This window comes from Blastococcus litoris (assembly GCF_003075095.1).
Taxonomy (GTDB): domain Bacteria; phylum Actinomycetota; class Actinomycetes; order Mycobacteriales; family Geodermatophilaceae; genus Blastococcus_B; species Blastococcus_B litoris.
Genome location: NZ_QCZF01000006.1, coordinates 216939 through 328412, shown reverse-complemented (window position 1 = coordinate 328412; position 111474 = coordinate 216939). Strand labels below are relative to the sequence as shown.

Here is a 111474-nt window from a genome sequence, read left to right as displayed (position 1 = left end):
CCCGGGACCGCTGCCCGCGCAGGCGGCGAGGGACACCGCCATCGCGAGGCCGAGTGCGTATCGGAAGAGGGGACGGCGGGTCATGGCGACCTCCTGCGGCCGATGGCCGAGAGCCCTCACGGTTCTCGTGACCGGTGGCGTGGTCAAGAGAGCCGTGAGCGGCCGCCGGATACGTCGACGGCGGCGGTCAGTGCGACCGGCGGCGCCACCGGACGCGGAACCGCCGTCGCGGGGGCACGGCCTCGACCCGGGGCGCCGGCGGGGGCTCGGGCGGGCGGTGCGCGAGCCACGCCCCCACCAGCACCTCGACGTCGGCGAGACCCGGCACCGGAGACCACCGGCTCTCCTGCGGCAGGCGCCAGAAGGCCTCGACCCGGGCGTTGTAGTCCTCCGCGAGCGCCCGCACCTCCGCCTCGGTGGCCAGCCCGGCCACCCGGGCGGGCAGCTCGTCACGCTCTCGCCGGAGCGCCAGCCCGGGCGGCAGCATGGCGGCGGTGTCGATGCCCTCCCGTCGCGCCTTGGCCACCGCCCAGTCGTAGGCGGTCTCCTCGCGGTCGAGCCCCGTGAGCGGCTTCCTCGCCCCCGGCAGGTGCTCGAAGTCGCCGCGCGCCATCGCCTGGGCGATCTGCTGGCCCACCCACGTCTCGAAGGACATCCCGGGTGGCTTGCGCTCGGTCATCGCCTCCCATGGTCCCAGCGGTCTGCGAGGCTCCCGGCATGCGGACGACGAGCAGCCGAGAGGTCTACCGGAACCCCTGGACGCGGGTGCGCGAGGACGTGGTCGAGCTGGCCGACGGCTCGACCGGTGTCTACGGGGTCGTCGAGCGGCCGCACTTCGCGCTGGTCCTCCCCGCCGACCGGGACGGCTTCTGGCTGGTGGAGCAGTACCGCCACCCCATCGGCCGGCGCAGCTGGGAGTTCCCGCAGGGCACCTGGACCCCGGGCCAGGACGGGAGCCCGGAGGAGCTCGCGCGGACCGAGCTCGCCGAGGAGACCGGCTTCCGGGCCGGCCGCATGGACCACCTGGGCCGGCTCGACCTGGCGCCCGGGCTCTCGACGCAGCTGTTCGACGTCTGGCGGGCCTCCGACCTCACGCCCGGGCCCACCGCTCGCGAGGCGTCCGAGGCGGACATGCGGTCGGCGTTCGTGCCCGAGGCGGAGCTGCGGGCGATGGTCGCGGCCGGCCGGTTCACCGACAGCCCCTCCCTGGCCGCCTACAGCCTCCTGCTGCTCCGTGGGGTGTGACACACGCGGTGGCGCCGCATACCCCGGGGGGTATACCGTCTGCCCATGGACATCCCCGCGTCGGAGCTCGCCGACGTCGTCAAGCGGCTGAAGCGGATCGAAGGTCAGGTCGGCGGCATCGTCCGCATGATCGAGGACGGTCGCGACTGCTCGGCCGTGGTCACCCAGCTGGCGGCGGCCTCGAGGGCCCTCAGCAAGGCCGGGTTCGCCGTCATCTCCACCGGCATGCGGCACTGCAGCACCGCAGCCGACGGGGAGACGCGCGAGGTCGACCTCCGCGAGCTCGAGCGCCTGTTCCTCACCCTCGCCTGACACCGCCGCCGGAAGGATAGGAGGCCACCGATGGGCACCCCGATCCCCCTGCTGAGCCCGGCGGAGGCAGCCCGGCGCACGGATGCCGTCGTCCTGGACGTCCGCGAGGCCGAGGAGCTCGGGGACGGCCGGATCGCCGGCAGCACGCACATCCCTCTCGCAGAGCTGCCGGCCCGCATGGCCGAGCTCGACCGCACGCGGCCGGTCATCGCCGTGTGCCGCAGCGGCCGGCGCAGCGCCCGCGCCGCCCGGTTCCTCGCGGACCGCGTGGGCTGACCATTTCATCATCTGATACCCCTACCGGGTAGGGCAGGAGAGAACGATGCAGATCGACGTCATCGAGACCACGAGCCTCGGGGACCGCAGCTACCTGGTGTCCAGCGACGGAGCCGCCATCGTCGTCGATCCCCAGCGCGACATCGACCGGGTGCTGAAGCTGGCGGCCGACCGCGGAGCGCGGGTGACCACCGTGGTGGAGACCCACCTGCACAACGACTACGTCACCGGCGGGCTCGAGCTCGCCCGCACCGCCGGAGCCGACTACGTGGTCCCGGCCGGCGACCAGGTGCAGTACGAACGGATCCCCGCGAGCGACGGCGACGTCCTGGCCGCCGGCCCGATGCGGCTGCGCGTGGTGCACACCCCCGGCCACACGCACCACCACGTCAGCTACGTGCTCACCGACGGCGCCGGCGCGGTGCAGGCGGTCTTCACCGGTGGCTCCATGCTCTACGGCGCGACGGGCCGCACCGACCTGCTCGGCCCCGAGCACACGACCACGCTGACCCACGCCCAGTTCCACTCCGTGCGCCGGCTGGCCGCCGAACTGCCCGCCGGCACCCCCGTCTTCCCGACCCACGGGTTCGGCAGCTTCTGCTCGGCGACCCCGACCAGCGGCACGTCGTCCACCGTCGGCGAGCAGGCTGCCGTCAACCCCGCCCTGACGCAGGACGAGCAGTCCTTCGTCGACCAACTCCTCGCCGGGCTCGGCGCGTACCCCGCGTACTACGCGCACATGGGCCCGACCAACGCCGCCGGTCCCGCACCGGTGGACCTGTCGCCACCGCGCCGCGTCGAGGCCGGGGAGCTCGCACGACGGATCGCCGAGGGCGAGTGGGTGGTCGACCTGAGGACCCGCACCGCGTTCGCGCACGGCCACCTCCCCGGGACGCTCAACTTCGAGCTCTCCACGAACTTCCTCACCTACCTCGGCTGGCTCTACGACTGGGGGGCGCCGCTCACCCTCATCGGCGGCAGCGAGTCCGACGTCGCCGAGGCCCGGCGCGAGCTGGTGCGCATCGGCATCGACCGCCTGGCCGGAGCGGCGGTCGGCACGCCGGAGGAGCTCTCCGGCGGCACGCCGCTGGGCTCGTACGCGGTCACCGACTTCGCCGGCCTGGCCGCCGCGATGGCCGAGCGGCCGGTGCAGGTGCTCGACACCCGGCGGCACGACGAGCGCGCGACCGGCGGGGTCCGGGGCTCCCGGCACATCCCGATCCACGAGCTGGCCGGCCGGCTCGACGAGGTCCCCGCGGGCGAGGTCTGGGTCTACTGCGGCTCGGGCTACCGCGCCTCCATCGCCGCCTCGGTGCTCGCCCGCGCCGGCCGTACGCCCGTCCTCGTCGACGGCGGCTACGGCGATCCCGAGCACGGGGCCGCCGCCGTCGGCCTGCACGACGCCCCCTGAACCCGCCCGTCCGACGAGAGGATCCCCCCGATGTGCCGAGCAGTGACCTGCCGCACCTGCGGCAAGACGACGTGGGCCGGTTGCGGTCAGCACGTGGACCAGGTGATGCGGGGCGTGCCCAGCGCCCAGCGGTGCCCCGGCCATGACGACGTCCCCACCGCCCCGGGCCTGCTGACGCGGCTGTTCTCCCGGCGGTGATCGCCGGCGCCGCCATCGGCCTGGTCATCGGCGTCCTCGTCGGCCTGCTCGGCGGTGGCGGCTCGATCCTCGCCGTCCCGGCGCTGGTCTACCTGGCCGGTCTGCCGCTGGCCGAGGCCGTCCCGGCGTCCCTCCTGGTCGTCGGCGTCACTGCGGTGGTGGGGGTGCTGCCCCGGCTGCCCGCCCGCCAGGTGCAGTGGCGGATCGCCATCGTCTTCGGCGGCGCCGGAGCGCTCACCGCCGTCGCCGGGGCCGCGGTCAACCGGCTGCTGCCCGAGGACCTGGTCCTCGCCCTGTTCGCCGCGCTGATGGTGGCGGCGGGACTGCGGATGCTCCAGCGCAGCCCGGTGACCGGCACCGCCTGCTCGACCGCCGGCGGCCGGATCGACTGGCGGCACTGCCTCCCCCGCGCGATCGGCGGCGGGCTGGGCGTCGGCTTCCTCACCGGCCTGCTCGGCGTCGGCGGCGGCTTCCTCGTCGTCCCCGCGCTGGTGATCGGTCTCGGCGTGGAGATGGGCGTGGCGATCGGGACATCGCTGGTGATCGTGGCGGTCAACTCGGCCGCGGGCTTCGCCGCCTACGCCGGGCGGGCCGACCTCGACGCGGACCTCCTCGTCGCCGTCACCCTCGCGGCGGCCACGGCAGCGGTCCTGGCCGCCCGGCTGTCCACCCGCCTGCCCACCGACCGGCTCCGTCGCTGGTTCGGCGTCCTCGTGCTGGTCGTCGCGGCCGCCGTCCTGGCCGAGGTGGGGCACGGGCTGCTCACCGCGTGAGCCGACGTGATGCAGGACGCACGACTCTTCCCTCACGTGAGGGTCGAGTGTGCTGCAGATCGGCCAGGTCGCCGACCGCATGGGCCTCAGCCTGCGCACGATCCGCTTCTACGAGGAGAACGGGCTGGTCCCACCGACCGGCCGCACCGCCGGCGGCTTCCGGCTGTACGGCGAGGACGCCATCGGCCGGCTCGAGGTGATCAAGCGCATGAAGCCGCTGGGCTTCACCCTCGAGGAGATGCGGGAGCTGCTCACCCTGCTCGACGACCTGGCGGAGCGCCCGGCCGACGCCGCGCTGGCCGACCGGCTGCGGATGTTCCACGAGGCCGCGATCGCCCGGGTCACCGCCCTCCGCGAGCAGCTGGCCGTCGCCGAGGGCTTCGCCGGCACGCTGGCCGGTCACCTGGAGTCATCGGCACGCTGAGCCCGCTCCCGATCGGGTGATGCCGACCGGCCGCTGACCTGCACCGGTACCGGAGGAACGGCAGGCTGTCCGGGTGCCCCTGTCCGCCCCCGGCCTCCCGGGCCTCCCGCCCGAGCTGTCCGGTCCGGTGGCGGTGGAGCTGGCCAAGCCGGTGCGCGAGATCCCGCCGGTGCACGCGCTGCCCGGCGGATGCCGGTACGAGCCCAAGTGGGACGGCTACCGGCTGGTCGTCGTCCGGAGCGCCGCCTCGACCCGGGTGTGGTCGAAGCAGGGCAGGGACCTGACCGACCGCTTCCCCGACGTCGTCGCCGCCGCCCGGGCGCAGGTACCGGCGGGAACCGTGCTCGACGGCGAGGTCGTCGTCTGGAACGGCTCACGGCTGGACTTCGGGCTCCTGCAGCAGCGCATCGTGGCCTCCCCCGGGCGCATCGCCGCCCTGGCCGCCGCGCACCCGGCCTCCTACGTCGCCTTCGACGTGCTCGCCTCCGGCGGCACCGACCTGCGGACGACGAAGCTGGCCGGCCGGCGCGCCGTGCTCGAGGACCTCGCGGCCCGCTGGGCGCCCCCCATGCAGATCTCCCCCTCGACCGCCGACCGCGACGAGGCGCGCGCCTGGTTCACCGACTACCGCCCGGCCGGCGTGGAGGGCCTGGTCGCCAAGGGCGCGGGCACCCGCTACGCCCCCGGCCGGCGGGAGTGGCTCAAGGTCAAGTCGTGGGAGACCACGGAGGTGCTGGCCGGCGGGGTCATCGGCCCGATCGGCGCCCCGAGCCAGCTGGTCGCCGGCCGCTACCGGGACGGCGAGCTGGTCGTGGTCGGGCGCACGAGCCCGCTCGACCCGCGGCAGTCGGCCGAGCTGGCCGCCGTCCTCGCCCCACCGGCCGGCGAGCACCCGTGGCCCGACCGCATCGGCACCGGCCGCTTCGGGGGCGGTCGCCTCTCCGTGGCGCTCACGCGGGTCGACCCGACGGTCGTCGTCGAGGTCAGCGCGGACGCCGCCCTGCAGGCCGGCGTCTTCCGCCACCCGCTGCGCTTCGTCCGCGTGCGGGCCGACCTGCGCCCCGAGGACCTGCCGCCGATCTCCTGAGGGCGCATCCCCCTCCGGGGTGAGTTGATCAAGCTTTCCGCTGGTCATGTCGATGGGACGGGGTGAGCGCTCCCGCCGGTCCGACCGCCCGTGCCGCCTGGCTGCACGCGGCGCTGGCGGTGCTGCTCGTCGCGCTGATCGTCGCGTTCGTCCCGCTGGGCCCAGGGCGCCCGGCGGCCGAGATCGTCCTGTTCGGGCTCGGTCTGGCCGGGGTCCGGGTGGCCCTGCGCCGGCACCGGACGCCGCTCGTCGTCGCCTGGCGCGGGCTCGGCCTGGGCCTGGCGTTCTTCGCCCTGAGCTGCGTCGCCGAGGTCGTCCAGCTCGCCGGGGTCGCCGAGGGAGCCGCCGGGGCCGTCGAGTCCGGATTCGACATCGCGGCGTACGCGGCCATGGTGGTGGGCGCCCTCGGGGTGGTCCGCCGTGGACGGCGCCGCCGCGACCGGGCCGCCTGGATCGACACCGCGACCCTGCTGCTCGCCGCCGGCCTCGCGCTGCTGGCGATGACCGGCGACCGGGGCTCGATGACCGCCGACGTCGTCGAGCTGGGCGTCGGCACGCCCCTGCTGACCGCCGTCATGCTCATCGTCTGCGTCCCGCTCGCCATGTCCCGCGGCGGCCGCTCGGTCACCACGATGGCCCTGTTCGCCGCCGCGGTCCTGACGGTCGTCGGCTACGGCGGCCGCCTGTTCGTGGGCACCCTGCGGGAGTCGGCCTTCCTCGACCCGCTGCCGCTGCTGGCGGTCGCCGCCCTCGTGCTCGCCGCCCGGCACCCCTCGGTCGCGGCCATGGGCCGCCGTCCCGAGTCCGACCAGGACGCCGCATCGTCCCGGGTGCTCGGCCTGGGCGCGGCCCTGCTGATCAGCCCGGCGCTGCTGATCCTGTGGACCATCGGGCAGGGCGGCACCGGCTACCTGCTCGGGGCCGGCAGCGCCCTGCTCACCGGCATGGCGCTGTGGCGGCTGACCGCCCTCAACCGCGACCGCGAGCGCACCCGCGCGGCCCTGGTGTCCAGCGAGGCCCGTCTGCAGCTGCTGCTGGAGAACGCCGCGGACGTCATCACGATCGTCGACGCGTCGGGCTCCATCGCCTACATCAGCCCGGCCGTGCAGTCGCTGCTCGGCCGGCCGCCGGCCTACTACCTCGGCCGCAACGCCATCGACCTGGCCGACCCCCGCGACCAGCCGCGCCTGCGCGCCGCGGTCGCCGAGGCCGGCAGCGCCAGCGACATCGAGTCCGGCGTGGTGGACACCGACATCCGCGTCCAGCACGCCTCCGGCGGCACCCGCTGGGTGGAGATGCGGATCAGCGGCCGGGTGGACGCCGTCGGCATCGAGGGGTGGGTGGTCAACTTCCGCGAGGTGACCGACCGCAAGCTGTTCGAGGACGAGCTGCGCCGCCAGGCCCAGACCGACCCGCTCACCGGCCTGCTCAACCGCGCCGCGTTCTCCGACCGGCTGGCCACGGCCACCGCGGCGATCGACGCCGCGGCACCGCCGGCGGTGCTCTTCGTCGACGTCGACGACTTCAAGGCCGTCAACGACAGCCTCGGCCACGCGGCCGGTGACGAGCTGCTGCTCGCCGTCGCCGCGCGGCTGACCGCCGACGTCCGCGCCGACGACGTCGTCGCCCGGCTCGGTGGCGACGAGTTCGCGGTGCTGCTGAGCGACGCCGACGGCGAGCGCCTGCGCGACGTCGCCGACCGCCTGCTGGCCTCGCTGCGCGCGCCCATGGCCATCGCCGGCACCACGGTGTCGGTCACCGCCAGCATCGGTGGCGCGCTGGGTGCTCGCGGCGACACGGCCGAGCGGCTGCTGCACGCCGCCGACACCGCCATGTACCGCGCCAAGCGCTCGGGCAAGGACTCGCGCAGCCTGCTGGACGCCCTGACCCGCTAGGGCTCCTGCGGCACCCGCCCACGCGCGACCAGGAGCCGGCGCAGGAGGTCGGCGAGCTGCTCCCGGTCGCGCTCCGAGAGCCCGTCCAGCAGCTCCCGCTCGGTCTCCAGGTGGTCGGGCAGCGCGGCGTCCAGCGCGGCCCGGCCGGCCGCGGTCAGGGTGACCACCACCGCCCGGCCGTCGGCCTCGCTGCGCTCGCGGGTGATGAGGCCCTTCTCCTCCAGCCGGTCCAGCCGCTGGGTGATGGCGCCGGAGGTGACCAGCGCCGTCCGCATCAGGGCCGTCGGCGTGAGCTGGTAGGGCTCCCCGGCCCGCCGGAGCGCGGCCAGGACGTCGAAGGCGGGCGCATCGAGGCCGTAGCGAGCGAAGGTCGTCCGCTGGGCGAGGAACACCTCGCGCTGCAGCTGGGTGATCCGCCCGATGATCCCCATCGGCGAGCAGTCGAGGTCCGGCCGCTCCCGTTCCCACTGCGCGAGGATCAGGTCGACGGCGTCTCGCATGTCGCTCACCGTAGTTCTCCGGCTGCGCTCGGCAGCTCCACCGCGGCGAGGTGGTCGCTGAACGTCCGCGCTGGACGCCCGAGCAGGGCCTCCAGCACGCGCGGGCTGCCGGTGAAGCCGTGCGCCCGGTAGTGGTCGAACATGAGCCGCGCGCAGTGGGCGGCGTAGTCGTCGGCCGGTGGCACGGGCCCCTCGGGGACGGCGTCGACCGCGCGGACCTCCCGGCCGAGCCAGGTGCCGAGCAGCTCGGCGATGCGGGCGGCGGTCAGCGGCTCGGGCCCGACCGCCTCGAACGTGCCGCCGTCCAGGCCGTCCTCGGTGAGCAGCACGGCCGCGGCGTCGGCGACGTCGCGCAGGTCGACCAGCGACTGCGCCTGCTCCAGCCCCCACGTGCTGCGGAAGGTCCCCGTGGCGGCGACGCCGGCCAGCTGCCCGTCGAGGTTGGTGGCGTAGGCGCACGGCTGCAGCACGCGCCAGCGCAGCCCGGCAGCGTCCAGCGCCTCCTCCACCCGGTCCTTCGCCGCGTGGTGCGGCATGGCGCGCGCCTGCGGGCGCAGGACCGAGTGGTAGACGACGCGGCCGACGCCGGCCCGGCGGGCCGCCGCGAGCAGCGCGGTCGCGCCGCCGGTCTCGCCCGGGTCGAAGTTCGGCCAGATCAGGTAGAGCGCCTCCGCCCCGGCCAGCAGCGGCTCGACCGCGGTCGGGTCGGTGAGGTCGGTGGCGACGACGTCGGCGCTCAGGGCGGTGAGCTCCGGGTACTCCTGGCTCCCACCGACGAGGGCGCGCACCCGGCGTCCCCGGGACCACAGCGCCCGGACGACGGCGGAGCCGGTCGCACCGCCTGCCGCGGTCACCACGATCACCCGGGTACCTCAGCAGTGAGGCAACTGTGCGTCAAGCAGCGACGCGTTCGGTCACCGGAGGCGGGTGCTCAGCCGGACGCTCAAGCCGGCCGGGCTCGGGAGCACGTCGACGTGGTCCCAGAGCTTGCGGGCCAGCCACAGGCCCATGCCGCCGCGGGAGAGGTCGAGGCCGTGCGCCGGCACGAAACCGCTCAGCGGGTCCCCGTAGGACGTGCCGCGGTCGGAGATCACGCAGACGATGCGGTCGCTGCCGGCCCACACCCGGGCGGACACCGGCCGGGTGCCGTGCCGGAAGGCGTTCGCGGCGATCTCGCTGACCGCCAGGTGCAGGTCCTCCTGCTGCTCCCGGTCGGGCACGATGCCAGCGATCGCCGCGCCGAGCTGGTGCCGCAGGCCCGCCAGCGTGCGCGCGTCGTCGACGGCGAACACGGGGTCGCCGTCCTCGACCGGCTCCCGGGGAAGCGGCAGGGACGGCACGTAGGTGCCCGGGTCCTGGAAGGCCGGGTTCGGCACGAACCGGCCCCGCTCGTCGACCAGGGTCGGGTGGGTGGCGCGGACGCTGTCCACCACGGAGGGGTCCAGCCGCCGGCTGTCGTAGACGCACACGATGTCCATGGGCTCGTCGCCGAGCAGGCGGTTGGTCACCGCGTCGAACCGCTGGCCCTCCCGCCAGTCAGCCGGGTCCGGCCCGAAGTCGACCTCCGAGAAGACGCGCAGCCGGCCGGACGCCGAGTCCTTCGCGCGCTCGAGGTAGCGGGCGCAGGCGGTGAGGGCGTCCGGAGCGCGGGAGCCCAGGAGGTTCAGCCGGGGCTCGGACTCGACCGCGGCCGCCCGGGCACCCAGCTCGCGGGAGAGCAGCGCCACGGTGTCCGCCGGGCAGGCGAGGGCGACGAGGTCACCGGCCCGCAGGCCCGCGTCGAGGAAGGGCAGCGCCACCGCGAGCAGCTCCTGCTCGCCGGCGACGACGGCCCCGGTGTGCGTCACGTGCCCACGCTGGTTGGGCACGAGGGGCGACGAGCACTCCGTCGCAGAGCGGTCCACCAGCCCCCCGTGGGAAGACGTGACCGGCCGGCGCCGGTCGATGAGCGTTCATTCTGTGGCATGGCGTCACGCGGTCCGCATCCGGGGCGACGCGTCAGACGGCGTGCTGCTCACCGAGCCGCCCGGAGCAGGACGCGGTGCCCAGCCAGGAGTGCGGCGCCCCCTGGTAGCACCATCCCAGCCGCGGCCGGCGGGCGCTCGTCCAGAAGGCGGGCACCCGCATGTCGCCCGCCCGCGATCCGGCGACCGAGAAGCAGCCGCGGCTGTGCAGGGCGCCCGGGTCGGACACCAGGAGGGCCAGCCCCTCGGCCACGGTCAGCGGCGACCGCCCCGCGGCGGTGATCCGCGGGAGGACGTCGCCGGGTGGCTGGCCGACGGTGTCGGCTCCGAGGTCGACGTCCAGCAGCAGGTAGGGGCTCCCCGGGACGTCGAGCTCCGGCAGCGGCCGGAAGGCGGCGAGCTCCTCCTCCGAGAGCGTCGTGAAGCCGGTGCCCCCGAGGGTGTGCACGGTCTCCAGCACCGGCACGACCGGCATGCGGGGGAAGACGACGACGAACGGCATGCGCCCGACCTCGCCGGTCACCGGTGGCAGCAGGTCGCGCAGCGGCTCGGCGCACGCGCGGAAGCACGCCTCGGCCAGCTCCATGGCCTCGGGCAGGCCGGTCATCACCAGCGCGTCGACCTGGCGGTCGAACTCGAGCTCCGCCTCGGTGGGGCAGGCGGCGACGGGAAGAGCGCTCATCGCAGGACCTCTCGGGGCGGCCCGCCGCACATCGGTCAGCGGGCCGGACGACGATCGGCGACCACCTCGGCTCCCCCGGGCCGCCGGCCAGCAACACTATCCAGGACCTGCCGATCCGGACCACCGGCGGCACGGACGTCCTCGTCGTCGACCGCGCCGCAGTCCAGCCCGCGCAGCACGACGGTCGCGAGCGCCCGCGCCGTCGCGGGCTCGTCGAGCACCCCGCCGTCGCTGCGGTCCAGGTAGCCGGCCAACCGCTCGGCCGCCGCCGGGAGCGCGGCGCGGAAGAAGGCGTACGTCGCGAGGTAGCGGGTCACCAGCTGCGCCGGGTGCAGGTCCCAGCCCTGGTAGAAGCCGCGCACCAGGGCGCGGCGGACGAGGTGCGCATGGATGCGCCACGCCTCGTGCACGTGCTCGCGGGGGCCGACCGGTAGGACGTTGGTCGAGCCGTCGACGGCGTGGGCGCCGGTGCCGGCGACGGCGACCTGCATGAGGTGTTTGGCGAAGTCGGCCGCCGGGTGGTTGGCCGCCTGGTACGCCGCGGAGATCCCGAGCGAGGCGCTGTAGTCGTAGGTGCCGTAGTGCAGCCCGACCAGCCGCGGGCCGGCGACGTGCACCATGCGCGCGAGCGGGGCGGTGCCGTCGGGGCCGAGGACCGCCTGGGGGGTCTCGATCTGCAGCTCCAGGTCGAGGGCGACGTCGTGCGCCCCCTCCAGCGCCTCCAGGACGGTGAGGAACGCCCTCACCTGGTCGACGTCGGTGACCTTCGGGAGCGTGACCACCGCCCGGCCGGGACCCTGCCCGGCCAGGGTCCCGAGGAAGAGGTCCAGCGAGCGGACGCCGCGGCGGCGGGTCGGCGCCTCCAGCGACTTGGCCCGGATGCCGACCGACGGCGGCGCCGTGCCCCCCTGCACGTCCGCCGCGAGGACCGCGCCGGCCCGCAGCACGTCGTCGTCCTCGTGGTCGGGGCCGCCCCGGTAGCCGTCCTCGGCGTCGACCCGGAGGTCCTCGACCGCCTCGGTGGCGAGCTTGTGCCGCACGCGGGGCAGCACCTCCTCCACCAGGGCGGGGTCGAGCCCCAGGTCGGGCAGTCCGTGCTCGTCGAGGGCCTCGAGGGCCGCGCTCCCCCAGGACGCCGCCAGCCCCGGGACGACGGCGTCGGCAGGGACGTAGCAGGTGTGCACCGGTTGCCGCTGCGGCCACTCACCCGGGTACCGGGCCAGCCGCAGCGCATCGCCCGGCGTCAGCAGCCGGTCGAGCTCCGCGTACAGGTCCTCCGGCAGGGCGCCGTTCACTCCACGAGCCCGTAGGCAGGCAGGGTCAGGAAGTCGGGGAACTCGTCGGCCAGCGCGACCTGCTCGAACAGTCGCCGGGCGTCGTCCAGCCGGTCGAGCTCGCCGATGCCGGCCACCTCCTCGTCGATGACCCGGCGGACCAGCTCCTCGGTGACCGTCTCCCCGGTGTCCAGCTCGACGCCGGCGTGGACCCACTGCCACACCTGGGAGCGGCTGATCTCCGCGGTCGCGGCGTCCTCCATCAGCCCGTGGATGCCCACCGCGCCGTTGCCGGCCAGCCACGCCGCCAGGTAGCGGATGGCCACCTCGATGTTGGCCCGAAGGCCCGCCAGCGTGCGTTCCCCCGGGACGCCGGCCACGTCGAGCAGCTGCTCCGGGGTGACGTGCACGTCGTCCCGCAGCCGGTCGAGCTGGTGGGGCCGGTCGCCGAGGACGCCGTCGAAGACCTCCCGGCAGACGCCGACCAGGTCGGGGTGGGCCACCCACGAACCGTCGAAGCCGTCGCCGGCCTCGCGGGTCTTGTCCTCGCGGACCTTCGCCAGCGCGCGCTCGTTCGCCTCGGCGTCGCGCCGGCTGGGGATGGCCGCGGCCATGCCGCCGATCGCCAGGGCCCCGCGCCGGTGGCAGACGGCGACCAGCTGCTCGGTGTAGGCGCGCATCATCGGCGCGGTCATCGTGACCGCCGCGCGGTCGGGCAGGACGAACTCGGGGCCGGCGTCGCGGAAGACCTTGATGACGCTGAACAGGTAGTCCCAGCGGCCGGCGTTGAGCGCGGCGGCGTGCGGGCCGAGCTCGTGCAGCATCTCCTCCATCTCGAACGCGGCCGGGATGGTCTCGATGAGCATCGTGGCGCGGATCGAGCCGGCCGGGAGGTCGAGCACCTGCTCGGCGTGGTCGAAGACGAGCTTCCAGAGCGCCGCCTCGAGGTGGCCCTCCATCTTGGGCAGGTAGAAGTAGGGCCCGCTGCCGCGGTCGAGCTGCTCCTGCGCGTTGTGGAACAGGTAGAGCCCGGCGTCGACCAGCGCGCCGACCGCCGGCTCGCCGTCCACCAGCAGGTGCCGCTCGGGCAGGTGCCAGCCCCGCGGGCGCGGGACGATCGTCGGCAGCTCGCCGTCCTCGCGCAGCCGGTACTCCCGGCCGTCGGGGCTGCTGAACGCCAGCGTGCGGCGGACGGCGTCCTTCAGCACCACCTGCCCGCCCACGACGTTGCGCCAGTGCGGGGTGTTGGCGTCCTCCAGGTCGGCCAGCCAGACGTTCGCGCCGCAGTTCAGGGCGTTGATCGCCATCTTCGGCTCGGTCGGGCCGGTGATCTCGACCCGGCGGTCGACCAGCCCGGGCGGGGGTGGCGGCACCCGCCAGTCGCCGTCACGGATCGCCGCGGTCTCGGACCGGAAGTCGATCCGCCGCGCGGCGGCGATCTCGGCCCGGCGGGTCGCGCGGGCGGCGAGCAGCGCGTCGCGCTGGGTGCCGAACCGGGTCTGCAGGCCCGCGACGAAGTCCAGCGCCTCGGGGGTCAGGATCTCCTCGCCCCGCTCGACCGGAGGGCCCTCCACGCGCACGTCCACCACTCGCCGCACCTTCCTCCGACCGGCCGAGCTGGCATCCTCTCACCGTGGCGAGCCTCGACGAGTTCAACGACGAGCCGGCCGACCGGGCCGTCCAGGACCTGCGGGCCTGCAACGCCGCGCCGCGGTTCGCGGCGGAGGTGGCGGCCGGACGGCCGTACCGGGACGCCGAGACGCTGGTGGCCCGGGCCGAGGAGGTCGCCCGCGCGCTGCCGTGGGAGGACGTCGCGATCGCCCTCGCCGCGCACCCGCGGATCGGCGACCGGGTCGAGGGGTCGACCGCCGAGGCGGAGTCGTCCCGGCGGGAGCAGAGCTCGGTGTCCGGCGCCGACGACGCGACCCGGGAGGCGCTGCTGGACGGCAACCGCCGCTACGAGGAGCGCTTCGACCACGTCTTCCTGATCCGTGCCTCGGGGCGGTCGCCCGAGGAGATGCTGGCCGAGCTGGAGCGGCGGCTGGGCAACGACGAGGAGGCCGAGCGCGCCGAGGTCACCGAGCAGCTGGCGCAGATCACCGCGCTCCGCGTGAAGGCTCTCGTCTCGTGAGCGTGTCGACGCACGTGCTCGACGCGGTGCTCGGCCGGCCGGCGGCGGGGATCTTCGTCCGGCTGTACGCCGACCAGGAGCTGATCGCCGAGGGCGTCACCGACCACGACGGGCGCTGCCGGCTCACCGAGGACGCCACGGCGCTCGGCACGCACCGCCTGGTCTTCGCCACCGGCCGGTGGTTCGCCGAGCAGGACCGCGAGGCGTTCTGGCCGGAGGTGGTGCTGACCTTCTCCATCGCCGAGCCGGCCGAGCACCACCACGTGCCGTTGCTGCTCTCCCCCTTCGCGTACTCGACCTACCGCGGGAGCTAGCGCCGTCGTCGGTTCCACGTGCACCATGCGCCGCATGGCGATCGTGCTCGGACCGAACCAGTACGGGAAGGCGGAGGTCCGCGTGGTCGCGGTGGACCGCAGCTCGCCTCGGCACACGTTCTGGGACCTGGACGTCAGCTCGAGCCTGCGCGGCGACTTCACCGCCGCGCACACCGCCGGTGACAACGCCCACGTGCTGACGACCGACGCGCAGAAGAACACGGTGTTCGCGTTCGCCCGCGACGGCGTGGGCACCCCGGAGGAGTTCGGGCTGCGGCTGGCCCGGCACTTCGCCGGCTCCTATGACTGGATCACCGGCGCCCGGGTGGCCGTGGAGTCCTACGGCTGGGACCGGATCGCGGTGGGCGGGCAGCCGCACGACCACGCGTTCTCGCGCAACGGCAGCGAGGTGCGCACCGCCGTCGTCACCGTGGACGGGGACGACGCGCACGTGCTGGCCGGGCTGGGCGATCTCGTCGTCCTCAAGACGACGGGGTCGGAGTTCCGGGGCTTCCCGCGCGACCGGTACACGACCCTGGCCGAGACGAGGGACCGGATCCTCGCGACCGCGGTGACCGCCCGCTGGCGGTACGCGGGCACGGACCTCGACTTCGACGCCTGCTTCGCCGGCGTGCGGACCACCCTGCTCGAGACGTTCGCCTCGACGCACTCGCTGGCGCTGCAGCAGTCGCTGTACGCCATGGGCGAGGCCGTGCTGGAGCAGTTCGCGGACGTCGCGGAGATCCGGATGTCGATGCCGAACAAGCACCACTTCCTGCAGGACCTCTCCGCCTACGGCCTGCAGAACACCCCCGAGGGCGGCGCGGTGGTCTACCACGCCGACGACCGCCCCTACGGGCTGATCGAGGGCACGGTCCTGCGTGACGACGTCCCGCCCGCCGACCTCGCCTGGCAGGGCACGCCCGGCTTCTGCTGAGCCACCGGGGCGGATGGTCGGTGCCCGCGAGCGCCCTACGGTCGCGAGTCGAAGAACCAGTACCGGGCGACGATCAGGGCGATCACGCCGATGCCGACGACCACGACGACGACGGTCTCCACCTCACCGGCCTCCCGCCTCGATGCCGATGCCGCCGAAGACGGCGATCGCGTGGATCCGCACGTCGGCCGCGTGCTCGTCGTGGGTGCGCTGCACGACGCCGTCCCCGCCCATGCCGCCGACTCCGCGGAACCGCCACCACACCCGCCAGTCGGCCGGTACCTGCACCGCCGCACCACCCATGAGGACCCGCAGCGTGAGGTCGATGCCCTGGTCGGGCTGCGGGATGCCCGTCAGGTCGATCTCTGCGCCGGCCATGGCCATGTCCACGCGCAGCCGCGACAGGCCGGGGTTGCGCGGGTGCAGCTCCAGGCCGCCGTGCGTGAGCACCCGCCGGATCGACGTCGAGGACTCGTCGCCCTCGTCCTTCCGCCAGGCGGCCAACCGGCCGAGCGCGGCCACCGATGCCTGGACGGCGATCCAGCCGATGATCCACGGCCGGAGCTTCCGGAGGACAGGAGCGGGCGGACGCCTCATGGGGAGAGCCTGCCACCATCGGCGACCGTCACCGACGAGCGCGACGGCCCCGGTCGGTGGGCGCCTCGAGGCGACAGGGCGGTCATGGCCCGGAATTGACGGCGGCGGCGGTGGGAAGCCCCCCACCGCCGCCGCGTCTCAGGCCGCTCCGGTAGCGCGTCAGTACCGGAACCTCGCGACCGAGCTGTGGAGCGAGGTCGCCATGCGGGCGACCTCGTCGATGGCGGCCTGCGCGTCGGTCATCGCGCGGGTCGTGGATCCGGTGGCCGTGGCGACCGCGTCGATGTTCTCCGCGATCTGGCTGGCCGAGAGCGCCGCCTCCGCGACGTTGCGGTTCATCTCCGTCGTCGTGGCGGTCTGCTCCTCGACGGCGGCGGCGATGGTGCTCTGCGAGTCGTTGATCCGGGCGATGATCGACGAGATCTCGCCGATCGCCCGGACGGCGCCCTCGGTGTCGGTCTGGATCGCCTCGACCCGCTTCGAGATGTCCTCGGTCGCCTTCGCCGTCTCCTGCGCCAGCTCCTTGACCTCGTTCGCGACGACGGCGAAGCCCTTCCCCGCCTCTCCTGCCCGCGCCGCCTCGATCGTGGCGTTGAGGGCCAGGAGGTTCGTCTGCTCCGCGATCGAGGTGATCACCTTGACCACGCCGGCGATCTCCAGGGACGACTCGCCCAGCTTGGCCACCGTCGCGGTGGTGTCGTCGGCGGCGGCCACCGCCTGACCGGCCACTCGCGACACCTCGCTGGCGTTCTGCGCGATCTCGCGGATGGAGGCACCCATCTGCTCGGAGCCGGCGGCCACGGTCTGCACGTTGGTGGAGACCTGCCCGGCCGCCGACGCCACGATGCCGCTCTGCTGCGAAGACTCGTCGGCCAGGCGGGCCATGTCCTGGGCGCTGGCCGAGAGCTGCTCGGTCGCCGAGGCCAGCGTGGTGGAGCTGTCACCGATCGCGGTCATGACGGCGCGCACGTTGGCCATCGAGGCCTCGAGCGAGGCGGCCATCTGCCCGACCTCGTCGTTGCTCGTCACGTGGGTGGAGCCGCGCAGGTCGCCGTCGGCGAGACCGGCGAGGACGGCGCGGACCTGGTTCAGCGGCCGGACCACCGAGCGGGTCACGACCCAGCCCAGCAGGGCGAGCACGAGGACGCCGGCGACGGCGACGACGATCGCCGAGGTGATGGCGGTGCCGCGCTCGTCGTCCGAGTGGACGGCCGCCGCGTCGGCGAAGGCGGCGACCGCGTCCCCCATCGTCGGCAGCTGCTCCTCGAGGGCGGAGAACGCCTCGGCGAACTGCGGGTAGGCCGCGCCGGCGGCCGCCGGGTCTGCTCCGGCGGTGGTCACGATGGCGTCCGCCGAGGTCAGGTAGTCCTCCACCTCGGGGGTGACGGCCTCCACGGCGTCCACGACCTCGGGGCTGAGCGCGTCGGCCCGGGCCTCGTCGAGGATCGCGCGGAAGGTCCTGGTGTGGTCGGCCAGGTCGGCGGTCGCGGTCTCGTACAGCTCGCCGGTCCCGCGGCTGAGCAGCGCCTGGAGGACGTCGGCCCGGACGGCGTCGTGCATCATGTCGGCGAGCAGGGCGTCCTCGGTGGCCTCGGCGCTGGCCAGCAGCTCCCCGGCCGTCTCCCCGGTGTCCTGGAGAGCGCCGACGGTCACGACCGCGAAGACGCCGAGCGCCGCGGCGCCCGCCGCGACCAGGGCAGCCAGCTTCACGCCGAGCGGGCGGTCGGACCAGAGCGAACGCGCCATCGGGGTCTCCAGAGCCAGGGCCGGCCGGTGGTCGTCCACCGTTGCCGCGTTCTTCGGCCGGTCGGTGGAGCGACTACAGCCGAAGAACATGAAACTTCCGGCATTTCTGGTTCCGGAGCGGTGGGACCGGTTCAGCCGCTCGTCAGGCGGTAGAAGCGGAAGAAGTCGTGCTCGACCGGCAGCACCTCCACGCCGGCGAAGCCGGCCTCCCGGGCATAGCCCTCGAGCACGGCCGGCCGCATCACGGTGCCGGTCGCCGCCGACGGGGTGGTGGACATCGAGTCGGGCAGGCAGCAGGTCAGGCTGTAGCCGTACATCAGCCGCTCGACGTCGTTCCCCGGCGCGGTGAACGTCTCGGCCACCCGCTCGTCCACGACGAGGACGGTGCCGCCGGGCCGCACCATGGCCCGCACGGCCGACAGGACGCCGACCGGGTCGGGCATGTCGTGCACGCACTCGAATGCCGTCACCAGGTCGTACTGCTGCGCGTCCGCCAGGCTCCCGACGTCGGCGACGGCGAACCGCACGCGGTCGGCGACGCCGGTCTCGTCGGCGTTGCGCCGCGCCTGCTCGACCGACGGCTCGTCCACGTCGAACCCGTCGACCCGGGCGGCCGGGTAGCCGAGGGCGATCCCGATCGACGACCACCCCATGCCGCAGCCGACGTCCGCGACCCGGCCGCCGTCCCGGAGGACCGCGTCCACGTCGGCGATCCCGGGCAGCACCTCGGTGACCAGCGCGCCCGTGAAGAAGGGCCGGTTCGCGGCCGCCTGACCCTCCCGCGCCTCCGGGCCCATCTCGGCCCAGCTCACCCCGCCGCCGCTCCGGTACACCTCCGCCAGGCGCGGGACGTTGCGCGTGAAGGTCATGGCCACCCGGGCCAGGGGCGTCGCGTAGGAGGGGTCGACCTCGTCGACGAGGACGGCGCGGTGCTCGTCGGGGAGCGTGTAGCAGCGCTCGTCGGGTGCGGCCCCGACGTCGTCGACGGTGAGGTACCCGGCGACGGCCTGCTGCTCGAGCCACTCGCGGGCGTAGCGCGGGTGCGTGCCGGTCCGCGCCGCGAGCTGCGGCGCCGTGCACGGGGTGCCGGCCAGGGCGCGGTACCAGCCCAGCCGGTCACCGAGGTCGACCGCCGCCGCCTCGAAGGCTCCCGTGACGGCGGCGACGAGGCGGTCGGCGAGCGGGACGGGCGGCGTGGCTGTCATGGGCGGTCACCGTGGCCTGGTCCGGCCGCGGGGACAAGGGTCACCTGCGCGTGGAGACCGTCACCGTGAACTTCGGCGTCTGCCGGGCGACCCGGGTGGGACCGACGACGCGGCCCAGCACCGGCTTGTAGCGCAGCGCGCTGTTGTAGACCGTGAACAGCTCGCCACCGGGCCGCAGCACGCGCGCCGCCGCCGCGAACAGCCGGTCGGCGGCGGTCGTCACGACGGCGGCACCCACGTGGAAGGGCGGGTTGCACGCGACCAGGTCGACGCTCGCGTCGTCGAGGGAGTCGGCCGCGTCGTCCCGGACGACGCGCACCCGGTCGGCCACGCCGTTGGCCTCCGCCGTCGCGGCGGCGGACGCGACCGCCGCGGCCGACTGGTCGGCCGCCAGGACGGCGAGCCCGGGCCGGCTGCGCGCCAGCACGGTCGCGAGCACCCCCGTGCCGCAGCCCAGGTCGAGTGCCGTCCCGGCCCCCGGCGCCTGCTCCTCCAGGACGCCGAGCAGCGTCCGGGTGCCGATGTCGACCTTGGTGCCCGCGAACGCGGCTCCGTGCGCGCAGACCGTCAGCCCCAGATCGGGGTGCTCCTGCCGCCGCGGGAACGACGACGGTGCGGGCTCCGGCCGGCGGGCGACGAGCACCCGCGACTTCTGCCGCGCGAGGGTCGCCGAGACGTCGCCGAACGAGTCGCCGAGGACGTCGTTCATCGCGTGCGTCATGTGCTTGACCCGGCCGCCGACGAGCACGGTGACGTCGGGAGCGGCCACCGCGGCGACGCGCTCGGCGATCTCGCGCAGCGCGTCGAGCGCCTTCGGGGCCTGGACGAGGACGACCCGCGCCCCGGCAGCCACCTCGTCGAGCGGCAGCTGCCGGTAGGTGCCGGTCAGGTCGGTGCGCCCGGCGTTGAGCGCCAGCGCGCGCTCCCCGACCAGGAGGTCCTGCGCGACCCGCACGTCGGAGGCGCCGTGCAGGGCCACCGCGCCGAGGGTGAGGGCCCCGTACGCGTCGTCGACGACGGCGACCTCGCCCGGCCCGCAGAGCGCCAGCGCGGCCGCCGCCTCGTCGAGCAGCAGCCGGTCGGTCGCGTCGACGGCCACCAGCTCGGGCGCCTCGACGTCGGGCGCGCGCCGGAGCGCGCCGAAGAGGTCCTCGGCCGCGGTCACCGGGGGGTGGCCGCCACGAGGTCGGCGACGACCCGGGCCAGCTCGGGGCCGACGTCCTCCTGCAGGAAGTGGCCACCGCCCGCCAGCGTGGTGTGCGCCATCCCGCGTGCCCCGGGGACCAGCTTCTGGAAGACCCGGTCGCCGCCGCCGGTGATCGGGTCGCCGTCGGAGAAAGCGGTGAGGAACGGCTTCTCCCACCGGGTGAGGACCTCCCACGCCGCCCGGTTCGCGGCCGCGGCCGGGTCGTCGGGGCGGGTGGGCACCAGTGCCGGGAAGACCCGCGCGCCGGCGGTGTACCTGTCGTCGGGGAAGGGCGCGTCGTACGCGGCCACGACCTCGGCCGGCAGCGTCGTCCGGCACCCGTTGGCGACGACGCGGCCGATCTGGAACTCCGGGCTCTCCTGCGAGAACCGCTGCCACGCCAGGAACGCCTCGCTCATCGGCTGGTCGCCGGTCGGCAGGCCCGTGTTGGCGACGACGACGCGCGCGAAGCGGTCCGGGTGCTCCGCGACCAGCCGGAGGCCGATCAGGCCGCCCCAGTCCTGGCCGACCAGCGTGACGTGGTGCAGGTCGAGCCGGTCGAGCAGCGCCTCCCGCATCCACCCGACGTGCGCGGCGTAGCTGTAGGCCGCCCGGTCGGTCGGCTTGTCCGAGCGGCCGAAGCCCACGAGGTCCGGCGCGACGACGCGCAGGCCGGCCCCGGCCAGCACCGGGATCATCCGGCGGTAGAGGAAGGACCAGGACGGCTCGCCGTGCAGCAGCAGGACGGTCTCGCCGTCGGCCGGCCCCTCCTCGACGACCGCCACCCGCAGCCCGCCGTCCACCTCGACGTGGCGCGGCTCGTACGGGAAGTCGGGCAGGTCGGCGAACCGCTCCTCGGGCGTCCGCAGGATCTCCATGGCCTCTTCCTACGCGATGGCGTCCCGCCCGGCGCCACGGGGCAGGATCGGGCCCATGCCCGTGACCACGCGTGAATGGCAGCTGGCGGCCCGACCGCACGGCGAGCCGACCCCCGACGACTTCCGGCTCGTGGAGCTCGAGCGCCCCGATCCGGCCGAGGGGCAGGTCGTCGTGCGGATGCTCGCCATGTCGGTCGACCCGTACATGCGCGGCCGGATGAACGCGGGGAAGTCCTACGCGGCGTCGTGGGAGGTCGGCGAGACCATGAAGGGCGGCGCCGTGGGGCGGGTGGTCGAGTCCCGCTCGCCCGCCGTGCCGGAGGGCTCCCTGGTGCTGGCCGACGCGGCGTGGCGGGACGTCGCCGTCCTCGACGCCCGGCACGTCCGGGTGCTCCCCGAGCTCCCCGGCATCCCGCCGAGCTACCACCTGGGCGTCCTCGGGATGCCAGGGCTGACCGCCTGGGTCGGCCTGTTCCGGCTGGCGCAGTTCCGGGAGGGCGACGCGGTCTTCGTCTCCGGGGCCGCGGGCGCGGTCGGGAGCCTGGTCGGGCAGTTCGCCCGCCTGAACGGGGCTTCCGCCGTGATCGGCAGCGCCGGCACGCCGGAGAAGGTGCGCTGGCTGACCGAGGAGGTCGGCTATACGACGGCGTTCGACTACCACGACGGACCGGTCGCCCAGCAGCTGAAGGGCGCTGCACCCGACGGCATCGACGTCTTCTTCGACAACGTGGGCGGCGAGCACCTCGAAGCCGCCATCGGCGCCTTCAACGAGTTCGGCCGGGCGGCCCTGTGCGGCGCCATCTCCGGCTACAACGCGACCGAACCGCAGCCCGGTCCGCGCAACATGTTCATGCTCGTGACCAAGAAGCTGAGCCTGCGCGGGTTCATCGTCGGCGACCACGCCGACCTGCGGGACGAGTTCACCGAGAAGGTCACCCAGCTGGTCACCTCCGGGCGGCTCGTCGTCCGGGAGACCGTGCGCGAGGGGCTGGACGAGGCCGTGCCCGCCTTCCTCGACCTCCTGCGCGGCGGCAACACCGGGAAGATGGTGGTCAAGCTCGCCGACTGAGACCGCCACCGCGTGGGCAGGGCACCGGCCATGTGGCTCTTCTTCTCCCGTCGGCTGCGGATGTGGCTGGTCCTCACCGTCGTCGTCCCGCTCACCACCGGCCTGCTGCGCCGGGTCGGCCGCTCGCTCGAGCGGCGTCGCGGGCCGTCGTCGGTGAGCCGCACCCTGCTGAAGGCGGGCGACCTCGGCGACCGGGCGCGGGCGACCCTCCGGGGCGGACGCCGCCGGTGACGGAGCCGCGCCTCGAGGTGCGGCCGTCCGAGGGGGCGACCGCCGCGGTGGCGCTCTTCTGCCACGGCGGCACGGTGGCCAGCGTCCAGCCGCCCCGGGAGCGGGCGCTGTCGCTGGTCCGCATGCGCGCCGTCGAGCAGTTCGTCGCGGCGACAGGGACGGAGCGGGGGCTGACGACGTGCCTGCTGCGGTACCGGGTCGCCGGCTGGAACGGGATCGCGGCCGACGCGCTCGCCGACGTCCGCTGGAGCCTGCGCCGGATCCGCGAGGAGCACGGCGACGTGCCCGTCGTCCTCGTCGGCCACTCGATGGGCGGCCGGGCGGTGCTCCGTGCCGGCGGCGAGTTCGGTGTGCGGGCGGTCTGCGCCCTGGCCCCCTGGACGCCGCCGGGCGAGCCGGTCGCGCACCTGCGCGGCGCGACCGTGGCGATCCTCCACGGCCGCGGCGACCGATGGGTGCCCGCCGCGCTCTCCGCCGAGTTCGCCCCGCGCGCACAGGCAGCCGGTGCGCACGTCGCCCGCTTCACCGTCGCCGGCGGGCACAGCATGGTGCGGCGGGCGATGGTGTGGCACGCCTTCGCCCGGGACGTCGTCCTCGCCGGGGCGGGCCTGGCACCGATGCGCCCCGACATCGCTGACGCGCTCGCGCGGTCGGGCACGGACGGGCTGACGGTCGACCTCTAGGCCTACGACCGGGACCGACGGGTAGGTCGTCCGCGTGGAAGAGATCCTGGCGGACGTCGTCGGCGTCCTGGTCCCCGTCGTCGAGGCGTGCGGTGCCGTCGTCATCATCACCGGCGCCCTCTGGGCGTTCGCGCGGTTCGTGTGGGTCGGCCTGCGCATGCGGAGCACCGCGGCGTTCGTCCCCGTCCGCCTGACGCTCGGCCGCTTCCTCGCGCTGGGGCTGGAATTCCAGCTGGCCAGCGACGTGCTCCGGACGGCGGTCGCGCCCAGCTTCGAGGAGCTGGGTCAGCTGGCCGCCGTCGCGGCCATCCGCACCGCCCTCAACTACTTCCTCTCCAAGGAGATCGCCGAGGAGCGCCGCCAGGTGGCCGAGGACGAGGCGCGCGGTCCGGGCCCCGACGTGACCGCGCCGGAACACCGCGGGCGCACGGTGTGAGCGTGCTCGTCGAGGTCACGGCGGTCCTCGCGTCCGTCATCGCGGCCGCCGCCCTGGTCGCGGGCGTCGTGGCCCTCGTGGCGACCCGGCGGCCCGCCCTGGCGCTGGGGGTGTTCCTGGACCTGCTGCTCGCCGCCGGTCTGCTGCGGCTGATCGGCGACCCCGGCTGGTCGGCGATCCTCACCACGGCGGCGATCGTCGCCCTGCGCCGGCTGATCGGCGCGGGGCTGCGCGCCGGCGGGCGCGCCTGGTCCCTGCCGTCGATCGCCGGACCGCGTCAGGAGAACAGTGCGCTGTAGCCGTTGAGGGCCGGCTGCCCGCCGAGGTGGGCGTAGAGCACGGTGGACGACGGGTCGATCTCCCGGCGCCCGACCAGGTCGATGGTCGCGGCCATGGACTTCCCCTCGTACACCGGGTCGGTCACCATGCCCTCGGTCCGGGCGGCGAGCTCCATGGCGGCGATGGTCGCCGCGTCCGGGATGCCGTAGATGCCCGCGTGGTACCGCTCGTCGAGCTCGACGTCGTCCAGGGTCAGCTCGCGCTGCACCCCGATGGCTCGCGCCGTCCGCTGGGCGATCCGCAGGACCTGGTCGCGGGTCTCGGCCGGCTTGGCGGAGGCGTCGATCCCGAGCACCCGCCGCGGCCGGGCGCCCTGCTCCTCCAGCTGCGCGAAACCGGCGACCATGCCGGCCTGGGTGGACCCGGTCACCGAGCAGACGACGACGGTGTCGAAGAAGACGCCGAGCTCGGCCTCCTGCGCGGCGACCTCGTGCGCCCAGCCGGCGAAGCCGTGGCCGCCCAGCGGGTGGTCCGACGCCCCGGCGGGGATGGCGTAGGGCTTGCCGCCGCGCGCCTCGATCTCCGCGAGCGCCGTCTCCCAGCTCTCCTTGACGCCGATCCCGAAGCCGGCCGTGACCAGCCGGACGTCGGCCCCGGCCAGCCGGCTGATCAGGATGTTGCCGACCTTGTCGTAGACGGCGTCGGGCCAGTCCACCCAGCTCTCCTGGACCAGCACGCAGCCCAGCCCGACGCGGGCGGCGACGGCGGCGACCTGGCGGGTGTGGTTGCTCTGCACGCCGCCGATCGAGACGAGCGTGTCGCAGCCCTGCGCCAGGGCGTCGGCGACCAGGTACTCGAGCTTGCGGGTCTTGTTGCCGCCGAAGGCGATGCCGGAGTTCACGTCCTCCCGCTTCGCCCAGACGGCGGCGCCGCCGAGGCGCTCGGTGAGCCGGTCCAGCCGGTGCACCGGCGAGGGCCCGAAGAGCAGCGGGTAGCGGGGAAAGTCAGCGAGACCCATCGGAGTCGTCCTCCAGTTCGGACAGCAGCGCCGTCCAGATGTCGGTGGTGGTGGCGACGGCGTCCTCGACGTCGGCGGCCGCGCAGGCGGCGATCAGGCGTTCGTGCAGCTCCACGGATCGGCGTCCGTGGGCCTCGGCGAAGCGCCGGCGCTCCAGCCGGCGGACGGCCGGTGTGAAGCGGTCGACGGTGGCGGCGACCGACGCGTTGCCGCAGCGCGCGACCAGCACGCCGTGCAGGTCGTCGTCCGCCGCCACGGCCGCATCGACGTCCCCGGCCTCCAGCGCCGCCGCGAAGCGGTCGTTGGCCGCGCGCATCGCCGCGACGTCCTCGCCCGTCAGCCGGGGGACCGCCTCCCGGACGGCGACTTCGTGCATCGCGCGCACCACGACGGCTGCGTCGTGCACCTGGCCCGGGACGAGCGGGGTGACGCGGGTGTGGCTCTGCGGCTTGGCCTCGACCAGCCCCTCGTCGGCGAGGCGGGCCAGCGCGGCGCGCACGGGGGCGACCGACAGACCCATCCGCTGGGCGAGCTCGGAGTCCTTCACCACGGCACCCGGCGCGAGACCGCCGGTGACGATCGCCTCCCGCAGGACGGTGAGCGCCTGGTCGCGCAGGAGCACGCGCCGCACCGGGGGAAGAGGACCGCTCACAACTGACATCTCAGATGTCAGAGGCCGCCACGTCAATCCCCACCGTGCTTCATTGCGATGGAACACGGGATCGCTGCGGTGATTGGCAGGGAAGCGCCTCGTGGGCGGTCCTGCTCGCCCCTAGCGTCCGGGCCATGATCGAGTGGCAGACCGACCCGGCCGTCGCGGCGGCCCACTTCGCGCACCGCCTCGCCGTGGAGACCGACGTCAGCGACGTGGCGGCCGCCGTGGACTCCGGCCTGCCCGGCTTCGTCCTCCTGGACAGCCGCAGCGCGCAGGCGTGGGCGCAGGGCCGCATCCCGGGTGCGGTCCACCTGCCGGGAAGGGAGATCGCCGACCGGGCGGCCGCCGAGCTGGACCGGTCCGTCCCGGTGGTCACCTACTGCTGGGGCCCGGGTTGCAACGGGGCCACGCGCGCCGCGCTCGCGCTGGCGACCCTCGGCTTCCGGGTGCGCGAGATGATCGGCGGCTTCGAGTACTGGGCGCGGGAGGGCCTGCCGGTCGAGACCGACGGCGGCGTGCGCCGGTCGGCCGCCGATCCGCTCACCGCGCCCGCGGGGATCAGCTGCGGGTGCTGAGGTCCGGGGCCGGGTCGTCGGCCAGCCGCGCCCACAGCAGCTCGTCGTGCTTCACGCCGTCGCCGTAGCGGTACGAGCGCCGCGACCGCCCCTCCTGGACGAAGCCTGCCTTCTCGGCCACCCGGCCCGAGGCGGTGTTCTCCACGGCGTGGAAGAGCTCGATCCGATCGACCGGCAGCGTCCCGAACGCCCACCGGCAGACCGCGTCGACGGCGGCGACCGCGACGCCCCGCCCGCGCGCCGCCGGCGACGTCCAGTAGCCGACCTGGCCGTCGGTGCCCACCGGGTCGATGGAGTGCAGCGACACCGAGCCCAGCAGCTCGTCGCTCGCCGGGTCGACGACGGCCCACGAGACGTGGTCGGGGTAGCGCCCGGCCCGCCGCCCGAGCAGCGCGAGCGCGTCCTCCCGCGTGGCCACTCCCCCGCCGTTCCACATCCGGATCTCCGGGTCCTGGAACGCCGACCAGAGCGCCTCCAGGTCGTCGGGCCGCCAGGGCCGGAGCCGGAATGGGCCGGCCTCCAGCTCGACCGGCTCGATCGGCTCCAGTGCGACGGTCTCCACGCGCGGATCGTGCCGGAGCGGCTCAGCCCTCCGCGGACCCGGGCTCCGTCATCGGCTTGTGCGCCTTGCCCGCCAGCGAGTCGGGGAGCACGGCGGAGAGCGTGCCCATGACCTTGCTCGTCAGCGTCCCGGCGAAGACCGACGCCTCGCCCTTCATCAGCCCCTCATAGCCCTGCCGGGCCACCAGCGCCGGGTCGTCCTTGTCCGGATCGGCGCCCAGCTTGGTGTCGGTGAGGTCACCGCGGTCGAAGAACTCCGTCTCCGTCGGGCCGGGGAGCAGCGCGGTGACGCTGACCCCGGTCTCCGCCAGCTCCTCGCGCAGCGCCAGGGCGAGGGACTGCACGAAGGACTTCGACGCCGCGTACACGGCCTGGAAGGGCTCGGGGGCCTGCGAGGCGATCGAGGAGGTGAACAGGATCCGGCCCTCGCCGCGGGCGACCATGTCCTGCACGACCCGCTTGGCCAGGTGCACGGTGGAGCGGCAGTTGAGGTCGACGATCTCGAGCTCCCGGTCGAGATCGGTCTCGGCGAACCTCCCGCCGATGCCCACCCCGGCGTTGAGCGCCGCCGCGTCGAGGGGCCGGCCGGCGCCCCGGACCGCGGCGGTCAGCCGCTCGACGTCCTCCGGCTCGGTCAGGTCGACGCTCACCGGGGCGACCGTCGCGCCCATCGCGCGCAGCTCCTCGGTCACGTCGTCGAGCTCGACGTCCTCCGCGGCCACGATCAGGTCGAAGCCGTTCTCGGCGAACTGCTTGGCCAGCTCGCGGCCGATGCCGCTGGAGGCACCGGTGACGAGGGCGAGGGGACGGGCTGCGGGCGTGGTCACGGGACCTCCGGACGGATCGGGCGGTCGTCCCTCCTTGCCCCGGCACGTCCTCGGCGATGCGCCGACCTGCGGACCTCCGCCAGCGGGAGCACTATCAGTTGCACGACAGCAACAGTTCGAGGAGGACGCATGCCCCGCGTCGATCGCATCGCCGAGCCCTGGGGGAGCCGTACGCCCTACGGCCCCGGCGAGGCCTGGCCCACCCGGGTGGACTCATACCTGGTCGACGGGCTGACCGAGGACGACGTCGACCGCTGGGTCCAGTCGGCCACGATCCTGCACTCGAACGGCGACGGCCTGGACATCGCCGTGAAGGACGGGCGGATCGTGGGCGTGCGCGGCCGGGCGGTCGACCGGGTCAACCACGGTCGCCTCGGCCCGAAGGACCTCTTCGGCTGGCAGGCGAACAACTCCCCCGACCGGCTCACCCGGCCGCTGATCCGGCGGGACGGGGAACTGGTGGAGACCGACTGGGACACCGCGATGGACGCCGTCGTCGGCCGGTGCCGGGAGCTGCTCGAGGAGCAGGGCCCCAGCGCGATCAGCTTCTACACGACCGGGCAGCTCTTCCTGGAGGAGTACTACACCCTGGGGTTGATCGCCCACGGCGGCATCGGGACCAGCCACGTCGACGGCAACACCCGGCTGTGCACCGCCACCGCGGCCGCCGCCCTGAAGGAGACCTTCGCCAGCGACGGCCAGCCCGGCTCCTACACCGACGTCGACCACGCCGACGTGATCGCGCTGTACGGGCACAACATGGCCGAGACGCAGACGGTGCTGTGGACCCGCATCCTCGACCGGCTCGCCGGCCCCAACCCGCCGGCGGTCATCTGCGTCGACCCGCGGGAGACGCCCGTCGCCCGGGCCGCCACGGTGCACCTGGCTCCCCGCCCCGGCACCAACGTGATGCTGATGAACGCGCTCGTCCACGAGATCATCGCCAACGGGTGGGTCGACCGGGAGTTCGTCGACGCGCACAGCGTCGGCTTCGACGAGCTCGAGAAGCAGACGAAGGCCTACACCCCCGAGGTCGCCGCGGAGGTGTGCGACGTGCCGGCGGCGCAGATCCGGGAGGCCGCCCGGGTCATCGGCGGCGCACAGCGGCTGCTGTCCACCGCGCTGCAGGGCTTCTACCAGTCCCACCAGGCCACGGCCGCCGCCGTCCAGATCAACAACATCCACGTGCTGCGCGGCATGCTCGGCAAGCCTGGCTGCGGGATCCTGCAGATGAACGGCCAGCCGACCGCGCAGAACACCCGCGAGGCGGGGGCGGACGGCGATCTCCCGGCGTTCCGCAACTGGTCGAACGACAGCCACGTGGAGGACCTGGCGAGGGTCTGGAACGTCGAACCCATGCGGATCCCGCACTACTCGCCGCCGACGCACATCATGCAGCAGCTGCGGTACATCGAGGAGGGCTCGATCCGCTTCATGTACGTGACCGCGACGAACCCGGCGGTCTCGCTGCCCGAGCTGTCGCGGATCCGGTCGATCCTGTCGCAGGAGCGGCTGTTCCTCGTCGTCCAGGACATCTTCCTGTCCGAGACCGCCCAGCTCGCCGACGTCGTCCTGCCCGCCGCGACGTGGGGGGAGAAGACGGGGACGTTCACCAACGTCGACCGCACCGTCCACCTGTCGGAGAAGGCCGTCGACCCGCCCGGCGAGGCGCGGTCCGATCTCGACATCCTGATCGACCTCGCGCGACGGCTCGACCTGCGGGACAAGGACGGCGCCCCGCTGGTGAAGTGGACCGATCCCGAGGGCGCCTTCGAGGGCTGGAAGGAGTGCTCCCGCGGGCGGCCCTGCGACTACACCGGCCTCTCCTACGACAAGCTGCGCGGCGGCAGCGGCATCCAGTGGCCGTGCAACGACGAGCACCCCGAGGGCACCGAGCGCATCTACGTCGACGGCCAGTTCTGGGCCCAGCCCGACTACTGCGAGAGCTACGGCCGGGACATGGTCACCGGAGCACCCGTCGAGGAGACCGAGTACAAGGCGCTCAACCCCACCGGGCGGGCGGTGCTCAAGGCGGCCGAGTACCTGCCGCCGCACGAGCTGCCCAGCCAGGAGCACCCGTTCCAGCTGATCACCGGCCGGACGCTCTACCACTTCCACACCCGCACCAAGACCGGCCGGGCACCCCAGCTCCAGAAGGCCGCCCCCGAGGTGTGGGTGGAGATGTCGGCCGGCGACGCCGCCGATCGCGGGCTCGTGGAGGGCGACCTGCTCGAGGTGACCACCCCCCGCGGCCGGGTCCGCGCCAAGCTGCGGGTCAGCGGCATCCGCCCCGGCGTGCTCTTCCTGCCGTTCCACTACGGCTACTGGGACACCGCCGGCGAGCACGCACCGCCGGACGGCGAGGACGGACGGGCGGCCAACGAGCTGACGCTCACCGACTGGGACCCGGTGTCCAAGCAGCCGATCTTCAAGACCGCGGCCGCACAGGTGGAGCGGGTGGCCGCCGCCGACGGCCCGGCACCGGCGCCGACGACCACCGGTTCTGCGCCCGTGACCGCGGGGGTCCCGCCCACGCGCGGCGGCGACGACGCGCTCGCCCACGAGCTGGCAGGAGGACAGGCGTGAAGCTCGACCTGGCGATCGAGGAGCTGCACCGCTCGGAGAACCACCTGGTGTCCGTGCTGACGTCCATGTCGGACAAGCACAAGGCCGACCACGAGGTCTTCTACGTCTGCCGCGACATGGCCGGCTGGTCGCGCACGCACGTGGCGGAGCTGGCCCGCGTCGGGCGCGACTTCGGCCTCGATCTCGATCCCGAGGCCTCGGAGGAGCCGGGCCCGGTCGAGGCGCTCAAGCAGCGGGCCTCCGAGCTCACCGGCCGGAGCTCGGCCCCGGGGCTGCTGCTGCTCGCGGACCTGCGGCACCTCTACCGGGAGGCGGCCGGCACCTCCCTGGACTGGGAGGTGCTCGCCCAGGGCGCCCAGGGTGCGAAGGAGCAGGAACTGCTGGACGTGGCCGAGCGCTGCCACCCGCAGTCCCTGCGGATCGCGCGGTGGGCGAACTCGTACCTGAAGGTCGCCTCCCCGCAGGTGCTGGCCAGTTGACCCAGTCCCCGCCGGGATCGGCGCCGCAGGTCGTCCTGCGCCCGCTGGCCACACCGCTCGCCCTCGGCTTCCTGGCCCTGGTCCTGTCCACCGTGACCTTCAGCGCCGTCCAGCTCGGGTGGATCCCGCCGGCCGACGGGCGCGTCGCCGCCCTGGTCGCCGTGTTCGCGACCGCCCCGCTGCAGCTGCTCGCGTCGGTGATGGGATTCCTCGCCCGCGACCCGGTCGCGGCCACCGGGATGGGGGTTCTCGCCGGGACCTGGGGCGTCGTGGGCGTCACCACCCTGACCTCCCCGCCGGGTGCGACCAGCGAAGGCCTCGGCGTCCTGCTGCTCACCGCGGGCGTGTGCATGCTCGTGCCGGCCCTGTCGGCCGGCAGCAAGCTGGTGCCTGCGGCGGTCATGCTGCTGGCGGGCACCCGGTTCGCCGTCACGGGGGTCTACGAGCTCAGCTCGTCCGCGGCCTGGAAGACGGCGGCCGGCTCGACGGGGCTCCTGCTGGGGGCGGTCGCCCTCTACGCGGCCCTGGCGCTCGAGCTCGAGGGCTCGCACCGGCGCACCGTCCTGCCCCTCGGCCGACGGGGCGAGCAGCCGATCGGCGACGACCCCGGCGTCCGACCCCAGCTGTGACCGTCAGGCGCTGACGGACACACCCACCCCGCCGCGGGTGTGCGCGCCGTAGCGCGCGATCTCGCGGTCGAGGTCCAGCGGCGCGGTGATCGCCGCGCCCTCGGTCACCTCGGGGGTGATCAGGTCGGCCGGCAGCAGCCAGGAGACCTCGAACTCCAGGCCGTCGGGGTCCTGGGCGTACAGCGCCTTGGTGGTCGCGTGGTCCGACTGGCCCACGAGCGCCCCGGCCCGCAGCAGCGCGTCGCGGATCCGGGCGAGCTCGGCGAGCGTGTCGACCTCCCACGCCAGGTGGTAGAGCCCGACGGTGCGGCGGCCGGCCTCGGAGGCACCGGCACCCGACCCGATCTGGAACAGGCCCAGGTCGTGGTCGTTGGTCGAGCCCTCCGCCTGCAGGAAGACGGCCGCGCCGGGGATCTCCATCTTCGCCCGGAAACCCAGGACGTCCCGGTAGAAGGCGTGGCTGCGCTCGACGTCGCGGACGTAGAGGACGGCGTGGTTCAGGCGCTGGACCGGCATGGGGACCAAGTTACATGAAGTCTCAAGTATTTGCGCTCCGGTGAGCCCGACCGTGGCCCCGGGGGGCCACGGTTCGGCCCGCGCGTGACAGCGGCCAGGGCAGGTGAGGAGTGCCAGCCCACCCGGACCACCCTGCGAGGCCGCCGTGTACCTGTCGAAGACCGAGGCCGCCGTCCTGCCCACCGTGCTGGGCGCCGGACGCCCGGCACCGGTGGCGACCACGCGCCGCATCTGGCCGCTGCTGGGCCCGGCGTTCGTCGCGGCCGTCGCCTACGTGGACCCCGGCAACGTCGCGACGAACTTCTCCGGCGGCGCCGCCTTCGGCTACACGCTCCTGTGGGTCATCGTCGCCGCGAACCTCATGGCGATGCTCATCCAGTCGCTCACCGCCAAGCTGGGGCTGGCGACGGGGCGCGACCTGGCCACCAACTGCCGGGAGCGCTTCCCCCGGCCGGTCACCTGGGGCCTGTGGGTGCAGGCCGAGGCGGTGGCGATCGCGACCGACCTCGCCGAGATCGTCGGCGGCGCCGTCGCGCTGCACCTGCTCTTCGGCGTCCCGCTGCCGATCGGCGGGGTCATCACCGCCCTCGTCGCCTTCGTCCTGCTCGCCGCGCAGTCCCGCGGGCACCGGCCCTTCGAGCGGGTCATCACCGGCCTGCTGCTGGTGATCGGCCTGGGCTTCGGGTACACCCTGGTCGGCTCGGGGGTCGACGTCGGCGGCGCGGCGGCCGGGCTCGTCCCGTCGTTCGACGGTCCGGAGAGCATCGTGCTGGCCACCGGCATCCTCGGCGCCACGGTCATGCCGCACGTGATCTACGTGCACTCCGCGCTGACCCCCGGCCGCTACGGCGACGTCGTCACCGCGGGCCGGACCTACGAGGGACGGCGGCGGCTGCTCAAGGCGCAGCGGCTGGACGTGCTCCTGGCGATGGGGCTGGCCGGTCTGGTGAACGCCGCGATGCTCGTCATCGCAGCGCAGCTGTTCACCTCGGGCAGCGGGGCCGACACCCTGGAGGGCGTGCACGCCGGGCTCGGCGACCAGCTCGGCAGCGGGGCCGCGCTCGCGTTCGCCCTCGCCCTGCTGGCCTCCGGCTTCGCGTCCTCCTCGGTGGGCACCCACGCCGGCCAGGTGGTGATGGCCGGGTTCCTCCGCAAGCACGTCCCGGTGCTCGCCCGGCGGCTGATCACCCTGGCCCCCGCGCTGGCCGTGCTGGTCCTCGGCGGCGACCCGACGACGGCGCTGGTGTGGTCGCAGGTGGTGCTGTCCTTCGGCATCCCGTTCGCGCTGGTGCCCCTGCTCTGGCTGACCAGCCGCCGCGACCTCATGGGGGGCTGGGTCAACCGCCGGGTCACCACCGTCGCCGGCAGCGTGGTGGCCGCGCTGATCATCGGCCTCAACGCGCACCTGGTCCTGGGGTTCGTCCTGGGCTGACCGGGAGGGCTACCATCCGGGGCACAACCGAACACACACAGCAGGGGAGCGCTTCGGCGCTGAGAGTGCGGGCAACCGCAGACCCTCGAACCTGATCCGGGTCATGCCGGCGCAGGGAGCCTGGAGGAAGTCATGGCCGAGCAGGCCGTCCGTCCGTCGTCCGATGCCGTCTCCGAGCCGGCCCGCCGCTGGCGGACCGTGGACATCGTGGTCACCGCCGTCCTCGGCGTGGCCTTCGGCATCGTCTTCTGGGCGTGGGGGCTGCTGTGGGCAGCCCTCGACGCCCCGTTCACCGCCTTCCCGCCGGGTCAGGCCGTCATGTACGGCGTGTGGCTGGTGCCGGCGGTCCTCGCGCCGCTGATCGTCCGCAAGCCCGGCGCCGCGCTGTTCGCCGAGCTGATGGCCGCGATCGTCTCGGCGCTGCTCGGGTCCACCTGGGGGACGCTGACCATCGTGTACGGCCTGCTGCAGGGCCTCGCCGGCGAGCTGGGCTTCGCGGCCTTCCGGTACCGCCGGTTCGGCTGGCCCCAGGCGCTGCTCGCCGCGCTGTGCGCGGGCGCCATGGCCGCCGTCCTCGACCTGGTCAACTACTACCCCGACTGGACCGGCGGCTGGAAGTCCGCCTACGTCCTGCTCGTGGTCGTCAGCACGACGGTCGTGGCCGGGCTGGGCGGGCTCGCGCTCTCCCGTGCGCTGGCCGCGAGCGGTGCGCTGGCACCGTTCGGCGTCTCCCGCACCCGGGTCTGACCACGACCGGCACCACCGGTCGCGGACCGGTGGCCGTCCGGGCGGCCGGGTGGGGGTTCCGCTACGGCAGCAGGCGAGCCTGGGCGCTGCGCGACCTGGACCTGCGGGTCGAGCCGGGCGAACGGGTGCTGCTCACCGGGGCATCGGGGTCGGGCAAGAGCACCCTGCTGGCCGCCCTGGCCGGTCTGCTCGGCCCCGACGCCGGCGACGCCGAAGGGCGGCTGGAGGTCGACGGCGGCGTGCCCCGGAGCCGTCGCGCCCGGACGGCGATCGTCTTCCAGGACCCGGACGCCCAGCTGGTCATGACCCGCGCCGGCGACGACGTGGCCTTCGGGCCGGAGAACGCGGGCGTCGCGCCGGAGCGCATCTGGCCCGCCGTCGACCGGGCGCTGGCCGCCGTCGGCTTCCCCTACGGGCGCGACCGAGCCACCGCCGCGCTCTCCGGCGGCCAGAAGCAGCGTCTCGTGCTCGCGGGCGCGCTGGCCGGCGACCCGGGGCTGCTGCTGCTCGACGAGCCCACCGCCCAGCTGGACCCCGACGGCGCCGCCCTCGTGCGCTCCGCCGTCGCCAGGGCCCTGGCCGACCGCCGGGCCACCCTGCTCGTCGTCGACCACGACGCCGAGCCCTGGCTGCCGCTCGTCGACCGCGTCGTCGAGCTGACGCCGGACGGCGGGGCGCGCGAGCTCCCCGCCGGCTGGCGGCCCGCACCCCTGCGTCTGCCCGGCCGCCGGCCACACCTCCCCGGGCAGGTCCTGCTCCGGGCGGAGCAGGCCGGGTTCACCCACCGGGGGAGCCGGGCACCGGCCCTGCCGCCCACGGACGTCGCCGTGCGGGCGGGCCGCACGCTCGCGGTCACCGGCCCGAACGGCACGGGCAAGTCGACGCTCGCCCTGCTGCTGGCCGGGCTGCGGGCGCCGACCTCCGGCGCGGTCACGGCCACCGCGCCGCTCACCGCAGGCCTCCGCCGGCCGGACCGGCCACCGCACCGCTGGCCGGCCGAGGAGCTGGTCCGCCGGATCGGCACCGTCTTCCAGCACCCCGAGCACCAGTTCCTGACCGGCCGCGTCCGCGACGAGCTGGCGCTCGGCCCGCTGCGCACCGGATCCGGGGACAGCGAGGCCCACCGCCGCGCCGACGAGCTGCTCGAGCGGCTGGGGCTGGCCGCCCTCGCGGAGGCCAACCCGTTCACTCTCTCCGGCGGTCAGCAGCGACGGCTGTCCGTCGCGACCGCCCTGGCCACCCGTCCGGGCGTGCTGGTCCTCGACGAGCCGACGTTCGGCCAGGACCGGGACACCTGGGGCGAGCTGGTGGCGCTGCTGGCCGAGCAGCAGGAGGAGGACCGCGGGATGGTCCTGGTGAGCCACGACGCGGCCGTCGTGGGCGCGCTCGCCGACGACGTCCTCGACCTGCGGCCCGTCGTCCCGGCGGTGCCGGCATGAGCCTGCCGCTGCTGCTCGGCCCGGTGCGACCGGTACCCCTGTCGGCGATCAACCCGGTCGCGCAGCTGACCGCGATCCTCGTCGTCCTGCCCGTGCTGCTGGTCAGCGGCGACCTGCTCACCCCGTCGCTGCTGCTCGCCGCCGAGCTGTGCCTGTTCCCGGCAGCCGGCCTGACGACACCGCGGGCCGTGCTCGCCCGCACCTGGCCGCTGCTCCTGGGCGCCGCCGGCGTGGCGTGGGTGAACGTGCTGTTCGGGGACGACGGCAACGGGTGGCTCGACGGCGTCGCGGTGGCCGTCCGCGTGCTGGCGCTCGCCCTGCCCGGCGTCCTGCTGGTCGCGTCCACCGACCCGGTCCGGCTGGCCGACGCCCTCACGCTGCACTGGCGCGTGTCCACCCGTTTCGCCTACGGCGCGCTCGCCGCCCTCCGGCTCGTGCCGCTCCTGGCCGCGGAGTGGCAGACCATCCGGCTGGCCCGGCGGGCGCGGGGCGTCGCCGCGGGCCGCAACCCGGCGGCGGCGGTGCGGCTGTTCACGTCGACCGCGTTCGCGCTGCTCGTCGGCGCCGTGCGCCGCGGCGGCCGGCTCGCCACCGCGATGGACGCGCGGGGCTTCGACTCCGGCCACGCCCGCACCAACGCCCGGGGCTCCGTGTGGCACCGGCGGGACACGCTGTTCACCGTCGGCGCCGTGGCGGTCTGCGTGGCCGCCGTCGCCACCGGCGTGGTCGTCGGGACGTGGGAGCCGGTCTTCGCCTGACGGCGCTACGGTGCGCCCGTGAGCTCCCACGTCGCCCTGCTGCGGGGGATCAACCTGGGCCGCGCCCGGCAGGTCTCGATGCCCCGCCTCGTCGAGGTGCTCACCGGACGCGGGTACACCGGCGTGCGCACCCACCTGCGCAGCGGCAACGTGCTGCTCGACAGCGCCCTGCCGGAGGAGGAGCTCGCCGGCGACCTCGCCGACGCCATCGAGACGGAGTTCGGGTTCGCCGTCCCCGTCGTCGTCCGGACCGGGGCGGAGCTGGCCACCGTCGTCGCGGAGGACCCGTTCGCCGGGGTCGCCACCGACCCGGCGCGCTACCTGGTGACCTTCCTGGCACACCCGCCCGACCCTGCGAGGGTGGCGGACCTGCCGCCGGTCGACGGGCCGGGCGAGTACCGGGTGCGCGGCAGAGAGCTGCACCTGTGGCTGCCGGACGGTATCCAGGGGACGCCGCTGGCCTCCTGGAAGTGGGACGCGTTGCTCGGGGTGCCGGGCACGGCCCGGAACTGGAACACGGTCACGAGGCTGGTGGCGCTCGCCGGGGAGGGCTGACTCCCCCGGGTGGGTGACACATGTCGCAGTAGGTTTGGCGGGCGTCGCGGCAGCCCATACGAAGTCGTTGGCCTCGACCACTGGGGCCGCACGAATGCAAGGGGACCATCGCGTGACAGGGCAGGCGGCCGGGCCGGTCTGGCCGTCGGCGGCACCGCCTCCTGCCGATCCCGCGCTCGCGTGGGACCTGCACGAGGTGGCGGAGCTGCCCAGGGTGCGGGCCGAGCTGCGCCGGCACTCCCTGAGCCATGCCGTCGCCCGCGCCGCGGAACCCGAGACCGCCGAGGAGCTCCGCGACCAGCTGATCCTCGCGCTGGACGAGATGGCCTCCAACGCGCTGCGCCACGGCGGCGGCGCGGTGCGGGCCGCCGTCCGGCTGACCGCGGACGCCTACCTGATCGAGGTGTCCGACGGCGCCGCGAGCACGCCGCCCTCCCCGGCCGTCGACCGGGATCCCAGCGAGGGCGGCCTGGGCCTGTACCTGATCGCCGAGATGTCGTCGGCGCACGGCTGGTACGTCAGCGACGGCGCCAAGTTCGTGTGGGCGCTGCTCCCGCGCGCCTGAGGCTCAGCGCGGGTCGACCAGGTCGGGCACCCGCTCCGGTCCGGCCTCGGGCGGGCGCGGGCGGTCCTCCGGGTGCAGCCGGACGGCGACGAGGGCGATGTCGTCCTGCAGCCCCTCCGGGCGCAACCGCTCGATGACCTCGTCGCAGAGCAGCTCCAGCGGCTGGTCGGCCAGCTCCGCCACCGCCGCACGCAGGCGGGCGATCCCCTCGTCGAGGGGGAGGTCGCGCCCCTCGACCAGGCCGTCGGTGTAGAGCAGCAGGGTCGCCCCCCGCTCGACGGTCACCACCGCGTCCGAGCGCTCCGCCGTGGGGTCGACGCCGAGCATCAGCTGGGCGCGGTCGTGCTCCAGCTGCTCGACCCGGCCGTCGGCCCGCAGGAGCAGGGGCGGCGGGTGCCCCGCGTTGCACCACCGGATGCGGGTGAGCCCGGCCGTCCGCTCCTCCGGGGTCTGCTCCACGCGGGCGATCGCCGCGGTGGCCATCGTGCCCATGCCCAGGCCCTGGATGGCGGCGTCGAGCTGGCTGAGCACCGCTGCCGGACCGGGGCCCTCCCGGTAGGCGATGCCGCGCAGCATGCCGCGCAGCTGGCCCATCGCCGCGGCCGCCTCCGTGTCGTGCCCCACGACGTCCCCGATGACGACCATCGTGGCGCCCGAGGGCTGCAGGAACGCGTCGTACCAGTCGCCCCCGACCTCGGCGACCTCCACGGCCGGCCGGTAGCGGACCACGATCTCGGCGTGGTCGGGCTCCGGCGGCGCGGTCAGCAGGCTGCGCTGCAGACCCTCGGCCAGCCGCCGCTGCTGCTCGTAGAGCCGGGAGTTGTCCATCGCGAGCGCGATCCGGTCGGCGAGGTCGCGCACCGTGGCGACGTCCTCGGCGTCGGCCACCTCCCGGCCGGCCGGGCGGTAGATGCTCAGCGCCCCGAGGGTCCGGCCCCGGGCGCTGAGCGCGAGGGTCACCGCCGACTGCGGGGCCAGCCGCCAGAAGACGTCGCTGACCTCGCCGTCGGGCAGGTCGCGGCCGACGGCCGCCGGGACGTCGGCGACCGTGAGCACCTGCCCGGACGCCAGCGCCCGCACGATCGGCGCGTCCGGCCCGATGGCGGCCAGCCGCAGCTCGGCGTACCGCTCGACGTCCGCCCGGGCGGCGGGGTCCTCGTGCCAGCTCGCGACGTCGCGCATCCGGCCGTCCTCGTCCACCAGGCTGAGGATCACCCACTCGCCGAGCAGCGGGACCGCGCTCTCGGCCACGCGCTGCAGTGCCTCGGCCTCGCTCCCGCCGCTGGTCAGGGTGGCCGAGAGGGTCGCCGTCACGTCGGCCACCAGGGCGAGGTGGGCGGCGCTGCGCCGCGCCCGCTCCTCCGCCCGCCGCCGCTCGGTGACGTCGAGGAAGTACACCGACAGCCCGTCCGGGCCGGGCCACGCGCGCACCTCGTACCAGGCCTCGAGGGGCTCGGGGTAGTAGGCCTCGAAGACCCGCTCCTCCCCCGTCTCCGCGGCCGCGCGGTAGTTGGCCTCGAAGTCGCTGCCCACGGCCGCCGGGAACAGCTCCCAGACGGAGCCGCCGAGCAGCTTCTCCCGCGTGCTGGCGAGGACCCGCTCCGCCTCGGCGTTGACGTAGGTGAAGCGCCATTCCGGGTCGAGGGAGAAGAAGGCCGACTTCATCACCTCGAGCACGCGGGCGACGCGGGCGTCGCCGTGCCGCTGCTCCGTGGTGTCGAAGCCCGCGCCGACCAGCCGCACCGCGACCCCGCGGTCGTCCGGGAGCGCGCGGCCGCGACCCTGGATCCAGCGGGTCTCCCCGGTGGGGAGCACGATGCGGAACTCGGCGTCGTACTCGCCGCAGGTGTCGATGGCGGCCTGCAGCGCATCCGCCACCCGGTCACGGTCCTCGGGGTGGACCCGGGCCCGGAACGCCTCGATCGTCTCGTCGAACGTGGCGCGGTCGTAGCCGAAGATCTCGACGAGGCGGTCGTCCCACACCAGCCGGCGGGTGACCAGGTCCCAGTCGAAGCTGCCGATCTCGGCGGCGTCGATGGCGAGCTCGACGCGCAGCCGGTGGGCCTCGAACTCCCGGCCCAGGGCGGAGAGCTCGAGCTCGGTGGCGACCGAGTCGGCGAGCTGGCGGAGGAGCGTGATCTCGCCCTCGGTCCACCGCCGGGGCGCGGAGGTGAACGCGGTCAGGGTCCCGACGGGGGAACCGTCGAAGACGACGAGCGGGACGGCGACCAGCGCACCGACCGGGCCGTCGGCGACCGGCGGCAGAGCGGAGATCCGGGCGTCGGCGGCGGCGTCGGCCACCACGAGCGGCTCCATTCCCCCGTCGAGCACCACCGCGCAGATCGACTCGGTCAACGGGATCTGCCGGCCGAGGCTGCCCGACGGCAGGCCGTGCGCGCCGACGACGGTCTGGACGTCGCCCACGAGGGAGACCCAGGCGCCGTCGGCGCCGAGGAGGCGGGCAGCGATGCCGGTCAACCGCTGGAGGGCGCGGGAGCCGAGCGCGGTCGGTTCGAGCCGCCGCACCGCCGCCAGCCGCCCCTCGCGGGAGCCGGTCAGCGGCTCGGGGGCGGTCACGGTCGGTTCCTTCCACGCGGGCCAGCCGGTCACACACCGTCCGGCGGGCGCCGGATGTCCGGTCCCAGCATCCCGGCCCGCGCTCCGCGGCGCGGCACCGGGGTGGCTCCTGGCCGGGGCGGGCACCCCCGGGGGCTTCCGGGAGGCGCCCGCCCGTCGGCGGGAGGGGTGGGGGACGACGTGCTCCGTCCCCCCGTACGCAGGTCACGGTGCCAGGCGACGTCGTCCAGCATCGTGGGCCGCGAGCGGCCGGACCGCGGACCGGTCCCGCGAGCGGCCGGCTCCGCCCGGCGCGTGCTCCGGCGCCGTGTGCCAGGTCGGGGCCCGGTCAGAGACCCGGGGGACGGGACGTCCCTTCCGGGTACCGGGAGGACCTGGGGCCACCTCCTCGACGGTTCCGGTCGCCGGGCCGGCGTCGCCGCACACGTCTGCGCCTCCCTGGAGGGTCCGCGCGCTGCTCGGGGGCAGTCGGCGGTGGGTCGAGGCGAGAACCGTCGTGCGTCGAAGTCGGTCGGCGGCCGGACGTGCACCGTCGGAGGTGAGCCGGAGGCGGCCGGGGTCGGCCTGCGGATCGGTGGCTCGGGACCGGGTCGTCGGTCGCGGTCACCCGGGGAAGGGGGTGACCGGTCTCGGCGTGCTCGGGCGAACGGAGGACGGCGTCCAGCGGCTGGCTGCCGTGGTCGCGCAGTGCTGCTCTGCTGCGGCGGTCCTAGGGGAACGAGCTCCAGGCGGAGCCCGTTGACCGGGAGCGCCGCGCCGGCGGGGGAGAACCCCTGGCCCGGCAGGGCGCCGGGTCACCGCGGGTCCGGACGAGGCCGGTCGCTCCGGGCGACGTCCGCTGGTGGACGGGCCAGCCGGTGGCTCGGGAGCGTTCAGGCGGTCCACCGTGTCTTATGCCGGGGACGGCCACTGCTCCGCGGGGGACCGGCGGCAATCCTCGCGGGCCGGCCGACGACGCCGGACCGCGGGGAAGGAGCGCCGCGGCGGGGGAAGACGCCACGGGCTGGATGGTGGGGGTGCTGGGCATCTCGCGCAGCACCACGGGCGGATCGACCTGGTTCGGGGTCGGCGCGGAGGCGGGGCGACCCCAGGCGAGGTGCTCGCCGGCGGGTCCCGCACCCCAGAGGGCGGCACGGCGGAGGAGCCCGCGGAGGCGTCCAGGCCGCCGGACCGCAGGCTCGGCGGCGGCAGCAGGACGAGCAGCGGGAGAACCGGTGGCGGCGGGACGCGGGCGCCAGGCCAGGTACTCACCCCGGGGACCGGCGCCCCAGAGGGCCGCGCGGCGCACGAGATCGGCGAGACCGGTCACCGGCGCGCGCTCGGGCTCGGGGAGCACGTAGGCACGCGGTGCGGGGGCGGGCCGGGCCATGGGCGCCGGCTGGACCGAGCGCAGGGGGACGGTGCGCACCGCGCCGGTCCGCGTGCCGGAGGGACGGTGGGCCGACGTCCGCCGCGGCTGGGGCCGTCGGGCGGCCACCGGTCCGTCCACGCGGTCCAGGACGTCGATCAGCCCGGCCAGGCCGCGGGCGGAGGCGCCGGAGAGAGGCGTCGCGGTCGCGCGGTCGCTGCTCATGTCGCCTCCTCGAGTTCATGTCCGCAGCCGGGGAAGGTGCTGCGGACAAGGAGAAAGATAGGGAGGCGGACGTCCTTTCTCGGCCATTCCGGACACCAGCTGGAACGCGCGTGACCGAACCGTTGCGCAGCAATTCCGAATCGGTCGACGACCCTTTCTTCGCAGCGGCAACTTGTCGACAAACGGCGCATTCTGAGCGTGGAAATGGCGTGCGCAGGTATCGGTCATCCCGGTCCCGGCTGCGACGCGCGCGGCGTGTCGGGCCGGTCCACCCCGTCCGGGAGACGCCGAATTGCCGCGCCCGGGCACCGACCGGAGACTTCGGTGGTGCACGACCTCGACGCGCCCCACGAGTCCGGGACCCGCCTCCACCGCGCGGTCAGCGGCAAGCTGCTCTTCCTCTTCATCCTCGGCGACGTCCTCGGCGCCGGGATCTACGCGCTGTTCGGCGTGATCGCCGGCGAGGTGGGCGGCGCCGTCTGGGCGCCGATGCTGGTGGCGCTGCTGCTCGCGCTCCTCACCGCGGCCTCCTACGCCGAGCTCGTCACCAAGTACCCGCGTGCGGGCGGCTCCGCGGTGTTCGCCGAGCGCGCCTTCGGCAGCCCCCTCGTCTCCTTCCTCGTGGGCTACTGCATGCTCGCCGCCGGTGTCACCAGCGCGGCGGGGCTCTCCCTCGCGTTCGCCGGGGACTACCTCGGTGTGTTCCTCGAGGTCCCCGCCGTCCCCGCGGCGCTGTGCTTCCTGCTCCTGGTCGCGGCGCTCAACGCGCGCGGCATCCAGGAGTCCGTGCGGGCCAACGTCGTCATGACGGTGGTGGAGCTCTCCGGCCTGCTCCTGGTCGTCGTCCTCGGCGCCGTCGTCCTCGGCCGCGGCGACGGCGACCTGGGGCGGGTGACCGAGTTCCCGCAGGGCGTCTCGGTCGCTTCCGGGGTGCTGGCCGCGGCGCTCCTGGCCTACTACTCCTTCGTCGGGTTCGAGACCTCGGCCAACGTCGCCGAGGAGGTGCGCGACGTCCGGCGGGTCTACCCGAAGGCGCTGTTCGGCGCGCTGCTCGTCGCCGGCCTGGTCTACGTCCTCGTCGGCCTCGCCGCCTCGGTCGTCCTCGCGCCCGGGGACCTCGCCGACTCGTCCGGGCCGCTCCTCGACGTCGTCCGGGCCGCGGACGCGGGCATCCCCGACGAGGTGTTCAGCGCCATCGCCCTCGTGGCCGTCGCCAACGGCGCGCTGCTCACGATGATCATGGCCAGCCGCCTGGTCTTCGGCATGGCCGAGCAGGGCCTGCTCCCGCGCCCGCTCGGCCGCGTGCTCCCGAAGCGGAGGACGCCGTGGGTGTCGATCCTCGTGACGACCGCCGTGGCGATGGGGCTCACCCTGGTCGGCGACCTCGCGACGCTGGCCAACACCGTCGTCCTGCTGCTGCTCCTGGTGTTCCTCAGCACCAACACCGCGGTGCTCGTGCTGCGCCGCGACCGGGTGGAGGCCGACCACTTCCGCGCCCCCGTCGTCGTCCCGGTGCTCGCCATCGCGTCCTGCGTCCTGCTGCTCTGGCAGCAGGAGGGCCGGACCTGGCTGTTCGCCGGGGCGATGCTCGCCGTCGGCGTGCTCCTCCACCTGCTCGCGCAGGCGCCGTGGTGGCGGAACTCCGAGCGGCCCGGGTCGGGCGACGAGGCGGCCGGCGAGAAGGCGGCCGAGCCGGTCGCCTGACCCGCTGGCAGGATCCTCCGGTGCCCACTCCCCTGGTGATCGACACCGACCCCGGCATCGACGACGCGCTCGCCATCCTGCTGGCGCTGGCCAGCCCGGAGGTCGACCTGCGGCTGGTCACGACGGTGCACGGCAACGTCGAGCTCGACCGGACGACGGACAACGCGCTGCGGGTGCTGCACCTGGCCGGGCGCTCCGACGTCCCGGTGGCCGCGGGCGCGGCGGAATCCCTGGTGCACCCGCAGCCCGAGCGCGCCGGCCACGTGCACGGCAGCGCCGGCCTGGGCGGGGTGGAGCTCCCTCCGTCGCCGGCGTCGGTCGACCCGCGCCCGGCGGTGGTGGCGCTGGCCGAGCTGCTGATGACGTCGCCGGAGCCGGTCACCGTCGCCGCCGTCGGGCCGCTGACGAACCTGGCGCTGCTGCTGCGGGTCTTCCCCGAGGCCGCGGCGCGGATCGGGCGGCTCGTGGTCATGGGCGGCTCGGCCGCCCGCGGGGGCAACGTGACGGCGGCCGCGGAGTTCAACGTCTGGGCCGACGCCGAGGCCGCCCAGGCGGTCCTGGCGTCGACGCTGCCCACCGTGCTCGTGGGCCTCGACGTCACGCTGCCCACGGTGCTGGACGCCGAGGGGATCGCCCGGTTCGCCGCGGCGGGGCCGATCGGCGCCACGGCCGCCGCGATCCTCCAGCAGTACCTCGACCACGCGCGCACCGCCTACGGGACCACCGGCGTGGTGGTGCACGACGCGCTCGCCGTCACCGAGGCGGTCGTGCCGGGGACGCTGGGCACGGTGCGGCGCGACGTCGTCGTCGACACCGGCCTCGGCTCCGGGCGCGGGCAGACGCTGGTCGACCGGCGGACCGTCTCGACGGCGCCCACCGCCGTCGAGGTCGCGGAGACGGTGGACAGCCCGGCCGCGGTGGAGTTCCTCGTGTCGCGGCTGGCGTCGCTGGACGCGCGCTAGCCCTTCTGGGTGCCCTCGACGATGCCCAGGGCGATGTCGCGCAGCTTGCGGTTGTAGCGCTGCGAGGCCTCGCGCAGGATCTCGAACGCCTGGTCGGCGTCGACGTGGCGCTGGGCCATGAGCACGCCCTTCGCCTGCTCGATCACTGCACGCGAGTCCATGGCCAGGCGCATGTTCCGGGCCTGCTCACCCAGCTGCCAGTGCGCGTCGGCGTTGGCGACGGCGATCGCCACCACCTCGGCCACCTCGAGCCCCGCCTCGAGGCTCTCCGGGGTCGCGAAGGCGGCCGGCACCGAGGAGTAGTTGTTCAGCGCACCGATGACGGCGCCCTGGTAGGGCAGGGGCACCGACAGCGAGCTGCGCACGCCGGTCGCGGCGCGCACGTTCGCCACGTAGTCGGGCCACCGGGTCTCGGTGTCCATGTCGTCGACCCGCAGCAGGACCCCGCCCCGGCCGGCGTCCATGCAGGGGCCGTAACCCTTCTCGTACTGCAGCTCGTCGGCGGCCAGGGCCATCTCCCCGTGGTAGGCCGCGGTGAAGGCCTTGTCGTCGCGCAGCAGGGTGATCGACGTGGCCTCGGCCCCCGGGATGCCCGTGGCCGCGATCCGAGTGATGTCGCCGAGCACGTCGTCGAGCGTCCGGTCCACCAGGACGACGCGGCTCAGCTCGCGCAACATGGCTTCCACGCGGCACAGTCTGCCTGGTCGGGTGCCGATCGCCCGCCCGCCGGTGCGCGCTGCATCACCATCGGTCAGGATGGACGCGCCCAGGCACGGCCGGGCTCCGGTGCGAGACGCGACGCGAGGGGGAGGCGATGGCCCGCGACACGGGCGACGAGCGGTCCCCCGACGGCGCCCACGACCCGTGGCCGTGCGCCCCCGTGCCGTCGGTCCCCGGCGACGTCTGGCACTGGCAGCTGGAGACGATGCACGTCGTCTCGCGCGTCCGCAGCGACCTGCGGGCCCGGATCGCCCACCCGTCGGTGTCGGCCGCCTCCACCGAGGACGCCCGCGACGGGCTGCTGCTGGTCTTCGAGGAGCTGGCCTCCAACGCCCTGCGGCACGGCGGCGGTGACGTGCGCGCCCTCGTCGTCGCCGGCTCCGGCGGCTGGCTGCTCGACCTCAGCGACGAGGCGCCCGACCGGCCGCCGGTCCCCGCCGTCGACCGGGACCCCTCGCTGGGCGGTATGGGTCTGCACCTCGTCGCGCAGTTGTCCACGGCGTACGGGTGGGAGGAGCGGCCCGGGCGCAAGCACGTGTGGGCGCGACTGCCCTCGGGCCGCGAGGAGACCGGGGAGCGGCGGAAGGGCCAGCTGCCCGAGCCGCGCTCCCCCGAGGTCCGCCGGGACTAGCGGGGAAGGACCCCCCGCCTACCTCTGGGCCCTGCGGACGGCGTCGCGGAACCGGGCGGCGTCCTCCCGGACGGCGGACATCGGCGCGAGCAGCGCGTCCTCCGCCACGGCCCGGACCGCCGCTCGCAGGCGCCGCTCGGCCGCGCGTGCCCTGCGCCGCGCGCGCAGCCGGACCAGCGGCCGGGACACCAGTGCCAGCAGGAGCCCCGCCAGCAGCCCGCCGGCGACCAGCAGCGTCGGCAGCGGCAGCCCCTCCACGCGGGGCAGCGGGACGACGTCGTCGAGCTGGAAGAAGCCGAGGACCACCAGGGCGAGCAGCCACAGCGCACCGGCGAGCGCCACCAGCGCCAGCAGCCACTGCAGGCCGCCGACCGACCGCTGCCACCACGGCACCCGGTCCGAGCCCAGGTCGGTGCCGGCGACGGCCCGGTCGAGCCGGTCGGCCAGCTCGTCCTCCGACACCTCCACGGTGCGGCGCAGGTCGTCGCGCCACGCCTGCGGCAGGCCGTCCCCGACGACGTCCCGGGCCCGGCGGACCGCGGTCGCCACCCCAGCGCGCTCCACCGGCCCGGCCGGTGCCAGCGAGGTGCGGGCGCGCTCGTCCCCGAGGTGCAGGCGGTCGAGCGGGTCGGGCCGCAGCCTGCGCACCCACCGCAGCGGCGGCCAGCCGGTGCTGGCCACCCCGGCGCGCATCGTCGAGCGCTCGACCGCCGAGGTCACCGTGGGCACCCCCGCGGCCGCGGCGAGCGCGTCGCCCAGATCCTCCCTCAGCTCGCCCCGCTCGCGACGACCCAGCGCCGCGTCGTCGCCCTCCGCGTGCGTCGCGAGAGCGGCCGCCATCCCCCGGACATCGGCGGTCAGGCGGTCGGTGGCCGCGCGCCGCGCCGCCACCCGGTGCGCGAGCTCGCCCCGCAGCTCCGCCACGCCGGTCCCTGTCCGGCCGGAGGCGGCGAGCACGGGGACGCGGGCCAGGCCCTCGCGGTCGAGCAGGCCGCGGAGGTCGGCGAGGCACTCCTGTGCCGCCCGGCCGTCGAGCCGGTCGATCTGGTTGAGGACGACCAGCAGCACGCCGGCGTGGCCGGCGAGCGGGGCGAGGTAGCGGTCGTGCACGGCGGCGTCGGCGTACTTCTCGGGGTCCAGCACCCACACGAGGACGTCGACGAGGCCGACCAGCCGGTCCACCTCCAGCCGGTGCTCCAGCCGGACGCTGTCGTGGTCGGGGAGGTCGAGCAGCACCAGCCCGTCGAGCGCCGGCTCGGGGCCGTGCCGGTGCCGGCGGGGCACCTCCAGCCAGTCGAGCAGCCGGTCCGCCCCGTCCTCCCCCCACGTCGTGGCGTGCGCGACACCGGTGGTCGGCCGCCGGACCCCGGGCGTGCTGACCTCGGCGCCGGAGAGCGCGTTGAACAGCGTGGACTTCCCGCTGCCGGTCGCCCCGGCGAGCGCCACGACGGTCGCGTCGCCCAGCGCGGCCCGGGCCCCGGCCTTCGCGAGCAGGGCCCGTGCCTGCGCCACCTCCGGCACGTCGAGCCGCCCCTCGGCCACCTCGACGGCGTCGCGGAGGGCGGCCAGCCGGTCGGCCAGCGGCAGGTCCCGGCGGCTCATGCGCTCCGCCGGGCCGCGGCCAGGTCGCGCACGGCGCGGCGGAGGGCGTCGGCCGCGCTGGGTGCCGGCGCCGCGTCGTCCACGCGGTCGTCGAAGCGCGTCTGCTCGTAGCGCAGCAGGGCGTCGGCCCGGCGCTGCAGGTCCTCCCGCGCGCGGTCGGCCATGGCCCGGACGGCGGAGTCACCGAACACGGCCTCGAGCACCCGCTGGCCGACCGCGGTGGTGCCGCCCGCGACGGCGACCTCGCCGCCGGTGAGCCCGCCGGTCGAGGCGAAGACGGCGACCATGACCACCGCGCCCGCGCCGTTGATGCCCCACGACAGGATGCGCGCCGTCGACCGCTTCTCCGCGCCCTGCTCGCGCACCAGGTCCAGCACCGCGCCCTGCCAGTCGCGCACCTGCGCGGCCGCGGCCTCGGGGAAGTCGGCCGACACCTGCTCGAGCTCCCGCTCGGCCCCCGCGAGCAGCTGCGCGCCCCCGGCCAGCGACCGCCAGGTGGTCACCGTGCGCTCCGCGGCGCGGTCGGCCTCGGCGCGCAGCAGGTGCTCGACGCTGCTCTCGAGGGCGCCCTGCAGGTCCTCGGCGGGCGTCGGGCGGCCGGTGACGGCGCTGACCAGCCGGTCGCGCCACCGGCCCACCTGGTTCTGCAGCGCGCGCATCCACTCAGCGGTGCCCACGAACTCTTGCCAGCGGGCCAGCACCTCGCCGCGCAGGAGCGTGCCGCTGCGGACGCCCTGCTCGATGCCGTCGTAGGCCGCCGTGTAGGCGGCGGCAGCCGCTGCGCGCAGCGCGTTCCCGGCCACCGCCTGCTCGTCGACGGCAGCGGCGATCCCCCCGACCCGCTGCTCGAGGCTGTCCAGGGCACCGGTCAACGTCTGCCGCACCACGGCGGCGCGCGCCTCCTGGTCCGCGGCGAGGTCGTGCAGCCAGGTCCGGATCGGCGCCACCTGGTCCTCGGGCAGGGCGCCCTCGACCAGCGGCCGCTCCTCGACGACGAACAGCCGCGCGCTCGACAGCCCGGCGCGCTGCAGCATCCCGTGCAGGTCGGCGGCCACCTCACCGGCCGCCTCAGGGGGGACGCGGTCGAGGACGACGGCCAGTGCCGTGCCGCGCTCCTGCGCCGTCCGGAGCAGGTCCCACGGCACGGCGTCGGCATAGCGGGCGGCCGTGGTGACGAAGACCCAGAGGTCGGCGGCGGCCAGCAGCTGCCCGGCCAGCTCGCGGTTGGACTCGACGACCGAGTCGACGTCCGGCGCGTCGAGGAGCGCCAGCCCGGGCGGGACGTCGTCCCGCGCGACGAGCGCGACGGTGCCGGGGCCGCCGTCGCCGCCGGTGACGCGCGCCAGGCCGGGCAGGACGCGGTCGCCCGCGAACGCGGCCACGTCGGCACGGGAGCAGACCAGGACGGGCGCGCGGGTGGTCGGGCGGAGCACGCCGGCCGTGCTGACCGGGCTGCCGACCAGGCTGTTGACGAGCGTGGACTTGCCGGCGCCGGTGGAGCCGCCGACGACGGTCAGCAGCGGGGCGTCGAGGTCACCGAGCCGCGGGAGCAGGTAGTCGTCGACCTGGTCGCGCACGGCCCGCGCGGCCCGCGCCGCGCCGTCCCGCCCGGGCGTGGCGAGCCCGAGGGGCGTCGTCGCGAGCTGGTCCCGGAGCGCCGCGAGGGCGTCGGGCAGCCGCGGGGGCGAGGCGGTCACACGGGAGAACTGCCCCGTCGGACGACCCGCTACCCCCGGAGGTCGGGCGGGGAGTCGTCGGCCCGCTTGGCACGCTCCTCGCGCAGCGCCTGGAAGACCCGCTTCCGGACGCGGTCCTGGTCCCGCTCCTGGATGCCGGCGAACCGGATGGACATGACCCAGCGCGCGCCGCGGGCCTGCGTGCGCACGACCTCGGCCTTCGTCTTCGTGACGCCCTCCTCGAGCTCGATGACCAGGTCCAGCTTGGCCCCCGCCTCCGGCGGCGCGCCGAGCCCCTCGAACTCGGCCCGCACGCCCGCCTCGCTCAGGTCCACGGTCGTGCCCTTGAGCTCGATGGCCCCGTAGCCGGCGAGGATCGGCACGACCACCCGGCCGCGCACCGCCTTGCGCCGCTGGCTGATCTCGGCGGGGCCGGTCGTGCGCATGCGCCAGCGCACGACGGTGCCGGTCTCCACGTCGGTGATCTCCGCCGGCATGGCCCGCTGGGACTCCTCGGTCTTCCAGAAGACCTCGACGACGTCGCCGACCTTGACGACCACCTGCTCCACGAACTCGCCGACCGACGGCCGCACCGAGATGAACTCGTTCTGGACGACCTCGACCCGCGAGCTGACCGACACCCCGCGGCCGGAGAGCGTGATCTCGGCTTCCGTCTGCTCCTCCGGGTGGTCCACTCCGGGAACGCTGGTCATGGGTCCTCTCCGATCGGTTCCGCGGCACGGGCCGGTTCGACCCGCTCAGGCACGCCGCGGGGGGACCGTAGCCCGCGCGTTCCGCGGCGGGCACGCCGCCCGCCCCGACGCGCCGCTGGACGCAACCATCCCACCGCCCCGCCCCGCCCTGGCGGTGGCGGGCCGGACCCGTCACACTGCCCGATCGTGGAGTTCCGGACGACGGTCGAGCTGGGCGGGAGGACGGCGACCGGCCTGGAGGTGCCCGCCGAGGTCGTGGACGCCCTGGGCGCGGGGCGGAAGCCGCCGGTGGTGGTGCGCATCGGCGGGCACAGCTACCGCAGCACCGTCGCCGTCATGGGCGGGCGGTACCTGCTGCCGCTGAGCGCGGAGAACCGGACCGCGGCCGGGGTGTCCGCCGGCGACGAGGTGGACGTCGACGTGCAGCTGGACACCGCGCCCCGCGAGGTCACCGTCCCCGAGGACCTGGCGGCGGCGCTCGAGGGGGACGCGGCGGCGCGGGCAGCGTTCGACGCGCTGTCCTACAGCCACCGCCGGCGGCACGTGCTCGCCATCGAGGACGCGAAGACGCCGGAGACGCGGCAGCGGCGCGTGACCAAGGCGCTGGAGATGCTGCGCGCGGGCGTCGGCTAGGACGGGACGGGCAGCTCGCGCGGCGGTGCCCCGACCGCGTTGCGGGTGATCTTGGCCCGGTACAGCTGCTGGTCGGCCCGGCACATGAGCTCCAGCGGGTAGGCCGCGTCGCCGGAGGTGGAGGCGACGCCCAGGGAGAGGCTGACCTCGTCCGGGCCGAAGCCGGCCGGGACAAGCAGCGCCGCCTCGGCGCGCAGCCGCTCGGCGAGCTCGACCGCGCGGTCGAGGTCCGCGCCGGGCAGGAGCACGGCGAACTCGTCGCCGCCGAGCCGGGCCACGAGGTCCCCGCCCCGCACCCGATCGGTGAGCAGACCGGCCACCCGGCGCAGCGCCTCGTCGCCACCGGGGAGCCCGTGGCGGTCGTTGATGGTCGTGAAGCGGTCGATGGCGAGCAGGACGACACCGACGTCCTCGCCGCGCTGACGGGCCACGGCGCAGACGCCGGCCAGCTCGGCGTCCCACCGGCGGCGGTTGGCCAGGCCGGTGAGCGGGTCCTCGTGGCTGAGCCGCTCCAGCTGGGCGAGCAGCACACCGGTCCGCTGACGCTCCCGCTCGAGCCGCCCGCGGGCCATCGCCTCGCGGGCGACGAGACCGTACCGGTGGACGTGTGCGACGACCGCGACCACGGTCGCGGTGGCGAGGTGGAAGGCGCCGATGGCCAGGGCGTCGACCGGCATGGGTGTGGGATCGAGGACGACGACCGCTCCGAGACCAGCCCACGTCCCCACGGCGAGGCCCACGGTCCACCGCGGGCGGGCCGCCAGCAGGCAACCGGTGGCGAAGAGGGGGATCGACAGCCCGAGCACGTAGGCCTCGACGGCCTGGACCTGCGGGATCATCCACACGATGGCCGTCTGGACCACGACGAGGACGCCGATGGCGAGGGCGTCCGGTCGGCGGCGGCCGAGGGGGCGGCGCCACAGCGCCCAGCCCGCGACCAGGATCGGCAGGAGGGCGCTGAGCCGGACCACCAGGAACGCCGGGGCGAGGTGTGGTTCGAGGAGCAGGTCGAACCCCGACCCCGCGGGGAGGAGCACGACCGCGGCGGCGGCGATGACCAGCCCCGAGGTGCGGGCCCCCTCCCGCATCGCCGCCGGCACCGGCTCGCGGTCCACGGCCGCGGGGCCGGGGGACGCGCTCGGCGCGGTCAGCTGCATGTGCCCCCATCGGCACGGCCGGCCGGGCCCCTGAGCCGTTCCCGGTGCGCGGTGATCGGGTCCGCCCCCTCCGGGTGATGCGCGCCTGCTCAGCGGTCCCGGCGCGCGGTGAAACTGCTGACGAAGTCCCGCAGGCTGCGGGTGGGCCGCAGCCAGGCGCCGTCCGGCGGCAGCGCGTCCAGGCGCACGCGGTCCAGCGGCTCGACGAACGCCCCGGGGACGTCCTCGATGTCGATGAACTCCAGCAGCTCCGAGCTGATCGCGTAGCCCGCGACCTCGCTGAAGGCGACCACGACGACGTGCGTGCCCTCGCGGACCAGCTGCTCCAGCGGCTCGGCGAAGTTCCGCCCGTCCCCCGAGAACACCACCAGGCGCCGCAGCCGGTGGCTGTGCGCGCGGACGGCGATGTGGTCGAGCATGTCCTGGTCGATGTCGTCGTCCGGCTGCGACTTCGGCCGCGCGAAGACGGAGTAACCGAAGCCGCGCAGGGCCTCCACCCACCGCTGCAGGGTGCCCGGCTGCGGCGGGATGTTGGCGAAGACGCACGCCTCGACCTCGGGCGCGCCCGGTGCCGAGGGATCCCCCGCCCCCTCGACGAACCAGGCGGCGATCGCGTCGAACCGCGGCCGGGACGCCGCCGTGGGGCGCGCCCCGATCACCGTCGACAGCGTCATGTCGATGTTGGGGGCGTCCCAGATGAGCAGGTCGAGCGCCGGCTGGGGGCGGCCCTCGGCCGGCGCGGCGGCCGGCAGCGGGGCGCCGCCGGTCGCGGTCTCCTCGTCGGTGAGGGTCGCGAGTTCGGCGTCGAAGCTGTCGGGCACGGGAGCAGTCTGCCGCGCCGGGCGGGTCCGGGTGCGCTCCGGGGCCGGTGGACGCACCTCCACCGGTCGCGGCGGTCCCGCCGGTGCGGTCGCCCGGCGGCCGGTCCGGCGGCCGATCACCCGGCCTGCGGCACCGCGTCGCCGGCGACCGCCAGCGCGCAGAGGTCGCCGCCCGCTGCCTGTACCGACCGCACGAACCGGGGGACCTCCTCGGCCGGCATGGCCTGGCCGAGCAGCCAGCCCTGCGCGAGGTCGCAGCCGGCGGCGCGGACCATCCGCAGGTGCTCGGGCGTCTCGATCCCCTCCGCCACCGACTTGATGCCGAGCGTCCGGGTGAGCTCGACGATGGCGTGCAGGACGGCGCCGGTCTCCCCCGCGACGGCACGCTCGGCCGCGTTGAGCAGCGACCGATCGATCTTGAGCGTGCCGATGGGCAGCGCGAACAGCTGCGCCAGCGACGACCACCCGGTGCCGAAGTCGTCGATGGCCACCCGGACGCCGAAGCTGCGCAGGACGGTGAGCTGGTCCTCGGCGCGGGTCGGGTCCTCGGCGACGCTGGTCTCGGTGAGCTCCAGCACGAGCTGGTCGGGCGGCAGCCCGGAGTCCCGCAGGGCTGTCCGCACGTCGCGCACCAGCGTCTCGGCGGAGAAGTGGCGGGCGCTCACGTTGACCGACATCCGCAGCGGCAGACCCTGCGCCGCCCACTCGGCGGCCTTGCGCGTGGTCTCCCGCAGCAGCCACCGGGTGATGGGGATGACCTGGCCGGTCTCCTCGGCGACGGACAGGAAGCTGTCCGGCGGCAGGAGGCCGCGCTCCGGGTGCTGCCAGCGCACCAGCGCCTCGACGCCGTCCACCTCGCCGGTGTCGAGGCGGACCACCGGCTGGTAGTGCACGACGAGCTGGTCGATCGCGTCGCCGCGCAGGCGGGTGGCCACCTCGAGCCGCCAGCGCGCGGCCTCCCGCAGGCCCGGGGAGAACAGGTGCACCCGGTCGCGGCCGGAGCTCTTCGCGGCGAACATCGCGGCGTCGGCGTCGCTGAGCAGCTGGTGCGGGTCGCGGACGTCGGACCGCGACACGGCGACGCCGATGCTGGCCGACAGGGGCACCGAGATGCCGGAGGCCGTGAAGGGCAGGGCGAACGTCGTCTGCAGCCGGAACGCGAGCGCGGCCGCCTCGGCCTGGTCGCACTCCCGGGCCAGGACGACGAACTGGTCGCCGCCCAACCGCCCGACGGCGTCCCCGGGCCGGACCTGCTCGGCCAGCCGCTCGCCCACCTGCCGCAGCAGCCGGTCGCCGAGCTGGTGGCCGAGGGAGTCGTTGACGGTCTTGAAGCCGTCGAGGTCGAGCACGAGCAGCGCGGTGCCCGGCGCACCGGGGGCCCCGCCGGTCAGCGCGTCGGCGATCATGTCGAGCAGGGTGGCCCGGTTCGGCAGGCCGGTCAGCTCGTCGTGGCCCGCGCGCCAGGCCATGGCCTGCTCGCCGCGCACCCGCTCCGTGACGTCGGTGTGGGTGACCACCACCCGCCGGGAGAACGGGACCCGGGCCGCCTGCAGGTGGAACCAGGTCGCGAAGGACCCGAGCTGCGTCGAGTACTCGTACTCGAAGGAGCCGGGCACGCCGTCGGGCTCCTCGGCCTGCAGGCGGATGACGCCCGCGGCGATCGCCGCGTGGTGCGTCGGCAGCAGCCCGCGCGACATGCACTCCAGGTAGACGTCCCCCACGCCGCCCGGCTCGACGCCACCGCTGCGCAGCAGCTCCCCGTCCGCCTCCCACGCGCGGTTGACCACGAGGATGCGGCCGTCGTCCCCGACGAGCACCGTGGCCGAGGGCAGCGCCTCGAGGACCGCGGTCAGCTCGCGCAGCTCCGTGTCGCGCCGCAGGTCGGTCCGGTACCGGTCGTCGACGTCCCGGAGGAAGACGGCGACGCCGTCGGGATAAGGGAAGGCGCGGATCTCGAACCAGTGGTCGCGCGGTTCGTAGAAGTACTCGAACTGGCGCGGCTGCCCGTCCCCCAGGATCTCGCGGAGCTGGTCCTCGACGAGGGTCCCCTTGGCTGCGGGGAAGACGTCGAGCAGCCGGCGGCCGATGAGCTCGGCGGCGCTCAGCTGGAACAGGGACTCGGCCGCGGCGTTGAGGTAGGTCACGCGGCCCTCGGGGTCGAGGCGGTACACCGCGTCGGGGACGCCGGCCAGCACATCGGGTTGCCCCCTGCGGGGCTCACCGTCCTGTGCCTGCACGTTCCCCCCGCTCTGTCCCCAGAAGTCGATCCGCCCAGGGCGGAGATCACGGCACGGCACCGTCCGACGACGTCGCCGGGCCGGGTGAATGACAACGAGAGTAGTCATTCCGAGCGGCGATCAGACAGGGGCGATCGCGGCTCTCTCGACGATCGCGCCGACGGCCGCCGACGCCGGGAGCATGCCCAGCGCCCCTCCTCCGGAAAGGCCCAGGCGAGAGGCGCAGAAGGCGTCCGCGACGGCCGCCGGCGCAAAGCGCAGGAGCAACGAGCCCTGGAGGCACAGCGCCAGGAGACCGGCGATCCGGCGCGCCCGGAAGGGCAGCTGGTCGGGGTCGCCGAGCTCGGCGTGCAAGCGCTTCACCGCGTCGTCGAACCGGCTGTCGGCCCCGCGGGCCAGCTCGATCTCGGCGCTGACCGCGGCGAGCGTGTCGGACGAGCGCCCCATCGCGCGCAGCACGTCCAGGGCGATCACGTTGCCCGACCCCTCCCAGATGGAGTTCAGCGGCGACTGCCGGTAGAGCCGGGGCAGGCCGGAGTCCTCCACGTAGCCGTTGCCGCCGAGCACCTCCATCGCCTCGGCGACCACGCCCGGCGTGCGCTTGCAGACCCAGAACTTCGCAGCGGCGCCGGCCAGCCGGAGGAAGGCCTGCTCACCCGCGTCCACGGCGGCCGCCAGCCGGACGGCCAGCGCCGTGGCCGCCTCGCTCTCGACCGCAAGGTCGGCCAGCACGTTCTGCATGAGCGGCTGGTCGGCCAGGAGCGCGCCGAAGGCCCGGCGGTGCCGGGCGTGGTGCACCGCCTGGGTGAGCGCGGCCCGCACCGTCGCGGCCGACCCGAGGACGCAGTCCAGGCGGGTCATGTTGACCATCTCGATGATCGCGGGGACCCCCCGGCCCGGCTCGCCGACCAGCCAGGCCGCCGTCCCCTCGAACTCCACCTCGCTCGAGGCGTTGGACCGGTCGCCGAGCTTGTCCTTGAGACGTTGCACGTGGAACACGTTGCGGCTGCCGTCGGGGAGCACGCGCGGGACGACGAAGCAGGAGACCCCCTCGTCGAGCTGGGCGAGCACGAGGAACAGGTCGCTCATCGGCGCCGAGGTGAACCACTTGTGGCCGGTCAGCCGGTAGGACCCGTCGGGCTGGCCGACCGCGCGCGTGGTGTTCGCGCGGACGTCCGAACCGCCCTGCTTCTCGGTCATGCCCATGCCGGCGACGAGGCCGCGCTTGCCCGTCGGCTCGGCCAGGCCGAACTGGTAGGCGCGCGCGGTGAGACCGGGCTCGTACCGCGCGGCCAGCTCGGGCGTGCGCCGCAGTGCGGGGACGACGGCGTAGGTCATGGTCACCGGGCAGCCGTGGCCCATCTCGTTCTGCGTCCACCCGAAGTACCCGACGGCGCGGCGGACGTGGGCGTGCGGCGACGCGTCCACCCACGGCGCCCCGGCCAGCCCGTTCTCCACGGCGGTGCGCATGAGCTCGTGCCAGGAGGGGTGGAACTCCACCTCGTCGACGCGGTGGCCGTACCGGTCGTGGGTCCGCAGCCGCGGGGGGTTCTCGTTGGCCAGCCGCCCCCACTCCTGGGCCTGCTCGCTGCCGGCGAGCCGGCCCAGCGCTGCCAGCGAGTCGAGCGTCGCGGCGTCCGCGTGCCGCATGCAGGCCTCGGCGAGTACCGCGTCACCGGCGATCGGGTCGTGACCGACCAGGGGCGGGACCTGGTTGGTGACCTCGTGCGTCGCGCTCATGAGCCGCACCGTACGTGGCGGCGAGCACGCCCGGGCAGTGCCCGGCCAGGACGGGTCAGGCGGTCCCCCGGAGCCGCTCGGCGATGGACTCCACCGCCTCGACGCGGCCGGTCAGGACGTCGGTCACCAGCCCGACCGCCTGGGCGTCGGTGAGCGTGCAGGGTCGCCCGCGCCGCGCCAGGTACACCGCCGTGGCCGCCCAGGCGAAGGGCCGGTTGCCGCGCACGAGCGGTGCGGTCGTGGCGAGGGAGTGGAGCAGCGCGGCCGCCTGCTCCTCGACGCTCGGGTAGACGTCGCGACCGAGCGCCCGGGCCTCCACGCGGGCGAGGGCGGCGCTGAGCAGGCCCAGGTCGCGCACCCGCATGTCGGGTCCGACGCTGCGCCGCGCGACCTCGAGGAGGTCCTCGACGCTCAGTCCTGCCATCGGGCCAGCTGCTCGACGGCCCCGGAGAACCGGGACAGCTCCTCGTCGATGACCACGCCGATCGGGATCTCCGGCTCGTGGGCCCGCAGGTACGCCTCCACCGCACGCCGGGCCACGTCCTGCATCGAGGCCCCCTCGGTCAGCGCACGACGGCGCAGGGCGTCGCTCTGCGCCGCGCTCAACCGGAGCGTCATCGCCATGCCGTCTCCACCCCGTCGGCGGTTCCCAGCCTGTCAGCGGCCAGGTATCAGAGTGATACCAGATTCGGTAACGGCCTTGTTTCGATCACTCTCCGCAATCCCTCGGTCGGGCGATCGTCTGTGACACGCCGCACGAATCCGGATCGTGCACGACCTGGTGGTCACGAGACGGACTCGTTCATAACGTCCGCGCCATGACGGGGACCACTGCGATCAGGAACGGCCGTGCGCCGTCGCCTGCGCGATGGTCGTGGCTCCGCCGCACAGCGGCAGCCTGCTTCCTGGGGGCCGGCGCGTACGCCTGCATCGCCGTCGCGACCGACACCGCGGCACACGCCGAGGAGCCGGCACCGGCGGCGGCCGACTCCGCCCCGGAGCAGAGCTCGGAGGCGCCCTCGGGGGTCACCGTCACGCAGACGTCGACGTCCGGCTCCAACTCCGCCAACTCGTCGAGCACGGTCACCGCGACGTCGTCCACCTCGCAGACGAACACGTCGCAGACGTCCACCACCGCACCGTCGCCGACCCCGACCCCTGCTCCGGCCACCACCGCGACCGGTGCCGGGACGACCGCGGACAGCGCTGAGGCGAAGGCCACCTCCTCGACCAGCGCCGGCTCGAGCACGAGCACCAGCTCCACCACGAGCACGAGCACGAGCACGACGACGGTGAGGACGACGTCCGACGACGGGACCGTCACCCGGACGACCACCGTCACCGAGGGCTCCACCCAGGCGACGTGCACGACGACGTCCTCCGCGGAGCGCGACGAGGACGCCAAGCCGGTGTGCACCACCACGACCACGACGGTCGCACCGGCCCCGCCGGCCGCGGCGCCGGTGGTCGTGGCTCCCACCGTCTGCTCGAGCCCCGCGATCGTCTCCTCGGGGACCGCCCCCGTCGCGACCGCGGCAGCCACCGCGACGTCCGCCTCCGACGACACCGCCACCGCCCGTTCCGACGCCCCGGCGACGGCACCCACCTCGCCCGCGCCGTCGGCCGGCCCCGTGGCCGAGCAGGTCGTCACCCTGCTCGGCGGGGCCCCCGCCGACGAGCCGGCCGCCCCCGTGCTCCCCGTCACCCCCGGCCCCGCCACCGCGATCGGTGGCGCCGGCTGCGGGACGCAGGGGGCCGGCAGCGGCACGCAGACGGGTGCTCCCGGCTCCGCGACGGCCGTCCTCGGCTCGTTCTTCTCCCTCTCCCTGGCATCGCAGGACGCCGGCCTCACCGCGCCGGCCACGGGGTCGCCCACCACCACGGCGACCGACCCCGGCACGCGCCCGGACTGACGCGGCCGCTCGAGCGCCTGCGCCTGTCCTCAGGTGTGCCACGGGGGGCACATCACCGACCACGTGCAGCCGCCCCGATCCACCAGCAGTTCCGCACATCCGCGCGCCCCATCCATGGCCCTGGTGCGCGCATCCCACCCACAGATCACGATCCGACAAGGACGAACTCAGATGAATCGAACTGTGCGCAACGGCCTGGCCGTCGCCGGTATGGCCGGGGGGATCTTCTTCCTCGGTCAGGCGGTGGCCAGCGCTGACGGCGGCGAAGTCGCCCAGGACAACAGCAACGGCACCAGCCAGACCGCCGGTGCCGAGTCCGGTCACGACGACGCCGCCGCCGGCAACGTCAACGGCACCCTGCAGGGGAACGTCGCCGACACCTCGACCACGATCGTCAACAAGCCCGACCAGTCCACGGGCTACGTCGACAACAGCGTCGAGGTCATCCTCCCCTCGGCCCCGGCCGTGGTGAAGATCGAGGACGTCAGCATCAACCAGTCCGGCACCACCGGCTCGAACCACGCCAACCAGACGGTGTCCGACCTGCCCGACCAGAACGTCAGCCAGTCCAACAGCAACGAGACCAAGCAGGTCGCCGAGGCCGAGGGCGACGAGGGCTGGCACCCGGGCAACAACGGCCCGAACAAGTTCAGCGGCGGTGGCGGCGGTGACGACGCCGAGGCCGGCAACATCAACCTCACCGGTCAGCTCAACCTGCTCGACGGCAGCACCACGATCATCAACGCCCCCGACCAGACCACCGGCTCGGTCAACAACAGCGTGGTGATCGACTTCTCGAACGCCGCCTTCTACTGCGGCAACGAGCTCTACTCGCTGACCTCCGAGCAGAGCAACAAGTGCGAGTACCTCATCAAGATCGAGGGCCTCGAGATCAACCAGTCCGGCACCACTGGTTCCAACTACGCGAACCAGACGATCGGCGGTGGCGACAACAACTACGGCCACCCGCACGCCGACCACCACAAGCCGGGCCACGAGGCCGACTGCCCCGAGCACGCCAAGCCGGCTGTGGCGCCCATGCCGCACAAGGCCGCTCCGGTCGCTCACCGGGCAGCTCCGATGAACACCTACGCCCAGCCCAAGGGCGAGCTGGCCTACACCGGCGCTGAGACCACCGCTCCCCTCGCCCTGGGCCTGATCGCCCTCGGCGCCGGTGGCGCTCTCACGCTGGCCGGCCGCCGCCGCAGCACCACCGCGGCGGTCTGATCCACCGGCCGGCCGCCCGGCTGCAACCGGGCGGCCGGCCCGCTCCTCCAGCACGCACCGCGGTGCCGACCGCACCGCTCGCTCATCACCCACTGATCAGCGCGTCACTTCCTACCCAATCGTGGCGCGCACACTCGCAAAGGACACGCACGATGAATCGAACTGTGCGCAACGGCCTGGCCGTCGCCGGTATGGCCGGGGGGATCTTCTTCCTCGGTCAGGCGGTGGCCAGCGCTGACGGCGGCGAAGTCGCCCAGGACAACAGCAACGGCACCAGCCAGACCGCCGGTGCCGAGTCCGGTCACGACGACGCCGCCGCCGGCAACGGCAACGGCACCCTGCAGGTCAACGCGGCCGACACCTCGACCACGATCGTCAACAAGCCCGACCAGTCCACGGGCTCGGTCACCAACAGCGTCGAGGTCGTCCTTCCCTCGGCCCCGGCCGTGGTGAAGATCGAGGACGTCAGCATCAACCAGTCCGGCACCACCGGCTCGAACCACGCCGACCAGACGGTGTCCGACCTGCCCGACCAGCACGTCAGCCAGTCCAACAGCAACGAGACGGTGCAGGTCGCCGAGGCCGAGGGCGACGAGGGTTGGCACCCGGGCAAGCCCGGCAACAACAACGGCCCCCGGGCGCTCAACAGCAACGGTGGCGGCGGCGACGACGCCGAGGCCGGGAACGGCAACCTCACCGGTCAGCTCAACCTGCTCGACGGCAGCACCACGATCATCAACGCCCCCGACCAGACCACCGGCTCGGTCAACAACAGCGTGGTGATCGACTTCTCGAACGCTGCCTTCTACTGCGGCGGGACCATGGTCCTGAGCACCGAGCAGAGCACCAAGTGCGAGTACCTCATCAAGATCGAGGGCCTCGAGATCAACCAGTCCGGCACCACTGGTTCCAACTACGCGAACCAGACGATCGGCGGTGGCGACAAGGACTACGGCCACCCGCACGCCGACCACCACAAGCCGGGCTACGAGGCCGACTGCCCCGAGCACGCCAAGCCGGCTGTGGCGCCCATGCCGCACAAGGCCGCTCCGGTCGCTCACCGGGCAGCTCCGATGAACACCTACGCCCAGCCCAAGGGCGAGCTGGCCTACACCGGCGCTGAGACCACCGCTCCCCTCGCCCTGGGCCTGATCGCCCTCGGCGCCGGTGGCGCTCTCACGCTGGCCGGCCGCCGCCGCAGCACCACCGCGGCGGTCTGATCCACCGGCCCGCCGCCCGGACGACCCAGGGCGGCGGGCCGGGCTCCACCTCGTTCCAGGTGGCGCCGCCTGCCGGGAAGCAGTCCCCGGCAGGCGGCGTCCACCGCCCTACCTCCGGCAGACAGGACCCGCGGTGAGCAGCGCAGTCGACGTCGAGAACCCGCCGAGCGACACCCCGTCCGCGCCGGAACCCCGCCGACCCGGTGACCTGGTCCGCACCGTCATCCGCGGCGTGGGCCAGACGCTCATCACCTTCGGGCTCGTCGCTCTGCTGTTCGTCGTCTACGAGCTCTACGTGACCGACATCCTGGCGGCTCGCGAGCAGGACCAGCTCAGCCAGCAGATCCAGGACCAGTGGGCCGACGCGCCAACCGTCGAGGCGCCCGCACCCGCCCCCTCCGCGGGTGCCCCCGCCCCTTCACCGGCCCCGGCGCCCACCCCCGAGACGATCGACGTCGGGCTGGGCGAGCCGTTCGCCGTCCTGCACATCCCTCGCCTGGGCGAGGACTTCGACCGCGTGATCGTCGAGGGCACCGCCCAGGTGCAGCTGGCGCAGGGTCCGGGCCACTACCTGGACACCGCCATGCCGGGCCAGGAGGGCAACTTCGCCGTGGCCGGCCACCGGGTCGGCCGCGGATCCCCGTTCCTCGACCTCGACACCATGCGGCCCGGCGACGCGATCGTCGTCGAGACGGAGCTGAACTGGTACGTCTACCGGGTCCTCGGCGACCCGGCGACGGGCGACTTCGGCACCGACCCGAGCGGCATCCCCGGGCAGCAGATCGTCCGGCCCTCCGACGTCGGCGTCATCGCGCCGACCCCGGGCGGCGGGACGGCCACCTCGGGCGCCTACCTGACCCTCACCACCTGCCACCCCAAGTACTCCGCCGCCCAGCGGCTGGTCATCCACGCGCGGCTGGACGGCGCCCCGGTCAGCAAGGCCTCCGCGCCGGACGGCCCGCCCGCGTTGAACGGCTGACCCGCCACCCTCGACCGACCCGACCGGAGACCGCATGTACACCTGGATCTGGCGGCACCTGCCCGGCGGCACCGCAGCCAAGGCTGCGGCCGCCCTGGTGCTGGTCCTCGCCGTCGCCGCACTGCTGCTGTTCGTCGTCTTCCCCGAGGTCGAGCCGCTGCTGCCCTTCACCAACGTCACCGTCGACCAGTGATGCCGGGCGGCCCGCTCAGGCGGGCGGGCCGCCGAGGAGGGTCCAGCGCAGCAGGTGCATCGCCCGGGTGACCGTCCGCTCCCGGACGGCGGACCGGGAACCCGGCAGACGCAGTGCCCGCAGCTCTGGGCCGGCGGGGCCCGCGACGCACAGGTGCACCGTGCCCACCGGCTTGCCTCCGGTACCGCCTCCGGGCCCGGCGACGCCCGTGATGCCGACGCCGATGTCGGCGCCGAACCGCGCCCGCGCCCCTTCCGCGAGGGCGACGGCGACCTCGGAGCTGACCGCCCCGTGCTCGGCGAGCACACCGGCCGGGACGTCGAGCAGCTGCTCCTTGGCCGCGTTCGCGTAGGCAGTGACCCCGCCGAGGACCCAGGCCGAGGAGCCGGGCTGCTCGGTCAGCCGCGCGGCCAGCAGACCGCCGGTGCAGGACTCCCCCGTCGCGACGGTCCAGCCGCGGTCGGCGAACCCGCGGGCCACCAGCTCGTCGAGCGTGGGCCCGGTGGAGAACAACGTCCCGGCGTACTCCTCGGCCAGCACCGCTTCCAGCCGGTCGTACGCCGACTGGGCCGAGGGCGGGAACCGCGTGACGATCTCCAGCTCGCCCTCGCGCAGGCAGGTGGTGACCTCGAGCCCGGCGATCTCGTCCTCGTGCTCCCGCAACGTCACCGCCAGCTGGGCCTCGAGCGTGCCCCAGAGGCGCACGGTCTCCTGGCGGAGCTCCTCGGCCCCCGTCAGCGCCGCCCGCACCGGGGCGGCCGCGACGGCGGCAGGCCACATGCCCTGGAGCTCTCCCGGCGGTCCCGGCAGGACGAGCACCGTCGGCCCGTCGCTCCCCTCCTCCGGCGGCACCACCAGGCCCGGGGCCGTCCCGACGGGCTCGAGCACGGTTGCCCCTGCGGGCACCCGGGCCTGCTTGCGCACGCCGGCCGCGGTCGCCTCGGGGTCGGCCCGCCAGCCGCGCCCCGCCATCAGCCGCTCGACGACCGCCGCGATCCGCTGCTCCAGCGCCGTGTCGACGGCGGAGGGGCGGCCCTGGACGTCGCCCACCACCTGGGCCGTCAGGTCGTCGGCCGTGGGCCCGAGCCCGCCCGAGGTGATCACCAGGCCCACGCCGGTCCCGACGAGGAAGGCCAGGGCTGCCCGCAGGTCCTCCGGCCGGTCGCCGACGACGACGACGTGGCCGACGTCCACCCCGAGCAGACGCAGCTGCTCGGCCAGCCACGGCCCGTTCCGGTCAGCGACCCGGCCGGTCAGGACCTCGGTGCCCGTGACGACGATGCCGGCGCGCGTACCCACCCGGCCGACCCTAGGGCCGGGCCGGACGGGGCGCCTCGCAGGGCGCCAGCGCGGGCGCGGATACCGTGCGGGGCAGAGCGGTCCGATCGCCCGATGCCGAGGAGGAGCCGTGACGTCGTCCGACCCCCAGCCGCCCGACGAGCCCGGCCGCAGCACGCCGCCGTCCACGCAGGAGATCCCGGTGGTGAAGCCGGCGACAGGCGCCACCGCCGTCCAGCTGCCGCCGCACCCGGGCGCGACGACGCCCGCGCCGGTGCAGCCGGTCGAGGCAGCGGCGCCGACCGGGCCGGTCGACTTCGTCCCCGGCCTGCCGGGGCTCGGCACACCCCCGCCACCCCCGCCGGTCCGGCCGGCCCCGGTGATCGAGGAGCCGGCGACCGAGGAGCCGGAGCCTCTCGCCGCCCCCTCCACCGATCCCGCCCCGGCGGCGGCGACCGGTCCCGCCCCCGCCGCCCGCTCGTGGCCCGACACGCTGGAGTCGGAGACCGCGACCGGCGACCGGCCCCGGCGGACCCGGGTCCGGGCACCGCGGGACCGCGCCACGCTGGTCGGTGCCGGCCTCGGCCTGCTCTCGCTCGTGCTGCTCGAGCTCGGCCTCACGATGGGCTCACCGGACTCCTACTGGCAGGACATCCCGCTGTGGTCGGGCTTCGCGACGCTCTGCGCCGTCCTCGGGCTCGGGGCGTTCGTCGCCTTCGTCGCCGCGCGCGAGCGTCTGCGGGCGGGGCTGCTGTGGCGGATCGCGGCCGCGGGCCTGGTCGGCCTCGCCGTCTTCTGGCTGCTGGTGGTGCTGCCCGTCGTCGCCACCGACCGCGGGTTCGTGCTCACTGCGGCGCTGGCCGCGCTGGGCGGCGCGCTCTGGGTGGGCCCGCGCGGGGACGACTGACGCCGTCAGCCCACGGCGTGGGCGCGGAGCACGAGCAGGGCGACGTCGTCGTCCAGCTCGTCCGGCAGCACGCCGAGCAGGCGGTCGCACAGCTCCTCGAGCGGCAGCGAGCCCAGCTCCGCCAGCTCCTGGCACAGCCAGGTGACGCCGTCGTCCAGGCTCACGCCGCGCCGTTCGACGAGCCCGTCGGTGTAGAGCAGGAGGGTCGAGCCGGCCGGCAGCGCGGCGGCGTGCTCGACGCGCAGCGCCTCCGGCCCCACCCCGAGCAGCAGGTTGGGCGTGCGCTCGAGCAGGGTCACCGTGCCGTCCCGCTCGACGAGCAGCGGCGCGGGGTGCCCGGCGTTGGACCAGCGCAGCAGCCGCTGGCCGCCGTCCTCGCCGTAGCGCTCCACCCGCGCCAGGACCGCGGTGGCGAGCGTGTCGACCGCGAGGTCGCCGAGAGCCCGGTCGAGCGCGGCCAGCACCCGGGCCGGTGACTCGGGCTGGCTGTGCGCCACGCCCCGCAGCACGTTGCGCACCTGGGCCATGGCCGCGGCCGCGTGGCGGTCGTGCCCCGTGACGTCGCCGATGACCAGCATGGTGCTGCCGTCGCCGACCTGGAACGCGTCGTACCAGTCGCCACCGACCTGGGCCTGCGCGGCGGCAGGCACGTACCGGACGGCGATCTCCAGGTCAGCTGTCTGCGGCGGCTCGGTCAGCAGGCTCCGCTGCAGCGCCTCGGCCATGCCCCGGACGGCCGCATGGGCCGCCCGCTCGGCCTGCCGCGTCTGGATGCGGTCGAGGACCTGGGCGCACTGGGCGGCGAACGCCTCGAGCAGCTCGACGTCCTGCCCGCTGAACTCGCGGCCCTCCGACCAGCCGACGGTGAGCGACCCGAGGGCACGCGACCCGGCCTGCAGCGGCAGCGCGATGCACGCCTCGGTACCCGTCGCGGCGAGCACGTCCGCCGCCTGCCCCGACAGCTCGGCGGCCTCGGCACGGTCGCGGACCACCACGGTGCGGCCCCGGCGCGCCGCCATCGTCGCCGGGACGGCGGCCTCCAGGGGGAGGTCGCCGTAGCGCCCCAGCCCCTCGGCGAAGCTGCCGACCCTGACGACCCGCAGCCGATCGGCGTCCTCGCGCACACCGATCCCCGCGCCGTTCGCGCCGAGCGCCTCCAGGCCGCTGCCGGTGACCGTGGCGACCAGGTCGTCGACGCTCTCGGCGGAGGCGAGGTCGAGCGCCACCCCGGCGAGCGCCGCCAGCCGGCGGGCGGTGGCCAGCTCCGCCTCCCGGGACGCGGACAGCTCCAGCCCGCGGGCGTAGAGGTCGGATTCCACCTCGAGCACGCGCCGGTGCCATTCCATGCCGTGGTTGCCCGAGCCCCCGAGCCGCTGGTCGAGCACGTAGTCGGTGATGTCCTCCGCGCGCTGGATGACGTACCGGCACACGCCCTCGCCGTCGAGCAGCGGGATGCTGATGAGGCTCCAGAAGCGCTTGTCGAACCCGCCCCGCCCGTCGGGGATGTCGTACTCCTGCAGGTCCATCGTGTCGACCAGGCCGGTGTCCCGGGCCCGCTCGAACGACGCCCGCACCTTGCCGACGCCGCCGTCGGGGTCGGTCTCGTTGGGGTTGCCGGGGAAGGCGTCGAACACGTCGCGACCGACGAGGTCGTCGAGCGTGCGACCCGTCGTCGCCAGGTAGGCCGGGTTCGCGTCGGCGATGACCAGGTCCGGGGTCATCACGAGGTAGGGCGTCGGCATCGCTCTGAACACCGCGGCGTGGTCGATGAGCAGTTCCTCGCCGGACCGCTCAGGCACGCCAGTTCCCGTCCGGGCCGCGCCCGGCGTCCCCCTCGATGTGGCGCCCGGCCGTCACCGGGCCCATCGATCCTCGCACGGGGGCGCCGAACCGGAGCGGGGCGCGCTCAGCCCCCCTTGCCGTTCCCCCGGCCGTTGCCCCCCTGGTTGCCCTTGCCGTTGCCGTTGCCGTTCCCGTTGCCGTTGCCACCGGCCTTCCCGTCGGCGCGCGGGGCGGGGACGTCCTCGGCGCCGGTCCCGGCTCCGCCGGCCGGTGCGGGGACGGCGGCTCCGGTCACGGGCCCCGGAGGCGCGACGGCAGGTGCCTCGGGAACCTCGGGCTCCGGCGAGGGACGGGGCTGCGCCCGAGGCGCGACCGCGTAGGCGACGGTCACGGTGCTGCCCTGCCGGACCGCGCCGGCGGGCGTGAGCGCCGTGACCAGCCCGGGCGCCTGGTCGCTGGTCTCCTCGGCGACCCGCTCGACGGTCAGCCCGAGCTGGCCGAGCGCGGCCTCCACCTCGTCCACCGGCCGGCCGACGTAGTCGGCGGCGGCGAGCACCACGGTGGCGGGCCCGGCCTCCGCCACGGGCGCGACCGGCTCCTGGCCCAGGAACGCGATCCCGCCCAGCGCGATGCCGGCACCGGTCAGCAGCGCGGCGAGCGGCCCGACGACGCGCCGGGCACGGCGGCGTGGCGCGGGCGCGAGCCCCAGGGCCGCGAACTGCCGGGTGCCCCCGCCCACCGGCGGCGGCGTGAGCATGCGACCGGCGCGGACGTCGGCGACCGCGGCGACGAAGGCCGCGCCGTCGGCGAACCGGGCACCGGGGTCCTTGAGCAGCGCCCGGCCGATCAGCCGCCGCACGTTCTCCGGCACGTCGTCGGGCAGCGGGTCCGGGGTGTCCCGCAGCTGCATGAGCGCGATCTGGACGGAGTTCTCCCCGTCGAACGCCCGTCGGCCGGCGAGGCACTCGTAGCCGATCAGCCCGAGCGCGTAGACGTCGCTGGCCGGGCCGGCCTTCGCGCCGGCCGCCTGCTCCGGTGAGAGGTAGTGGGCGGTGCCGACGACCTGCCCGGTCTGGGTCAGCGGGATGCTGGACGCCGACCAGGCGATGCCGAAGTCCGTGATCTTGACGACGCCGTCGGTGCCCACCAGGACGTTCCCGGGCTTCACGTCGCGGTGCACGACGCCGGCGGCGTGGGCCGCGGCGAGGGCGGAGGCGGTCTGCTGCAGCACGTCCAGCGTGCGGTCGACGGGCAGCCGCGGCTCCCGCGCCAGCAGGTCGGAGAGCGCCTCGCCCTCGACGAGCTCCATGACCAGGAACGCGAGCTGCTCGCCGGTGCCGTCGTCGGCGGGCACCTCGCCGTAGTCGTGCAGCGCGGCGATGTTGCGGTCCGCCAGGGCGGCGGTGTGCCTGGCCTCGGCCCGGAACCGGGCGACGAACGTCGGGTCGCCGGTGTACTCGCTGCGCAGCACCTTCACCGCGACCGGGCGGTCGAGCAGGCTGTCCCACGCGCGCCAGACCTGGCCCATCCCCCCGGTGGCCAGCAGCGCACGCAGCTCGTAGCGGTTCCCGAGCAGCTGCTGCCCCGGCCCCATCCCGCGCACCCCCCGTCCCTGTCCGGCACCGACCTCCGAGCCTGGCACCGCGGCGCCCGCAGCACCTGCCGGGAGCGGGAGCGTCACCCGGCCGTGTTCGTCGGCGTCGTGGGGCTGCTCGTCGCCGCGGAGGACGACGGCGATCCGCTGCCGCTGCTCTCGGCCGCCGAGGACGAGGACGACGACGAGGACCCGCCGGGCTGCGAGCTGGTCGGCGTCCCGGCCATCGTCGACGCGGGGGCGGAGGTGCGGGGAGCCGTGGTCACGGGTGCGGGCTCCTCGACGGGAGCCTGCTCCTCCACCACGGGGGTGCTCCCGCCGCCGGCGGCACCGGTCACCGCGGGACGGTTCGCGGGGCCGCCGCCGCCCGAGGCGGCCGGCGTGGCGTAGGTGACGACGACCCGGTCCCCTGCCGACAGGGGCTTCCCGTCGGGCTCGATGGCGGTGACCTGGTCGGGGACCACGTCGTCCCGGGGCTCGGGGACCGGCTCGACGTCCAGCCCGAGGCGGTTCAGCCGCCGGACGACCTCGTCCACCGGCCGGCCCACGTACTGCTCGGCGTCGAGGACGATGCTGCCGGCCTCGCGCTGCTCGGCGGCGGTCGCCGGGCTGCCCGGGGAGTCGTCGGCCAGCGCCAGCAGCAGCGCCACGGCGATGCCGGCGCCCGCGAGGAGGCCGAGCAGCGGGAGCAGCAGGACCGCGGCCCGGCTCCGGCGCCTGCCCACGGGCGGCTGGGTGACGGGGCCGGTGGTGACGGTCCCGGGGCCGACGGGCGCGACGGCGGCCGCCGAGGCGACGCTGACGGTGGGCGGCGCCGCGGTGAGCGGGCGCCCGGCCTGCACGTCGTCGATGGCCTCGACGAACGCGGCGCCGTCGGGGAAGCGGGCGGCCGGGTCCTTGGCCAGCGCCCTGCCGACCAGCGCCCGGACGTCGGCCGGCAGGTCGGCGGGGAGCGGTTCGGGCTCCTGCCGGACCTGCTTGAGCGCGATGGTGACGGGGTTGTCGCCCTCGAACGCCGGCGTCCCGGTGAGGCACTCGTAGCCGATCAGGCCGAGCGCGTAGACGTCGCTGGCCGGTGTGGCCGCGCGGCCCTCCGCCTGCTCGGGGGAGAGGTACTGGGGGGTCCCGATGACCTGGCCGGTGCGGGTGAGCGCGACGCTGCGCGCCGACCAGGCGATGCCGAAGTCGGTGATCTTCACGCTGCCGTCGGGCCGGACCAGGATGTTGCCCGGCTTCACGTCGCGGTGGACCATGCCGGCCCCGTGGGCCTCACCCAGGCCGAAGGCGGTCTGCCGCAGCAGGGACAGGGTGGTCCCGGTGCCGAGGGGGCCCTCACGCCGCACCAGGGCGGAGAGCGGCTCCCCCTCGACGAGCTCCATGACCAGGTAGGCCAGCGTCTCGCCGGTGCCGTCCTGGGCGGTCTCCTCGCCGTAGTCGAAGACGGCGGCGATGTTGGGGTGGCTCAGCGAGGCGGCGTGCTGGGCCTCGGCCCGGAAGCGGGCCACGAAGGTGGGGTCACCGGTGTACTCGCTGCGGAGCACCTTGACCGCCACCGGGCGGTGCAGCGCCAGGTCGTGCCCGCGCCAGACCTGACCCATCCCGCCTGCGGCGATCAGCTGGTGCAACTCGTAGCGGTCGCCCAGGCACCGACGTCCTGGTTCGACCAACGGAGGTCACTCCTCGCCTGTCCGGCCCTGCTGCTGAAGGCCGCCACGTCGCCGCCCGGGGGGGTGAGCCCCCGGTCTCTTCTGTCCATTTCGGGACCCGGATACACATGCTGGACGAGGCCCGCGCGGGGGCCGTTCGATCCCTCCGTGCGCTCCTGGTCACACGGCGGCGCGGACGGCGTGCCGACTGCGCTGCGTGTCCGGACGGGTACGTCCGCTCAGCCCTCGAACAGCGCCCGGCCCCACCAGTCGTCATCGCCCCGGACACCGGGCGGGCACGCGAAGACGCCCGAGGAGGTGTGCCGGATGTACTCGTTCATCGCGTCGAGCCGCAGGTTGCGCTGCACCTGCACGAAGCCGGTCCCCGGATCGCGCTGGTAGGCGATGAAGAACAGCCCGGCGTCCAGCCGGCCGAGGCCGTCGGAGCCGTCGACGAAGCTGTAGCCGCGGCGGAGGATCGCCGTGCCGGAGTTCGTGGGGTTGGCCAGGAAGACGTGCGAGGTCTCCGGGACCGCGAACTCGCCGTCGACCTGCTTCGTGAAGTCGACCGGGTCGAACTCCGCCTGCTGACCGAGCGGCGCGCCGGTCCCCTTGGTGCGGCCGATGGTCCGGTGCTGCTCGTCGAGGGTGGAGGTGTCCCAGGGCTCGATGAGCATGCGGATCCGGCGGGTGACCAGGTAGGAGCCGCCGGCCAGCCAGTCCGCCCCGCTGTCACCGTCGCCCACCCACACGAACCGTTCGAGGGCCTGCTCGTTCTCGGCCTTGAGGTTGTTCGTGCCGTCCTTGAAGCCGAACAGGTTGCGCGGGGTCGCCTGCCCGGTGCTCGTCGACGACGTGCGGCCGAAGCCGAGCTGCGACCACCGGACGCTGACCACGCCGGCCCCCAGCCGGACCAGGTTGCGGACGGCGTGCACCGCGACCTGGGGGTCGTTCGCGCACGCCTGGATGCAGATGTCGCCCCCGCTGATCGCCGGGTCGATCTGGTCCCCGGCGAACGAGGGCAGCTCGGTGAGCGGCGCCGGGCGCCGCCCGGCCAGGCCGAAGCGGTCGACGCCCTCGGGGGTCGAGAAGAGCGTCGGGCCGAAGCCGATGGTCAGGGTCAAGCCCGAGGGCGGCAGGCCGATGGCCTCGCCGGTGTCGTCCGGCGGGGCGAACCGCTCGCCGTCGACGGCGCCCACCGGCCCGGCGTCCTGACCGGCCGTCATGCGGCGCGCGGCAGCCGTCCAGGTCTTCAGCAGGTCGACCAGTTCGTCCCGGTCGTCGGTGGTGACGTCGAAGGCGACGAAGTGCAGCCGGTCCTGCGCGGGGGTCACGATGCCGGCCTGGTGGCGGCCGGTGAACGGGACCGCCGCGTCCGGACCCGGCTCGGACGCCGAGGCGGTGTCGAGCGCCGTCGTCCGGCCGATCACGCCGCCTGCGGCGCCGGCGGCAAGCACGCCGGCCGTCCCGGCGCCCATCCAGCCGAAGAGGCGCCGGCGGGAGACGCCCGCCGGCCGCTGCTCGGGGTGCTGCTCGCTCATGACGTCACCGGTCCGCGACGACCGCCGCGACCTGGCTGACCGACTCGGTCAGGGCGGTGATGCTGTCGGACAGCCCCTTGAGCTGCTCCTGCGTGAGCTGGTCGTGCAGCATCCAGCCGTCGCCCGCGCGGTACTGCTCGAGCTCGGCCTCGGTCTCGGCGAAGCGCTCGTCGATCTCGGCGACCAGGTCGGGGTCGGCCTCCTCGAGGTAGGGGCGCAGCGCCTGGACGGCGGCCTGGGAGCCCTCGAGGTTGGCGGCGAAGTCCCACAGGTCGGTGTGCGAGTAGCGGTCCTCCTCGCCGGTGATCTTGCCGGTGGCCACCTCGTCGAGCAGCGCCTTCGCCCCGTTGGCCAGCTGCAGCGGCTCGAGCGTCGTCTCGTTCGCGAGCTCGACGATCCGCTGGACGTCGGCGAGCAGGTCGTCGGCGTAGGGGCCCATGTCCGAGACGTCACCGGTCTCCCAGAGGGCCTTCTCGATGCGGTGGAAGCCGGTGAAGTCCTGCCCCTCCTCCTGGTCGCCCTCGCGGCCGTCGATCAGCGGGTCGAGGTCGCCGAAGATCTCGGCGACCGGCTCGATCCGCTCCCAGTAGGTGCGGGCGACGGGGAACAGCGCCTTCGCGCCCTCGACGTCACCGGCCTTGACGGCCTCGGTGAACGCCGTCGTCTGCTCCAGGAGCGCGGCCGTCTGGCTCTGGACGTACCGCTGGTAGTCCTCGCCGGCCTGCGCGAGCGACTCGTCCTCGGACAGCTGCGCCGCCTCGCCGGTCACGGTCAGCGCGTTCCGGATCCCGTCACCGACCATGCCGGGCTTGCAGACGGTCTCGTACTCGCCGGCCGGCAGCTCGACCAGCAGGTCGCGGCTGAGCCCCGGGGCGATGTTCTCGACCTCGGCCATCACCCGGTCGCCCTCGGCGTAGACGTAGAACTCGGTGACCTTGCTGCCGTTGTTGGTCACGGCGAACTCGTGGGTGCCGGCCTCGAGCTCGGAGGCCTCGACGTCGCAGGCGTCGTCGGTCGCGGCGACGGGGATGGTGTCGGCGGCGCCGCTGCTCCCGCCGTCGCCGCCGTCCGAGCCACCGCAGGCAGCGGTCAGGACGGCGAGCGCCAGGGCGGGGAGGAGGGCGAGCCGGCGGTCATGCAGGGACATGCTGGGAGGTCTCCGACTGGGTCGAGGAACCCGGAGCCGTACCGGTCCGGGGAGCAGGGGCCGGCCGGGACGGCCAGAGGAAGGCCGTGAGCACCGGGACGAGGTAGGCCAGGTAGGCGATCGTCTCGAGGACGGTCGGGGCCGCGGTGATGTTGAACATCCCGGCGATGGCCGCGCCGTACCAGCTGTTCGGGTCGAGGACGCCGGAGATGTCGAAGGCGATGACGTCGAGGCCGGGCAGGACGCCGGCCTCCTGGAAGTCGTGGACGCCGTACTTGAGGATCCCGGCCGCGACGAAGACCAGCAGCACGCCGCTCACGGTGAAGAACTTCTGCAGGTTCACCCGGATCGCGCCGGCGTAGAGGCCGAAACCGATGAGGATCGAGGTGAGGACGCCCAGCGAGATCGCGATCAGCGGGGTGGCGGTCGACGTGGCGCCCTGCGCCGCGGCGTAGAAGAGCAGCGCGGTCTCCAGGCCCTCGCGGATCACCGAGACGAAGGCGATGCCGGCGACCGCCAGGGCGCCCACGCCGATGGCCGCCTCGAGCTTGCCGGTGAGCTCTCCCTTGAGGCGCCGGGCGGTGCGGCGCATCCAGAAGATCATCCAGGTGACCAGGACGACGGCGAGGACGGAGGCGATGGCCTCGAACAGCTCGCGCGACCGGTAGTCGGCCAGCAGCGAGGTCTCGGTGTAGGTCAGCAGCGCCCCGAAGAGGACCGACAGCGCGACCGCGGCGGCCACGCCGCCCCACAGGGGCAGGAGCTGGCGACGACGCCCCGACTTCACCAGGTAGGCGACCAGGATGCTGACGACCAGGGTGGCCTCGAGGCCCTCGCGGAGACCGATGAGGTAGCTGGCGAGGAAGGCCTGACCCATGACGACGGACCCGATCTGCGGCGAGGACAGCCCCGTCGGATGACCTAGGGCAGGCTGACCTTACCCGCAGTTCCACGTGGAACGGGAGCGCCGTCCGCCACACGGGCACCAGCCGGCGGGCCCGTGACAGGGTGACCGGCGACGACCACCGGAGACGACAGGACGGGACGACGATGTCCGAGACCGTGACCAGGACCGACGACGGCGGCGTGGCCACCCTGACCCTGCTGCGGCCGGGCCTCTCCTCCGCGCTGCGCGGGGATCTGCTGGCCGCCGTGCAGGAGGTGGCGGCGGACGGGTCGGTCCGCGCCGTCCTGCTCACCGGTACCGGCCGCGCCTTCTGCGTCGGGCAGGACCTCGCCGAGCACATCGAGTCGCTGCGCGGGAACGCGGCGACGTCGCTGTCGGTGGTCGAGGACGAGTACAACCCGCTGGTCCTGGCGCTGTCGGCGCTGCGCGTCCCTGTCGTGGTCGGGATCAACGGCTCGTGCGCTGGGGCCGGCCTGGGCATCGCGCTCGCCGGCGACCTGCGCGTGGCCGCGGCCGGCGCGAAGTTCACGACGGCGTTCGCCGGGGTGGGGCTCGGCAGCGACTCGGCCCTGGCGTCCCGGCTGGTGCACTGCGTGGGCGGGTCGCGGGCGGCCCAGCTGCTGCTCACGCCCGACCCCTTCACCGCGGAGACCGCGGAGCAGTGGGGCCTGGTGCACCGCGTCGTCCCGGCCGACGAGGTGCTGGGGGAGGCGCAGGCGCTCGCGGCACGGCTGGCTGCCGGGCCGACCGCGGCCTACCGGGCGATGAAGACCGTCCTGGCGACGGCGGCCACCGACTCGCTGGAGGAGACGCTGGCCCTGGAAGCGCGGCTGCAGACGCGCCTGGGGCAGACGGCCGACCACCTGGAGGCGGTCGAGGCGTTCCTGGAGAAGCGGGCACCGCGCTTCACCGGCCGGTGAGGCGGACGTCGCGCCGCCGGGCGCTGGGGATCGTCTTCGCGCTCGCCGCCGGCTGGCTGGCCCTGGTCGCCTGGCTCGCCGCGACACTGGTCGGCGACGGCGAGGTCGACTGGCTCGAGATCGCCGCCCGGGCGGCGCTGGGCGGCGTCCTGGCGCTCATGGTCGCGGCGGTGATCCCGCCGAAGAGGCTCCAGGCGGTCCAGCGCCCGCTCTCGGGCGCGATCTACCGCGGCCGCCTGCCGCGCGACGTCGATCCGGAACTCTGGCGCGCCGCGCTCGAGCACCACCGCGGTGCCTTGTGGGTGTGGAGGTGGCTGCTTCCCCTGCTGCTGGGGGTGTCTGCCGTCGTCTGCGCCGTGGCCACCTTCTTCCTGTCCGGTGGCCCGCTCGGCGCCGTCCTGGGCATCGGGCTCTTCCTGGCCGGCGTTGCGGCCGGCTCACGGATCTACGCGGAGCGACGCGGTGCAACCCTCGACGACCTGCTCGTCCAGCTGGACGAGCGCGCAGGCTGAGCGGGCTCGTCGTCCACCGGACGTGCGCGAACGGTGGTCACGAGGGCGTCATGACCACCGTGCGTGCGCACCCGGTGCGCGCGGGCCGAGCCGCGAAGAGTGCACCTGCCGTCGGGGCGAGCTCCCCCACCCGGCGACAGGGCGTCGGGGGGCCCGCCTAGCGGGTCAGCACGGCGCAGGCCGGGCAGACGTCGCGCGCGGCCACCGGCCACTGCTCCTCCGTCGACACCCGGGCCAGCGACCCGCAGAGGGTGAGCTCGCAGGCGCCGTCCACCTCGGCCGGCGGCCGGTGGACCTCGACCGCGTGCCAGAGGGCGGCGGTCGGCCCGTGCGCACGGCTCCGGGCGGCGGCGAAGACGGACGTCTGCAGCATCATGCGGAGGACGTCGGCAGGACCCTGCGCGAGGGTTACGGGCGCGACCTCTCCCCTCCCCCCGAGGAGGGAGGAAGGGGCGGCCTGCGCGGCTCCGGACGCCGGGGCAGGATGCGGTCATGGAGCTCACGAAGCAGGGTCACGCGTGCGTCGTCCTCACCGACGGGGACCGCACCCTCGTGATCGATCCGGGTGCCTGGACCGACCCCTCGGCGCTGCAGGGCGCGAGCGCGGTGCTCATCACGCACGAGCACCCGGACCACTTCGAGCCGGAGCGGCTGCGGGCGGCGCTGGACGCCGACCCGGCGCTGGAGGTGTGGACGAACAAGTCCGTGGCGGGCCGCCTCGAAGGGCTGGGCGGGCGGGTCCACGTGGTCGGCAACGGCGACGCGGTGACGGTCGCGGGCTTCGACGTCCGGGTGCACGGCGAGCTGCACGCGGAGATCCACCCGGAGATCCCGCGGGTGGCGAACATCGGGTTCCTGGTCGACGGTCAGGTCTTCCACCCGGGTGACGCGCTGACCGTGCCCGACGAGCCGGTCGCGACGCTGCTGCTGCCGATGCACGCGCCGTGGTCGAAGACGGCGGAGCTCATCGACTACGTGCGGGCCGTGCACGCCGACCAGGCGTTCGCCGTGCACGACGGGTTGCTCAACGAGACGGGCCTGGGCCTCGTGAGCGGGCTGCTGGGCGAGCGGGGTCCGGGGACGCCCACGCCGTTCAGCCGGCTGGCCCCGGGGGACTCGACCGAGCTCTGAGCCGGTCGAGTCCCCCGGGGAGGGATCAGCGGACGGCGCCGCGGGACCGGCCGCCGGACACGCCCTCGGCGACGCCGATCAGCAGCACCGCTGCGATGACGGCGACGATGAAGCCGAGCACGTTGAGCTCCCAGATGTCACCGGTGCCCAGCAGGCTGGCGACGACGCCACCGATGAGGGCGCCGACGACGCCCAGCAGCAGGGTGGCGAGGATGCTCAGCCGCTGCCGGCCGGGCTTGATGAGCCGGGCGAGCGCGCCGATGATGAGGCCGACCACGATGAGGCCGAGGATCTGCACAGCGTTCTCCTTCGTTCGACCGGTGTGGCCCCCATCCCGGCAGTCGCCGGTTGCGCACACCGGTGCACGACGGTGTTCCGTACCCCCAAGATCGCCGCTGAAGCACGGTTCGCCCGAACGGGGTGGTCAGGCCGGCGACGCAGCGCGCTCCACGTGCGCGGGGACCTTGGCCAGCTCGGCCTCCACCGTGCGCTGGACCAGCCGGCGCAGCGCCCCCCGCTGCAGCCGGCGGACCACCCGGCTCCCGCCCACCGGTTCGTGCGTGACGGTCATGGTCACGCGCGTGCCGCCCCCGCGGGTCCCGGCCAGCTCGATCCGCGTCGTCCACGTCTCGGGGGTGAGCCGCAGCCGGGTCGCCACCACGCGGGGCGGGTCCCACTCGACGATCTCGCCCTGCGGCGCCCCCTCCGCCGGCGGCCCGTCGAGCCGGCCCGGCGCGCAGACGAACGTCGTCCCGATCCCCGGGCGCCGGGCGTCCTCGCCGAGGACGTACGAGACGTCGCACACCGAGCAGTAGGGCTCGAGGACGGCGAGCGCGCGCCACACCTGCTTCGGCGGCTGCGGGACCTCGCGGACACCCGTCGCGGTGGTCGTCGGCATGGTCGGCGTCATCAGCGGCCGCCCACGGAGACCTCGAACTCCACCTGGCTGACGTCGGGGCGCAGCCGCGAGAAGCTGTGCACGAGGGGGTGGCCCGAGCTGTCGCGGACCGTCGTCCGCACCACCAGCAGGGGCGAGCCGGCGACGATCCGGAGCAGGTCGGCCTCACCCGGGTCGGCCGTGCCGACGTCGACGACGATGCGTGCGTGGGCCAGGTCGGCCTGGTACTCGCGGCGCAGGAACTCGTACAGGGAGCCCTCGCTGAAGTCCTCCTCCGCGGCCCGCGGGTAGAGCGCCGCCGGGAGGAAGCTGTGCGCGACGTGGTTGGGCTCGCCGTCCACGCTGCGCAGCCGCTCCAGCTCGACGACGTCGGCGGTGCCGTCCAGGGCCAGCTCCGTGGCGACGAGGGCGGGTACCGGGGTGACCCGCTGGGTGAGCACCTCGGTGCCGACCTGCGCGCCCTGCTCGCTCATCACGGAGCTGAAGCCGGCGATGCGGTGGACGAAGCTCTCCCGGTACTCGTGCCGGATCGCCGGGCGGGTGACGTAGGTGCCCCGTCCCTGCTCCCGCACGAGGTGGCCGTCGGCGACGAGGCCGTCGACGGCGCGCCGCAGGGTGATGCGGCTGACCCCGTACTCGGCGCAGAGCACCGGCTCCGGCGGCAGGAGCGTCAGCTCGGGCAGGGAGGCGACCCGGCGCCGGAGGTGCTCCCGGACGGCCAGGTACTTGGGTCCGGAGACGGGGCTGACCACGTCCGCAAAGGTACGGGATCGCAAGACGTCTGGTCGTCATGTCGTATGGGACGTCACATCCGATCCCACCTACCGGGACATCCCGCTCGCAATGCGGAAACGTCAGGACGTCATGACGTATGGTCGGCTTTCGCCACTCGAGGGAGAGCGTGTTGCGCATCGGTGTCCTCACCGGCGGGGGCGACTGCCCCGGCCTCAACGCCGTCATCCGGTCCGTCGTCCGGACCGCGTCCGCCCACTACGGCAGCGAGGTCGTCGGCTTCCGCGACGGCTGGCGCGGCCTCCTCGAGGACCGCACCACACCGCTCGACGTCGCGGCCGTCGACGGCCTGCTCACCAGGGGCGGGACGACGCTCGGGTCGGCCCGCGTCGCCCCCGAGCGGCTGAACGCCGAGCTGCCGCAGATGAAGGACGTGCTGGCCACGCACGGCATCGACGTCCTCATCCCCATCGGCGGGGAGGGGACGCTCACCGCTGCCCACCTGCTGTCGGAGTCCGGCGTGCCGGTCGTCGGGATCCCGAAGACGATCGACAACGACATCGACGAGACCGATCTGACCTTCGGCTTCGACACCGCGGTCAGCATCGCCACCGAGATGATCGACCGCCTGCACACCACCGCCGAGTCGCACCAGCGGGTGCTGCTGGTCGAGGTCATGGGGCGGCATGCCGGCTGGATCGCCCTGCACGCCGGGCTGGCGTCGGGCGCCCACCTGACGCTGGTGCCCGAGGAGCCCTTCGACGTCGAGCAGGTCTGCCGCCTGGTCAGCGAGCGGTTCGAGCGCGGTGACACGCACGTCATCGGCGTCGTCGCCGAGGGGGCCACCCCGCTCCCCGGGACGATGGACCTGCGCGACGGCGGCCTCGACGAGTTCGGCCACCGCCGGTTCACCGGCGTCGCGCAGCAGCTGGGCGCCGAGCTGGAGCGGCGGACCGGCAAGGAGGTCCGCACCACCGTCCTCGGCCACGTCCAGCGCGGCGGCACCCCGACCTCCTTCGACCGGGTGCTGGCCACCCGGTTCGGCCTGCACGCCACGATCGCCGCCCACGAGGGCAACCACGGGCAGATGGTCGCGCTGCGGGGCACCGAGATCGAGCTGGTCCCGCTGGAGAAGGCGGTCTCCCGGCTCAAGACCGTCACCCGCTCCCGCCTGGCCGAGACGGCGGCCTTCACCGGCTGACCACCCCGTGGGCGACATATGCCCAGCTGGAGCGCGTGACGTTGTGCCCGGTTCGCCGTCCCGGAGCGGGGTAGGTGGCGCAGAATGGGCACCGCCACCGCGCTGCGACCCTCGGTCCGGTGGCGCGTTCGCGACGGGGCGACGGAGGACGAACGTGAGTGAGACGCCGGACTGGCGCGCCCGGCGCTGGGCCGCCACGCACCAGCGGATCTACGACACAGCTCTCGAGCTGTTCCAGCGCGAGGGCTTCGACGCGGTCAACGTCGGGCGGATCGCGCGCTCCGCGGACGTGTCGGTGCCGACCTTCTACGCGCACTACCCGTCCAAGGAACACCTGGTCATGCAGGTGCCGAGCGCGGCGGACTTCGCCGACGTGCTCGTCGAGCTGCCCGCCGAGCTGCCGGTCTCCGTGCGGTTCCGGCAGGCGGTCGGGGCGTGGATCGCGCAGTGGAGCGCGGAGTTCCGGCGCGACGCGCTGGCCCGCTGGCAGGTCATCGCGACGACCCCCACCCTGCGCACGCGAGCGGCCGAGTTCGAGCGCACCTCCGGTCACGTGGTGGCCGACGCGATGCCCGTCGAGCCGGGCGCGGCGCCGCGCACGTCGGACCTCATCGTGATCAACGCCTACATGTCGGCCTACACGGCGGGGCTCCTCGCCTGGGCCGACTGCAACGGCGAACGCAAGCTCGAGGAGCTCATGGACGAGGCGTTCGACGCCCTCGAGGGCCGCTAGGACCTCGGCGCCCGCAGCTCCACCACGGTGACCTCCGGGCGGGCGCCGACCCGCATGGGCGGGCCCCAGTACCCCGCGCCCGAGGTCACGTACAGCTGCGTGTCCCCGTGCCGGGAGAGCCCCTCGACGGCGGGCTGGTCCAGCCGGATCGCGTAGTCGAAGGGCCACAGCTGGCCCCCGTGGGTGTGGCCGGAGAGCTGGAGGTCCACCCCCGCCGCGGATGCCTGCTCCACCAGCACCGGCTGGTGCGCCAGGAGGACGACGGGGACGGCGTCGTCGCGGCCGTCCAGCGCCGCGTCGAGGTCGGCCCCGTGGCCGGGCAGCCCGGACGAGGCCGCCGTCCGGTCGTCGATGCCGGCCAGGTCGAACGACGCCCCGCCCCGCCGGATCGCCACCCGCTCGTTGCGCAGGACGTCGACGCCGAGCGTGGGCAGGTGGCGCAGCCACGCGTTCGTGTCCACGAAGTACTCGTGGTTGCCGGTGACGAAGAAGACCCCCTGCTCGCTCACCAGGTCGGCCAGCGGCGCGGCCTCCTCGCGCAGCTCGGGCACGTCGCCGTCCACCAGGTCGCCGACGATCGCCACGACGTCGGGGCGCTGCTCGTTGACCAGCTCGACCAGGCGCTCGAAGCGCCGTCCCCCGTAGGTCGCCGACAGGTGCCCGTCGGAGAAGGTGACGATGCGCACACCGTCGAGGGCGGGGTCGAGGTTCGCCAACGTCACCGGCACCCGGCGGACGACGGGCGGCGAGTTGGCGAAGTACGCGCCCGTGCCCGCAGTGCCCAGCGCGACCGCACCCGCGGTCACGGCCAGCCCGCGGGCGAGGAACAGCCGCCGTGAGGGATCCGGCGGGGCGTCGGGCACCCCGGTCTCACTGGCGGTGGTCTCGGGCGCGGCGGGTGCCCGGCGCTCCCGGCGTCGCAGGACGACGCTCCCGACCAGCCGGACGGGCTCGAGGACCAGCAGGGAGAGGAAGGCGTAGAAGGCGACGCCCAGCCAGCAGTAGGCGACCCAGTCCAGGGGCGCGGCGGCCTCGAGCGGGAGCGTCCGGCGCAACCCCACCGCCAGCGCGGGCAGCACGGCCAGCACGAGGGTGAGCAGCGTGAGCCGGCGGCGCAGCCGGCCGGGGCGGGTCGTGCTCCGGACCAGCCGGAACCACAGGTACCCGTGCAGCAGCAGCATGGCCAGTAGCACCACGGTGCCGAAACCGACCAGGGCGATCACCGACACCGGCGCACCCTGGAACCGGCGACCGTCACGGCCCCACTCTCCCAGGTGGGCGCCGCCGACCAGGGACGACCCGCTAGGACCCCGCCTTAGCCAGCTTCCTGCGCAAGGACGGTTCCAGCTCCCAGAACCGCCGCTCGGCCGCGTCGGCCCGCGCCTGCTCCAGCGCGTGCAGCCGGCCGAAGGTGAACCCGTTCTCCCCCTCGGCGAGCGCCACCACGGCCAGCCGGCGGCACAGCTCGCGGGTCACGACGGTGTCCTGCCGCTCCCCCAGGACCGTCTGGACCCGCTTGGCCGCCTTGGTGGCCGCGTCGGCCCCGTCCAGGCGGGGAGCCACGACCTCGGTCGTGTAGCGGACCCGCTTCGCCGCCTTCCGCACGGCGTGCAGCGCCTCCGACCGGTGCTCGGGTGCTGCCCGGCGGGCGGTCCGCAGGTGCCGGCGCAGCCGGGTGACCGACCGGGCGACCGCCTCGCGGAGCACCGGCTCCAGCCGGTCGTCCGCACGCCCGGTCAGCGGCGGATCGGTGACGAGCCCGTGCAGGTCCTCGAGCAGCCGCAGGTACCGGGCATCCGCCAGCGTGTCCAGCGCCCGGTCGAGTCCCGCCCGGTCCTCCTCGATCTGCAGCTGCTGCAGGCGGGCGGCGACCGGCCCGAGCACCAGGTCCTCGGGCTCGGCCGCGACCAGCTCCCGCAGGTGCGCCACGGCGACCTCGGTGTCCCGTGCCGCCGAGAGCTGCCCGCCCAGCCACCGCAGCTCGTCGCGCACCGCCCGGGTGACCTCCGGGTCGAGCACCTCCCGCAGGGCCGCGAGCGTGCTGCGCAGCCGCCGGGCCGCGACGCGCACCTGGTGCACGGCGTCGGGCTGCTCGGTGCGCAGGGCGACGTCGGCCGCCTCCAGGCCGGCGAGCTGGTCACGGACGGCGGTACGGGCGAACTCGCCGGCGCGCGGGCCCTTCTTCCGCACCTTCGGCACCCAGCCGTCGAGCTCGGCCCGCCGGGCGGCCAGCACCCGGCCGAGCTTCGACGCGCTCGCCGACGGACGCGCCCCGGCCGCGACCAGGCGCTCGGCCACCGCTTCCGCCAGCGCGGCGTCCCCGTCGCCGAGCTCCACCTCCACCTCGCGCCAGGTGTGGGCCTCCGCGGGCCGGTCGGGTCCGAGGGCCGGGACGCTGGCGGCCACGACGTCGTCGGCGATCTCGGCCAGCAGCCGGCCCTCGCCGTCGCGCAGGGCGGTGACCACCCGCCGCGTGCGCAGCGTGGCCACCGGCCCGGTCGGCGCGCCGCGCAGCAGGCCGGTGACGGGTGCGACCAGCGCCTGGGGTGGCCGTCTGACGGCCCGGCCGAGGGGCGCGTGCAGCTCGTAGCGGGCGGCACCGGCGGGCAGCTTGAGGTGCCAGCCGGCGTCCGGTCCCCCGGTCCGCCGGCGCAGCGTCACCCGGGCGCGCAGGAGCCGGAGGTCCGCCGCATCGTGGTACACCGCCTCCAGGGCGTGCTCGACGGGCGCGTCCACGCTGACGACGCCGTCCAGGCCCTCCAGCGGAGGCAGGGCGTATGCCTCGTCGACGTCGTACTTGCTCTCCACCTCGAGGTGCCCGCTGGGCATGCCGGCCCTCCCTCCCCGGCCGCGCTGCCCGGCCGCTTGCTCCCGACCCTAGGCGGCCGATGTTCAGCCGCGACCCCTCCTGGGCACGCCTGATGTGCCAGGAGGTGCCGTCGAGGGGCGCCGCGCGGAGGGGAGCAGACCCATGCTGGACGAACGACAGGTGTCCGCGGCGATCGGCAGCACCGCGTACGACGCGACCGGCCAGAAGATCGGGACCGTCGAGCACTTCTACGTCGACGACCGCACCGGTGCGCCCACCTGGGTCGCCGTCACCACCGGCCTCTTCGGCACCCGGCAGTCCGTCGTCCCGGCCGTGGACGCCACGTTCGACGACGGCGGTCTCCGGTTGCCGGTCGCCGTCGACGCGGTCAGGTCCTCGCCGCACCTGACCGGCGACCACCTCACGCCCGACGACGAGGCGGAGCTGCGCCGTCACTACGGGGCCGGCGCGGAGGAGCCCGTGCGGGACGGGACGGTTCCCCCGCAGGCGGCCGCCCCACCCACCGTCGAGATGCCCGCGGCGCGTCCCCAGCCGCCGGTCCAGGCCGACGACGGCGCGATGACCCGCAGCGAGGAGCAGCTCGTCGTCGGCACCGAGCGGGTGGCCACCACGCGGGCCCGACTCGTGAAGTACGTGGTGACCGAGCAGGTGCAGATCACCGTCCCGATCCGCCGCGAGGAGGTCCGGCTCGAGGAGGTGCCGATCGACGCCCCCGACGACGTCACCGGCGAGACGCTGGTGGCCGAGCAGCCGCGCACCGGCTCCGGTGGGCTGCCCGACGAGATCGTCCTGCACACCGAGCGGCCCGTGGTGACCGTCGAGGTCGTGCCGACCGAGCGGGTCCGCCTGCGCACCGTGGTCGTGGAGGGTCAGGAGACGGTCACCGAGCAGGTCCAGCGCGAGCAGGTCGTCGTCGACCAGGACGCCGCTCCCCGCAGCACCGTCGACCAGGACACGGCACCGAACCGGGTCTGACCCTCAGCCGACCCGGTCGGTCCCGGCCGCCCGCAGCAGCTCGTCCGGACCCGGGTCGACCAGGACCCGGCCGTCCGAGGCGACGACGACCGGTCGCTCCTCGTCCAGGGCGTCGTTCTCCGCGAGCACCGCCCGTGCGGCCTCGTTCTCCGCCGGGTCGAGCCACTGGTGGGCGATGCCGTGCTCGTCGAGGAGCACGCGCAGCGCCGCGCTGGCCGGCCACGCCGGGTCGCCGACCACCCGCAGGCCGGTCGCCCGGCCGATCAGCATGGCCCGGCGCAGCAGGAACGACCGCATGATCAGGTCGGCCAGGTCGCGGTCGGCCGCCATGACCTCGCGCAGTCGCTGCACCGTCAGCGTGACCACGACCCCGGGCCGCGCTGCCACCACCGTCCGCACCGCGCGCTGACCGGCGAGCATGTTGAGCCCCCCGAGGAACCGGCCGGGCCCGGCGACCATCACCACGCGGGGCTGGTCGCCGTCACCGGGCTCCGGGTCCTCGACCACCGCCACGGTGCCTTCGAGCACCACGACGAAGTCCCACTCGCTGGCGCCGCCCTGCACCAGCACCTCGCCCTTGCTCGTCGTGCGCCGGCGGCCCGCCCGGCGGAGGACGGCGAGCTGCCGGTCGTCGAGCCGCGGCGAGGCACCGCTGGGGTCCTCGGTCTCCTCGAGCCCCTCGACGGCGGGCAGCCGCGCCGGCGGGGACTGCGGCGCGGGCGGCCGAGGGCCCGGCACCCGCCCGGCCGGCGCGGTCGAGCGCTCGACGGGCGTGCCGCGCGGATCGGTGGCGAGCAGCGCCGCCGCCAGCTCGTCGGTGCCGGCACGACCGGTGTGCCGCACGCCGTTGACGAAGAACGTGGGCGTGCCCTCGACCCCGCTGGCCTCCGCGCCGGCGACGTCGTCCCGGACGTGGGGCGCGTGGGTGCCGTCGCCGAGCTCTCGGGCGAACCGCTCGAGGTCCAGTCCCAGGGCGGACGCGTAGTCGAGCAGGTCGGTCGCCTCGAGGGCGTCCTGGTGGGCGAACAGCTTGTCGTGCATCTCCCAGAACATGCCCTGGGCGCCGGCGGCCTCGACCGCCTCGGCGGCCAGCTGCGCGTGCGGGTGGAGCTCGACCAGCGGCAGGTGGCGGAACACGTAGCGGAGGTCGTCGCCGAAGCGGCCCCGGAGCTCGCTGACGACGCCGGTGGCGCGGCCGCAGAAGGGGCACTCCATGTCGCCGTACTCGACGAGGGTGAGCGGCGCATCGACCGGCCCGCGGACGTGGTCGACCGCCGGGTCGACCGGTGGGTCGAGCCGGAGGGGGCGTTCGGGGGTGCTGCTCTCCCGGCTCAGCAGGCGGAAGAAGAGGGCGCCGAGCGCGGCCGAGACCACGGCGGCGGCCAGGATGCCGACCGTCGCCTCCTCCCGCAGCGCCTCGTCGTCGAAGGCGAGGTCGGTGACGAACAGCGAGACGGTGAAGCCCAGGCCGCACAGCGCCGCCCCGCTCCAGACGTTGCCGAGGGTGACGCCGGGCGGGAGGACGCCCAGCCGCAGCCGCACCCCGAACCAGGCGGCCAGCCCGACCCCGAGCAGCTTGCCGACGGCGAGGCCGACGAAGACGCCGATGGTCACCGGCGAGGTGAGCGCCCGCTCGAGCAGCGGCCCGTCGATGCGCACGCCGGCGTTCGCCAGCGCGAACACCGGCACGACGACGTAGCTGCTCCACGGCACCAGGACCGCGCCGATCCGCTCGTTGGGCGAGATGGCGCGCTCCACCGAGAGCTTGGCCTCCCGCGCCAGCGAGGGTTCCGGCGACTGCCGGAAGGCGCGGGCGAGGGACCCGGCGCGCTCCACCTCGGCCCGGCGGGGCGGGTAGGCGCTGACCAGCAGGCCGAGGACGACGCCGCCGATCGTGGCGTGCACGCCCGACTCGTACATCGCGACCCACATGACGGCGCCGACGGCGAAGTAGGCCGGCCCGCGCCACACCTGCATGCGGGAGAGCCCGATGAACGCGAACACGCACAGCCCGGCGATCGACAGCGCGACGAGGTCGATCTCGTCGGAGTAGAAGATCGCGATCGCGCTGAGCGCGCCGATGTCGTCGACCACCGACAGCGACAGCAGGAAGACCCGCAGCTGGATGGGGGTGTGCCGCCCGAACAGGGCGAGCGCACCCAGCACGAACGCGGTGTCGGTGGCCATCGGGATGCCCCAGCCGACGGCGCCCTCGCCACCGGCGTTGATGGCCAGGTAGAGCAGCGCCGGGAGCACCAGACCGGCGACGGCGGCCAGGGTGGGGATGGTCAGCCGGCTGCGCTGCACCAGCTCGCCCATCGAGAGCTCGCGCCGCACCTCCATGCCGATCAGGAAGAAGAAGAACACCATCAGGCCGTCGTTGACCCAGTGCTGCAGGCTCATGGCGATCTCGGCGGCGCCGAAGCTGACCGCCACCTCGGTGTGCCAGAAGGTGTCGTAGGACCCGGCCCACGGCGAGTTCGCCCAGACCAGGGCGACGAGGGTGGCGGCCACCATCAGCCCGGCTCCCGCGACGCCCGAGCGCATCATCCGCCGGACCGGGTTCGACAGCTGGGCGGCGAGGTGGGTGGACCCGGCGCGGCTCGACCCGGCGAGAATGGTCACCGGGGGAACGCTAGGGCCGGAAGGTTTCCGACGGGAGTCCTCCTCCCGTCACACCCGCCGGTCGGGCAGGAAGCGCAGCCGGTCCCGGGTGGCGGCGACCTCCGCGGCGTCGACGTCGGCGAGCACGATGGTCTCGATCCCGGCGGCCGTGGCCAGCAGCTCGCCCATCGGGCTCACGACCCGGCTGTCGCCCACGTGCTCGGTCCCGTCACCGGCCGTGCCGACCCGGTTGCAGCCGACGACGTAGGCCTGGTTCTCGATCGCCCGGGCCTGGAGCAGCGTCTGCCAGTGGTGCCGTCGGGGGCTGGGCCAGTTGGCGGGCACCAGGTAGACGTCGGTCTGCGGCGCGGCGTCCCAGAAGACGTTCGCGAAGCGGAGGTCGTAGCAGATGAACGGGGTGATGCGCAGGCCGCCGACCTCGACCGTCGTCGGCTTCTCCCCCGCGCGGAACCGCTCGTGCTCGCCGGCGTGGGTGAACGGGTGCAGCTTGCGGTACCGGTGCACCGTCCCGTCGGGGCCGGCGAGGACGAAGGAGTTGTACGGCAGCTCGGTTCCTGCCCCACCCATCTCGCCGACGCCGTCCTCGACCTCCGGGCACGTCCCGCCGACCCACACCCCGTGCTCGGCCGCCTGCCCGGCCAGGAACCGCGCCGAGGGCCCGCCCTCGGGCTCGCCGATGCCCGGCGTCATGGAGAACCCGGTGCTGAACGTCTCGGTGAGCAGCACCAGCTCGGCGCCGGCGCCGACCGCCCGACCCACCTGCGGGGCCAGCCGGGCGAAGTTGGCGTCCCGGTCCTCCCAGACGATGTCGTGCTGCACCGCGGCGATCCTCATGCCAGCCTCCCCAGCCGTTCCACGGCCTCCCCCAGCACCGCTTCGCTCTTGCAGAACGCGAACCGGACCAGGTGCCGCCCCAGGTGCGCGTGCTCAGGACCGTAGAAGACCCCGGTCGGGACGGCGACGACGCCGGCCCGCTGCGGCAGCGCGCGGCAGAACGCCAGGCCGTCGCCGTCGGGCTGCGCACCCCGGACGTCGACGGTCGCGAAGTAGGTCGCCTCCGGGCTCACCACGGGCAGCCCCGCGGCGGCCAGCCCCCGCACCAGGACGTCGCGGCGGTGCTGCAGGTCGCGCGCGGCGGCGGCGAAGTACCCGTCGGGGAGGGCGAGACCGGCGGCGACCGCGGGCTGGAACGGCCCACCGCTGACGTAGGTGAGGAACTGCTTGGCGGTCCGGACGGCGGACACCAGCGGCGGCGGGCCGTGGACCCAGCCGATCTTCCAGCCGGTGACGTTGAACGTCTTCCCGGCGCTGCTGACGACGAGGGTGCGCTCGCGCATCCCGGGCAGCGTGGCGATCGACAGGTGCTCGGCACCGTCGAAGACCAGGTGCTCGTAGACCTCGTCGGTCAGCACGAGCAGGTCCTCCGTCGTCGCGACCTCGGCCACCAGCTCGAGCTCCTCGCGGGTGAACACCTTGCCGGTCGGGTTGTGCGGGGTGTTGAGCAGCAGCAGCCGCGTCCGCGGGGTCACCGCCCGGCGCAGGTCGACCGGGTCGAACGTCCAGGCACCCGTGCCGCTCGCGGGCGGGAGCAGCGGCACCGGGCGGGCGACCCCGCCGGCCATCGCGATCCCGGCGGCGTAGCAGTCGTACATCGGCTCGAACAGGACGACCTCGTCGCCGGTCTCCAGCAGCGCGAGCAGGGCGGCCGTCAGGGCCTCGGTGGCACCCGCGGTGACCAGCACCTCGGTGCCGGGGTCCAGCTCCGTCCCGCGGAAGCGCCGCACGTGGTCGGCGATCGCGGTCCGCAGCTCCGGCGTGCCCGGGCCCGGCGGGTACTGGTCGGCGGGCGTGCCGATCGCGGCCCGGGCGACGTCGAGCACCTCGGGCGGGCCGGGGTAGTCGGGGAAGCCCTGCCCGAGGTTCACCGAGCCGGTGGCCACCGCCAGCGCGCTCATCTCCGCGAACACCGTCGTCCCGAAGCCCTGCAGGCGGGCGGACAGGTACGGCGCGCGGGTCATGCCGCGCCGTCCAGGACGAAGGCGACGGAGCGGGCCTGCACGTCCGCCGTCTCCAGACGGACCCGCACCCGCGTGCCGGGCCGCAGCCCCTCGCCGGTGCACCGGCCGCGGATCGCCAGGTCGTCGAGGACGACGGTCCCCCGGCCGTCCTCGGCCTCGACGACGACGGCCGGGAAGTCCTGGCCCTCCCGGCCGCGCAGCAACCAGGCCTCGGTGGCGTCCACGACCGCGCGTTCCGCGTCGCGGGTGCGGCGGTCGGACGCCGCCATGAGCGCGGGCAGCTCCGGGAGCGCGGCTCGCAGTGCGGGGTCCGGCTCCCGGCCGGCGGCGAGCGCGAGGCACACCTCGGTGCCGAAGCGGTCGACCAGCCGCCGCAGCGGCGCGGTGACGTGGGCGTACGGCGCGCCGACCCCGCCGTGGCCCGGCTGCTCGGGCGCGGCCCCGTCGAACGCGGTGTAGGCGGCTCCCCGCAGCAGGATGACCGCCTCCTCGAGGAACGCCGCGTGGCCGGGCCGGGCGGGGTCCAGGCCCGCCACGACGGCGCCGGGCGCGGCACCCGCGGGCCAGTCCACGCCCAGCGCGGGCGCCAGCAGCCGCAGCTGCTCGACGTCCTGGGGCCGCGGCGGCGGCAGCGTGCGCAGCACGCCGACACCGCCCTCGAGCATCAGCGCGGCGGCACAGCGCCCGGTGAGCAGCGAGATCTGCGCGTTCCACCCCTCGACGGGCAGGTCGCCGCGCAGCACCAGCCGCCAGCCGCCGTCCGATGCCGCCTCGACCGACTGGTCGGGCGTGCCGAGCTCGATGGCGCCGCGCTCGGCCGCGCGCTGCTGCAGCAGGGCGCCGATCGCGGGCAGGAGGGCGAGGGCGTCGGGAAGGGTGCCGGCGTCGGCCTGCGCCTGCACGGCCGGGTAGTCCAGCTGGGCGCGGCTGCGGACGCGGGCACGACGGAGCTGCACGCCGGCCACCTCGCCGTCGGCATCCAGGTCAACGGTCCAGAGCGCCGCGGCCCGGAGCTCTCCTGGCAGCAGGCTGGCCGCGCCCTCGCTGAGCACCGGCGGGTGCAGGGGCGTGCGGCGGTCGGGGCTGTACAGCGTCTGGCCCCGCCGTCGGGCCTCCGCGTCCAGCGGGCCGCCCAGGTCGACGGCGGCACCGACGTCGGCGATGGCGTAGCTGACGCGGAAACCGTCCCCTCGTCGTTCCAGGTGCACCGCCTGGTCGAGGTCGCGGCTGCCGACGGGGTCGAGCGTGACCAGCGGGACGTCGGTCGCGTCGAGCTCCGGCAGCCGCGGCTGCGCCGCCCGGAGCTCGGCCTCGGCCAGCACCACCGCCGGGAACTCCTCCGGGACCTCGAACTCGGCGCGGATCGCCGCGAAGTCGGGCCCCTCCTGCGCGGCGGCCGGCCACCGGGGCACCCGGATCGGAGCGCGGACCATGCCGACCAGCCTGGCAGAGGCGGGCGTTCCACGTGGAACGAACGTCTCAGCCCAGGCGGACGTCCTCCATGCCCTCCACGGAGACCACGTCTCCCCGGCGCAGCTGGCGGCCCCGGCGTTCCTCGGGCTCGCCGTTGACGCGGACCGTGCCGGAGAACAGCACGTCCTTCACCTGCGCCCCGGTGGGTACCGCGTCGACGAGCTTGAGCAGCTGGCCCAGCCGGATGGTGTCCTCGCCCGGACGCAGGTCGACGGTGCGCATGCCGCTCAGTGTGACGGCCCGGCCGGGACGAGCTCGTCGCCGGTGCGGAGGACGCCGGCCCGGAGCACGGCGGCCCGCACGGCGAGGTTGCCGTCGCGCTCGCGGTGGATGGTCTTGAGCACCGACGTGTCGCGCGGGATGCCGCCCGGCTGGGGCCGGGTGGTCATCACGCAGCGGGAGACCGGGAGCCCGAAGCGCAGCCGGGCCGAGCCGAGGTCGGCCTCCTGACCGCGCAGCGCGTCCTCCCCGTCTCCGTCGAGCACGACGTTGGCCCGGAACCGGCGCCGGTCCCAGGTGCCGAGCGTGCCGGTGGACACCAGCGAGAGCCGGATCCGGGGGCTGTCGTGGAAGGGCCCCGGTGCCCCCTCCCACTGCAGCCACTCGGTGGGGTCGGGGACGTCCTCGTCCACCGGCGCCTCGTAGGTCGGTGCGGCCTCCGTGCGGTCGCCGGCCGAGCGCAGCTCCACCCTCCGGCCCAGCCAGCCGGAGAGCACGTCCTCGTCGGTCGTCACCGTCCCGTCGGGCAGGACGACCTCCACGCCGCCGTCGTCCCGGACCCGCGCCGAGCCGAAGAGCAGCTCCGGGACGCGGCGGGCGGTCAGCCCCAGGCCGGTGTCCCGGTCGAACAGCGCCCACCGCCGGTCGCCGGCGATCCCGAGCTCGTCGACGGCGACCTCCTGCAGTCGCTCGCCCTGCAGCGACTTGACGGGGTAGCGCCACAGCTCCAGGACGCGCACGTCAGGCCGCCGTCCAGGACAGCGTCCAGCTCCCGGACCACTCGGCTCCGGGCTCGAGCACGACGAGGTCCGTGCCGTCGGCGAGCGCGTTCGGCGGGCAGGTCATCGGTTCGACCGCGACGCTGCGGCGGCGTCGGCCCTCCGGCAGCGTGTCGCCGCTGAAGACCTGCAGCCACGACCACGCGCCGTCGACCGCCAGCTCCAGCGTGCCCGCGGGACCGGTGAGCCGGGTGCGGGCCCAGCCGTCGTCGTCCCGCACCAGGTCGGTGAAGGCGTCGTCCAACACGCGGTCGCCGATCCGGCCGACGGCGCCGTCGAACGGCGCCCGCCGGCCCGTGGGCAGCCCGCCCTCGAGCTCGAGGGCGGTCCGCACCGGCAGGGTCAGCACGGCCTCGCCGACGTCGCCGTCCCGCTCCGCGCCGACGGACAGGTAGGGGTGCAGCCCCACGCCCACCGGCGCGGCGTCGTCCCCGGCGTTGCGGACGCGGACGGTGACCTCCATGCAGTCCGGCGCCAGGCGGTAGTCGACGGCGGCCTCGAGGCGGAAGGGGTAGCCCGGGTGCGGCGGGACGACGGTGCCGACGGTGGCGCTGCCGCCCGCCGAGGCCAGAACCTCCCAGGGCTGCCACGCGACCAGACCGTGGATGGCGTTCGGCGCCTCCGGGGACTGCACCTGGAGCTGGAGCTCGCGCCCCTGCCAGGTCCAGCGGCCGTCGCGGATGCGGTTGGGCCAGGGGATCAGGACGGCGCCGGGCCACCCCTCGACGACCGTGCCGGCCGGGTAGCTGTCGACGACCTCCCAGCCCCCCACCGCCAGCCGGCGCATGCCGCCGCCCCGGAGGTCGACCACCAGGTCCGCGTCACCGGCGCTCAGGTGGACCTCGGCGGGGCGGGACTCGGGCCAGGGCGCAGCGGGCATGGGCGTCAGCTCACCACAGCGCCGCGGTCGTCCCCGACGAGGACCCGCTCGAAGAACAGGGAGCCCTCGGCGTCCGGGTCGCCGACGTAGGCGCCGAAGGCCGGGATCGGGCGGTAGCCACCGGAGGTGTAGAGGCCGATCGCCTCGGGCTGCAGCGGCCCGGTCTCCAAGCGGAGGGTGGTCCAGCCGCGCTGCCGGGCGGCGTCCTCCAGCCCGGCCAGGACGGCTCGGGAGACCCCCCTGCCCCGGGCCGCCGGCACGACGTACATGCGCTTGACCTCCGCGGCGCCGTCCCCGAGCGCCCGCAGGGCCCCGCACCCCAGCGGGGTCCCGTCGTCGTCGCGTGCCACCAGGACGACGCTCACGTCGGCCGCCGACGGGTGCGTGCCCGGCTCGTCCTTGCCGCCGTAGCGGGCCCGGACCTCCTCCTGCTGCTCGCGGGTGAGCCGCTGGACGTCGGGGTCGTCCCAGAAGGCCGGCCCGACCCTCACAGCGCGATCCCGTGCAGCAGGAGGGCGGCCAGCTCCCGGTAGGCGGCCGAATCGTCGAGCCCGGTCGCGCGCTCGGTCTCCCCGCGGCCGATGCGCAGCATGAGGGTGGTGACCGTGTCGGCGATGAGCGCCGGGTGCACCTCGCGGAACCGCCCCTGGGCCACGCCCTCGGCGATCAGCTCGCGGACCCGGTCGGCGGCCAGCGCGGTGTTCCGCTCGTAGACCTCGCGGCCGGGGGCGAAGGAGTCCAGGTCGCGGTGGAAGGACGGGCCCGCCGGGGACAGCGCCCGGGCCACGGCGCTGAGGTAGGCGGTGACCCGCAGCGCCGGGTCGCTCTCGGAGACCGTGTGCGCCTCCACGGCGTCGGTCGCCTTGCGGAAGAAGTGGCGGATGACCCGCAGCGAGAGCTGCTCCTTGGACCCGGCGAGCGCGTACAGCGTGCTCTTCGAGCAGTGCAGCCGGACGGCGAGGTCCTCCAGGGTGAACCGGGCGAAGCCCTCCGCCAGGAAGATCGCCTCGAGCTGGTCCAGCAGCTCGGCCTGCCGCCGCGTGAGCGCGGTGTCCACGGTGTCGGTCATCGGTCCTCCTTCCGGCGGGTCAGCATGGCCCTGGACGAGAGACAGTACTGCGGTACCGTTCCCAGTACTGTTCACGACGAGGGAGCACCGTGCCGGTCGACCGCGAACTGCCCACCCCCGAGGCCCACGACCTGATCGCGCTGACGCGCGAGCTGGCCGACGCCGAGCTGGCGCCGAAGGCCGCGCAGCACGAGCGCGAGGAGCGGTTCCCGCGCGAGGTGTTCCGCACCCTCGGTGACGCCGGGCTCCTCGGCCTGCCCTTCGGCGAGGACGTCGGCGGCGGCGGCCAGCCCTACGAGGTCTACCTCCAGGTCGTCGAGGAGCTGGCGGCCCGCTGGGCCAGCGTCGCGCTCGGCGTCAGCGTGCACACGCTCGCCTGCTTCCCGATCGACGGGTTCGGCACCGACGAGCAGCGCCGCGACCTGCTGCCCGACATGGTGGGCGGCCGGCTGCTCGGCGCCTACTGCCTGTCCGAGGCGCACGCCGGCTCCGACCCGGCGGCCATGCGCGCCGCCGCGACGTCCGCCGACGACGGCTGGGTCGCCAACGGGGAGAAGGCCTGGGTCACCCACGGCGGCCACGCCGACTTCTACTCGACGTTCCTCCGGACGCCGGACGACGGCGCGAGAGGCATCTCCTGCTTCCACCTCACCCCCGACCTGCCCGGCTTCTCCCCTGCCCGGCCCGAGGAGAAGATGGGCCTGACCGGCTCCACGACGGCGGCGATCCGGCTGGACGACGTCCCGGTGCCGGCCGACCGGCTCGTCGGCGAGCGCGGCCGCGGCCTCTCGATCGCCCTCGCCGCCCTCGACTCGGGCCGCCTCGGCGTCAGCGCGGTCGCCGTCGGGTTGGCGCAGTCGGCCCTCGACGTCGCCGTCCGGTACGCGAGCGAGCGGGAGGCGTTCGGCCGCCCGGTCATCGAGCACCAGGGCCTGGCGTTCCTCCTGGCCGACATGGCGGCCGCGGTGGAGTCCGCCCGGGCCACGTACCTGGTCGCCGCGCGCCGCAGGGACGCCGGCAAGGACTACTCGCGCCAGGCCAGCATCGCCAAGCTGGTCGCCACCGACGCCGCCATGAAGGTCACCACCGACGCCGTCCAGGTGCTCGGCGGGGCCGGCTACACGCGCGAGTTCCCCGTGGAGCGGTACATGCGCGAGGCGAAGGTCATGCAGATCTTCGAGGGGACCAACCAGATCCAGCGCATGGTGATCGGGAAGTCCCTCGCGCGCGACGCGGTCCCCGCGACCGGCTGACCCCCAGCTGTGGGCGGTCGGGTGCAGAGTGCGCCGCATGACCACGTTCGCCGACGTCGAGGCGCAGGAACCGGAGTTCGCCGCCCGTGTCCGCGCCACCTTCGACGCGCACCGGCACAAGTACCTGGCCACCCTCCGCCGCGACGGCTCACCGCGGATCAGCGGGATCGAGATGTCCTTCGTCGGAGGCGAGCCGTGGCTGGCCGGCATGCCCGGCTCGGTGAAATTCACCGACCTCCGCCGCGATCCGCGCTTCATGCTGCACAGCGGCAGCCCCGAGCCGGAGTCGTTCGAGGCGGACGCGAAGCTCGCCGGGCGCGCCCTCCCGGTGACCGGCACCGAGGAGCGGGCCGGCTTCGCGACCGCGGCCGGGCTGCCGCCCGGCGACCTGGGGTTCGAGCTGTTCCGCGTCGAGCTCGACCAGGTCGTCCTCGTGGCGCTGGACGAGGAGAAGACCGCCCTGGTGGTCACGTCGTGGCGGCCCGGGACGGGGCTGACCCGCAGCCGGCGCACCTGACCGGGTGCACGGGCAACCCGTGACGTCCGTCAGTGGACCCGGAGACCGGCGCCGCAGCAGACTGGGGACCCCCGCACCAGGAGAACCGCGATGCCCGAGCCCCACCTGCGCGCCGCCGACGCCGACCGCGCCACCGTCGCCACCGTCCTCGGCCAGCACATGTCCGCCGGCCGGCTGACCGTGGACGAGTACGACGAGCGCCTGGCGCGGGTGTACGCGGCGAAGACCTACGGGGAGCTGGACCAGATCACCGCCGACCTGCCCTCCACCGGCCTGGCGGCCCGGCCGCCGGCTCCGCCCGTCGCCTCCCCGCAGGCGAGCCCGGCCCGGGCCGGCGGGTGGGACCACGACCCGAACTCCTGGCGGTCCTGGGCCACGACCTCCCTGATCGTGCTGGTGATCTGGGCGGCGACCTCGCTGGCCACCTGGGAGTTCCTCTACTTCTGGCCGGTCTGGGTCATCGGCCCCTGGGGCGCGGTCCTGCTGGCCCAGACCGTGACCCGGCGGGGCGACGACGGTGACGGGCGCCGCCGGCTCCCCTGACCGCCGCCGTCACCGCATGCGCGGGTCGTGGGTGGGGTCGGCGTAGGGGGCGGGGCACCCGTCGTCCACGGCAGCCGGGCGCAGCTCGTAGTGCCAGGGCTCGTTGCCGTAGATCTGGCACAGCCCGTAGGCGTCGCCGTGGGCCGACAGCCACGACATGGCGTCGGTGGGCCCGATGTCGACCGCGTCCCCCGTCACGTGGGGCGACGTCTCCGCCGTCGCGACCCAGCGGGCCGCCTCCTCCGCGGAGCCGTGCTCGGAGACCGCCTCGCGGAGCAGCTGCTCCTGGTACGCCGCGGAGCGCCAGCCGCTGCTGACGGAGAAGGCGATCCCGTCCTCCGCGGCCTCCGTCGCGGCCCGGCGCAGGGCGTCCCGGAGCTCCGGGTCGAGGCCGGTCACCGCCGGGAACGCGTCGTCGAAGACCGTCACGCCGTCCGGTACGACCCCGTCGTCCGGGCCCACACCGCCGGCGTCACCCCCCGCGAGCAGGCGGGGCACCTCGGGCCGGGCCAGGAACGGGGGGTCCGCCGTCCACGGGCCCGCCGCGTGGCCGGCCACCGCGCGGTACCCCAGGACGACGCCGAGGACCGCCGCCGCGCAGAGCGCCAGGAGAAGGACGGCCGTCGACCGTGCGCGGTGGGCGGGAGTTCGTGTTCGCTCGCTGTCGGGCATGCCGGCAGCCAAGGCCGGAGCGTGTTGCCGGGGCGTATGCGCTTCTGCATACGTCGGCGATACGCCCAGCTCTCTAACCTCGGCGCGTGCGCGTGCTGGTCGTCGAGGACGAACCCCTGCTGGCCGAGGCGATCCGCGACGGCCTGCGCCTCGAGGCGATCGCCGCCGACCTCGCCGGCGACGGGCACACCGCCCTCGAACTGCTCGAGGTCAACACCTACGACGTCGCCGTGCTCGACCGCGACGTCCCGGGCCCGTCCGGGGACGAGATCGCCGCCCGCATCGTCGCGTCGGGCAGCGGCCTGCCCATCCTGATGCTCACCGCCGCGGACCGGCTCGACGACAAGGCCTCCGGCTTCGAGCTGGGGGCCGACGACTACCTGACCAAGCCGTTCGCGCTGCGGGAGCTGGTGCTCAGGCTCCGGGCGCTCGACCGCCGGCGCGCGCACGTCCGGCCGCCGGTGCGGGAGATCGCCGGGCTGCGCGTCGACCCGTTCCGACGGGAGGTCCAGCGCGACGGCCGCCACGTCGCGCTCACCCGGAAGCAGTTCGCCGTGCTCGAGGTGCTGGTCGCCGCGGAGGGCGGCGTGGTCAGCGCCGAGGAGCTGCTCGAACGGGCCTGGGACGTGAACGCCGACCCGTTCACCAACGCCGTGCGGATCACCGTGTCGGCGCTGCGCAAGCGGCTCGGCGAGCCGTGGGTCATCGCCACCGTGCCGGGCGTGGGGTACCGGATCGACCCCGGCACCGACGCCCGTGGGTAGGCCGCCGGGCCCGAGCGCCCGGCTGAAGCTCGCCCTCAGCTACGCGGGCTTCCTGGTGCTCGCCGGTGCCCTGCTCCTGGCCGTCGTGTGGCTGTTCCTCCTGCGGTACGTGCCGGACGGCGTGCTCGTCACCGGCGACGCACGGGGCCCAGGCCCCGGGCTGTTCGTCCCCAACCGGTCCGACCTCGAGCGCGCCTTCGTCCCGCGCGCGGCCGCGGCGCTGGCATTCCTGCTCCTGCTCGGGCTGGCGGGCGGCTGGTTCCTCGCCGGCCGGATGCTCGCGCCGCTGACCCGCATCACCGAGGCGACGCGGCTGGCGGCGCAGGGCTCGCTCTCGCACCGGATCGCGCTGCCCGGGCGCCAGGACGAGTTCCGCGAGCTCGCCGACGCCTTCGACGGCATGCTCGGGCGGCTCGAGGCCCACGTCGACGAGCAGCGCCGCTTCGCCGCCAACGCCTCGCACGAGCTCCGCACGCCCCTGACGGTCATGCGCACGCTGCTCGACGTGGCCCGCGAGGACCCGGACCGGGACGCCGCCCGGCTCGTCGAACGGCTGCACGCCGTCACGACCCGCGCCATCGACCTCACCGAGGCGCTGCTGCTGCTCAGCCGCGCCGAGCAGGGGTCCTTCGCGCCGGAACCCGTGGACCTCTCCCTGGTGGCGGAGGAGGCCGCCGAGACCCTCCTGCCGCTCGCGGAGGGACGCGGCGTCGGCGTCGAGACCTCGGGCGGGACGGCGGTCGCGCCGGGCTCGCACCCGCTGCTGCTGCAGCTGGTGACGAACCTGCTGCACAACGCGGTGGTCCACAACCTCCCCGCCGGGGGCACCGTGCGGGTGCGGACGAGCGCGCGCGGCGGGGTCGCGACCCTCGTCGTCGAGAGCACCGGGGCGCAGCTGGACGCGCGGCGGGTCGCCACGTTCACCGAACCGTTCCAGCGGGGCACCGAGCGCGTCCGCACCGATCACGACGGTGCGGGCCTCGGCCTCGCCATCGTCGAGCGCATCGCGCGGGCCCACGGGGGGACGCTCGCCCTCGCGGCCCGGCCCACGGGGGGCCTGTGCGTCACGGTCCGGCTGCCGGCCGCCGCCTGACCGGGCGGGACGACGGATGCCGGGGCCCTGACGGGCTCCCGGCATCCCTGGTGATCGTGCTCGTGGTGGGCAAGGGGGGAGTTGAACCCCCACGTCCTTTCGGACACACGGACCTGAACCGTGCGCGTCTGCCATTCCGCCACTTGCCCTGGCGCCCGCAGAGATTAGCAGTCGGAGACCGTGACCCGGCCGGGGGGTGGGTCGTTCCCCGGTCGATGTCGACGACGCATGGGACAGGTGTGACGTACCGGCGAGTTACCGGCCGGTCAGCAGGGCACGTCCCGGCTACGATCACCGTTGGGACAGCTGGACGACCGACCGAGCGCAGAGGAGCGACTGTGGGTGTGCTGCAGCGCTTCGAGCGACGCCTCGAGGGCATGGTCGGCCTCGCGTTCGCCCGCATCTTCAAGGGCAAGGTGCACCCGGCCGAGATCGCCAAGGCCCTCCAGCGGGAGGCCGACGAGCAGAGGTCGGTGATGGGTGAGGGCCGCGTGCTCGCGCCCAACGTCTACGTCGTGACCCTGGGCCGCACGGACTTCGAGCACCTGGGCCAGTGGTCGGACCAGCTGGCCGGCGAGCTCGCCGACATGGTGGCCGAGCACATCGACGACGAGGGCTACCAGGTCTTCGACAAGGTGACGGTGCGCCTCGAGCAGGACGCCGACCTGCCCACCGGCGTCTTCGAGGTCAGCTCGCACGTCGCCGACCCGGCGCGACCCCCCTCGCGCGACGACTTCGCGGTGGCCGCTCCCCCGCGCCCCGCGACCGGCGCCCACCCGCCGCTGCCGCCCCTGCCCCCGCTCCCGCCGCTGCGCGGGCGCACGGCGACGGACACCGGCAAGCAGGGCCCGTCGTTCACCGGCCGCGCCGGCAGCCGCCCGGGCGCCACGCACGTCCTCGTCGTCGACGGCCCCGGCACCCGCCACGAGCTCACCCACGGCCGCAACGTCATCGGGCGCGGCACGGAGGCCGACATCCGGCTCCCGGACACCGGCGTCAGCCGCAAGCACGTCGACGTCGTCCTCGAGGGCGGGACGGCGACGGTCGAGGACCTCGGCTCCACCAACGGCACGCTGGTCAACGGCCGTCGCGTCAACCGGCACGCGCTCTCCGACGGCGACGTCATCCGGATCGGTCACTCGGTGCTGGTGTACCGCCAGGACGGCCAGTGACAGGGCTGTTGCTGCCGTGAGCGAGATCGTCCTGCAGGTCTTCCGCTTCGGGTTCCTGCTGCTGCTCTGGCTGTTCATCTTCGCGGCCTTCCGCGTGGTGCGGGCCGACCTCTTCGGTGGCCGCACCGGCCGGGTCGCCTCGGTCCCGCCGCGCGCCGCCGCGGCGGTCACCGGCCGCAAGCGGGGTCAGCGCGGGCCCAAGACCCTCGTGGTCACGGCGGGCCCGCTGACCGGCACGAAGATCACCCTCGGCGACCAGCCGATCCTCATCGGCCGGGCCGACGACTCGACCCTCGTCCTCACCGATGACTTCGCCAGCTCGCGGCACGCGCGCCTCACCAACCGCGGCGGCCAGTGGTACGTGGAGGACCTGGGTTCCACCAACGGCACCTACCTCGACCAGCAGCGCGTCCAGGGACCGTTGCTGGTCGGTCCCGGTCAGCCGATCCGCATCGGGCAGACTGCCCTGGAGCTGCGCACGTGACCGCACGTGCCGGCACCGACATGAGGACAGCTACCGGGCGCACGCGCCCCCCGAGCGCCAGCGAGGTGGATGCATGAGCCTCGTCCTGAGGTATGCGGCGCGCTCGGACCGCGGACTGATCCGCGGCAACAACCAGGACTCCGTCTACGCCGGCCCGCGCCTGCTCGCCGTCGCCGACGGCATGGGCGGGCACGCGGCCGGCGACGTGGCCAGCAAGGTGGTCATCGCCGCGCTGGAGCACCTCGACGACGACGCGCCCTCGGGCGACATGCTCCAGGCCCTGCGCGAGGCGGTGTTCGAGGGCAGCGAGCACCTGCGCGAGGTCATCCGCGAGTCGCCGCAGCTCGAGGGCATGGGCACCACCCTCACCGCGATCCTGTTCGCCGGCGGCCGCCTCGCCCTCTGCCACGTCGGCGACTCCCGGGCCTACCTGGTGCGCGACGGCCAGCTCTCGCAGATCACCCACGACGACACGTTCGTCCAGACGCTGATCGACGACGGCCGGATCACCGCCGAGGAGGCCAACAGCCACCCGCAGCGCTCGCTGCTCCTGCGCGCGCTCAACGGGCAGGAGGTCGAGCCGGACCTCTCGATGCGCGAGGCCCGCGCCGGCGACCGCTACCTGCTGTGCTCCGACGGCCTGTCCGGAGTGGTCAGCGAGGAGACCCTGGCCTCGGCGCTCCAGGACCCGGACCCCCAGTCGACGGCCGACCGGCTCATCGAGCTGGCGCTGCGCAGCGGCGGCCCGGACAACATCACCGTGATCGTGGCCGACGTCGTCGAGGACGACGGCGGCCGCGGACGGCTGGACCCGGTGATCGACGGCGCCGCCGGGGACAACATCGGTCAGCGCCAGGTCGACGCCCGGTCGGCCGCCGGCCGCGCGGCCCTCGCCGATCCGCAGCCCACGGCACCGCCACCACCTACACCGCCGACGGGCGGCGGCCCCTCCGCCCGCCGCCGCCCGCTGCGACTTCTCCTGGTGGCGGTGGCAGCTCTCGTGGTGCTCGTCGCGGGAGCTGTCGGAACGTACGTGTGGGCCCTCGGGCACTGGTTCGTGGGCGTCGACGGCACCGGCGAGGACGAGCAGGTCGCCGTCTTCCGGGGCCTGGACGTCTCCATCGTCGGCTTCGACTTCTTCGAGCTCGACCGCGACACCGGCCTCGCGGTCGGCGACCTCACCCCGGCGGCGCGCAACCGGGTCCGCGGCGGCATCACCGCCGACGACGCCGAGGACGCCGACCGGATCCTCGCCGCCCTGCACGACCAGCGGCTGCCGCCCTGCCGGGTCACCGGCTCCTCCCAGCCCTCGCCGTCTCCGTCCGCGGCGCCGACGCCGGACCCGGGCGCCCCGCTGCCCACGGGGACCCCGGCGACCGACGCGCCGGCGGCCGGGGCCACCGCCACGCCGTCCACGTCGGCCCGGACGACGGCGTCGTCCGAGCCGGGGGAGAACTGCCGGGAGGCCGACTGATGGCCGGCCCGGTGACCGACCCCCGCGGAGCCGCGGCCGGCACCGCGCTGCCCACCCGGCGCGGCACCGAGGCGGTGCTCCTCGGCTTCGCCGTCCTCATCACCGTGGTCGCGCAGTGCATCGTCGACCTGACCATCACCGGCTCGCTGCGCCCCGAGATGGCGGGCTTCAGCGCCTGGATCACGGCCCTGTGGGTGGTCGCCCACCTGGTCATCCGCAAGTGGGCGGCCTACGCCGACCCGCTGATCCTGCCCGCGGTGGCCCTGCTCGTCGGGCTGGGACTCACCGTCATCCACCGCCTCGACCTCGCCGCGGAGCAGATCGAGAGCAACGTGACCCGCGAGGACGCCCCGGTCCAGCTGGTCTGGGCGACGCTCGGGGTCGCGCTGTTCGTCGCCTTCCTGGTGTTCGTGAAGGACCACCGGACCCTCTCCCGCTACGCCTACACGCTGGCGCTCGCCGGGCTGGCGCTGCTCGCCCTGCCGGCGGTCCTCCCGGCGTCCCTGTCGGAGGTCAACGGCGCCAAGATCTGGATCCGGCTGGCCGGCTTCTCCATCCAGCCGGGCGAGTTCGCGAAGATCTGCCTCGTCGTCTTCTTCGCCGCCTACCTCGTCGACAAGCGCGACGTGCTCGCCCTGGCCAGCCGCCGGGTCGCGGGCATCGAGCTGCCGCGCGGCCGCGACCTCGGGCCGGTGCTGCTCGCCTGGGTCCTGTCGATCCTCGTGCTGGTCTTCGAGCGCGACCTGGGCAGCTCCCTGCTGCTGTTCGGGATCTTCGTCGTGATGCTCTACGTCGCCACCGAGCGGTCGAGCTGGCTGCTGATCGGCGTCGGCCTGTTCGCCGGTGGCGCCTTCATCGCCTACCAGGTCTTCGGCCACGTCCGGGCCCGCGTCGACACCTGGCTGGACCCCTTCGCCTACCAGGACGGCGCCGGCTACCAGCTGGTCCAGTCGCTGTTCGGCCTGGGCACCGGCGGCATCTTCGGTGCCGGCCTCGGCGGGGGGCGGCCCGACCAGGTGCCGGTGGCCAAGAGCGACTTCATCGCGGCCGCCGTCGGCGAGGAGCTCGGCCTCTTCGGCCTGGTCGCGGTCATCGTGGTGTACCTGATCCTCGTCGAGCGCGGCCTGCGCACCTCGCTGGTCGTGCGCGACGCCTTCGGCAAGCTGCTCGCCGCGGGCCTGTCGTTCGCGATCGCCTGGCAGGTGTTCGTCGTCCTCGGCGGGGTGACCGGCCTGCTGCCGCTCACCGGCCTCACCACGCCGTTCCTCGCCTACGGCGGCTCGTCGCTGGTCGCCAACTTCGTGCTCGTCGCGCTGCTGGTCCGGATCAGCGACGCGGCCCGCCGCCCGGCCACGCCGCACGGCTCGCCGCCGCCGCGCCTGGGGGAGGCACCCACCGAGGTGGTCACCCCGTGAACGCACCCCTGCGCCGCGTCGCGATCAGCGTGCTCGTGCTGTTCACGCTGCTGATCGTCAACGTGAACTGGATCCAGGTGGTCCGCTCCGACGAGCTGCGGACGAACCAGTCCAACACCCGCGTGCTGGCCGCGGAGTACGACCGCGAGCGCGGGGCGATCATCGTCAACGGCACCGCGATCGCCGAGTCGGTGCCCACCGACGGCCGGCTGAAGTACCTGCGCAACTACCCGCAGGGCGCGTTGTACGCGGCGGTGACCGGGTACCACTCGCTGATCTACAACAACTCGCAGCTCGAGTACGCCGAGAACGAGATCCTGGCGGGCACCGACCCCCGCCTCACGTTCCGGCGTCTGGCCGACATGTTCACCGGGCGCGACCCCGCCGGCGGCGACGTCGTCCTCACCCTGGACCCCGCCGTCCAGGAGGCCGCCATGGCCGGTCTCGAGGGCGTGACCGGCGCCGTCGTGGCGCTGGACCCGCAGACCGGGGCGATCCTCGGCATGGCCAGCACGCCCAGCTACGACCCGACCCGGCTGTCCAGCCACGACCCGGCCGACATCCGCGCCTACTGGGACGAGCTGGAGGCCGCCGACCCGGACCCGCGGCTGAACCGCGCCATCGGCGACAACTACCCGCCCGGCTCGCTGTTCAAGGTGATCGTGTCGGCGGCGGCGCTCGAGGAGGGGCGTACGCCCGACACCGTCATCCCGGCGCCCGACATCCTGACGCTGCCGCAGACGAGCACGCAGCTGCGCAACTTCGGCAACTCCCGGTGCAGCCCCACCCAGGAGCAGCCGCTCATCGAGGCCCTCACCATCTCCTGCAACACCGCCTTCGCCCAGCTGGGGATCGACCTCGGCGAGGACAAGATCCGCGAGATGGCCGAGGCGTTCGGGCTGGACGACGAGGGCTTCGACATCCCGCTGAAGGTGGAGCCCAGCGGCATCGGGGAGATCGAGAGCGAGGCGGCCCTCGGCCAGACCTCCATCGGGCAGCGCGACGTCCGCATGACCCCGCTGCAGGCCGCCCTGGTGGCCGCCACCGTGGCCAACGACGGCGTGCAGATGAAGCCCTACCTGGTCGACCAGGTGCAGGCCCCCGACCTCACGGTCATCGACTCGACCGAGCCGGAGGAGTGGCGGGAGCCGATCTCCGCCGAGGTGGCCGACCAGCTGACCGAGATGATGCTCAGCGTCGTCGAGAACGGCTCCGGCCGCGCCGCCCGCATCGCGGGGGTGCAGGTCGCCGGCAAGACGGGGACGGCGCAGGTGAGCGACGAGGTCGCCGACCACACCTGGTTCATGGGTTTCGCCCCGGCCGACGACCCGCAGATCGCCGTCGCGGTCTTCGTGGCCAACGGGGGCGGCACCGGTGGCGAGCGGTCGGCACCGATCGCCCGCCAGGTCATCGAGGCCTACCTGAACGGGCAGGGGAACTGATGGCCCTGTCCACCGGGAGCCTGCTGGCCGGGCGCTACGAGATCACCGCCCCCATCGCGGTGGGTGGCATGGGCGAGGTGTGGAAGGCCCGCGACAACGTCCTCGACCGGATCGTGGCCGCGAAGGTGCTCAAGAGCGAGTACACCAACGACCCGAGCTTCCTCGCGCGCTTCCGCAACGAGGCCCGGCACACCGCCGCCCTGACCCATCCGAACATCGCCTCGGTCTACGACTACGGCGAGACCGTCGACGACACCGGGACCCAGCAGCTGGCCTTCCTGGTCATGGAGTTCGTCGAGGGGCAACCGCTCGTCACGATCCTGCACGAGGAGGGCGCCCTCCCCGTCGACTGGACGCTGCACGTGCTCAGCCAGTCCGCCGACGGGCTGTCCGCCGCGCACCGGGCCGGCGTCGTGCACCGCGACATCAAGCCGGGCAACCTCATGGTCCGGCCGGACGGCGTCGTCAAGCTCACCGACTTCGGCATCGCCCAGGCACGCGACACCACGCCGCTGACCCGGACCGGGATGGTGGTCGGGACGGCGCAGTACCTCTCCCCGGAGCAGGCGCAGGGCCTCGAGGTCACGGCCGCCTCCGACGTCTACTCCCTCGGCGTCGTCGCCTACGAGTGCCTGACCGGGGTCCGGCCCTTCGACGGCGCCTCGCAGGTCGCCATCGCCCTGGCCCACATCAACCGGCCGCCGCCCCCGCTCCCCGCGCACATCCCCCCGGCGGTGCGGCTGCTGGTCGAGCGGGCCCTGGCCAAGGACCCCGGCGACCGGTTCCCCGACGGCGGCGCCTTCGCCGAGGCCATCCGCCGGGTGGCGTCGGGCGGCACCCTCGCGCCCGTCGTCGGACCGGGCACGATGCCCACCCAGGTGGTCGCCGGCGGCGGGCTCGCGGACTCCGCGACGCAGGTCATCCCGGCGACGGGCGCGACGGCCGTGGCCGGAGCCGGCTACCTGGGCCCGGGCACCGCGCCCAGCGGCCCCATGCCCCCGCTGCAGGCGCCGCCGGACGACGACGACTGGTACCCCGTCGACGAGCCGGCCGACGAGCGGCGCAGCCGGAGGTGGGCCTGGCTGGCCGCCGCGCTGGTGCTGGTCCTGCTGCTCGCCGGCGGCCTCTGGTACTTCCTGGGCAGCGACCGGGGGGACGGGAACGGCACCACTGCCGACCCGACGCGCTCCTCGGCCAGCACCTCCGCCGCTCCCTCGGGTGTCGTCCTCGACCCGGCGGCCTACATCGGGCGCCCGGCCGACGAGGTCCGCACCGAGCTGGAGGGCGCCGGCCTCGTGGTGGAGGAGCAGTCGGCGGACGACGACCAGCTGGCCTCCTCGGGGCAGGCGCTGGACGCCGGCGACGTGGCGGCGCTCGACCCGGCGGGCGGCACGGTGCCGGCGAACAGCGAGGTCACCCTCTTCGTCGCCGACGAGGCCTACGCCCCGGACGACGAGGAGGACGAGGAGGAGCAGCCGGTCCCCCCGCCGACCACCTCCGCCGCGCCGACGACCTCGGCCCGTCCGACCCCGACGCAGAGCGCCAACCCGTCGAACCCGGCGACCAACAACCCGACCACGTCCGCGCAGACGACGACGTCGTCCCAGCCGCCACTGGGCGGTACTCCCGGGCCGTCGGACCCGTCCCCGCCGGTCGAGCCTGGGGCGGAAGGGCAGGGCGGGGCACCGTGATCCACTCCGCCTGGATCTCCCGGGTTTCGCGCTGCCCAGCGGTTAGGCTCGCCGTCGGCTCCCCGCCCGCAGGAGGCCCCGCACGCCGGGGTTCCCGCCCGCTCGTCGAGGCCCTCGCCCGGACGACGCACAGCCACGCCCGAGAGGACCTCCGATGACCACGCCGCAGGTGCTCGGCGAGCGCTACGAGATCGGTGGCGTCCTCGGCCGCGGTGGCATGGCCGAGGTGCACCGCGGCCGCGACCTGCGACTGGGCCGCGAAGTCGCGGTCAAGGTGCTGCGCAGCGACCTGGCCCGCGACCCGTCGTTCCAGGTGCGGTTCCGCCGGGAGGCCCAGGCGTCCGCGTCGCTGAACCACCCGGCCATCGTCGCGGTCTACGACACCGGCGAGGACCGCACGAGCACCGGCGCGACGCCCTACATCGTCATGGAGTACGTCGAGGGCGAGACGCTGCGCGACGTGCTGCGCCGCGAGGGCCACCTCTCCCCCGAGCGCGCGATGAGCCTCTCGGCCGACATCTGCGGCGCCCTGGACTTCAGCCACCGCAACGGCATCGTCCACCGGGACGTGAAGCCCGGGAACGTGATGATCACGCCGCAGGGCACGGTCAAGGTGATGGACTTCGGCATCGCCCGCGCGGTCTCCGACTCCGCGGCCACGATGACCTCGACGGCCGCCGTGATCGGCACCGCCCAGTACCTCTCGCCGGAGCAGGCGCGCGGCGACAGCGTCGACGCGCGCTCCGACGTCTACTCCCTCGGCTGCATGCTGTACGAGCTGGTGACCGGCGCCCCGCCGTTCACCGGCGACTCCCCGGTCTCCGTGGCCTACCAGCACGTGCGGGAGGACCCGCGGCTCCCGTCGTCGATCAACCGGGAGATCCCGCCCGAGCTGGACGCGATCCTGCTCAAGGCCATGAGCAAGAACCCGGCGAACCGGTACCAGTCGGCCGCCGAGATGCGCAACGACCTGCTGCGGGCCCTGGCCGGGCAGCGGGTCGAGGCCACGCCGGTCATGGGCGACGCCGAGAAGACCGCGATCATCGGCGCCCCGCCCGGTGGGTTCGGCACGTACGGCGACGACGACGCCGACTGGGACGACGACGAGCAGGAGCGCAAGCGCAGGAAGCGCCGCATCATCGCGATCGTCTCCGTCGTGGCGGTGCTGCTCGTCGCGGGCGCGATCGCCATCGCCGTGGCGATGAGCGGTGGCGAGGAGACGCCGACCACCCGGCAGGTGCAGGTCCCGACGGTGGCCAACCTGCCCCAGGCGCAGGCCGAGCAGGCCCTGACCGATGCCGGCCTGACGGTCGGCACGGTCACCACCGAGGCCAGCACCACCGTGGCCGAGGGCAACGTCATCAGCAGCGACCCGGCCGCCGGCGCATCGCGGGACGAGGGCACGGCCGTCGACCTGGTGGTCAGCGGGGGTCCGGACACCCTCGGCGTCCCGGCCGTCGTCGGGCTGGATGAGGAGCGCGCCCGGGCCCAGCTCGAGCAGGCCGGCTTCACCAGCATCAACAGCCGCCAGGTCGAGTCCCTGGAGGACGAGGGCACCGTGGTCGGCGTGAACCCCGCCGAGGGCCAGCAGGCCGCGCCGAACCAGCCGATCACGCTGCAGATCTCGACCGGCACCCTCCGGCTGCCCGACGTCGCCAACCGCAGCGAGGCCGACGCCCGCAAGGCGCTGACCGACCTCGGGTTCTCCAACAGCCAGATCGTCTCGGTCAACTCGGAGCGGGACGACGTCCCCCAGGGCACCGTCGTCGGGACGGAACCGGGTGCCGGTACCGCCGTCGGCGCCGGCGAGGAGATCACCCTGCTGATCGCCGTCCCGACGCCGCCGGAGCCGACGCCCACCTCGGCGACGCCGACCACGTCCTCGTCGGCTCCGCCCACGTAGGCCGCACGACGACGAAGGGCCCCTCCCCGCACCGGGAAGGGGCCCTTCGTCGTCCTGGGCGGCTAGGAGGCCGTGACGGCGGCCAGGCGGCGCACGCCGGCGGCGGCGGCCTCCACGACCTCCGGGTCGGGGGCCAGACCGCACGCCCCGAGCCAGGTGGCGAGCATGCGGTGGCCGCCTTCGGTGAGGACCGACTCCGGGTGGAACTGGACGCCCTCGATGGGCAGCTCGCGGTGCCGCAGTGCCATCACGATGCCCGACGGCGTGGTGCCGGTGACCTCGAGCTCGTCGGGCACGGTGGCGGGGTCGACGGCCAGCGAGTGGTAGCGGGTGGCGGTGAACGGCGAGGGCAGCCCGGCGAGGACGCCGTCCCCCTCGTGGACGACCTGGCTGGTCTTCCCGTGCAGCAGCTCGGGCGCCCGGACGACGACGGCGCCGAAGGCCTCGGCGATGGCCTGGTGGCCCAGGCAGACGCCCAGCACCGGCGTCCCCGCCTCGGCGGCCGCGCGCACCATGGGCACGGTCACGCCGGCACCGGCCGGGGTGCCCGGGCCGGGCGACAGCAGCACGCCCGCGACGTCGAGGTCGGCCAGCTCGTCGACGTCCACGGCGTCGTTGCGCCGGACGATGCACCGCACGCCCAGCTGGCCCAGGTACTGGACCAGGTTGTAGACGAAGCTGTCGAAGTTGTCGACGACGAGGACGGGACGGTCAGCGGTCGTCCCGCTCATGGCCCCTCCTCTCATCCGGCGGTCGCGTACTGCAGGTCCAGGGCGCCATCGTAGGCGGGCAGCTCCACGTCCGGTCGCTCGCGCACGGTGAAGGTCAGCCCGTAGGCCTCGACGGCCTGCTGGAAGACGGCCACCTGGGGCGAGGCCGCCAGCTGCGCGCGGACCGCCGAGGGCTCGACGATGGCCGCGACGACGAACGGCGGCGAGTAGGTGCGGCCCTGCAGCAGCAGGGTGTTGCCCACGCAGCGGACGGCGCTGGTCGCGATCAGCCGCTGGTCCATGATCGCCACCCCGTCCGCCGCGGCTGCCCACACGGCGTTCACGACTGCCTGGACGTCGGACTGGTGGATGACCAGGTCGTCGGGGCGGGCGTTGACGGGCAGGCTGCCGTCCGGGCGCGAGGGGGCGTCGTCGAGGGTGATCACCACGCCGGGGCCGGACAGCGGCACCAGGGCGGCCGAGAGCGCGCCGGCGTCGCCCGCGGTCTGGGCGGCGGCCACGTCGGTGTCCCGGGAGGCGGCCTGCTCGGTGAGCCGCTCCACCTGGCGCTGGAGGTCCCCGAGCTGGTCCTCCTGGTCGGCGATCACGTCGTTGCGCTGGTCGATCAGCCCGGAGAGCTCGGTGACCTCCCCACCCCGGAGGTTCGTGCCCTGCGCGGCGCTGCTGGACGTGGCGAACAGCAGCCCGGCGAGGAGGGCCACCACGGGGACGAGCGCGCCCCAGGCCGACAGCCGGCGTCCGCCGAGGAGCGGCCGGCGCAGCAGCGACCTGCTCACGGGCACCTCCTCGGGGGGAACTCCTGGGCGCGACGGCATGTGTCCCGGCCTCGTCGTCCCCTGGCAGCTTAGGCTGGGGGCGGTTGCGGACGGGGGTGACAGCCCGGCCCGCGGAAGGGAGAACGTCAGGTGCCCAAGTCCAAGGTGCGCAAGAAGTCGGCCTACACGCCGCCGGACACGGTGCTGCAGCCGCGGTCGGCGCAGGCGCGGGCCGCCCAGCCGAGCCCGCGCTGGTACGCCCCGCTCATGGTCGCGCTGATGCTGATCGGCCTGCTGTGGATCGTCGTGTACTACGTCGCCGGCGACAAGATCCCGTTCATGGTCTCGCTGGGCGCCTGGAACTTCGCGATCGGCTTCGGCGCGATGGTCGCCGGGCTGGTCATGTCGATGCGCTGGCGCTGACCGCCAGCTTCGCCGGCTGCACGAGGCCCTCGTCCCCACCCGGGGACGGGGGCCTCTGCCGTGCGCGGTGCGGACGCTGTGCACAGACCCGGCGTGCGTCCACAGGTCGACATGGCGCTCCACCCCCAGGGTTGTCCACCGCGTGTGGAGAGACGGAACGGACCCGCACCGCTGTGACCTGCGCTTATGCCACGGATGGGGCTCATGTGGCGGGAGCACCACGGGGGTAACTACACCCGTGTGAGTCTGTCCCCAGCTGTGCATACGGCTGTGGACGTGTCGACATGCGGGCAGGGGTGGACCGGTGACCGCCACGGGCCTCTACCCGTGCTGACCTGCGCGTACACGCGTGGCGGTGACGGATGGGAACCGTGTGGCGACGGAACGGTCGGTCCGGTGACGTGGCGGTCCTCCGGACCGCACCGCGGCCGGGGACGGCGCAGGGCGGCTCCCCGACGGGGAACCGCCCTGCGGACGGGTGCGCGTTCAGCTGTCGAGCAGCTCCAGCACGGTCGCGTTGGCCGTGCCGCCGCCCTCGCACATCGTCTGGAGGCCGTAGCGGATGCCGTCGGCCCGCATCTGGTGGATGAGCGTGGTCATGATGCGGGCGCCGGAGCCGCCGAGCGGGTGACCCAGGGCGATGGCACCGCCCCGCGGGTTCAGCCGGGCCTCGTCGGCACCGGTGTCGGCGAGCCAAGCCATGGGCACCGGCGCGAACGCCTCGTTCACCTCGTAGACGCCGATGTCCCCGATCGACAGCCCGGACCGGGCGAGCAGCTTCTGCGTCGCGGGGATCGGGGCGGTCAGCATGATGACCGGGTCGTCCCCGGCCATCACCGTGGTGTGGATGCGCACCAGCGGGGTCAGCCCGAGCTCGCGGGCCTTGTCGCTGGTGGTCACGAGCAGGGCCGCGGCACCGTCGGAGATCTGACTGGCGTTGCCCGCGCTGATGACGCCGTCCTCCTTGAACGGGGTCTTCAGCGACCCGAGCTTCTCCAGGGTGCCGCCCGGCCGGATCCCCTCGTCGGCGCTGACGACGCCCTCGGGGGTGGTCACCGGGGCGATCTCCTCGTCGAAGGCACCGTCGGCCTGCGCCTTCGCCGCCTTCTCGTGCGAGGCCAGGGAGAACTCGTCGAGCTGGGTGCGGGAGAAGCCCCAGCGCTCGGCGATCATCTCCGCGCCGATGCCCTGGTTCGGGTGGACGCCGCCGTAGCGCTCCATGAACAGCGGGCCGAGCGGCTTCCCCGCCGAGCCGTCGCCCCGGGCGGCCCCCATCGGGACGCGGCTCATCGACTCGACGCCGCCGGCGACGACGACGTCGGCCTGGCCGCTGATCACGGTCGCGGCGGCGAAGGCCACGGCCTGCTGCGAGGAGCCGCACTGACGGTCGATCGTCGTGCCCGGCACGCTCTCGGGCCAGCCGGCCGCCAGCACGGCGGTGCGGCCGATGTTGAACGTCTGCTCCCCGACCTGGCTCACGCAGCCCCAGAAGACGTCCTCGACCACGCCCGGGTCGATGCCCGAGCGCTCGGCCAGGGCGGTGAGGACGTGGGCGGAGAGGTCCACGGCGTGCACGCCGGACAGCCCTCCGCCGCGCTTGCCCACCGGGGTGCGCACGGCGGCGCAGATGACGGCATCTCGCATGGTCGAACTCCTCGACGACGGTCCGGGCGCCGAACGGTCAGCCCTGACCGATCGTAGGACGAGCGGTCCACTGGCAGGCTGGGCCCGTGCAGTGGTCACCCCGGGCCGGTGAGACGGTCGCGCTGGCGGTGCTGGGCGTCGGTCTCGCGCTCGCCGTCGTCGTCCTCGACGCCGCGGGGCGGGTCCTCGTCGGTGCCGGCGCGCTGCTCGTGCTCGGCCTGGCCGTCCGGGACCTGCTGACCCGCCCGCGGCTGGCCGCCGGGCCCGACGGGGTCGACGTCCGGAACGTCTCCGGTGGGCACCACCTGCCCTGGGCCCGGCTGCAGGTCCGCGTGCGCGAGACCCGCCGGCTCGGCATGCGCGGCCGCACGCTGGAGCTCGACACGGCTTCCGGTCCCGACGACGACGGCGTGCTGGTGGTCCTGGGCCGCCGCGACCTGGGCGCCGACCCGGAGGCGGTGGCCCGGGCCCTGCGGGGGATGGACCCGACGGCGCGCTAGAGGCTCAGCACCGCGATCGTCGGCGCCGTCGCGGCGACCACGGCGAGGAGGACGCCCAGCGCGGCCAGACCCGGCAGCTGGAGCTTCTCCCGCCGGCGGGTGGCGACGAGGACGGCCGCGGCCAGCGCCCCGGCCACCAGTCCGCCGAGGTGGCCCAGCAGCGAGACACCGGGCAGGAAGCTGATGAACACGTTGATGGCCAGCAGGGTGAGCAAGCCGCGGATGTCCTGCCGGCTGGCGACGAGCAGCACGCCGAGGGCGCCCAGGAGGCCGTAGAGCGCCGTGGAGGCGCCGGCGACGTACCCGCCGGGGAAACCGAAGAGCTGGATCGCCGTGGCGCCGCCGAGCGCGGACACCAGGTAGACGCCGAGGAACCGCCACCGGCCCAGCTGCCGCTCGAGCTCGGAGCCGAACAGGAGCAGCGCCAGCATGTTCATGGCCAGGTGCAGAGGCCCGATGTGCAGGAACGCGGCGGTGAGCAGGCGCCACCACTCGCCCAGCTGCACGAGGACCGGCATCTGCGCCAGGTCGGCGAACACCGGCGACCGGTAGTTGTCCATGGGCGGGTTGCCCACGGAGACCGCCGAGATCGCGGTGACCACGAACATCGCGACGTTCAGCGCGATGAGCGTGAGGGTCACCGCGCCCCAGCGGCGCCCCGCCGACCGCAGCCCGCTGCCCCGGCGGACCTGGCGCACGGAGGCGTTGCCCTCCCGGACGCACTCGGGGCACTGGAAGCCCACCGAGGCCGGGATCATGCACTCCGGGCAGATCGGCCGACCGCACCGCGTGCAGGAGATGCCGGTCGGCCGGTCCGGGTGCCGGTAGCAGGAGGACCCCGTCCCGCCCACCCCTCGCTCGCTCGGGGTGGGCCCCGGGACGGGGCCGTCGCCGGAGTTCGTCGTCAGCTGCGCTGCACCTCGACGGACTGGATGACGACGTCCTCGACGGGACGGTCGCCGCGGGCGGTGGGGGTGGTGGCGATGCGGTCGACGACGTCGCGGCTGGCCTGGTCGGCCACCTCGCCGAAGATCGTGTGCTTGCGGTTGAGGTGCGGGGTCGGCCCGACGGTGATGAAGAACTGCGAGCCGTTGGTGCCCGGGCCGGCGTTCGCCATCGCCAGGAGGTAGGGGCGGTCGAACGAGAGCTCGGGGTGGAACTCGTCGCCGAACTGGTAGCCGGGGCCGCCGTAGCCCTGACCCAGCGGGTCACCGCCCTGGATCATGAAGCCGGAGATGACCCGGTGGAAGATCGTGCCGTCGTACAGCGGGTCCGTCGTCTTCTGACGCGTCTCGGGGTGGGTCCACTCACGGGCGCCCTCGGCGAGGTCGGCGAAGTTCGCGACCGTCTTGGGGGCGTGGTCGGGGAACAGGTCCACGGTGATGTCGCCGTGGTTCGTGTGCAGCACCGCGCGGCGGGCGGGAGTCGATTCAGTCACGGCTCCACTCTGCCACCGATCAGCGGGGCACGACCGGCCGGTTCCCGGCGGCGCTCCACGTGGAACATCCACGACCGCTGGCCTGCCGCCGACCAGGGCCGGCGGGCTAGGTTGCCGCCGACACCGCCCCGCCCCCGGAGGACCCGCATGACGAGCGACCCCACGCTGCCGGACACCGGATTCCTGGCTCCCCCGGCCCCGTCCCCGGGTGCCTCGCGCCTGTTCGCCGACGACCGGGGCGACATGGGCTACGTCATGAACCTCTCGCACGCCTGGGCGCACCAGCCGGATCTGCACGACGGGCTGACCGAGCTGCTGAAGCAGGCCGGCGCCGCCGCGGGGCTCTCCTTCCGGCAGCGGGGTGTCCTCGTGGCGGCGTCCGCCGGCGCGTTGGGCGACCCCCACTGCTC

116 protein-coding genes, 1 tRNA gene and 1 riboswitch (2 of these 118 running past the window's edge) are annotated in these 111474 nt (G+C 74.8%); of the genes, 58 read left to right on the top strand and 59 right to left on the bottom strand.

What is annotated here, in order from left to right; translation table 11 throughout:
• Both DCS98_RS15165 and DCS98_RS15160 read right to left on the bottom strand, forming a co-directional pair.
• Nucleotides 1–84, bottom strand: the 5' portion of a protein-coding gene (locus DCS98_RS15165) for a hypothetical protein (RefSeq protein ID WP_116452178.1). It extends 597 nt beyond the left edge of the window; only the first 84 of its 681 coding nucleotides appear in the window; it begins with the start codon at nt 82–84; its stop codon lies off the left edge, out of view.
• Nucleotides 85–187: 103 nt separating this feature from the next.
• On the bottom strand, nt 188–679 hold the full coding sequence (locus tag DCS98_RS15160) for a DnaJ family domain-containing protein (RefSeq protein WP_116452177.1): 492 nt from the start codon (nt 677–679) through the stop codon (nt 188–190).
• Between the two features lie 38 nt (nt 680–717).
• On the opposite strand from DCS98_RS15160, the gene DCS98_RS15155 reads away from it, so the two are divergent.
• From DCS98_RS15155 to DCS98_RS15120, 9 genes are all read left to right on the top strand, one after another.
• Complete coding sequence (locus tag DCS98_RS15155) at nt 718–1245, top strand: NUDIX domain-containing protein (protein WP_116452287.1); 528 nt, start codon at nt 718–720, stop codon at nt 1243–1245.
• Nucleotides 1246–1290: 45 nt separating this feature from the next.
• Nucleotides 1291–1557: a metal-sensitive transcriptional regulator gene (locus tag DCS98_RS15150; protein ID WP_206340281.1), complete on the top strand. Its 267-nt coding sequence runs from the start codon at nt 1291–1293 to the stop codon at nt 1555–1557.
• A 30-nt stretch (nt 1558–1587) separates the two neighbouring features.
• Nucleotides 1588–1833 (top strand): rhodanese-like domain-containing protein, encoded by a 246-nt coding sequence (locus DCS98_RS15145; RefSeq protein ID WP_116452175.1) that lies wholly within the window; start codon nt 1588–1590, stop codon nt 1831–1833.
• Nucleotides 1834–1879: 46 nt separating this feature from the next.
• Nucleotides 1880–3244, top strand: coding sequence for an MBL fold metallo-hydrolase (locus DCS98_RS15140; protein WP_116452174.1), 1365 nt, complete (start codon nt 1880–1882; stop codon nt 3242–3244).
• A gap of 30 nt (nt 3245–3274) precedes the next feature.
• Complete coding sequence (locus DCS98_RS23085; RefSeq protein WP_164704584.1) at nt 3275–3442, top strand: hypothetical protein; 168 nt, start codon at nt 3275–3277, stop codon at nt 3440–3442.
• Nucleotides 3439–4215, top strand: coding sequence for a sulfite exporter TauE/SafE family protein (locus tag DCS98_RS15135; RefSeq protein ID WP_116452173.1), 777 nt, complete (start codon nt 3439–3441; stop codon nt 4213–4215). The genes DCS98_RS23085 and DCS98_RS15135 overlap by 4 nt, the downstream gene beginning before the upstream one ends.
• Nucleotides 4216–4264: 49 nt before the next feature.
• A complete protein-coding gene (locus DCS98_RS15130; protein WP_241038063.1) occupies nt 4265–4639 on the top strand; it encodes a MerR family transcriptional regulator in 375 nt (124 codons plus the stop codon).
• A 73-nt stretch (nt 4640–4712) separates the two neighbouring features.
• Nucleotides 4713–5726, top strand: coding sequence for an ATP-dependent DNA ligase (locus DCS98_RS15125; RefSeq protein WP_116452172.1), 1014 nt, complete (start codon nt 4713–4715; stop codon nt 5724–5726).
• Nucleotides 5727–5788: 62 nt separating this feature from the next.
• Nucleotides 5789–7621: a sensor domain-containing diguanylate cyclase gene (locus DCS98_RS15120; protein WP_116452171.1), complete on the top strand. Its 1833-nt coding sequence runs from the start codon at nt 5789–5791 to the stop codon at nt 7619–7621.
• Here the strand turns inward: DCS98_RS15120 and DCS98_RS15115 are convergent.
• From DCS98_RS15115 to aceB, 6 genes are all read right to left on the bottom strand, one after another.
• Nucleotides 7618–8121, bottom strand: a complete 504-nt coding sequence (locus DCS98_RS15115) for a MarR family winged helix-turn-helix transcriptional regulator (protein WP_116452285.1) — start codon at nt 8119–8121, stop codon at nt 7618–7620. The genes DCS98_RS15120 and DCS98_RS15115 overlap by 4 nt on opposite strands.
• Nucleotides 8122–8126: 5 nt before the next feature.
• On the bottom strand, nt 8127–8984 hold the full coding sequence (locus tag DCS98_RS15110) for an SDR family oxidoreductase (RefSeq protein WP_116452170.1): 858 nt from the start codon (nt 8982–8984) through the stop codon (nt 8127–8129).
• 51 nt (nt 8985–9035) lie between these two features.
• Nucleotides 9036–9968: a sensor histidine kinase gene (locus DCS98_RS15105; RefSeq protein WP_164704583.1), complete on the bottom strand. Its 933-nt coding sequence runs from the start codon at nt 9966–9968 to the stop codon at nt 9036–9038.
• A gap of 151 nt (nt 9969–10119) precedes the next feature.
• Nucleotides 10120–10767, bottom strand: a complete 648-nt coding sequence (locus DCS98_RS15100; RefSeq protein ID WP_116452168.1) for a DUF5701 family protein — start codon at nt 10765–10767, stop codon at nt 10120–10122.
• A gap of 35 nt (nt 10768–10802) precedes the next feature.
• The gene (locus DCS98_RS15095) at nt 10803–12062 is read right to left on the bottom strand and encodes a DUF6986 family protein (protein ID WP_241038061.1); all 1260 of its coding nucleotides are present in this window, start codon (nt 12060–12062) and stop codon (nt 10803–10805) included.
• A complete protein-coding gene (gene aceB / locus DCS98_RS15090; protein ID WP_241038059.1) occupies nt 12059–13627 on the bottom strand; it encodes a malate synthase A in 1569 nt (522 codons plus the stop codon). Before aceB ends, DCS98_RS15095 begins: the two co-directional genes overlap by 4 nt.
• A 47-nt stretch (nt 13628–13674) precedes the next feature.
• Between aceB and uraD the strand changes: the two genes are divergently transcribed.
• The 3 genes from uraD to pucL are packed head-to-tail and all read left to right on the top strand — an operon-like array spanning nt 13675 to nt 15423.
• Entirely contained in the window at nt 13675–14172 is a 498-nt protein-coding gene (uraD, locus tag DCS98_RS15085) for a 2-oxo-4-hydroxy-4-carboxy-5-ureidoimidazoline decarboxylase (RefSeq protein WP_116452166.1), read from the top strand.
• Complete coding sequence (gene uraH / locus DCS98_RS15080) at nt 14169–14486, top strand: hydroxyisourate hydrolase (protein WP_116452165.1); 318 nt, start codon at nt 14169–14171, stop codon at nt 14484–14486. The genes uraD and uraH overlap by 4 nt, the downstream gene beginning before the upstream one ends.
• Before the next feature lie 34 nt (nt 14487–14520).
• Nucleotides 14521–15423, top strand: coding sequence for a factor-independent urate hydroxylase (gene pucL / locus DCS98_RS15075; RefSeq protein ID WP_116452283.1), 903 nt, complete (start codon nt 14521–14523; stop codon nt 15421–15423).
• 123 nt (nt 15424–15546) lie between these two features.
• Here the strand turns inward: pucL and DCS98_RS15070 are convergent, their stop codons facing one another.
• From DCS98_RS15070 to DCS98_RS15050, 5 genes are all read right to left on the bottom strand, one after another.
• Entirely contained in the window at nt 15547–16020 is a 474-nt protein-coding gene (locus DCS98_RS15070; RefSeq protein ID WP_116452164.1) for a hypothetical protein, read from the bottom strand.
• A 159-nt stretch (nt 16021–16179) separates the two neighbouring features.
• The gene (locus DCS98_RS15065; protein ID WP_116452282.1) at nt 16180–17766 is read right to left on the bottom strand and encodes a methyl-accepting chemotaxis protein; all 1587 of its coding nucleotides are present in this window, start codon (nt 17764–17766) and stop codon (nt 16180–16182) included.
• Between the two features lie 131 nt (nt 17767–17897).
• A complete protein-coding gene (locus DCS98_RS15060) occupies nt 17898–18971 on the bottom strand; it encodes a class I SAM-dependent methyltransferase (RefSeq protein WP_116452163.1) in 1074 nt (357 codons plus the stop codon).
• A gap of 40 nt (nt 18972–19011) precedes the next feature.
• Complete coding sequence (locus DCS98_RS15055) at nt 19012–20136, bottom strand: class I SAM-dependent methyltransferase (RefSeq protein ID WP_116452162.1); 1125 nt, start codon at nt 20134–20136, stop codon at nt 19012–19014.
• Nucleotides 20133–21035: a haloalkane dehalogenase gene (locus DCS98_RS15050; RefSeq protein WP_116452161.1), complete on the bottom strand. Its 903-nt coding sequence runs from the start codon at nt 21033–21035 to the stop codon at nt 20133–20135. Before DCS98_RS15050 ends, DCS98_RS15055 begins: the two co-directional genes overlap by 4 nt.
• Before the next feature lie 55 nt (nt 21036–21090).
• Here DCS98_RS15050 and DCS98_RS15045 point away from each other — a divergent pair, with 55 nt between their 5' ends.
• The 5 genes from DCS98_RS15045 to DCS98_RS15025 are packed head-to-tail and all read left to right on the top strand — an operon-like array spanning nt 21091 to nt 23753.
• On the top strand, nt 21091–22104 hold the full coding sequence (locus DCS98_RS15045; protein WP_206340280.1) for an NADP-dependent oxidoreductase: 1014 nt from the start codon (nt 21091–21093) through the stop codon (nt 22102–22104).
• A 12-nt stretch (nt 22105–22116) separates the two neighbouring features.
• A complete protein-coding gene (locus DCS98_RS15040) occupies nt 22117–22335 on the top strand; it encodes a hypothetical protein (RefSeq protein ID WP_241038056.1) in 219 nt (72 codons plus the stop codon).
• A complete protein-coding gene (locus DCS98_RS15035; RefSeq protein WP_116452159.1) occupies nt 22332–23018 on the top strand; it encodes an alpha/beta fold hydrolase in 687 nt (228 codons plus the stop codon). The genes DCS98_RS15040 and DCS98_RS15035 overlap by 4 nt, the downstream gene beginning before the upstream one ends.
• Before the next feature lie 34 nt (nt 23019–23052).
• A complete protein-coding gene (locus tag DCS98_RS15030; protein ID WP_116452158.1) occupies nt 23053–23454 on the top strand; it encodes a DUF1622 domain-containing protein in 402 nt (133 codons plus the stop codon).
• Nucleotides 23455–23456: 2 nt separating this feature from the next.
• Nucleotides 23457–23753: a hypothetical protein gene (locus tag DCS98_RS15025; RefSeq protein ID WP_116452280.1), complete on the top strand. Its 297-nt coding sequence runs from the start codon at nt 23457–23459 to the stop codon at nt 23751–23753.
• Here the strand turns inward: DCS98_RS15025 and DCS98_RS15020 are convergent.
• Together DCS98_RS15020 and DCS98_RS15015 are read right to left on the bottom strand one after the other, a co-directional pair.
• Nucleotides 23732–24751, bottom strand: a complete 1020-nt coding sequence (locus tag DCS98_RS15020) for a 1-aminocyclopropane-1-carboxylate deaminase (RefSeq protein ID WP_116452157.1) — start codon at nt 24749–24751, stop codon at nt 23732–23734. The genes DCS98_RS15025 and DCS98_RS15020 overlap by 22 nt on opposite strands.
• Complete coding sequence (locus DCS98_RS15015) at nt 24738–25382, bottom strand: GntR family transcriptional regulator (RefSeq protein WP_241038054.1); 645 nt, start codon at nt 25380–25382, stop codon at nt 24738–24740. The genes DCS98_RS15020 and DCS98_RS15015 overlap by 14 nt, the downstream gene beginning before the upstream one ends.
• Nucleotides 25383–25537: 155 nt before the next feature.
• Between DCS98_RS15015 and DCS98_RS15010 the strand changes: the two genes are divergently transcribed.
• Nucleotides 25538–25981: a rhodanese-like domain-containing protein gene (locus DCS98_RS15010; RefSeq protein WP_116452155.1), complete on the top strand. Its 444-nt coding sequence runs from the start codon at nt 25538–25540 to the stop codon at nt 25979–25981.
• On the opposite strand, the gene DCS98_RS15005 is transcribed toward DCS98_RS15010, so the two are convergent.
• The gene (locus DCS98_RS15005; protein WP_241038046.1) at nt 25965–26543 is read right to left on the bottom strand and encodes a GNAT family N-acetyltransferase; all 579 of its coding nucleotides are present in this window, start codon (nt 26541–26543) and stop codon (nt 25965–25967) included. The two genes, DCS98_RS15010 and DCS98_RS15005, sit on opposite strands and share 17 nt — an antisense overlap.
• Before the next feature lie 22 nt (nt 26544–26565).
• Nucleotides 26566–27369, bottom strand: coding sequence for an SDR family NAD(P)-dependent oxidoreductase (locus DCS98_RS15000; RefSeq protein ID WP_116452154.1), 804 nt, complete (start codon nt 27367–27369; stop codon nt 26566–26568).
• A 129-nt stretch (nt 27370–27498) separates the two neighbouring features.
• On the opposite strand from DCS98_RS15000, the gene DCS98_RS23655 reads away from it, so the two are divergent.
• From DCS98_RS23655 to DCS98_RS14985, 3 genes are read left to right on the top strand one after another with little or no spacing between them, the layout of a single operon-like run.
• Entirely contained in the window at nt 27499–29955 is a 2457-nt protein-coding gene (locus DCS98_RS23655; protein WP_116452153.1) for a molybdopterin oxidoreductase family protein, read from the top strand.
• Nucleotides 29952–30434, top strand: a complete 483-nt coding sequence (locus tag DCS98_RS14990) for a hypothetical protein (RefSeq protein ID WP_116452152.1) — start codon at nt 29952–29954, stop codon at nt 30432–30434. The genes DCS98_RS23655 and DCS98_RS14990 overlap by 4 nt, the downstream gene beginning before the upstream one ends.
• Nucleotides 30431–31063 (top strand): acetate uptake transporter family protein, encoded by a 633-nt coding sequence (locus DCS98_RS14985; RefSeq protein WP_164704582.1) that lies wholly within the window; start codon nt 30431–30433, stop codon nt 31061–31063. The genes DCS98_RS14990 and DCS98_RS14985 overlap by 4 nt, the downstream gene beginning before the upstream one ends.
• 3 nt (nt 31064–31066) lie before the next feature.
• On the opposite strand, the gene DCS98_RS14980 is transcribed toward DCS98_RS14985, so the two are convergent.
• Entirely contained in the window at nt 31067–31579 is a 513-nt protein-coding gene (locus tag DCS98_RS14980) for a VOC family protein (RefSeq protein WP_116452150.1), read from the bottom strand.
• Nucleotides 31580–31724: 145 nt separating this feature from the next.
• On the opposite strand from DCS98_RS14980, the gene DCS98_RS14975 reads away from it, so the two are divergent.
• From DCS98_RS14975 to DCS98_RS14950, 6 genes are all read left to right on the top strand, one after another.
• Nucleotides 31725–33011 carry an Nramp family divalent metal transporter gene (locus DCS98_RS14975; protein ID WP_116452149.1) on the top strand — a complete coding sequence of 429 codons (1287 nt, stop codon included), beginning with the start codon at nt 31725–31727 and terminating at the stop codon, nt 33009–33011.
• 32 nt (nt 33012–33043) lie between these two features.
• A riboswitch (TPP riboswitch) is annotated at nt 33044–33147 on the top strand.
• Entirely contained in the window at nt 33144–33758 is a 615-nt protein-coding gene (locus tag DCS98_RS14970) for an ECF transporter S component (protein WP_116452148.1), read from the top strand. (Overlaps the previous riboswitch by 4 nt.)
• A 29-nt stretch (nt 33759–33787) precedes the next feature.
• Entirely contained in the window at nt 33788–35197 is a 1410-nt protein-coding gene (locus DCS98_RS23930) for an ABC transporter ATP-binding protein (RefSeq protein ID WP_277394618.1), read from the top strand.
• A complete protein-coding gene (locus DCS98_RS14960; RefSeq protein WP_116452147.1) occupies nt 35194–35955 on the top strand; it encodes an energy-coupling factor transporter transmembrane component T family protein in 762 nt (253 codons plus the stop codon). The genes DCS98_RS23930 and DCS98_RS14960 overlap by 4 nt, the downstream gene beginning before the upstream one ends.
• Before the next feature lie 18 nt (nt 35956–35973).
• A complete protein-coding gene (locus DCS98_RS14955; protein ID WP_116452146.1) occupies nt 35974–36510 on the top strand; it encodes a DUF1697 domain-containing protein in 537 nt (178 codons plus the stop codon).
• 112 nt (nt 36511–36622) lie between these two features.
• A complete protein-coding gene (locus DCS98_RS14950; RefSeq protein ID WP_116452145.1) occupies nt 36623–37075 on the top strand; it encodes an ATP-binding protein in 453 nt (150 codons plus the stop codon).
• 3 nt (nt 37076–37078) lie between these two features.
• Here DCS98_RS14950 and DCS98_RS14945 read toward each other — a convergent pair whose 3' ends face one another.
• Nucleotides 37079–39652 carry a SpoIIE family protein phosphatase gene (locus tag DCS98_RS14945; protein ID WP_116452277.1) on the bottom strand — a complete coding sequence of 858 codons (2574 nt, stop codon included), beginning with the start codon at nt 39650–39652 and terminating at the stop codon, nt 37079–37081.
• A gap of 1900 nt (nt 39653–41552) precedes the next feature.
• Between DCS98_RS14945 and DCS98_RS14940 the strand changes: the two genes are divergently transcribed.
• Both DCS98_RS14940 and DCS98_RS14935 read left to right on the top strand, forming a co-directional pair.
• A complete protein-coding gene (locus tag DCS98_RS14940; protein WP_241038044.1) occupies nt 41553–42929 on the top strand; it encodes an APC family permease in 1377 nt (458 codons plus the stop codon).
• Nucleotides 42930–42949: 20 nt separating this feature from the next.
• The gene (locus DCS98_RS14935) at nt 42950–43891 is read left to right on the top strand and encodes a nucleoside hydrolase (protein WP_116452143.1); all 942 of its coding nucleotides are present in this window, start codon (nt 42950–42952) and stop codon (nt 43889–43891) included.
• Here DCS98_RS14935 and DCS98_RS14930 read toward each other — a convergent pair.
• The gene (locus DCS98_RS14930) at nt 43888–44568 is read right to left on the bottom strand and encodes a GAF and ANTAR domain-containing protein (protein WP_241038081.1); all 681 of its coding nucleotides are present in this window, start codon (nt 44566–44568) and stop codon (nt 43888–43890) included. The genes DCS98_RS14935 and DCS98_RS14930 overlap by 4 nt on opposite strands.
• A gap of 137 nt (nt 44569–44705) precedes the next feature.
• Here DCS98_RS14930 and DCS98_RS14925 point away from each other — a divergent pair, with 137 nt between their 5' ends.
• Nucleotides 44706–45242, top strand: a complete 537-nt coding sequence (locus DCS98_RS14925; protein WP_116452141.1) for an ATP-binding protein — start codon at nt 44706–44708, stop codon at nt 45240–45242.
• Between the two features lie 18 nt (nt 45243–45260).
• Here the strand turns inward: DCS98_RS14925 and DCS98_RS14920 are convergent, their stop codons facing one another.
• Genes DCS98_RS14920 through DCS98_RS14910 form a run of 3 tightly spaced genes read right to left on the bottom strand, consistent with a single transcriptional unit; the run spans nt 45261 to nt 49233 of the window.
• Nucleotides 45261–46844, bottom strand: coding sequence for a GTPase (locus DCS98_RS14920; RefSeq protein ID WP_116452140.1), 1584 nt, complete (start codon nt 46842–46844; stop codon nt 45261–45263).
• Nucleotides 46841–48541 carry a P-loop NTPase family protein gene (locus DCS98_RS14915; RefSeq protein WP_116452139.1) on the bottom strand — a complete coding sequence of 567 codons (1701 nt, stop codon included), beginning with the start codon at nt 48539–48541 and terminating at the stop codon, nt 46841–46843. Before DCS98_RS14915 ends, DCS98_RS14920 begins: the two co-directional genes overlap by 4 nt.
• A 29-nt stretch (nt 48542–48570) precedes the next feature.
• On the bottom strand, nt 48571–49233 hold the full coding sequence (locus DCS98_RS14910) for a PilZ domain-containing protein (protein WP_116452138.1): 663 nt from the start codon (nt 49231–49233) through the stop codon (nt 48571–48573).
• A 186-nt stretch (nt 49234–49419) separates the two neighbouring features.
• Here DCS98_RS14910 and DCS98_RS14905 point away from each other — a divergent pair, with 186 nt between their 5' ends.
• The gene (locus DCS98_RS14905; protein WP_116452137.1) at nt 49420–49866 is read left to right on the top strand and encodes a YdeI/OmpD-associated family protein; all 447 of its coding nucleotides are present in this window, start codon (nt 49420–49422) and stop codon (nt 49864–49866) included.
• On the opposite strand, the gene DCS98_RS14900 is transcribed toward DCS98_RS14905, so the two are convergent.
• The 7 genes from DCS98_RS14900 to DCS98_RS14870 all read right to left on the bottom strand — a co-directional run bounded on the left by DCS98_RS14900 (nt 49863) and on the right by DCS98_RS14870 (nt 57472).
• Entirely contained in the window at nt 49863–51023 is a 1161-nt protein-coding gene (locus tag DCS98_RS14900; RefSeq protein WP_116452136.1) for a GGDEF domain-containing protein, read from the bottom strand. The two genes, DCS98_RS14905 and DCS98_RS14900, sit on opposite strands and share 4 nt — an antisense overlap.
• 89 nt (nt 51024–51112) lie before the next feature.
• Complete coding sequence (locus DCS98_RS14895) at nt 51113–51844, bottom strand: NYN domain-containing protein (RefSeq protein WP_241038042.1); 732 nt, start codon at nt 51842–51844, stop codon at nt 51113–51115.
• A gap of 116 nt (nt 51845–51960) precedes the next feature.
• Nucleotides 51961–54081, bottom strand: coding sequence for a putative bifunctional diguanylate cyclase/phosphodiesterase (locus DCS98_RS14890; protein WP_241038033.1), 2121 nt, complete (start codon nt 54079–54081; stop codon nt 51961–51963).
• Between the two features lie 120 nt (nt 54082–54201).
• Entirely contained in the window at nt 54202–55821 is a 1620-nt protein-coding gene (locus DCS98_RS14885; protein WP_116452133.1) for an acyl-CoA dehydrogenase family protein, read from the bottom strand.
• A 55-nt stretch (nt 55822–55876) separates the two neighbouring features.
• Nucleotides 55877–56245, bottom strand: coding sequence for a type II toxin-antitoxin system death-on-curing family toxin (locus tag DCS98_RS14880; protein WP_116452132.1), 369 nt, complete (start codon nt 56243–56245; stop codon nt 55877–55879).
• On the bottom strand, nt 56233–56445 hold the full coding sequence (locus DCS98_RS14875) for a hypothetical protein (RefSeq protein ID WP_116452131.1): 213 nt from the start codon (nt 56443–56445) through the stop codon (nt 56233–56235). The genes DCS98_RS14880 and DCS98_RS14875 overlap by 13 nt, the downstream gene beginning before the upstream one ends.
• 178 nt (nt 56446–56623) lie before the next feature.
• A complete protein-coding gene (locus DCS98_RS14870) occupies nt 56624–57472 on the bottom strand; it encodes a hypothetical protein (protein WP_116452130.1) in 849 nt (282 codons plus the stop codon).
• On the opposite strand from DCS98_RS14870, the gene DCS98_RS14865 reads away from it, so the two are divergent.
• From DCS98_RS14865 to DCS98_RS23080, 5 genes are all read left to right on the top strand, one after another.
• Nucleotides 57453–57734, top strand: coding sequence for a hypothetical protein (locus DCS98_RS14865; protein WP_116452129.1), 282 nt, complete (start codon nt 57453–57455; stop codon nt 57732–57734). The two genes, DCS98_RS14870 and DCS98_RS14865, sit on opposite strands and share 20 nt — an antisense overlap.
• A 171-nt stretch (nt 57735–57905) precedes the next feature.
• Nucleotides 57906–58961 (top strand): hypothetical protein, encoded by a 1056-nt coding sequence (locus tag DCS98_RS14860; RefSeq protein ID WP_164704581.1) that lies wholly within the window; start codon nt 57906–57908, stop codon nt 58959–58961.
• 152 nt (nt 58962–59113) lie between these two features.
• Nucleotides 59114–60181, top strand: a complete 1068-nt coding sequence (locus DCS98_RS14855; protein ID WP_164704580.1) for a hypothetical protein — start codon at nt 59114–59116, stop codon at nt 60179–60181.
• A gap of 133 nt (nt 60182–60314) precedes the next feature.
• Nucleotides 60315–61160, top strand: coding sequence for a class E sortase (locus tag DCS98_RS14850; RefSeq protein ID WP_241038031.1), 846 nt, complete (start codon nt 60315–60317; stop codon nt 61158–61160).
• A gap of 34 nt (nt 61161–61194) precedes the next feature.
• The gene (locus tag DCS98_RS23080; RefSeq protein WP_164704579.1) at nt 61195–61353 is read left to right on the top strand and encodes a hypothetical protein; all 159 of its coding nucleotides are present in this window, start codon (nt 61195–61197) and stop codon (nt 61351–61353) included.
• Between the two features lie 15 nt (nt 61354–61368).
• On the opposite strand, the gene DCS98_RS14845 is transcribed toward DCS98_RS23080, so the two are convergent.
• Nucleotides 61369–62652 carry a competence/damage-inducible protein A gene (locus tag DCS98_RS14845; protein WP_116452126.1) on the bottom strand — a complete coding sequence of 428 codons (1284 nt, stop codon included), beginning with the start codon at nt 62650–62652 and terminating at the stop codon, nt 61369–61371.
• Between the two features lie 109 nt (nt 62653–62761).
• Here DCS98_RS14845 and DCS98_RS14840 point away from each other — a divergent pair, with 109 nt between their 5' ends.
• The gene (locus DCS98_RS14840; protein WP_116452125.1) at nt 62762–63538 is read left to right on the top strand and encodes a hypothetical protein; all 777 of its coding nucleotides are present in this window, start codon (nt 62762–62764) and stop codon (nt 63536–63538) included.
• 5 nt (nt 63539–63543) lie between these two features.
• Here DCS98_RS14840 and DCS98_RS14835 read toward each other — a convergent pair whose 3' ends face one another.
• The 6 genes from DCS98_RS14835 to efeU form a co-directional block, all read right to left on the bottom strand.
• Entirely contained in the window at nt 63544–65337 is a 1794-nt protein-coding gene (locus tag DCS98_RS14835) for a SpoIIE family protein phosphatase (RefSeq protein ID WP_116452124.1), read from the bottom strand.
• 107 nt (nt 65338–65444) lie between these two features.
• A complete protein-coding gene (locus DCS98_RS14830; RefSeq protein ID WP_116452123.1) occupies nt 65445–66914 on the bottom strand; it encodes a protein kinase domain-containing protein in 1470 nt (489 codons plus the stop codon).
• 83 nt (nt 66915–66997) lie between these two features.
• Nucleotides 66998–68581 carry a serine/threonine-protein kinase gene (locus DCS98_RS14825; RefSeq protein ID WP_116452122.1) on the bottom strand — a complete coding sequence of 528 codons (1584 nt, stop codon included), beginning with the start codon at nt 68579–68581 and terminating at the stop codon, nt 66998–67000.
• Nucleotides 68582–68799: 218 nt separating this feature from the next.
• Nucleotides 68800–70101, bottom strand: a complete 1302-nt coding sequence (gene efeB / locus DCS98_RS14820; RefSeq protein WP_116452121.1) for an iron uptake transporter deferrochelatase/peroxidase subunit — start codon at nt 70099–70101, stop codon at nt 68800–68802.
• Between the two features lie 4 nt (nt 70102–70105).
• Nucleotides 70106–71248, bottom strand: a complete 1143-nt coding sequence (efeO, locus tag DCS98_RS14815) for an iron uptake system protein EfeO (RefSeq protein ID WP_116452120.1) — start codon at nt 71246–71248, stop codon at nt 70106–70108.
• The gene (gene efeU, locus DCS98_RS14810; RefSeq protein WP_116452119.1) at nt 71235–72125 is read right to left on the bottom strand and encodes an iron uptake transporter permease EfeU; all 891 of its coding nucleotides are present in this window, start codon (nt 72123–72125) and stop codon (nt 71235–71237) included. The genes efeO and efeU overlap by 14 nt, the downstream gene beginning before the upstream one ends.
• Nucleotides 72126–72298: 173 nt before the next feature.
• On the opposite strand from efeU, the gene DCS98_RS14805 reads away from it, so the two are divergent.
• Both DCS98_RS14805 and DCS98_RS14800 read left to right on the top strand, forming a co-directional pair.
• Nucleotides 72299–73075 (top strand): enoyl-CoA hydratase-related protein, encoded by a 777-nt coding sequence (locus DCS98_RS14805; RefSeq protein WP_116452118.1) that lies wholly within the window; start codon nt 72299–72301, stop codon nt 73073–73075.
• Entirely contained in the window at nt 73072–73587 is a 516-nt protein-coding gene (locus tag DCS98_RS14800; protein ID WP_116452117.1) for a hypothetical protein, read from the top strand. Before DCS98_RS14805 ends, DCS98_RS14800 begins: the two co-directional genes overlap by 4 nt.
• A 157-nt stretch (nt 73588–73744) precedes the next feature.
• On the opposite strand, the gene DCS98_RS14795 is transcribed toward DCS98_RS14800, so the two are convergent.
• The gene (locus DCS98_RS14795) at nt 73745–73963 is read right to left on the bottom strand and encodes a hypothetical protein (protein ID WP_116452116.1); all 219 of its coding nucleotides are present in this window, start codon (nt 73961–73963) and stop codon (nt 73745–73747) included.
• Between the two features lie 116 nt (nt 73964–74079).
• Between DCS98_RS14795 and DCS98_RS14790 the strand changes: the two genes are divergently transcribed.
• Nucleotides 74080–74718, top strand: a complete 639-nt coding sequence (locus DCS98_RS14790) for an MBL fold metallo-hydrolase (RefSeq protein WP_116452115.1) — start codon at nt 74080–74082, stop codon at nt 74716–74718.
• 25 nt (nt 74719–74743) lie between these two features.
• On the opposite strand, the gene DCS98_RS14785 is transcribed toward DCS98_RS14790, so the two are convergent.
• From DCS98_RS14785 to DCS98_RS14775, 3 genes are all read right to left on the bottom strand, one after another.
• Entirely contained in the window at nt 74744–75016 is a 273-nt protein-coding gene (locus DCS98_RS14785; protein ID WP_206340279.1) for a GlsB/YeaQ/YmgE family stress response membrane protein, read from the bottom strand.
• A 126-nt stretch (nt 75017–75142) separates the two neighbouring features.
• Complete coding sequence (locus tag DCS98_RS14780) at nt 75143–75616, bottom strand: SRPBCC family protein (RefSeq protein ID WP_116452274.1); 474 nt, start codon at nt 75614–75616, stop codon at nt 75143–75145.
• 11 nt (nt 75617–75627) lie between these two features.
• Nucleotides 75628–76368: a GntR family transcriptional regulator gene (locus DCS98_RS14775; protein WP_116452114.1), complete on the bottom strand. Its 741-nt coding sequence runs from the start codon at nt 76366–76368 to the stop codon at nt 75628–75630.
• Between the two features lie 152 nt (nt 76369–76520).
• Here DCS98_RS14775 and DCS98_RS14770 point away from each other — a divergent pair, with 152 nt between their 5' ends.
• Together DCS98_RS14770 and DCS98_RS14765 are read left to right on the top strand one after the other, a co-directional pair.
• The gene (locus tag DCS98_RS14770) at nt 76521–77549 is read left to right on the top strand and encodes an ATP-dependent 6-phosphofructokinase (RefSeq protein ID WP_116452273.1); all 1029 of its coding nucleotides are present in this window, start codon (nt 76521–76523) and stop codon (nt 77547–77549) included.
• A gap of 154 nt (nt 77550–77703) precedes the next feature.
• On the top strand, nt 77704–78282 hold the full coding sequence (locus DCS98_RS14765) for a TetR/AcrR family transcriptional regulator (protein ID WP_164704578.1): 579 nt from the start codon (nt 77704–77706) through the stop codon (nt 78280–78282).
• Here the strand turns inward: DCS98_RS14765 and DCS98_RS14760 are convergent.
• Complete coding sequence (locus tag DCS98_RS14760; protein WP_206340278.1) at nt 78279–79511, bottom strand: metallophosphoesterase; 1233 nt, start codon at nt 79509–79511, stop codon at nt 78279–78281. The two genes, DCS98_RS14765 and DCS98_RS14760, sit on opposite strands and share 4 nt — an antisense overlap.
• Before the next feature lie 73 nt (nt 79512–79584).
• Complete coding sequence (locus tag DCS98_RS14755; protein ID WP_116452112.1) at nt 79585–81111, bottom strand: CYTH and CHAD domain-containing protein; 1527 nt, start codon at nt 81109–81111, stop codon at nt 79585–79587.
• Between the two features lie 142 nt (nt 81112–81253).
• Between DCS98_RS14755 and DCS98_RS14750 the strand changes: the two genes are divergently transcribed.
• The gene (locus tag DCS98_RS14750; protein ID WP_116452111.1) at nt 81254–82087 is read left to right on the top strand and encodes a PRC and DUF2382 domain-containing protein; all 834 of its coding nucleotides are present in this window, start codon (nt 81254–81256) and stop codon (nt 82085–82087) included.
• A gap of 3 nt (nt 82088–82090) precedes the next feature.
• On the opposite strand, the gene nhaA is transcribed toward DCS98_RS14750, so the two are convergent.
• The 9 genes from nhaA to DCS98_RS14705 are packed head-to-tail and all read right to left on the bottom strand — an operon-like array spanning nt 82091 to nt 91150.
• Complete coding sequence (gene nhaA / locus DCS98_RS14745; RefSeq protein ID WP_164704577.1) at nt 82091–84712, bottom strand: Na+/H+ antiporter NhaA; 2622 nt, start codon at nt 84710–84712, stop codon at nt 82091–82093.
• A gap of 48 nt (nt 84713–84760) precedes the next feature.
• Nucleotides 84761–85546: a nitrilase-related carbon-nitrogen hydrolase gene (locus DCS98_RS14740; protein ID WP_116452110.1), complete on the bottom strand. Its 786-nt coding sequence runs from the start codon at nt 85544–85546 to the stop codon at nt 84761–84763.
• Nucleotides 85543–86730, bottom strand: a complete 1188-nt coding sequence (locus tag DCS98_RS14735) for a pyridoxal phosphate-dependent aminotransferase (RefSeq protein ID WP_116452109.1) — start codon at nt 86728–86730, stop codon at nt 85543–85545. Before DCS98_RS14735 ends, DCS98_RS14740 begins: the two co-directional genes overlap by 4 nt.
• Nucleotides 86727–88163 (bottom strand): RNB domain-containing ribonuclease, encoded by a 1437-nt coding sequence (locus DCS98_RS14730; RefSeq protein ID WP_116452108.1) that lies wholly within the window; start codon nt 88161–88163, stop codon nt 86727–86729. The genes DCS98_RS14735 and DCS98_RS14730 overlap by 4 nt, the downstream gene beginning before the upstream one ends.
• Nucleotides 88164–88209: 46 nt before the next feature.
• Nucleotides 88210–88425: an RNA-binding S4 domain-containing protein gene (locus DCS98_RS14725; protein WP_206340277.1), complete on the bottom strand. Its 216-nt coding sequence runs from the start codon at nt 88423–88425 to the stop codon at nt 88210–88212.
• 5 nt (nt 88426–88430) lie between these two features.
• Nucleotides 88431–89162 carry an MOSC domain-containing protein gene (locus tag DCS98_RS14720; protein ID WP_116452107.1) on the bottom strand — a complete coding sequence of 244 codons (732 nt, stop codon included), beginning with the start codon at nt 89160–89162 and terminating at the stop codon, nt 88431–88433.
• Nucleotide 89163: 1 nt separating this feature from the next.
• The gene (locus DCS98_RS14715) at nt 89164–90081 is read right to left on the bottom strand and encodes an aldose 1-epimerase family protein (protein ID WP_116452106.1); all 918 of its coding nucleotides are present in this window, start codon (nt 90079–90081) and stop codon (nt 89164–89166) included.
• Nucleotides 90082–90086: 5 nt separating this feature from the next.
• Nucleotides 90087–90572 (bottom strand): GNAT family N-acetyltransferase, encoded by a 486-nt coding sequence (locus DCS98_RS14710; protein WP_116452105.1) that lies wholly within the window; start codon nt 90570–90572, stop codon nt 90087–90089.
• Nucleotides 90569–91150 (bottom strand): TetR/AcrR family transcriptional regulator, encoded by a 582-nt coding sequence (locus DCS98_RS14705; RefSeq protein WP_116452104.1) that lies wholly within the window; start codon nt 91148–91150, stop codon nt 90569–90571. The genes DCS98_RS14710 and DCS98_RS14705 overlap by 4 nt, the downstream gene beginning before the upstream one ends.
• 89 nt (nt 91151–91239) lie before the next feature.
• Here DCS98_RS14705 and DCS98_RS14700 point away from each other — a divergent pair, with 89 nt between their 5' ends.
• The 3 genes from DCS98_RS14700 (at nt 91240) to DCS98_RS14690 (ending at nt 93463) form a co-directional block, all read left to right on the top strand.
• Complete coding sequence (locus DCS98_RS14700; RefSeq protein ID WP_116452103.1) at nt 91240–92403, top strand: acyl-CoA dehydrogenase family protein; 1164 nt, start codon at nt 91240–91242, stop codon at nt 92401–92403.
• Between the two features lie 37 nt (nt 92404–92440).
• Entirely contained in the window at nt 92441–92920 is a 480-nt protein-coding gene (locus DCS98_RS14695; protein ID WP_116452270.1) for a pyridoxamine 5'-phosphate oxidase family protein, read from the top strand.
• Between the two features lie 90 nt (nt 92921–93010).
• Nucleotides 93011–93463 carry a DUF1707 SHOCT-like domain-containing protein gene (locus DCS98_RS14690; protein ID WP_116452102.1) on the top strand — a complete coding sequence of 151 codons (453 nt, stop codon included), beginning with the start codon at nt 93011–93013 and terminating at the stop codon, nt 93461–93463.
• Between the two features lie 9 nt (nt 93464–93472).
• Here DCS98_RS14690 and DCS98_RS14685 read toward each other — a convergent pair whose 3' ends face one another.
• Entirely contained in the window at nt 93473–94135 is a 663-nt protein-coding gene (locus DCS98_RS14685; protein ID WP_116452101.1) for a M15 family metallopeptidase, read from the bottom strand.
• An 86-nt stretch (nt 94136–94221) separates the two neighbouring features.
• On the opposite strand from DCS98_RS14685, the gene DCS98_RS14680 reads away from it, so the two are divergent.
• Complete coding sequence (locus DCS98_RS14680; protein WP_116452100.1) at nt 94222–94899, top strand: response regulator transcription factor; 678 nt, start codon at nt 94222–94224, stop codon at nt 94897–94899.
• Nucleotides 94892–95992 carry a sensor histidine kinase gene (locus tag DCS98_RS14675; RefSeq protein ID WP_116452099.1) on the top strand — a complete coding sequence of 367 codons (1101 nt, stop codon included), beginning with the start codon at nt 94892–94894 and terminating at the stop codon, nt 95990–95992. Before DCS98_RS14680 ends, DCS98_RS14675 begins: the two co-directional genes overlap by 8 nt.
• Before the next feature lie 63 nt (nt 95993–96055).
• Here the strand turns inward: DCS98_RS14675 and DCS98_RS14670 are convergent.
• A tRNA-Leu gene (locus DCS98_RS14670) sits at nt 96056–96141 on the bottom strand.
• Nucleotides 96142–96330: 189 nt separating this feature from the next.
• Between DCS98_RS14670 and DCS98_RS14665 the strand changes: the two genes are divergently transcribed.
• The 7 genes from DCS98_RS14665 to pknB all read left to right on the top strand — a co-directional run bounded on the left by DCS98_RS14665 (nt 96331) and on the right by pknB (nt 105573).
• Complete coding sequence (locus tag DCS98_RS14665; protein ID WP_116452098.1) at nt 96331–97164, top strand: FhaA domain-containing protein; 834 nt, start codon at nt 96331–96333, stop codon at nt 97162–97164.
• Nucleotides 97165–97180: 16 nt separating this feature from the next.
• Nucleotides 97181–97648, top strand: a complete 468-nt coding sequence (locus tag DCS98_RS14660) for an FHA domain-containing protein FhaB/FipA (RefSeq protein WP_116452097.1) — start codon at nt 97181–97183, stop codon at nt 97646–97648.
• Between the two features lie 73 nt (nt 97649–97721).
• Complete coding sequence (locus DCS98_RS14655; protein WP_116452096.1) at nt 97722–99122, top strand: PP2C family protein-serine/threonine phosphatase; 1401 nt, start codon at nt 97722–97724, stop codon at nt 99120–99122.
• On the top strand, nt 99122–100537 hold the full coding sequence (locus DCS98_RS14650; protein WP_116452095.1) for an FtsW/RodA/SpoVE family cell cycle protein: 1416 nt from the start codon (nt 99122–99124) through the stop codon (nt 100535–100537). Before DCS98_RS14655 ends, DCS98_RS14650 begins: the two co-directional genes overlap by 1 nt.
• The gene (locus tag DCS98_RS14645) at nt 100534–101979 is read left to right on the top strand and encodes a peptidoglycan D,D-transpeptidase FtsI family protein (protein WP_116452094.1); all 1446 of its coding nucleotides are present in this window, start codon (nt 100534–100536) and stop codon (nt 101977–101979) included. The genes DCS98_RS14650 and DCS98_RS14645 overlap by 4 nt, the downstream gene beginning before the upstream one ends.
• Entirely contained in the window at nt 101979–103670 is a 1692-nt protein-coding gene (locus DCS98_RS14640) for a protein kinase domain-containing protein (RefSeq protein WP_116452093.1), read from the top strand. The genes DCS98_RS14645 and DCS98_RS14640 overlap by 1 nt, the downstream gene beginning before the upstream one ends.
• A 154-nt stretch (nt 103671–103824) precedes the next feature.
• Complete coding sequence (pknB, locus tag DCS98_RS14635) at nt 103825–105573, top strand: Stk1 family PASTA domain-containing Ser/Thr kinase (protein ID WP_116452092.1); 1749 nt, start codon at nt 103825–103827, stop codon at nt 105571–105573.
• A 62-nt stretch (nt 105574–105635) separates the two neighbouring features.
• Here the strand turns inward: pknB and DCS98_RS14630 are convergent, their stop codons facing one another.
• Complete coding sequence (locus DCS98_RS14630; RefSeq protein ID WP_116452091.1) at nt 105636–106304, bottom strand: aminodeoxychorismate/anthranilate synthase component II; 669 nt, start codon at nt 106302–106304, stop codon at nt 105636–105638.
• Nucleotides 106305–106315: 11 nt separating this feature from the next.
• The gene (locus DCS98_RS14625) at nt 106316–107080 is read right to left on the bottom strand and encodes a DUF881 domain-containing protein (protein ID WP_241038028.1); all 765 of its coding nucleotides are present in this window, start codon (nt 107078–107080) and stop codon (nt 106316–106318) included.
• A 129-nt stretch (nt 107081–107209) separates the two neighbouring features.
• Between DCS98_RS14625 and crgA the strand changes: the two genes are divergently transcribed.
• Entirely contained in the window at nt 107210–107482 is a 273-nt protein-coding gene (crgA, locus tag DCS98_RS14620) for a cell division protein CrgA (protein ID WP_116452089.1), read from the top strand.
• 486 nt (nt 107483–107968) lie between these two features.
• Here the strand turns inward: crgA and DCS98_RS14615 are convergent, their stop codons facing one another.
• Nucleotides 107969–109126, bottom strand: a complete 1158-nt coding sequence (locus DCS98_RS14615; RefSeq protein WP_116452088.1) for a thiolase family protein — start codon at nt 109124–109126, stop codon at nt 107969–107971.
• Nucleotides 109127–109212: 86 nt separating this feature from the next.
• Here DCS98_RS14615 and DCS98_RS14610 point away from each other — a divergent pair, with 86 nt between their 5' ends.
• Nucleotides 109213–109626, top strand: coding sequence for a PH domain-containing protein (locus tag DCS98_RS14610; RefSeq protein WP_116452087.1), 414 nt, complete (start codon nt 109213–109215; stop codon nt 109624–109626).
• Here the strand turns inward: DCS98_RS14610 and DCS98_RS14605 are convergent.
• Nucleotides 109623–110384: a rhomboid family intramembrane serine protease gene (locus DCS98_RS14605; protein WP_116452086.1), complete on the bottom strand. Its 762-nt coding sequence runs from the start codon at nt 110382–110384 to the stop codon at nt 109623–109625. The two genes, DCS98_RS14610 and DCS98_RS14605, sit on opposite strands and share 4 nt — an antisense overlap.
• Nucleotides 110385–110530: 146 nt before the next feature.
• Nucleotides 110531–111064: a peptidylprolyl isomerase gene (locus tag DCS98_RS14600; RefSeq protein ID WP_116452085.1), complete on the bottom strand. Its 534-nt coding sequence runs from the start codon at nt 111062–111064 to the stop codon at nt 110531–110533.
• 147 nt (nt 111065–111211) lie between these two features.
• Between DCS98_RS14600 and DCS98_RS14595 the strand changes: the two genes are divergently transcribed.
• Nucleotides 111212–111474: the 5' end (the start) of a carboxymuconolactone decarboxylase family protein gene (locus tag DCS98_RS14595; RefSeq protein WP_116452084.1), read on the top strand. Its footprint extends 361 nt past the window's final position; 263 of the gene's 624 nt are visible here — the first part of the coding sequence; its start codon is at nt 111212–111214; its stop codon lies beyond the right edge, outside the window.

What these genes read in the sequence shown, in the direction of transcription:
- DCS98_RS15160 (WP_116452177.1), bottom strand. Translation starts at nt 679, where the DNA reads ATGACCGAGCGCAAGCCACCCGGGATGTCCTTCGAGACGTGGGTGGGC.
- DCS98_RS15155 (WP_116452287.1), top strand. Translation starts at nt 718, where the DNA reads ATGCGGACGACGAGCAGCCGAGAGGTCTACCGGAACCCCTGGACGCGG.
- DCS98_RS15150 (WP_206340281.1), top strand. Translation starts at nt 1,291, where the DNA reads ATGGACATCCCCGCGTCGGAGCTCGCCGACGTCGTCAAGCGGCTGAAG.
- DCS98_RS15145 (WP_116452175.1), top strand. Translation starts at nt 1,588, where the DNA reads ATGGGCACCCCGATCCCCCTGCTGAGCCCGGCGGAGGCAGCCCGGCGC.
- DCS98_RS15140 (WP_116452174.1), top strand. Translation starts at nt 1,880, where the DNA reads ATGCAGATCGACGTCATCGAGACCACGAGCCTCGGGGACCGCAGCTAC.
- DCS98_RS23085 (WP_164704584.1), top strand. Translation starts at nt 3,275, where the DNA reads ATGTGCCGAGCAGTGACCTGCCGCACCTGCGGCAAGACGACGTGGGCC.
- DCS98_RS15115 (WP_116452285.1), bottom strand. Translation starts at nt 8,121, where the DNA reads ATGCGAGACGCCGTCGACCTGATCCTCGCGCAGTGGGAACGGGAGCGG.
- DCS98_RS15100 (WP_116452168.1), bottom strand. Translation starts at nt 10,767, where the DNA reads ATGAGCGCTCTTCCCGTCGCCGCCTGCCCCACCGAGGCGGAGCTCGAG.
- pucL (WP_116452283.1), top strand. Translation starts at nt 14,521, where the DNA reads ATGGCGATCGTGCTCGGACCGAACCAGTACGGGAAGGCGGAGGTCCGC.
- DCS98_RS15070 (WP_116452164.1), bottom strand. Translation starts at nt 16,020, where the DNA reads ATGAGGCGTCCGCCCGCTCCTGTCCTCCGGAAGCTCCGGCCGTGGATC.
- DCS98_RS15065 (WP_116452282.1), bottom strand. Translation starts at nt 17,766, where the DNA reads ATGGCGCGTTCGCTCTGGTCCGACCGCCCGCTCGGCGTGAAGCTGGCT.
- DCS98_RS15060 (WP_116452163.1), bottom strand. Translation starts at nt 18,971, where the DNA reads ATGACAGCCACGCCGCCCGTCCCGCTCGCCGACCGCCTCGTCGCCGCC.
- DCS98_RS15050 (WP_116452161.1), bottom strand. Translation starts at nt 21,035, where the DNA reads ATGGAGATCCTGCGGACGCCCGAGGAGCGGTTCGCCGACCTGCCCGAC.
- DCS98_RS15045 (WP_206340280.1), top strand. Translation starts at nt 21,091, where the DNA reads ATGCCCGTGACCACGCGTGAATGGCAGCTGGCGGCCCGACCGCACGGC.
- DCS98_RS15020 (WP_116452157.1), bottom strand. Translation starts at nt 24,751, where the DNA reads ATGGGTCTCGCTGACTTTCCCCGCTACCCGCTGCTCTTCGGGCCCTCG.
- DCS98_RS15010 (WP_116452155.1), top strand. Translation starts at nt 25,538, where the DNA reads ATGATCGAGTGGCAGACCGACCCGGCCGTCGCGGCGGCCCACTTCGCG.
- DCS98_RS23655 (WP_116452153.1), top strand. Translation starts at nt 27,499, where the DNA reads ATGCCCCGCGTCGATCGCATCGCCGAGCCCTGGGGGAGCCGTACGCCC.
- DCS98_RS14980 (WP_116452150.1), bottom strand. Translation starts at nt 31,579, where the DNA reads ATGCCGGTCCAGCGCCTGAACCACGCCGTCCTCTACGTCCGCGACGTC.
- DCS98_RS14970 (WP_116452148.1), top strand. Translation starts at nt 33,144, where the DNA reads ATGGCCGAGCAGGCCGTCCGTCCGTCGTCCGATGCCGTCTCCGAGCCG.
- DCS98_RS14960 (WP_116452147.1), top strand. Translation starts at nt 35,194, where the DNA reads ATGAGCCTGCCGCTGCTGCTCGGCCCGGTGCGACCGGTACCCCTGTCG.
- DCS98_RS14930 (WP_241038081.1), bottom strand. Translation starts at nt 44,568, where the DNA reads ATGTTGCGCGAGCTGAGCCGCGTCGTCCTGGTGGACCGGACGCTCGAC.
- DCS98_RS14925 (WP_116452141.1), top strand. Translation starts at nt 44,706, where the DNA reads ATGGCCCGCGACACGGGCGACGAGCGGTCCCCCGACGGCGCCCACGAC.
- DCS98_RS14920 (WP_116452140.1), bottom strand. Translation starts at nt 46,844, where the DNA reads ATGAGCCGCCGGGACCTGCCGCTGGCCGACCGGCTGGCCGCCCTCCGC.
- DCS98_RS14910 (WP_116452138.1), bottom strand. Translation starts at nt 49,233, where the DNA reads ATGACCAGCGTTCCCGGAGTGGACCACCCGGAGGAGCAGACGGAAGCC.
- DCS98_RS14900 (WP_116452136.1), bottom strand. Translation starts at nt 51,023, where the DNA reads ATGCAGCTGACCGCGCCGAGCGCGTCCCCCGGCCCCGCGGCCGTGGAC.
- DCS98_RS14885 (WP_116452133.1), bottom strand. Translation starts at nt 55,821, where the DNA reads ATGAGCGCGACGCACGAGGTCACCAACCAGGTCCCGCCCCTGGTCGGT.
- DCS98_RS14880 (WP_116452132.1), bottom strand. Translation starts at nt 56,245, where the DNA reads ATGGCAGGACTGAGCGTCGAGGACCTCCTCGAGGTCGCGCGGCGCAGC.
- DCS98_RS14875 (WP_116452131.1), bottom strand. Translation starts at nt 56,445, where the DNA reads ATGGCGATGACGCTCCGGTTGAGCGCGGCGCAGAGCGACGCCCTGCGC.
- DCS98_RS14860 (WP_164704581.1), top strand. Translation starts at nt 57,906, where the DNA reads ATGAATCGAACTGTGCGCAACGGCCTGGCCGTCGCCGGTATGGCCGGG.
- DCS98_RS14855 (WP_164704580.1), top strand. Translation starts at nt 59,114, where the DNA reads ATGAATCGAACTGTGCGCAACGGCCTGGCCGTCGCCGGTATGGCCGGG.
- DCS98_RS23080 (WP_164704579.1), top strand. Translation starts at nt 61,195, where the DNA reads ATGTACACCTGGATCTGGCGGCACCTGCCCGGCGGCACCGCAGCCAAG.
- DCS98_RS14830 (WP_116452123.1), bottom strand. Translation starts at nt 66,914, where the DNA reads ATGGGGCCGGGGCAGCAGCTGCTCGGGAACCGCTACGAGCTGCGTGCG.
- efeB (WP_116452121.1), bottom strand. Translation starts at nt 70,101, where the DNA reads ATGAGCGAGCAGCACCCCGAGCAGCGGCCGGCGGGCGTCTCCCGCCGG.
- efeO (WP_116452120.1), bottom strand. Translation starts at nt 71,248, where the DNA reads ATGTCCCTGCATGACCGCCGGCTCGCCCTCCTCCCCGCCCTGGCGCTC.
- efeU (WP_116452119.1), bottom strand. Translation starts at nt 72,125, where the DNA reads ATGGGTCAGGCCTTCCTCGCCAGCTACCTCATCGGTCTCCGCGAGGGC.
- DCS98_RS14805 (WP_116452118.1), top strand. Translation starts at nt 72,299, where the DNA reads ATGTCCGAGACCGTGACCAGGACCGACGACGGCGGCGTGGCCACCCTG.
- DCS98_RS14795 (WP_116452116.1), bottom strand. Translation starts at nt 73,963, where the DNA reads ATGATGCTGCAGACGTCCGTCTTCGCCGCCGCCCGGAGCCGTGCGCAC.
- DCS98_RS14790 (WP_116452115.1), top strand. Translation starts at nt 74,080, where the DNA reads ATGGAGCTCACGAAGCAGGGTCACGCGTGCGTCGTCCTCACCGACGGG.
- DCS98_RS14780 (WP_116452274.1), bottom strand. Translation starts at nt 75,616, where the DNA reads ATGCCGACGACCACCGCGACGGGTGTCCGCGAGGTCCCGCAGCCGCCG.
- DCS98_RS14755 (WP_116452112.1), bottom strand. Translation starts at nt 81,111, where the DNA reads ATGCCCAGCGGGCACCTCGAGGTGGAGAGCAAGTACGACGTCGACGAG.
- DCS98_RS14750 (WP_116452111.1), top strand. Translation starts at nt 81,254, where the DNA reads ATGCTGGACGAACGACAGGTGTCCGCGGCGATCGGCAGCACCGCGTAC.
- DCS98_RS14740 (WP_116452110.1), bottom strand. Translation starts at nt 85,546, where the DNA reads ATGAGGATCGCCGCGGTGCAGCACGACATCGTCTGGGAGGACCGGGAC.
- DCS98_RS14735 (WP_116452109.1), bottom strand. Translation starts at nt 86,730, where the DNA reads ATGACCCGCGCGCCGTACCTGTCCGCCCGCCTGCAGGGCTTCGGGACG.
- DCS98_RS14730 (WP_116452108.1), bottom strand. Translation starts at nt 88,163, where the DNA reads ATGGTCCGCGCTCCGATCCGGGTGCCCCGGTGGCCGGCCGCCGCGCAG.
- DCS98_RS14725 (WP_206340277.1), bottom strand. Translation starts at nt 88,425, where the DNA reads ATGCGCACCGTCGACCTGCGTCCGGGCGAGGACACCATCCGGCTGGGC.
- DCS98_RS14715 (WP_116452106.1), bottom strand. Translation starts at nt 90,081, where the DNA reads ATGCCCGCTGCGCCCTGGCCCGAGTCCCGCCCCGCCGAGGTCCACCTG.
- DCS98_RS14705 (WP_116452104.1), bottom strand. Translation starts at nt 91,150, where the DNA reads ATGACCGACACCGTGGACACCGCGCTCACGCGGCGGCAGGCCGAGCTG.
- DCS98_RS14695 (WP_116452270.1), top strand. Translation starts at nt 92,441, where the DNA reads ATGACCACGTTCGCCGACGTCGAGGCGCAGGAACCGGAGTTCGCCGCC.
- DCS98_RS14690 (WP_116452102.1), top strand. Translation starts at nt 93,011, where the DNA reads ATGCCCGAGCCCCACCTGCGCGCCGCCGACGCCGACCGCGCCACCGTC.
- DCS98_RS14685 (WP_116452101.1), bottom strand. Translation starts at nt 94,135, where the DNA reads ATGCCCGACAGCGAGCGAACACGAACTCCCGCCCACCGCGCACGGTCG.
- DCS98_RS14655 (WP_116452096.1), top strand. Translation starts at nt 97,722, where the DNA reads ATGAGCCTCGTCCTGAGGTATGCGGCGCGCTCGGACCGCGGACTGATC.
- DCS98_RS14650 (WP_116452095.1), top strand. Translation starts at nt 99,122, where the DNA reads ATGGCCGGCCCGGTGACCGACCCCCGCGGAGCCGCGGCCGGCACCGCG.
- DCS98_RS14640 (WP_116452093.1), top strand. Translation starts at nt 101,979, where the DNA reads ATGGCCCTGTCCACCGGGAGCCTGCTGGCCGGGCGCTACGAGATCACC.
- pknB (WP_116452092.1), top strand. Translation starts at nt 103,825, where the DNA reads ATGACCACGCCGCAGGTGCTCGGCGAGCGCTACGAGATCGGTGGCGTC.
- DCS98_RS14630 (WP_116452091.1), bottom strand. Translation starts at nt 106,304, where the DNA reads ATGAGCGGGACGACCGCTGACCGTCCCGTCCTCGTCGTCGACAACTTC.
- DCS98_RS14615 (WP_116452088.1), bottom strand. Translation starts at nt 109,126, where the DNA reads ATGCGAGATGCCGTCATCTGCGCCGCCGTGCGCACCCCGGTGGGCAAG.
- DCS98_RS14605 (WP_116452086.1), bottom strand. Translation starts at nt 110,384, where the DNA reads ATGATCCCGGCCTCGGTGGGCTTCCAGTGCCCCGAGTGCGTCCGGGAG.